This is a genomic window from Bradyrhizobium sp. 14AA (assembly GCF_054185205.1).
Window position 1 is genome coordinate 342897 of sequence record NZ_JAVAYM010000003.1, and the last position, 115343, is coordinate 458239.

Sequence of the window (115343 nt, forward strand, 5' to 3'; positions counted from 1 at the left end):
GCAGCAGATCGATCGGGCCTTCGCCACCAGCTACGGACCAGCAACCAGCAGCCAATCCGATTCAGCGTTGATCGCAGGTGCGCAATCGCGCTGGCAGGACTCGGTCGTGGGATTTCAGGACGCACTTCGTGTGCAAGCCGGCGTTGTCGGAAATCTCGACACAAACCGCATTCAGACCTCAGCACTGGTGAGCTCAAGCCAGGGTGCAAGCGGCGCCCTGCAGGCCACGCAAGCCGGGAACCAGATCCTCGCACTCCAGGCGCAGCAGCTCGCCGACTTGACGGCTGCCGTGGCGGCCCAAGGCAGGGCTCAATCGCTCGAATCTGCACGACGCGCCGCTGCTCAGGACCAAGGTCGCGAGCAGCTTCGGCGCTTTCTGACGAGCGGTCAGGGTTATCAATCCTCCAACGTGCAGATGTTTCATTGATGAGCGATCAAAAGGCATTCCAAGCATTGTCGCTCGCCATCACGGTGATTGGCGGAGCGGCACTCATCGTCGCATGCACGATCCAGCTACGCGGTCCGGACAGAGTCACGGGTCCGAAGCCATCGAGCACAACAGCCAGCGGCACAATGGAATCCGACCTCACCCGCTGCCGCACCGTGACGTCAGAGCATTCTGCGGCATATCAGGATTGCCAAAGGATCTGGGCCGAGAACCGGCGCCGATTCTTCGGCCAAGGGGTGAGCTCGACCGGTCCCGCTGTCAACGATCGAGCCAGCTCGCCGTTGCTGTCAGCGCCGAAAGATCAGAGCCGAATGCCTCAAGGCGATCCCTCCGTCGCGTCACCCGCGGGAGGTGATCAATGACGGGCACAGGAATTATCGATCAGTTCCTCGAGACCTTCACCCGCTACATCGACAATGGCTTTGGGCTTCTTGGCGGCGAGGTCGGTTATCTTGCGACAACGCTGGCTGCGATCGATATCACCCTGGCCGCCCTGTTCTGGAGCTGGGGCACGGATGAGGACATTGTCGCGCGGCTCGTCAAGAAAACCCTGTTCGTCGGTGTCTTCGCCTACCTGATCGGCAATTGGAATAATCTCGCCCGCATCGTCTTCGAAAGCTTCGCCGGTCTCGGATTGAAGGCCTCAGGTACGGGCCTTTCGGCAGGCGATTTCGTTCACCCTGGAAAAATTGCTCAAGTCGGGCTCGATGCCGGCCGGCCGATCCTGGATTCGATCTCAAACCTGATGGGCTACATCAGCTTTTTTGAGAACTTTGTCCAGATCGTGGTCCTGCTGTTCGCCTGGGCCGTCGTCCTGCTCGCCTTCTTCATTCTGGCGATCCAGCTCTTCGTCACACTGATCGAGTTCAAGCTAACGACGCTGGCGGGGTTCGTGCTGCTTCCGTTCGGCCTGTTCGGCAAGACGGCGTTTGCGGCCGAACGCGTCCTTGGCAATGTCGTGTCGTCCGGCATCAAGGTGCTGGTGCTGGCCGTGATCGTCGGTATCGGCTCGACCTTGTTTTCCCAGTTCACCGCCGGCTTCAATGGCGGTCAGCCGACGATCGAAGATGCCATGACTCTGGTCTTGGCCGCATTGTCGCTTCTGGGTCTTGGAATCTTTGGACCCGGAATCGCGAACGGTCTGGTATCCGGTGGTCCGCAACTCGGAGCGGGTAGCGCGGTCGGTACGGGACTTGCGGCCGGCGGGATGGCGGCAGCAGGAGCCGGTCTGGCTGCCGGCGGTGTCGGCCTCGCCGGCGGAGCGATCGCAGGTGCGGCGCGGGGCGGCAGCGCGATCGCAAGCGGCGCGGCGGCCGCGTACCGGAGCGGCGGCATAGGTGGTGTTGCCGAGGCAGCTGCTTCAGCTTCTGTCAGTCCGCTCCGCAGAGCCTCCGCGGCGATCCACAGCGGCAGCCGGTCCACCAGCACGACCTCTGCCAGCTCGGGCGAAGGTCCGCCGGATTGGGCGCAGCGCATGAAGCGCGCGCAGACAATCAGCCATGGAGTTTCGGCGGCAACTCATGCCGTCCGGTCGGGAGATCATGGTGGAAGTGGCAGTTCGATCGATCTGTCTGACGGAGGGCGCTAGATGTCAAAGTGCCCGTTCGCTGAGAAGCCGCGCGAATACGCCCACAGGACTGACCAGCCAAGTTCAAGCGCGCGCCCTGGTCGGCGAACCTGGCATAGTACGGCTTGGCAAGCTCTGGTGCTGGTTTCTCAAGCACTCTCGTTGAGCCTTACGCCTGGGCTTCTCTGGCAGGCCATGCATGACCAGACGGCGTCCGTGAGAGCGTCACTGCACGAGACGCAACAAGTGTTCGAGATGTCGGCGATGCAAGATCGACCGGACGCTTTCCTTACGCTGCCTCTCGTGCATTTGCTGCCTGACCTCCGGGGTTTGAGCTCAAGCGTTCGCAGACGGCAATGCAGGGCCTGCCGTGTCTCGCGCTGCCTTTGCGTGTTCAGACACCTCGTGCGCGTCGAGCAAGCGACGTGATTGCGACCCTCCGCACTGGCCGCCTGGCGATCGAGCAAAATGTAAATCTCAATTCCGTTTCTTGGGGAAATGACTGATGTTCAAGAGGTCTTCGGTTCACTACGGGCGAGCGCCCGCGCCGGTGACGCCCTACCAGAAGGCGGCGCAAGCGTGGGACGAGCGCATCGGCTCGGCACGTGTGCAGGCCAGAAATTGGCGGCTGATGGCATTCAGCTGTCTGACGCTCTCGTGCGGCCTCGCAGGAGGGCTGGTCTGGCAATCAACGCAAGGAACAATCACGCCGTGGGTCGTCGAGCTCGATCGTCTCGGCCAGGCGCAAAGAATAGCGCCCGCGACCTCCGATTTCGAACCCAGCGATGCTCAGATTGCCTATCACTTGGCTCGCTTTATCGAGGACGTCCGCGGTCTGCCGGCAGACGGCATTGTCCTGCGCCAGAACTGGCTCAGGGCGTACGACTTCACCACCGACCGCGGGGCCGCCGCCCTGAACGAATACGCCAGGAGCAATGATCCATTCTCAAGGCTCGGAAAGACGCAAGTCTCAGTCGAAGTCTCGAGCGTGATCCGCGCCTCAACGGAAAGCTTCCGCGTCGCCTGGGTTGAGCGCGGCTACGAGAACGGATCGCTTGGTTCAACGGAGCGCTGGACCGCCATTCTGACGATCGTCATCCAGGCCCCTCGCGATGCCGATCGGCTGCGCAAGAATCCTCTCGGCATCTACGTCAATGCAATCAGCTGGTCGAAGGAGCTCGGGCAATGAAGCCGCAATCCTCTCAACGCGTGACCGACATCTCTCCAGGGTTATCGGGCAGGGCGGCCGTTTCAGTGCTCGCGGTTCTGGCGTGCATGCTTGGCGCCTGCTCGACCTATATTCCGCCCCAAATCACCTATGACTCCGAAGTGCCGCCACTGCCGCCGCTACCGGCCGATGTCGATGATCGGAGCCGTCCACTTCACGTCCCGCCCGCCTGGAAGCCGGCGCTCGGCGGCAAATCGGGGGCAAAGGAGGAAGCCGAGCCGGTCGACAGGGTCGACGCGGCCAATAGCGCAGCTCGCGTCCAGCCACGCAAACGCGGGTATTTCAATGCCGCGCAGATCTACAGCTTCAGTTCCGGTGCCCTGTACCAGGTCTACGCAGCGCCGGGTCAAATCACGGACATCGCGCTGGAGGAGGGCGAACAGCTGGTCGGGTCCGGCCCGATCGCGGCCGGTGACACGGTGCGTTGGGTCGTCGGGGATACCGAGAACGGAAACGGGGACACCCGCCGCGTCCATGTCCTGGTGAAGCCGACGCGCGCGTCGATCGAGACGAACCTCGTCATCAACACGGATCGGCGCACCTATCTGATTGAGCTTCGCTCGCGCGAAAAGCCCTACATGCCATTGGTTGCGTGGTACTACCCGCAAGATCGGCAGGGGAAAAGACAATCGGCACCTTTGACACCTGCTTTGCCGGACATCACGCAGCGCCGGTTCCGTTACCGAATCGAAGGTGACAACGCTCCCTGGCGACCTATTGCGGCCTACGATGATGGTCGCAAGGTCTACATCGAATTCCCGCAAGGCATCGTACAGGGCGAAATGCCGCCCATGTTTGCCCTCGGTCCTGACGGCAAGACCGAGATCGTCAACTATCGGGCCTATGGCAATCTGCTGATTGTCGATCGGCTGTTCGCAGCCGCCGAACTCCGCCTGGGCGGAGAACACCAGCAGAAGGTCAGAATTGTCCGGACCGACGGGAGCTCGACATGACCGACCGTCAGGATGAAGAACAACCGGCCGGCACGCAGCAGCCGCCTCAGGAGCAGACAGAGCCGTTTCGGCTCCGGCCAGAATACCCGCGCGTGACTCGCCTTTCGCGCAAGGTCCTGTTGACCGGAAGCTCGCTAGCAGTATTCCTTGTTGCTGGTGCGACCTTCTGGGCGCTGCAGAAAAATCAGGCACGCGGTCCCAGGCCAGAAGAGCTCTACAGCACTGATCATCACAACGTTGCGGAGAGTATCACTGCGCTTCCGCAGGATTACACCATGGTGCCACGCCAGGTGCCGCAGTTGGGCCCGCCGCTTCCAGGCGATCTTGGCCGCCCGATCCTCGCTGCTCAGGGGCAGCCGGCTGGTACCGCGGCAGGTTCGGCTGATCAGGAGCGGCAGCGGGAGAACCAGGAGGCAGAGGCGGCGCGCATCAGCCGTCTGTTTGCCTCCACGAATACCCGAGAGGCCTCAAATCCGATAGGCGTCGGGCAAGCAGTTGATCGCGCGAACGTGGCTGCACCGACGCTCAACAACGAGGAGGGATCTGCGCAGAATGCGCAGGACCGGAAGCTTGCTTTTGTGAATGCTGCCGTGGACAGGCGTACCACGAGTCCGGATCGGATCACGAAAGCTGCTTCACCTTATGTGGTGCAGGCAGGAACGGTCATTCCCGGAGCTCTGATCACGGGCATCCGCTCCGACCTGCCGGGACAGATCACGGCTCAAGTCACCGAGCACGTGTATGACTCGCCGACGGGGCGCTTCCTGCTAATTCCGCAGGGTACGCGTCTCATAGGGGTCTATGACAGCCAGATCAGCTTCGGCCAGTCACGCGTGTTGCTTGTCTGGACGCGGCTGATCATGCCCAACGGGCGCTCCATTGTCCTCGAGCGGCAACCCGGTGCGGATCCGTCAGGGTATGCAGGGCTTGAAGACGAGATCGACAACCACTGGGGTGAACTCGTCAAGGCAGCAGCCCTCTCAACCTTCCTGGCCGTCGGCACAGAACTGGGAGCTGGCTCCGATACAAACAGCAACGATAGTGCGATCATTCAGGCGTTGCGACATGGCGCATCGGATTCGCTCAACCAAACCGGACAGCAAGTGGTTCGGCGCAGTCTCAACATCCAGCCCACACTCACTGTTCGGCCCGGGTTTCCGATTCGCGTCAACATCAACCGCGATCTCGTTCTGGAGCCATATAAAGGGTGATGCACATGCCAAAACTCAAAATCGGAGCGATCCCAGATGAAAAACCCGTCAAGATCAGTCTTGATCTGCCGGCGCCCGTGCATCGAGATCTAGTTGCCTATGCCGAAACCCTTTCGCGTGAATCGAGCCAATCTGTAGAGCCCGCCAAGCTGATTGCGCCGATGCTGGCACGGTTTATGGCCACCGATCGCGGTTTCAGAAAGCTTAGGCGTTCAAGTCATCCCTCTGCTGTTGAAGGCGGTGAAGGATAGCGTTCGGCCAAGAGATCAAGGAAGCGCGTAAGCGCCGGGTTCTCATTGTCCTTACGCCAGTACGCGTTAAAGCCCATACGGCTTGGTCCAGAACCGTCCTGGATTTCCCGATAGACCACGCCGGTGAAGTTGGCTCCCACGTCAGCTTCAAGGACCAGACTTATTCCAAGCCCCAAGCTAACGAGGCTCTTGATGATGCCTCGGCTTACATCATGCCGCTCGATCTTTGGCCGCCTCTCATTGGCAACCAGCTTTGAAACCAGCAGCTCTTTTAAATCGCTTCCAGGATCACGTTGGCTTAGAAGAACTGTCTCGTCGTGAAGGTCGGTCCAGTGGATAACGTTGCGGGAGAGCAGAGGATGATCCTTTGGAAGCACAATGAGAATGCGTTCGCTCCAAACCGGCAGACTCTTCTGACCGGGTAGCGTACGTCCTCCAGGCACGACGGCGACATCGGTCGTGCCACTGCGAACAGAATCCATCAGACGCGTGCGCGACTGTTCGGCTGTGGTGAGTGCGACCATGGGAGTTCGCTTCCTGAACTCCGCGAGGGTGGCACGTAGATTGCCTGCAGATATTGAGGTGCAGAAACCCACGGAAAGGTGGCCCGCCTCGCCGCGGCCGCTGGAGCGGCCCGTTGCGACCAGTGTGTCGACCTGCTCAAGGATCATTCGCGACATTTGCAGGATCGTTCGCCCGGCCCGCGTTGGTACGACCCCGCCGGTCGAACGGTCAAATAGAGCCACTCCGACCAGGTGCTCAAACTGACTGATCGAGCGACTGAGCACCGAATGCTGCACGGCCAGGCATTCGGCCGCCTGTCGAAAGCTTCCGCAGTCCGCCGCGGCGACCGCCGATCGCAAATGATGAAGACTGATATTGGTTGATTGCACAGGGCGAGACATGTCTCTTGAGATCGCGGCCGGCAATTTTGGGGAGGTTGAGGGGTTGAACATGCGAGATCTCTACGCAGCTTTCAGCGCCGGTTCCCAGAGCACAGGTGAGCGAAGTGTTCCGGTGTCGCGGACCCGGGATAGTGCGGCCGCGGAAATCTCAAGATAACCAGCGACTGCTTGGGTGTTTCCCAATGTCCTTGCCTGGCCTGCCCGTCGCAGGGGCCACCCTGCGCGTCGCAAGATACGCTCCATCCGGGCGTCGGTCACAGTTATAATTTCTGTGAGCCGCCTCGAAAGGCCGAATTCGATCATGCCAGCGAAGAGCTCGTAGGTCGCGCTGGTCAGCCCGCGCATCGTTCCGCGCTCTCCAGCGTCAACGTCCAGCGCAAAACGGCTGCTTTCCCATACCGAAGGATTCGCTTTAAAGGGCTGTCCATCGAGCAGCACAGGGAAGGTATCGCGCAACATCGTCGGTCCGGTAGATGGAAGCAGTCGCACGCAGCCCTGAACGCTATAATTGCTCGATCGCTGAATCAGGTAGACGGGACCGAGTGCATCGAATTCATCGATTTCCATGTCCCCGCTGGTCTGAACGTCCCATGCGAGTCGTTCCTTGAAAACCCTGTATCTAAGTCGGTGCATCTCACAAAGGTCTTCAGCAAAGGCTCCATAGAACTCCTGTGTGATGATCTGCATCATTGATTGTGCCTCCAAAGCCGCAGGGCGGGTATTGAAGGGGAATTGCCGGGGATGTGCAGCCTCCTCAGTTAAGGAGGGTGTGATATCGAGATCCGACGCACGTCCGGCAACGACCCGGATTGGCGGGACCGAGCCGCGCGAGCATATTTGATCAGCCTTCGCCCGTAGCGTCGCCGAACATTCTCACAGCACTGTCGACGAGTTTTTGCTGTCGGCCTATATGGAGTGGCTAGAACTCGGGAACGAGACCTAGAGTCTGAGGATACGTTCTAGGAATGACACACACTATGTCAGAAATCTCATGGCGACAGGACGGGGTCGATCCTGGCTGGTTCATCGCTGAGGGCATCGGATCAGTCCGAAGCACGGCCAGCTACGGACGACCAGGAGGCTGGTGGTTCCTCCCTGCCTGGTTGCCTGACACTGTAGAGAACGACATCGGACCATTCAGGACAAAGGCTGCGGCATTAAAAGAAGCCGAACGTTTGGCTGCCGCCCAAGATCAAATCGCCGGGAATTAATCGCGGTTTGGCATCTCGGGGGTGATGCCGGAACATCGTTTATCCTCGTTAGCTCATCTTGGTCGGCGAGCTGATGGGCTCAAGCCGCATGGGCGACGCTCTGAGGGCGCCAATTCCACGGCAGAAGTGCCTAGATGCGCTTGGCGCGATGACCGGGCAGACGGGCCAGATGTTTGCGAGCCAGGCTTGGGGATCGATGTCGTTGAGCTTGGCGGACGCGATGACGGTGTAGATGGCTGCGGCGCGCCGGCCGCCCGCACCTAGGTCTTTCGGCCAGCGGCAACAAAACGCGCGACTGCCTGGATCGTTGATCGAACGCCCAGCTTGGCCCTCGCGTTGTCCAGGTGAAATGCGACCGTATGGTGAGAAATGCCCATGATGCGGCCAATCTCCCAGGAAGATTTTCCCTGGGCGGCCCAATTTAGGCATTCGATCTCCCGCCGAGAAAGCGAGACACCATCAATCTGATCGCAGGCACGCAGCTTACGTTGTGCATGTGCATGGAAAACCGTTGCCATAAAAGGAAGTATACGAGCATGCCGCCGTAGGGAATGTCCGAAGGACGCAGCTCGTTCGTTGGCGGCAAATGTGACCGTGGCAACAGCGACGCCGCTCTCGTGAATCGGAACGGTGAAGCCGCAGCGAATGCCAAATCGGGCGGCCTCCTCGAAAACCTGGCGGGCAGGCTCCGAATGTACTTCTGGTCCGAGACCAAGGCCCCACTCAAAGGCCTTGTCCCGGCGAAGGGATTGGATAATCACGGGGTCGAACCGATGATACTGCTGCTGGACGTAATGCGAAGTCCAACTTGATGGATAGGTCGAAATCAGAAGCGGCTGCGCGTCTGGTCTGGAAGGTAAAGCGAGGTAGGCGAAACAACACAGATCGAGCGCGGCAGCAGTTTCGGCCATCCCCAGCCTAAGGTCGTCGACGTCAGTACTTTCGATGAGTTGATCGATGAAAGCTTGGAAAACGTAACGCATTGTCCTTCTCGCTGCAGGCACTCGAAAAATCACACGTTTGACTTTCGCCTCAATCGGTAAGCTCAGACATAGGGCTCTTACGCCTTATCGCTTCATGCCGCACGGACAACGCCTGGATGCAACCCGGATAACGCGCGATTGCGGTGAAATCTGAGCGCTTGCCTCCAATGATGAGATCAAGTCATACAAGGTCAAGTCGTGCTTGATATCTTGTGATTGTTTTGATGCGGCGGCCCATAGCCGCGCGATCGCAGTGGCAAACAGTTTCCGCTCGACACGAGAATTCGGTCCGGTCATTCGCCACTTACGGCGGCTCATCGACGATTGCCATGTCGGTCTCGTTCGCTTCTTTGAAATCCTGCGTGATTGCACAAAGAATCGCGGAATTTCAGCGCGAGTAAGCCCCACTTTCGCAAGTTTGCACCGCGATTCCCACTAGAAGGGAGGCCGTCCAAGAGGAGATTCCAAATGAAGGTCGGTGTTCCCAAGGAGATCAAGACGCACGAATACCGCGTCGGCCTGACTCCTGGGGCTGTCCGCGAATATGTGGCCGCAGGCCACAGCGTGTTGATCGAGACCACGGCTGGCGCTGGCATCGGCGCAACAGACGACCAGTACCGCAAGGCTGGCGCGACGATTCTCGGGTCCGCTCACGATGTATTCGCATCGAGCGAGATGATCATAAAGGTCAAGGAGCCCCAGCCTTCGGAATGGACCCAGCTGCGAGAGAACCAGATCCTCTTCACATATCTGCATCTGGCGCCGGACCCGGAGCAGGCTAAGGGCCTCATAAAGTCCGGATGTACCGCCATTGCCTACGAGACCGTGACTGGTCCGGCTGGCGGGCTTCCGCTGCTTGCGCCGATGAGCGAAGTTGCGGGCAGGCTTGCGATCGAGGCCGCGGGTGCGGCGCTGAGGCGGTACGCAGGCGGGCGGGGGCTGTTGATCGGCGGCGTGCCCGGTGTGCAGCCGGCCCGTATCGTTGTGATCGGAGGCGGGGTTGTTGGTGCACATGCCGCACGGATGGCGGCGGGACTGGGTGCCGAGGTCACGATCCTCGATCGTTCGATTCCCCGGCTTCGCGAACTGGACGAACTATTCGAGGGGCGCGTTCGCACCAGGTTCTCGACCATAGAAGCCGTCGAGGAGGAAGTCTTTGCAGCGGACGTTGTCATTGGGGCGGTGCTGGTTCCCGGCGCCAGCGCGCCGAAGCTGGTCAGTCGCGGCATGTTGAGCTCGATGCGCAAGGGCTCCGTCATCGTGGACGTAGCTATCGATCAGGGCGGATGCTTCGAGACCTCGCGCCCGACGACGCATGCGGATCCAACCTTCGAGGTGGACGGCGTCATTCATTACTGCGTCGCCAATATGCCCGGAGCTGTCCCGCTCACCTCAAGCCAGGCATTAAACAATGCCACGCTGCCCTTTGGTTTGGCTCTCGCCAACAAGGGATTTGCAGCCGTGCTCGAGAATCCGCATCTGCGCGCAGGCCTCAATGTCTATCGGGGCCGGCTAACTTATAAGGCCGTGGCCGAGAGTCTTGGCCTACCCTTCTCACCGATCGAACAGGCCGCGGCCTGATCCCCAGAGGCTCCTTAGGGGGCGTTTTCCTCCCTCACTTGGGCCACTCCTTCGGAGTGGCCCTTTTTTGAGGGAGGAATGGCACAAGTCTACGCAAGGCAGTGTGACATGTCGTCCGAAGGCAAGACTAGGGTTAACGACCGTGGGGCTAGTGCTCTGTAAAAAAGCGGCGTCCCGTTTCAGGGGACGTTTATGAAGCCTGCGACGCGAGCCATTAATGTGAAGGCAGTTATTAGTGCTGCTGATCCGCTTGAAATTCGTTCCGGCCCGGCCATCCCGCCAATCGAACGAGTTAAAATCTTCTCCGCCACGCAATGGGAAGAGTGCGTCGATGAGTGGGCATCGAGTATGCCAGGCTACAAACTTGTCGAGCGCGCGGGCGGCGCCGGCGACATGGGATGCGACGTCATCGCCACGGTCGATCCGTCCGATAAGAATAGCCCTTGGGACAATTATCAGTGCAAGCACTATGACCATGCGCTAACTCCAAGCGATATATGGCTCGAGCTGGGCTGCTCTTCTACTACACCTTCATAAATGCCTACGCCGTACCGCGTCGCTACTATTTTGTTGCACCGCGAGGTGTCGGCACAAAACTCATGCGCCTGCTAAAGAAGCCCGAAGAGCTGCGCGCTGGATTGATCGCCAATTGGTGTGAGAAGTGCACTACGCAGATTACGAAGACTACCACCGTTCCGCTTGCAGCTGCGCTTCTGGTCTATGTTCAGAATTTTGACTTCGGTCGGGTTGCTCATGTGCCTCCTCTCAAGCTCATCGAGCAACATCGCGGCACGCCGTATTTCGCCGTCCGCTTTGGACTAGGATTGCCAGAAAGGGCTCCGGCGCCTCTGCCACCGGCGCAGATTGCTGCCTCCGAAAGCCGGTATGTCGCGCAGCTGCTTGAGGCCTACGGCGACAATAAGTCCACGATCTTCACGTCGCTCGGCGCATTGCCTTCCGCTGAGGGACGGCATTTTCAGAGGGCGCGCGAGAGCTTCTATTGCGGTGAGGCGCTGCGCAGCTTCTCGCGTGACACGCTGCCGCCGGGCGCATTTGAGAATCTCCAAGACCAAATCCACGACGGCGTAATCGACACTGCGGAGGCGGGCATCCATGCTTGTGGCCTCACGCGCCTTAACGCAACCGTCGAGCACGCCACGAAACTCGATATAACGAGTTCGGCATTGCTTGGGCGCGTTGAGCCGAAGGACAGGCGTGGCATTTGCCATCAGCTGGCAAACGCCGATCGACTGACATGGGTGCCAAAATGATCGATGCCGCACATGGTTCTTCTCCCTTCAACTGCGCGCTGGAAACAGGAGTCCGCGCAATTGCCATTCTTGTCGAGGCTTATCCATCCGCATACGACCTTCAACGCCTTCTGTATTTCGACTATCTGGTTGTTCACTCACAGGATGCAGACGGCCCTGCAAGCCTTCATCCCAACACGCCGCTTCGAAACGGAGAACTCCTGGTGCGTCGCGGCATCATTGAACGAGGTCTTCTTCTTCTTGTCGGACGCAGCTTGGTCGAAAGGCGCGCCGATGCTGAGGGCTTCGCCTATTGTGCCACCGACGACGCCGCGCCATTTCTCGATTGCCTTCAGTCGAGCTATAGCCAGTCCCTTCGGGAACGCGCGGTATGGGCGGTAGATCATTTCGGTCCGCTAGACGATGACGAGCTAAAGAGCTATTTCGATGCTCGCTTCGAGCGCTGGACGCGAGAATTCCAAGCTATGAAACTTCCCCCGGAGCGATTGCTATGAATGGCTTTCAGTTGCGCGCGCTTCGCGTGACGGGCCCGGGTAAGCGAGACGCCGAAATCACTTTTGGTGCAGGCCTCAACGTCGTTTCCGGCCCATCCGACACTGGCAAGTCCTATCTTGTCGAAGCAATCGACTTTATGTTGGGTGGCGCCACACCACCTCGCCAGATTCCAGAGAGCGGCGGATATGATCAAGCCCACCTGGCAATCGAAAGCAACGATGGGAAGTCATACGTCCTCACACGTGCATTGCAGGGCGGCGATTTCGTGCTTAGCCAGCCGTCGACTCCGGGCGTCGAGCACGTAACACTCGCTGCGCGACACTCCGCCACGGATCCGAACAACATCAGCACGTTCCTCGTCGGGTTTGTTGAACTCGATGGGAAGCGCCTGCGGAAGAACGTCAACAACGAACTTCAGAACCTAAGCTTCCGAAATCTGGCTCCCCTGGTCATTGTTGACGAAGAGAGTATTATCAAGAAGAGCTCACCCGTTTTCACCGGAGAGTCCACGCAGCGAACGGCACAGGCCAGTGTATTGAAGTTGCTTCTCACTGGCCTAGATGACAGTGCGCTGGTCGCCACAAAGAAGCGGGCTATCGTAAAGGCGGAGATTGAGGGACAAATCGCCGTCCTCGATCAATTAATCGCCGACTTCGAAGCAGAACTGAACGACCATACTGACGATCCGAGCGGCCTCGCAGCTCAGGACCAGCGCCTCGAAGCCGCAATCTTGGCCAGCGAAAGAGCACTCGCGACCGAACGATCTGCATTTCAGGAGCAAGAACGTGCGCGCCGCGAGGCCTGGGCAACGCGAGAACGAATTGAAATCCGAGAAAGCGAAATCGATGGCCTCGATGAGCGCTTCGCTCTACTCGATCAAAGCTACTCGTCCGATCTCAACCGTCTCAATGCGATTGCAGAAGCCGGTCAGCACTTCGTCGCCTTGGCCGCAGGAACATGCCCACTGTGCGGCGCTCCTGCCGGAGACCACCGTCACGAGGGAGTGCCGCACGATGGCGACATCGAGCGCCTGCGAATAGCTTGCGCGAGCGAGATCACAAAGATCAATCAGCTCAGACTCGAACTAGGCGAGGCAACTTCCGACATAAGACGAGAACGGGAGACCCTGCGCGCAGACGCGCATACGGCGCGAGCGTCATTCCTCGCAGCGGAAGAAATCGTACGGGACACATTAACGCCGGCATTATCTGTGGCACGGCAGCATTACGACGAACTGCTAACCACGCGAGCCCGAGTTCGCCACGCAATCGGCCTTGCTGATCGGCTCAATGCACTTCGACTGAGAAAGTCGGATGCGGAGGCAGCTCTAAGCACCGCTGGGAAGACAAACGAAGAGAGCCCTGGCCTGCCAGCGGCGTCTGTCCAAGCGCTGAGTGTTGCGGTCGAAATGCTGCTCGAGGCGTGGCACTTCCCGTACGAGAAACCGGTCTACTATGAAGAGAAGAACTACGATCTGGTACTCGGTAGTCGACGCCGTGGTGAGCAAGGCAAGGGCCTGCGCGCACTTACACATGCTGCGTTCACGATCGGCTTGCAGCTCGCAATCAAGACAATGAAGCGAAAGCCAACCGGTTTTGTCGTGCTCGACTCACCGCTCGTGACCTTTCGCGAGGCAGACCATGAAGATGACCTCGCCCCAGATCAGAAGATCCATGTGAAGCAGGCATTTTACAAAGACTTGACGACGCGTTCCGCGAATTTTCAAATAATAATTGTCGAGAACGAGGATCCCACCGCCGATCTTCTAGCGAATATGACGACACATTTTTTCACGAAGCAGGCGACCAACGGCCGCTACGGCTTCTTTCCGATCTAGCAGCTTCGAGCGCATCAAGATCGATGCATCGGGATGCCAACAAATCCTGACGTGATTTTTGCTCATGCAAATGAAGACGGCCCTCATAGCGCAAGAAAATCCCACCCTCGAATCCGCGGCTGAACCCGCGCGAGCCGAAGGACCGTGGAGCGACTTGGCGCTGCACAGCATCGGCTGGAAAGCATTCCAGGATCTGTGTTCACAGGTATGCGAAGAGGTAGGCAAAGGCTTCCTTGTCCGTCATAAGGCTCTCCTAACGTCCTATTCCTCACCGCCCTCCCGGCCACCACACTGCGGCCGGATTGGCCGCACTAGTCTTATTCGGTAGCAGCGCCACGAACGCGCCCCGCTTATGCAGATAGCGGACATAGGTGGACCGCCGTCAATAGGGCAGGTTGTGACCCCATGCGGACTTTGGCTATTGCCTTCAACCACGAGTCGCGGTTGATTGCTACAACACCACCATACTGCGGAACCCATGGCAAAGAACGATAGCATCCTCATTGACGGCATCATCGCCCAGAGATTGGCAGACAAGAAGCCCTCCAACGATGTAGGCGAGGTTTTTGAGTATTTCTGCTTTGAGCAAATCCTGAAGCAATACGACTTATCAGACGAAGAGCTGGAAGCGGGCTGGGTGGACGGCCAGTATGATGGCGGCATCGACGGCTTCTTCATTTTCGTCAATGGCCATCTGGTCTCCGATACGACCGCAGCGTGGCCCCGGTCCAATGCGCAAGTCGATGTCGTCGTGATTAGCTGCAAGCATCACGATACATTCAAAGAGCAGACCTTGAACAACATGCTGGCGACCATCCAGGAGCTGTTCGATCTTTCGATTGGTGCAACAAACTTCAAGGGTAAATATTCGGCCGAGCTATTGAAGGCGCGCAGCTTGTTGGCTCGCACCTATGAGAAGCTCGCAATAACGAATCCCAAAATCATTCTCAATTTTGTATATGGTTCGCGAGGTGACACCGGCACTATCGGCGAAAGTGTCAGCGCTCGCGCGGAGCAAATACGTCACCTCGCGGCCAGCTTCTTCAGCGACACCGTCGCAACCTTCACGTTCATGGGTTCGACTGAACTGATAGAGCGATACCGACAAGTCAAACAATTCACATTAGAGCTGCCGTTTCAAGATCATCTGGCGGGGCCGGCCGGTGGTTATATCTTGATTGCCAAGCTTATCGATTACTACAATTTCATCTGTGATGCGCAGGGTAATCTCAGGCGGTATTTGTTCGATTCCAATGTCCGCGACTATTTGGGAGAGAACAAGGTCAACCTCGACATCGCGGCCTCGCTCGACGACGAGAATGGACCTGACTTTCTCTGGCTGAACAATGGGGTGACCATCTTAGCCACCAATGCGGTCATACGCGGGGGCAAGAACATGATGATGCAAGACATCCAGGTTGTTAACGGTCTGCAGACGACCGAGTCTATATATCGACACTTTCGCTCTGGCTCGAGCCGATCAGCTGACAGGAGCGTGTCTATAAAGATAATCGTCTCCGGCGAGGAGCAGTTACGCGATCAAATCATCCGCGCGACGAATAATCAAAGCGCCATCGAACAGGCCGCCCTGCACGCGACGGACAAGATTCAAAGAGACATTGAACAAATTCTCGAACGACACGACTTCTACTATGAGCGTCGCAAAAACGACTACAGGAACATCGGAAAGCCGCCGGAGAGATTTGTAACTCCAATGTACGTTGCCGCAGGATACGTGGCGATCATCATGAAGCAGCCTGCACGAGCGGCACGGCTTAAATCACGCTTCATGCGAAATCAAGAACGCTACGAACAGGTGTTTTCGGAGAGCGCGCCAATCGAAATGTGGCCTCGTCTCGTGCTACTTTTGAAGGCTGCCGAGCGTGAGATGCTCGGGGCGCGAGAAGGCTGGGGCGAACGCGCGCTGAGAAGTTGGCGCGGGCTCATCGCCTTGTTGTACGTCTCCAAGATAATTGGTCGGTTCAGTTTCTCTGCATCTGAGTTCTGCAAAAAGATCGACCTGGACAAAATCGATCATGGCCTGATGGACGTATGCTTCCGCTTTGTCGAGCAACGACGATTAAGCTCGCTTCGTCAGGAGCCGAGCGCAGCGTTCTGCAAGGATGTTTGCAAAGAGTTCGGAGCTCTGCATTCGCTGCCGGGCATCGAGGCTCTAAAACACGATGAGTCGAGCTGGGGCTTCAGAGAAGCACAGCGGAATGACACTTCCCGGCTATCGGATGAATTTGTCGATCAAGTAGACACTTTAGTGCCTACCCAGCCGTGGTCGAAGAATATTCACCTTGAATTGGCCGCTAAGCTGGAGGTGTCCGGCTATAGGGTTCAACGAGCGATTACACAACTGGTGGATTCTGGACGCCGCAAGAAGCAAGTGAACGGCATCTTGTACGATGCGGCCGGATCTCCCATCACAGGTGAAACTACCGCTGCATCCCTCGCATCCGACCACCCGGACAATGAAAAAAAGGAAAAATGACCGCTTGTGACCCTGGCTGTGTGAAAACAGAGTGCCGCTGTTATGATTCTCCCCTGATTCTGAGGGGGAATTGATGAGGCGCTTCGTTGCGGGGACGGATCGTGGGCAACGGGCGCTGCTGCCTGAATGCCTCGATGATTTCATTGACGAGAACAACCCTATTCGCGCGATCGACGAGTTTGTCGATGCGCTTGATCTGGCCGAGATGTGCTTCGGTGGAGTTGCGTCGGCGGCAACTGGCCGGCCGTCGTATCACCCTCGGTTCTCCTGAAGCTTTACATCTACGGCAATCTGAACCCGGGTGCAGTCAAGCCGGCGGCTGGAACGGGAGGCCGGACGCAACATCGACGTGATGTGGCTGCTGGGCCGGCTTGCTCCCGATCACAAGACGATCGCGGACTTCCGCGAAGACAACAGCCTGGGCCTGCGCAAGGTCTGTGCGCGCTTTGTCGAGCTCTGCCGCGGGATGGGCCTTTTCACGATGGCGAGCGTCGCCATCGATGGGAGCAAGTTCAAGGTCGTGAATACCGGGAGGAGGAGAGCGTCGCGCGCTATCTGAGCCAACTTGACACGGCCGACCGACAGGAGACCGTCACTCCCGTCGGAGTACGCCTTCATCGGCTCTCACGATTGTGCAAGATCACCATCGCCTTGATGCATGCCGGTACAGACACAGGTAAATGAGACTTTTGCCGAGCCGGCCTGATGGTTCATGGATAGCGCACTAACTCGCTTTGTGCCAGGATGGTCACAGCCCTGAGTAGCATCCCGCACGAATCTTCGCCGCGCCCGTTTTTTGCCCTTTGGTCGGAGCCATGTGTTGGCCGTTCCGCCCGGCACGGCAATCAACCTAGTCCGAAATTCAGGAGGAGGAGGACCTCAGGCGCTGTTCCACACGCTTCATCGCTGATGCGAGCACCGTGCGTCGGCATCAGGCCTGAAGATGTGTACTACTTCGCGCCCGAGCGTCATCGGTTGCGGCGAGATCGACTCGCGACCGAGACGCTCATAGCGATTCGGCAGCCGGCTCGATGCTCGCCCAGGAAGCCTCCGTCATGCGTAGGAAGTTCATAAGCAGCACGTGGCCTTGTTCCGTGAGTATCGATTCCGGATGAAACTGCACGCCAAATGTTGGTTGGAAACGATGTGCGAGCGCCATGACCTCGCCTTCGTCCGAACGCGCTGTCACCGTAAGATGCGGGGCGCGAGCCTCATCGAGCTCAACAACAAGAGAATGGTAGCGCCCAACGCGAAGTGGGGATGGGAGCTCCTTGAACAGCCCTCGACCATCATGCGTGACATACGAGGACCGACCGTGCATAGGGCGACGTGCACGCGCCACGCCTCCGCCGAAAACGCTCCCGATACATTGGTGTCCGAGGCAAATGCCGAGAAGCGGTACGCGACCTGAAAGCTCGTGAACCACGGCCGTGGATATTCCGGCCTCAAGTGGAGTGCAGGGACCCGGTGAGATGACCACTGCGCGCGGCTTCAAGCCAACAAGGTCCCTGACGCTGATCTCGTCGTTCCGGACCACCTCCGTTGCCTCACCAAGGTTGCGGAAATAGCGGGCAATGTTGAAGACGAAGGAATCGTAGTTGTCGATGATGATAATCAAACTGCACCGGATCGTTCAGCACGAAACGCATCGAAGATGCGCTTCGCCTTGGCGAGCGTCTCCTCGTATTCGGCCTCTGGGTCCGACATCGCCGTGATCCCGCTGCCTGCATGAAAGACAGCCACATCGCCGTCGATCGTTACAGTGCGAATCGCAATGTTCGTGTCCATGTGCCCGTTAAAGCCGATGAAGCCGATCGCCCCGCAATAGAGCTCGCGTGCCACACGCTCGATTTCCGCTATGATTTCCATCGAGCGCACCTTTGGCGCTCCGGTAATGGAGCCGCCGGGAAAGCAAGCGCGAAGTAAGGTAACGGCGTCCTGGTCTTCTGCAAGTTCACCCGTAACGACCGACACGAGGTGGTGCACCGAGGCATAGGATTCGAGGCCGCACAGCGCTGGAACTTCGATCGAACGCGCAGTGCAGACACGTGACAGATCGTTGCGTAGGAGGTCGACGATCATGACGTTCTCGGCGCGGTCCTTTTCAGACGCAACGAGGATTTCACCTCGGCGTTGGTCTTCCTTCCAATCAGCGGAACGCGCGATCGTGCCCTTGATGGGGCGTGTTTCGACCCGACCTCCACCAAGCTTCAGGAAACGCTCCGGCGAGCTCGATGCGACGGTCAGCTTGCCATAGCGCAGGAGCGCCCCAAAGGGTGCGGGGTTCGATGATCGTAGCTGGCTGTAGAAGGTGAGGGGGTCGAAGGAAGTTGGCACCCTGGCGCTGAAGCGTTGCGCAATGTTGGCTTGGAAGACGTCTCCGGCCAGAATCAAGTCGACGACGCGCTTGACCGCCGCAACATAATCCTCGCGGCTGAAGTTCGAATGCCAGGCCCCCACGCTGCAGGAGGATGCATCCCGCGGCGTCTCTGGGTTGGCAAGCAGTGCTGCAAATTCGTCGGCTCGACGGCGTGCACGCTCTGCGCGACGTACAGGATCCTGCTCCGGCCAACCGGTGGAAATGATCCGGCATTTGTTGTGCCGGTGATCGTAGCTCACGACTACGTCATAGAAATGCAGGAGCGATTGGGGCAATCCCTGCCCGGGAATTGCGGGCGTCGGCAAGTGCTCTAACGTCCTGTTTAAATCGTAAGCAAGGAAGCCGGCTGCGCCTCCCTGGAACGGGGGAAGATCGGAGCGATGCTCTTGCGAATAGTTGGCGAGAAGGGCGCGAAGAGCTTCCCACGGGTCGCCTTCAAGAGGCTCTCCGTTCCAACGCGCCTGTCCGTCCGCGACCATAAAGGTACTGAACGGATCGCAGCTCAGATATGAATAGCGGCCGAGCAATTCATGCTTGGCCGCGCTATCGAGAAACGTAAGCTGCGGTCGATGAGCCAGACATCGCATCGCCATGACGGGCTCGATCCACGGCAGCTCGCGGACCTGCACTGGGCTGTCAATCACCGATGACTTGCTGTGAGATGTGTTCAGATTGTGATCCCGAGCCGACCGAGAGCGCTGGTCTGGGACCCGGGGACCCTTGAGGCCGATTGTCAGGTTAGCCCCCGCCAGTCGGCTCGAGGCGCCGAGCAACTTGACCTGTTGCAGCCGTTGAGGCCAAGCGCGCATCCGTTGACACGGTGTAATCGGCCGCAAACCGCAGCTCGCGGAGCGGTCGCACCCGGCTAATCGATTCCTGGTATAGGTCGTGAGCCCTGTAGGCTGTGAGTTCCCTCTCATTGTCGAACTCACCGTAGACCACTACGTCGATATCGTTGCCGAACTGGTCGGTCTTGCGATTGCGACCAACCTCGAGCAGGCGTGCATGTGGGATTGTGGTGAGAACTGACAGGCCTTCGATCATTTCGTCGATCTGGGCCTTATCCTTGGCGGTAAACAAAACGATGTGACGAATCATGATGGACCTGGGGTGATAGGGAAGTAGGCGCATAACTATCTTGGCCTTGAGCGCGCTGCAACATTACCGCAGCGGGTCGCAATCGCCGCAACGGCCTTGCTGCTGGAGCTTCTGCCCGCGGTCAAGCGGGGCGCCATTTGCGGAACGTGGCTGCGGTCCAGGCCCAGCGCAAGCCAGATCCTGCGACGTGAGCCGCCGGCACTCGGGCGGTCATCGTTGCCTCGGTGTCAGGGTGAAACCGCCCTCAAACCCAGCCACACGTCATCGGTCTTGCAGCTTTTCTTGTTGGGATCTCCGTAGACGAAGGTGCCCCGTGAATTCGTCGTTCGTCCATGCGCGTAGCGGTAGTCAACAGCACAATCGGCTCTCCCGGGAGGCATGTGGTGCAACTCACTTCGGCGTTTTGAGGCGGTTGATGGTCGCGGCATGTGAGCGCTCCAGCTTTGTCGAGACGGCGTCGCGATCGGGCCGGCCACGACCTAGGGACACGCTCAAGGCGTCGTCCTCAATAGGCCCGTCACGCGCAGCCTCTCTAGGGGGTGCAGAAGCACCTTTTGGGCGACCGATTTACGATCGGGCTGAGCTGGTCGGATGTCAGCCGATCGTCCCTCTGCGGTAAGGCCGCTATGCCGGACCAATAGTCGATTTCTGCGATGATTTTCTGCGCCAAATAGGGAAACCTCGCGTGATGTACGCGCTGGCAGGAAGGAGATTGGTGAATTTCTTCTAGAACAAAGAGATAAACTTTGCGCTTATCGACGGTGCCCAATCGAAAGGTGCGCAGGTCAAGTTCAAAGCAACGAGTGCAGGCGGGAAATGGATGCCGAAGCGCGACGCGGATTGAGCGACGTCGCGCCCCGCCACGCGTCGCAAGCCTGAGCCCTCCAACGAGCAATGGGAGATGCAGGAATTGGAGACGGACATGTCCAAAGACCATCAAAAGCTTCAGCGCAACACCCTCAAACGGTGTGCCATTTGCGCCGGAAAGTTTGGCCTTATTCGTTACTACTCTTCGCGAACCGCCCTGTGCTCAAAGAGGTGCGTTGAGCATTTCAAGTCCCGTTGCGAAGCGGACAGCAATTGGTTACGGCGATTACCTGCCGCCTGAGCGGTCATCGGCGGCTGAGACGGCGCCCGATCCGGACGACGCCTCCTACTGCGGTCCGGAGTGCCGCACGTTTACTGCGGCGCCGAAAACGTTGACGTCGAACAGCGCGCGACAATCTCGCGAGCTGCGCACCGACCGCAGGGAAGGCGTGGATCTCCATCATGAAGTTTGTATTGGTCAATCACAGGGCCCCGCTCAACAGGGCGGTCTGCACCGCGTGCGCGGAAGTTCTCGGTACCGGATACCTGCGGGACGTGTCGACGCAGAGGCCGTACTGTGGTTACGATTGCTACCTTCGCTACGAAGCCAGGAGCCTGCTGATGCCCTGGCTGAAAATGTCATGTGCCGAAGCGGATGCCTCGAAGCGTCACGCCTCGCCGCTCGAACTCATGACGTCGTTTGCCGCAGCATCCTACTGGTATTCGATCTCACTTGCAGCCTTGCGGGTGGGGGAGCTCATGGCCGTAGAGGTGTCCAACACTGTGCGTGAGGGAACATGGACGTTTGGTTCACCCCCGTGGCGCGGCTACGGAGGTGGCCCCAGCCCACCGCAATGAGGTCCGCTGAGCTTGATGCGTCGATACAGATACCAAGAAGCAGCTCCGTTATTGCAAGCTGGTTTCAGGAATACCCAAAATGGCGGAGCATAGCTTCTGGCGCTTCTCGCGAACGTTGCATCGCGCGATCAATGACCGGCATTTTGAGGACATCGAGGCCCTCCTCGACGAGGAGGTCGACTGGGCGCTCTATGGTCCGATCGACATGTTTCCATTTCTCGGCGCTCGGCATGGCAAGCACGCCGTGCTCGACGTCATCCGGGAGATCTCTGACAATGTCCAGATTCGCCGTTTCGACCGCGAGAGGACTATGCTCGGCGTCGATTCCGCAGCCTCCATGCTGCGCTGTTCCCTGGCGGCGCGCAAATCCGACAAGTCCATCTCGCTGCGCGCGGCGCAGTTCGCTCAGTTCAAGGCCGGCGGCCTCATCAGCATGCGCGTGCTCGTCGACACCTTTGATCTCGTCGAGCAGGCACTTGGCCGGAAAATTCATCTCCCGAAGATGACAAACTGAGATGAGCGGCGCCAGCGGGTCTCTCCCTCTCGTGGGGTCGACGATGGGGTGTGCGCGATGCTTACGCCGGACGCGATCGCGTCTTCAGGGTGATGATGGTGATCGGCGTCAACGTAGACAACTTCGTAAACGGACCGGAAGCCTCTTCCAGTCAGGAGGCGGGAAGGGCGAGGCGCTCAATGGTTTGAATGTGACGCGCGAGCAGGGTGCAGGCTTGATCGACGTTGCGGGCTCGCAGTGCCTGCAGAATCAGCCGGTGATCCTGATTGGACCGCGGTCGCCAGCCGGCACTTCGCGCCATTGCAAACACCAGCCGCGAATTTGCAAGCTGCAGTCCATCGAGACTGGCGAGCAGGCGCGGCATTGCGCAGGGGGCCACCAGCGCGTGGTGAAAGGCGCGGTTGGCCGTTTCAAAATCCTCAATTGTCTCGGCATTATCTCCTTCAATGAGGGCGAGCTCGATCCGTGCCAAGTGAGCCGATGTAAGCTTTGGAGCCGCATTGCGCAATGCGACCACTTCGAGCGCGGCGCGCATCTCGGCGATCTCCTTCATCGACTTGGTGTCGAGAGGAGCAACCCGCACACCGCGACGGGGCCGAGCTACGACAAGGTGTTGGGCTTCCAACTGCCGAAAGGCCTCGCGGACCGGAACGTGACTGGAATGGAACTGCCGCGCGACATGATCCTGCCGGAGTGGAGCGTCTGGCTGCAGCGCGCCGCTGATAATGCGCGCACCGATCGAGCCAGCGATGCGGCCGGCAACCGTCGTGTTCTCGTCCATCACCATAGATTATCTACCAGAAAAACGAATGCGCTCACTTAGGACATCCTCTAGCATTGGTCGAGGGTAGTTATCATAGATAATCGCTCGCTTTATCTATGACTGATGGTGAATGGGGACGTGGCTCTTATGGTTGCTGCTGTGGATGTGAAGCGAAGCGACGGAGCCAACAGCCCGCAGCTCCGCGGAGACTGGACGCGCGCCGAGGTTGAAGTACTCTATAGCCTGCCGTTTGCCGAGTTGATGTTTCAGGCGCAGAGCGTTCATCGGGCCAACTTCAATCCAAACCACGTCGAAACCGCAAGCCTGCTCAGCATCAAGACCGGCGGCTGTCCGGAGGACTGCGGCTACTGCTCGCAGAGCGCGCATTACGATACCGGGCTGAAAGCCACCCGCCTGATGAATCGCGCCGATGTGGTCGCGACCGCGCAACGAGCCAGGAACGCCGGAGCGACCCGCTTCTGCATGGCCGCGGCCTGGCGCAGTCCAAAAGACCGCGATCTTGATCAGGTCTGCGACATGGTCAGTGCGGTCAAGGGTCTCGGCATGGAGACCTGCGTCACGCTCGGTATGCTGACGCTGAAGCAGGCTGCGCGGCTCTCAGAGGCCGGTCTCGACTTCTACAACCACAACGTCGATACCTCGGCGCAGTTCTACGGCAAGATCGTCACCACGCGCACCTTACAGGATCGGATCGCCACACTTGCATATGTGCGCGAGGCGGGCATCAAGGTCTGCTGCGGCGGCATTATCGGCATGGGCGAGCTCGTCGAGGATCGCCTCGCCATGCTCGTCCTGCTTGCCAACCTACCCCGTCATCCGGAAAGCGTTCCGATCAACCTGTGGAACGAGGTCAAGGGCGTGCCGGTGAATGACACCGCAGAGCGCCCCGATCCCATCGCGCTGGCGCGTCTGGTCGCCACGACCCGCATCATGATGCCCAAGAGCGTGGTGCGGTTGTCCGCTGGACGTCAATATATGAGCGACGAACTGCAGGCGCTGTGCTTCCTGGCGGGCGCAAATTCGATCTTCATCGGCGACGTGCTGTTGACCACCAAAAACCCGAAAGCCGACCGCGACACGAATTTGCTGGCCCGGCTCGGCATCACGTCCCGACTTACTGAACACAGCAGCGCGCATGCTGCGCGCCAATTCCATCGAAGGTGACCAATGCAGATTACGGTGATGAAGGGCAAAATCCACAGCGCCTCCGTGACTGAAGCCGATCTGCATTATGAAGGCTCGATTTCGATTGACCACGCGTTGTTGGACGCTGCGGGGTTTTTGATCAACGAACGCGTCGAAATCTACAACATCGACACCGGAGCGCGCTTTGCCACCTATGTGATCGAGGCGCCCCGGGGGTCCGGCATAATAGGGCTGAATGGTGCGGCCGCGCGACTTGCGATGCCTGGAGATAAGGTCATCATTGTTGCGTATGCGACCCTTGAGGAGGCGGAAGCGAAATCGTTCAGGCCGCGCGTCGTGCTGGTCGACCGAGAAAACCGCATCCGGTCAGGTTGAAAACCAAAAGATCGGTCTTGGCGCCATTGTCCTTGGCGGCCAATGGAAGTTCCGTGCGACGATCCTAACAGCGAAGAATGAACTCAATCCATATGCCTAAAGTTGTCGACTATGCCGCGGCCTTGCATGCGCTGAAAGAAGACGATCGGCTGCGCAGCCTCAAGCCGCGCGCAGGTGTCGATTTCGTATCGAACGACTATCTCGCGCTTGCGAGCGCGCCGCGTATGAAAAAGGCAGTGTTGGCGGCGCTCGAGGCTGACACACCGATCGGAGCGGGGGGGTCGCGGCTTCTGCGCGGCAATTGCGAGGAGCACGAACGTCTCGAAGCGGAAGCGGCACAGTTCTTTGGAGCCGAGACGGCGCTCTTCTTCAGCGGCGGGTATGTCGCAAATTTTGCTGTTTTGACAACGTTGCCGCAGCGCGGCGATCTACTCATTTTGGATGCTCTCGTGCACGCGAGCATCCACGAAGGCGCGCGGGCCGGCCGGGCCGACTTTCGCATAAGCGCCCATAACGAGCCTCAGTCGGTCGAAAACACAATCCGCGACTGGCGCGCCCAGGGCGGAATGGGCCGGGTCTGGATCGTGGTTGAAAGTCTCTACAGCATGGATGGCGACTTCGCGCCGCTCGAAGACCTCGTCGCTATCGCGGACCGGCACGACGGGTTCCTGATGGTCGATGAAGCCCATGCCACAGGCGTCTACGGGGAGCTGGGACGAGGACTCGCCGCCTCCTATGAGGGGCGAGGAAATCTGTTCGTCGTTCATACCTGCGGCAAGGCGCTGGGCGCTGCAGGCGCGCTCGTCACGGCCTCAACGGCCATGCGCGACTTCATGGTCAATCGCTGCCGCCCGTTTATCTTTGCCACTGCGCCTTCACCATTGATGGCCGTTGCCGTGCGGGAGGCCCTGTTCATCCTGCAGCAGGAACCCGAGCGGCAGCGACGTCTGGCCAAGCTTGTCGCCTTCACGCATCGGGAGATCGGCGTGCGCGGCGGGCAAATTCCTTCGGCCTCGCAGATCGTGCCCTATATCGTTGGCGACAACGCGCGGGCGATGCGGCTCGCATCGCGATTGCAGGCTCGCGGTTTCGATATCCGCGGAATCCGGCCGCCAACCGTTCCCGCGGGCACGGCCCGTTTGCGAATTTCGCTGACACTCAACGTCGGGGAGGATGACGTGCGTGCAATGCTCGATGCGCTGTTCGAGGAGACGAGAGGTGAAGCCCGATGAGCCAGCAGATCGTCGTGACAGGCACTGATACCGGGATCGGAAAGACGGTCTTTTCCGCGGGCCTCGCGAATCTCCTCGGCGCGAACTATTGGAAGCCGATTCAGGCCGGCCTCGAGGGAGAGACCGATACTGAGGTCGTTACGCGGCTGGGCAGCATCTCAGCCGATCGCATCGTGCCGGAGGTTTACCGCCTTCGGACGCCGGCTTCTCCGCACTATTCCGCCGAAATCGACGGAGTTCGCATCGACGCGGATTCGCTGCATGTGCCGCAGACCGGCGAGCGACCGCTCGTGATCGAGGGTGCCGGCGGGCTAATGGTACCACTGAACGGCAGCACACTTTATATTGACATCTTCGAGCGTTGGCGGCTCCCCGTCCTGCTTTGCGCCAGCACGCGACTAGGCACGATCAATCACTCGCTGCTCTCGATCGAGGCTCTGCGAAAGCGCCAGATTCATATTCTTGGGATAGCATTCATTGGCGAAAGAAATGCAGAAACGCAGAGTGCAATTCGCGAGATGGGTCGGGTGCGTTGGTTGGGGCGATTGCCCTGGCTTTCGCCTCTCACACCAGAGACGCTGCAGGACGCGTTCAAGAGCTCGTTCCGTGCCGACGATTTCAAGCCATGATGCCAATCAACATGACCTCAACCTAAGAAGTCGCCGATCTGGCATCGGTTCACGCAGTCCCGGATGACAGCTTGGCTCCAAAAAAAGCTGGTTTGAGCCTCGGCTCATGGTCATAGACCCTGCAAATGTTGAAGCTCGTCGCGTCCCCTTCAATCCGCCGCTCGAAGCAAGATACATGTCGGTTGACGGCTGCTTCGCGGGCAACTGCCTCGTTCTGAACACGGGCGAGCATGGCGCTCTCCTTGCGAATATTCCGCCAACGCTGGATGAGTTCTTTTTGGTCTTCACTTCAGCGGCAAGGCCGGTTTTCCGACAGTGCAAGAGAGCATGGGTTCGGGGCAGCAAGATGAATGTCGATTATCAGCGCTAGCTTCGCAAGGCATATGTAGGAAGCAAGTAGAGGAGCAACAATGCGCCGCTTCTACGACGACCAGATCAACGCCTTGATGGTGGAAGCGATGAATGAGCACGGTTTGCGAGAGCGATCGAGTGTGCGTTGGCGAGCGCGAGCGCCCGGGCTGTTTCCTCTCATTGCAAACACACCAAGGCCCGCGTCCAAGGCCTCATTCCGTGCTGATGATTTCAAGCCATGACGCCAAAGAAGAGGTCGGCGATCTGGCATCCGTTCACGCAACACGCGCTTCAGGGCGAGATGACAAAGGTTCTGCGTGGCGACGGTGCTTATCTCTACACCGCGGATGGCCGCCGTATCATCGATGCAATCTCATCCTGGTGGGTCGTGACCCACGGTCATTGCCAACCGCACATTGTCAGTGCGATTCAGAAACAGGCGGGCAAGCTCAACCAGATCATCTTTGCCGGCTATACCCACGATCCGGCTGAGGAGGTTGCGGCGCTACTCTTGAAGCTCTCCCCCCGTGGGCTCGACCATGTCTTCTTCTCCGACAGCGGCTCCACCAGCGTGGAAGTCGCCTTGAAAATGGCGATCGGCTATTGGAATAATATCGGCGAGCCGCGGACACGCATTGTCGTGATGCAACATTCCTATCACGGCGATACAATTGGGGCGATGTCGGTGGGGGCCCGGGGCGTGTTCAATGACGCATACGGGCCCTTGCTGTTCGACGTTACCGCAATTCCGTTCCCTGCGGAAGGCCGTGAGCAGGCAACCCTCGATGCGCTCGCCTCCGCATGCCGAAACGAAAGTCCCGCAGCCTTTATTGTGGAGCCTTTGGTCTTGGGGGCGGGTGGGATGCTGATGTACCCCGCTTGGGTGCTAAGACAAATGAAGCGGATCTGCGAGGCCTCTGACGTCCTGTTCATTGCCGACGAGGTCATGACGGGCTGGGGCCGTACCGGAACGCTATTCGCCTGCGAGCAGGCCAATATCACGCCAGATATCGCCTGCTATTCGAAAGGCCTCACCGGAGGGGCGCTCCCACTGGCAGTGACGCTCTGCCGCGCGGATATATTCGATGCGCATTACTCAAAAGATCGCACGCGTACGTTCTTTCATTCGAGTTCATATACAGCGAATCCGGTGGCCTGCGCCGCCGCAAAAGCGAATCTGGATCTGTGGCAGGATCCGGAATCTCGCCGGCGCGTCGCGTCTGTCGCCACAATGCAAGCGCATGCAATCGAGCCATTCCGCGCCGACCCGCGCTTTGCAAACGTCCGTCGGACCGGCACCATCACAGCGCTCGATCTGAAAACGAGCGATCCGGGGTATCTGGCAAACATCGGTCCGAAGCTTCAGGCCTTCTTCGAGGGCCGAAATCTCCTGCTGCGACCACTCGGCAACACGATCTACGTGATGCCACCTTATTGCGTCACGGCGGTAGATCTTGATCAGATCTACGCCGCTATCAGGGATGCTGCCGATGCGCTGGCTTGAAAGTGCGGCTCGAGCCCGAGCTAACGGAACCCAGCTGCTGCCGTAAGATGAATATGCTGGCCGAACTGAACCCGCCGGTAGCTTTGGCAAAGCATCCGAGCCACTGTCGCAGATATGCCCGATGCCGGGCCCGGCGCAAACTCGCCAGACGTGGGAAGAGCGGTACCGCGCTGTCGCGGTGGCGGCCGGCGCGATGCAAAGTTGCTCCGCCGAAATGTGGTGACTGGACAGCTTCCGCTTCTGATGATTGCGTAATCATGAGACGTTTCTATCTGCCCGCCGCTGCCTTTGGAAATGTGCCTCTCCGTTTCGCTTCCACCATTGACAGTCTTCCCTCAGCTTCCGTAGGTAGCCCCGAGTCCGGGGATGCGGGCAGTGGAGCGATCGGGATCTTGGATGAGCCACATTTCAGAGCTGCCTGTTGAACATGTCACGATTCCAGTTCTGCAGCGATGCAAGGAGGAGGGGCGCCGTATCGTCATGACCACCGCTTACGACGCGGTTACGGCGCGCATCGCCGATCCCATCGTCGATGTCATCCTCATCGGGGACAGTGTTGGCAACGTCTGCCTCGGATTTGACAACACGCTGCCGGTCAGTATGGCCATGATGAACCATCACCTGGATGCTGTTGCGCGCACGAGAGCGCGTGCCTTGCTCGTTGCCGATATGCCCTTTCTCAGTTTTCACCTCAGCATTGAGGAGACGATACGCAACGCCGGGGGCTTTCTGCAGCGAGGCGCGGCAGCGGTTAAGCTCGAAGGCGGAGCGAAGCGCATCGAAATGGTCCATGCCCTGGTCGATTGCGAAATTCCTGTGATGGGGCATCTGGGCCTCACTCCGCAGAGCGTCAATGTCATGGGTGGTTTCAAGGTGCAGGGCCGGAAGGCCGACGACGCTCTGCGCCTGCTCGACGACGCCCACCGTCTGCAAGAGGCCGGATGCTTCGCTCTGGTCCTGGAGGGCGTCCCGGCGGAGCTCGCCGCGCGCGCGACGGAATTCCTGACGATACCGACCATTGGAATTGGCGCGGGTCCCAGCTGCTCGGGCCAGGTGCTCGTATTCCATGATGTCCTGGGATTGACTGAAGGTCATCGGCCTAAATTCGTTCGCGCCTATGCAGAGGGTTTTCAGCTGTTGCAGGAGGCGCTGTCGCGCTGGGCCGCAGATGTCCGCAGCGGTGCGTTCCCAGGACCGCAGGAATCCTACGGGCTACCCCAAGGTCTTGGCGAAACGATCGCAAACTGGGCTCCCACCTAACCTGATGTGCAGCAAAGCAATGCAGACAATCACGACAGTCGCCGAACTTCGTCGCGCTCTTTCAAACGCCCGCAGGGCCGGTAAACGCGTCGGATTCGTTCCGACCATGGGCTATCTGCACGACGGCCATCTGGCGCTGGTCGAGGCAAGCCGGACGCAATCTGACGTCACCGTTCTCAGCATCTTCGTGAATCCCACTCAATTCGGACCGAACGAGGATCTCAGCACCTATCCGCGTGATTTCACGCGCGATGAGAGGCTGTGCCGCGATGCCGATGTTGCCATCGTCTTTGCGCCGGATGCCAGCGAAGTCTATCCGGCTCAATTTGAGACCCTTGTCGAGCCGGGCGACCTGGCAAAACCACTCTGCGGAGCGTTCAGGCCGGGGCACTTTCGCGGTGTCGCGACGGTCGTCTGCAAACTGTTCAACATGGTGCAGCCGGATGTCGCGTTTTTCGGGCAGAAGGATTTTCAGCAATGCGCGGTCGTCCGTCACATGGCACTTGATCTCGATCTTCCGATCGCGATCGTTACCGTGCCGACGGTCCGGGAAGCGGATGGGCTCGCGATGAGCAGTCGCAACCGCTACCTCCGCGAGGAAGAACGTCGGCGGGCTCGTGCCATCAGCCGTGGACTGTTCGCCGCAGCGGACAAGTTTCGCTCAGGAGAACGCGACGTCGAAAAGCTGCTTGCAATCGCCAAAGGGCATTTGAATGAGATCGATCGGCTACAATACCTTGAGCTTGTCGACCATGACACGCTCAAGGCCGCCGAAAGTCCGCTACGCCGCCCGGCGGCACTATGCGCCGCAGCCTACGTAGGCTCGACGCGGCTGATCGACAATGTGATACTGGCGTGACCGACTTCCTGCCGCCAGCAGAGCGGATTAGGTGCGGTGAAATCCGTCGGTAATTTCGCGCGAGCGCGGAATTTAAGCGCCGGGTCGAGATAAATTGCATTAATCAGCATCCAGATTGTCCTTACCATGCGGGGTTAGGCGCAGCCCCGTTTACGAGCCGACGTTTGGCGGGCCGACAATAGTGACGTGGTCAAATCCCTCTCAATTCCGGTGACGCGGCATAGGAGCAGGACATGGCAAGCATTTTTACCGGTTCCGCATGGGCGCGTATGCCGAGACATTGTTTCAGCGCAGCAAGCGCGAGAAGCAGCAAATGATTTGGCTGCAGTACAACTTGATGCGACTCGGGGGTGAAGTCGTGCGATCCGAGCGCTGGTCTATCGCGACGGAGCAGCCAGTTCGGCATGAACAGGGCGCGGCCAAAATCGCCCGTAGAGGTGAGACGACCCTCGACGACCTCAAACAAATCGGCCGCGAAGCGTTTCCCGAAGCGCCGACCATGTGGCGGCAGGCGTGAACGACAGCAAGATGTCGTTCTCTGAACATCCTGGTGAGCTGTCCACTGGGCCAAACCCCAACGTCTTCATGCTCTCCGACACAAGCCGATCATGCAGAGAGTTGTAACGCGACCGGCTGTGTCGTGCCCGTGCTGCTGGAAGAAAAGTGTGCCTATAAACGCGAATTCAGAATTCCGAAATCAATCTAAATTAGCAAGCCACTCATCGACGAGTAGAGCAGGGCAGCTCCAGTTCTGCTCGATACTGAATAATCGCTCGTCAGATCCGCGACAACCAGCACCCTACGGGGCGCATAAAACTCATCACGGGGTACAATGACCGGCGTAGCGAGCAGACTTATCGGGCGGTTGAGGAGTTGGCGGGGCTTCCGCATTGGGTTGCGCGGCCAAATGGCACTGCTCGGGATTTCGGGAGTTGTTGTCACCGGTGCACTCTGCGCTGCCGCCCTGAACTACGCGAGCCTGGTCCAGAGCGAGGCGAATGACAGCAGTAAGTTCAAAGCTCATGTCGCATCGTTGTCACAAAGCTTCCTGGAGTCACGACAAATTACGAGCGACTTCCTGCGCAAACCCGGCGAAATGTCGATCACGAAGTATGCGAAGAGCCATGAGGAGCAGCTCGCAGACCTGAGCCGGGTCGAAGCATTTGTGTCGGCTCTGCCCGACGACGACCCACGGAAGGAAGCGACCGCGTTGCGATCTGTGATCAGTCTCTACGCGACCCGCTTTCAAAACGTCGTCTCAGCGCAGCGCAATCTCGGCTTCAACGAAGATGATGGGTTCCAGGGCAAGCTGCGCAAGGCCGTGGACGCCGTCGAGCAACGTCTAGCCGACCTGAACCAGCCGCGCCTCACGATCTTGATGCTGACGATGCGCCGGCACGAGAAAGACTTCATTCTCCGTGGCGAAGACAAAGATGGCGATCAACTGGCCGACCGGGAGGCGGAATTCGAGACCGCGCTTGCGCAGGCGAGCCTACCCGCGGAAATAAAATCCCAGCTCCTCGAACTGATCCGCGCATATAAGTCGAGCTTTATGTCGTTCATGGTAACGCAGCAGGCGCGGAGCGATCAGGCCGACGATCTCGGACAAATCTACGACCGCATCAGCCCGGCGCTCGCAAAGATCATGGCCGCCGCTGACATGCACTCGCGGGCTGCGGAAATGCAAGCAGAACAAATCCAGCGGAAGCTGATTTGGCTGATTGGGCTTGCAACGCTGCTCGTTGGCCTGCTCGCGTTGCTGTTCGGCCGGCGCGTCGCGAAGACAGTCGCTTCGATGACAGCGGCCATGCGCCAGCTCGGCGACGGCCGGTTCGAAGTCGTTCTGCCAGGCCTTGGCCGTAAGGATGAACTTGGCGAGATGGCCGAAGCGGTCGAACTGTTCAAGCTGAAAGCGCGCGAGAGGGCGCAAGCCGAAATCGATGCAAAGGCTGAACAGGATCGTACCGCCGCCGAGCAGCGGAAGGCCGATATCGCTCGGCTCGCCGCCGAATTCGAAACCGCTGTGGGCAAGGTTATCGATACGGTCTCCTCTGCCTCCTCAAACCTTGAAGCCTCCGCCCGCAGCCTTACCTGCACGGCTGATCACAGCCGGCAACTCTCGGTCGAAGTCGCCAGCTCGTCGGAGCAAGCATCTGGCAATGTTCAGCTTGTCGCGACAGCGACGGACGAAATGGCGGCAACGATCGCCAACATCGGCCGGCAGGTCGAAGAGGCCGCCGATATCGCACGCGAGGCGGTTCGCAGGGCCGAACTCAGCGACCGGCGCATGGTCGGTCTGGCTGCTGCGGCGGAGCGGATCGGCAGCGTGATCCAGCTGATCGCCACGATTGCGCGGCAGACCAATTTGCTCGCGCTGAACGCGACGATTGAAGCGGCGCGCGCCGGCGATTTCGGCAGAGGTTTCGCGGTTGTCGCTGATGAAGTGAAGTCTCTCGCAACGCAAACGGCGCACGCGACCGTCGAGATCAGCGAGCACATTCACGGCATTCAAACGGCAACGACTGACTCGGTCAGCGCAATTGCCGACATCGGCGTCATTATCGGCCGCATCTCGGAGATCGCCATGACCGTGGTCAACTCCATCGCAGAGCAGGGGGCAACGAGCAAGAACATCGCGTCCAATTTGCAGGAAGCTGCAGCCGGAACCAGCCAGGTGGCGGCGAGCGCCATTCAAGTGACCAACGGCGCAAAGGAGACAGGAGGGGCGTCGATGCAGGTGCTGATGTCTGCCGAGCTGTTGTCTGGGGAAAGCGCGCGGCTGAGGCGCGAGCTCGGCAGTTTCCTCGGGAGGGTCCAGGCGGCTTAAGCTGGCACCTCAACGTCACGAGCGGCCGGAGCCGGAACATCGAGGCGTTTTCGAAGATTGCGCCAGTTTGCTTAAGGCAAGGGAGCGGGCGAAAGCGTCTTCACGTGCGCGACCAAAGGCCTCGCACGTCCTGTCCTTCGAACAACGGCCTGCACAGGAGTTAACCCGTAACTCCTCTCATCGCCGACCATGTTCCATGTTCGATCGCTCCTGCTCCAGAGCTTCCATACCGTTTCGATGCAGCCAAAGAAGCGCCCTTGCGAGCTGACGAAGATCGTTTCGGCTCGTACCCACGGGCAGTCGTCGTGCGCGACGAAGAGCATCCGCAGCTTGCTTCTCCAATCGCGACAATTCCCGCTCTGTCATCGTCACTTAACCAATCTACACTCACTCATACCGCACTCGCTGAGTTGGCCCAGCGGCACTCATGCGCGGACTCGGACAGACAGCAGTCGCAGATCTCAAGCATGCCGGCAGAGCAATCTGTGTCCGCGCCATGTTTGCAGGCTAGGGTACGTTGACGAGTGGCATGGGCGCGGTCGGTCCCGGCACGAAACCATCCTGGTGTCGGCCATGTACCGCGAGCACAATTGCAAAGGTCACAAAGAGAATGAGGAATCCACGCATGGAAAAATCGTAGCCCGGTAGCAGTATCAGATTTATGAAACACCTCGCACTCCGGGGTGCTTGATCGGCGTGCAAACCCCGTGACCTCTAAATCAGACGAGCATATCGGGCCGCAGAGACAGACCGGCTTAGGTGCGTCCTTCTGGATTCTCAAACGCCCTCTTGTTGCAAGACTGCGCGCGGTCGCCTCAGCGCGCTGGAAAAAAGCATGTCTTCCTGACAACAGCAGGAATAGTGCACAGGATTCGAATAATCATTGATGCGTTCGTCAGTCAAACCGCGAGGGCGGCCGTGGGGCTCATGGTCTTCGCCGCAACGGAAAGCGATGTATGCCCAATCACGACTTCGTCTCGGGTAGCCTCCTGGCACTGACCGCGGCCGGCGTTGCGTTGCTCTGCTCGAGCCTGCTTGCCTTGGTCTTGATCTAAAGCCAGTGGGCCGGCTTTGGTTTCGTGTCTTGCACATGCGGCGTCGTATCGTGTTCAAAGCCGAGCGCATGACCGTTTGATCAAAGAACTTGCTGCTATCCGGAAACTGCAGCGTCATCGAATATGGCTCGTAACCATTGAGCGACGACGCTGCTGATTGATTGCCGATAAGGGAGGTGAAGCATGCGCTATTCTCGTCGGCCGGCGCCGCGATATTAATGCAGATCGCCGCCGTACGCAGGTCCGATAGGGCTCGGCGCCCCAGTCGAAGGAGACTGTGGTCCCGACCGTCCATTCATTCGCGACGGCGATGATCTTTTCAATGAGTGGTTGGCGAACGGTCACGGTGTTAGAGGCCCGACGCAAACAGTTATGCTTCGTGCGGCCCAGACGCTGTCGCGCCGAACAATTGAGAACATGGCTACGTGGCCCGCCGGAGGCAGGTTGAGCGCATTGATTTGGTCGACGGTTGCTGTTCTCGGAGGATGGAGCCCTTTGGCGCCGTTCACGGCGTTGCCTGAGATCCCTAGCTTGGACATTCCGCTGCTTGAGGGACCCGATTAGGGGGGCCCGCTTCACTATTCCAGGCTGCTTAGTCCCTGCGGGCCAGCAGCACGCTTCATTGAGTCTTGAGCATTATCGTGCCCCACTCAAATTTGGTCCTTGTGGCTGTGGAAAGCATACTCAACCATCGCAGCTGAGCTTGGTTCTGATTCTCCCACGCGGGACTTTTCCTTCCGCCGATTAACCTCCGACATGTAGGGTGAGGTGCCGCGATGGACGACCTTATGGCCGTTGCCCGAATGGACGCAGGTGCGTCAAAAGAGCGGCCTTGATCCGCTTGGCCTGCAGGCGGCAAGTGTACGCCTTTATCAAGCTCTGCTTCCTGGGATCAGCAACGTGACGTCCCTGGTTGTCAGTATCGCCTGCAAATCGCCGGGTTGTCTGTGCTGAACGCCTCGTCGGCAAGCCAGCCGCCTCAATTCCGGCAAAACCGGCCCCTGTCAACAAGATGTACTTGATGGCCTATTTCTACCAAAGCGAGCATCGTTTAGAATAGGCCAATGATTAGCGGTGGGTGCGATCGGGAAATCTGCTTAACCGGGGAAGCTGTTTCTAACGACGGGAAACAGCGTGGCGATTAGCTAGGCGCGAAGCGCAAGCGCAGGCCATTTCCAACGGTCACTGTCTTGGGTGGGAGTGGAATGGATATTGAGATTTTCGAAACGAAGGAATTCTTGAAGGCGTTGCGATCAATGAAGATCGCCGGCGGCCGCAAGAGCAAGGCGGCCGACCAGGTGCTGGCAATGCGCAGTAGCGTGGGATTGTTTGATGATCCGTTCCAAAGTCTTCGCAAGACCAAACACGGCGAGAGCCGCATTAGCGGATGTGTGAAATACGATCTGTCCGATTTCTGCAGGCTGATCACCGTCACGGGCAACGGTTGCGTATTTCTCCTGTTTGTTGGCGATCACGACGAGGCTGACGACTGGCTCGACAAGCACCGCGGTCTTACCATCGGCGCCGTTTCGGGGCAATCGCTCGGCAGGACCAAGATTTCCGACACTGACAGCGGCGTGATCATCAACAACCAGCCCGACAACTGGTCTGGCGAGTTAATCGATAGATTGCCGGAGGACCTGTCCGAACGACTATTTGGCGACTGTCCGTTCCGCGAGATCAAGCCAATAAGACAGGTCCGAGCGGGCAGTCCAGACGATCTTATACGGCGCGCTGTGGAGCACATTACAGACGAAAATCTTCGCGGGACTCTTTTTGACGTACTTGTGCTTCTGAATGGGGGCGCGATCGAAGAGGCGGAGAACCGCGCTCTACTCCATCTTGGGGCTTTCAAGCCCATCGCCGAGCTGTCCGCCGAGGAAGTGCTCGAACTGGACTTGGGGGACGGGACGAGAAAGGTCCAGCTCGGTTCGGCGGAATACAGCCAGTGGGTATCGCGCTTCATGGAGGCCAGCCATCCGTTCGACTGGTTCCTGTTCATGCATCCAGAGCAGGAGCGACACGTCGCCGCCGATTATACCGGTCCTGCCAAGCTGTCCGGGGTGACCGGGTCGGGAAAGACCAGTATCGCGGTCAAGAGAGCCGTCCGTCTTGCACGCGAATATTCCGCCGACAGAATCCTCGTCCTTAGCTTGAATCGGGCTTTATGTGAGTTTATCTCAGAAATCGTAGATCATGCCTGCGGATTGGATGCAGCTTTAAGGGGGCGGATAGAAGTCAATTCGCTGTTCTCCGTCTGCCAGACCCTGCTGCGGGAGTTCGAGCCACAGAATTCGAGGATCTATAGCGATGTGACTTGGGGCCTGGAGGAGCACAAGGACGAGGTCTATCGGGAGTTCTATCGCTGCCTGAGCAACGTGAGGGACGCAGAGGTGCTGCTTCCGATGCACCGGTTGCTTACCTCGCAATCAATCGACGCGGAAAAGTATATATCCGAAGAGTTCGATTGGATCAGAAGCGCACTCCCGCGCGAGAACCGAAGTGAGTACACAACGATTTTACGGCAAGGTCGTGGTTACAAAATCTCGGAAAATCACCGGCCCGCGATACTCCAGGGGCTGGCCGGCTGGGAGCGAAAGATGGCGGCAGTCGGCGTCATTGACTACATGGGCGTCGTCACTGCGGTCGCGAGACACATCGATGAAATCGCTCCGCGATACAGGTCCATTATCGTCGATGAAGCGCAAGATTTCGGCAGCGTCGAGCTTTCGATTATTCGAAAGCTCGTCGCTCCGGACAAGAACGATCTCTTTTTCTGCGGGGATGCAGCGCAGCACATCCTACCTAAACATCAATCATTTGAGGCAGCCGGCATCGACGTCAAAGGGAGATCATCTCGGATCGTCCGGAACTACCGCAACAGCCGAGAAATACTGAAGCTCGCTCATCAGGTTCTCACCCAGAACTTATCAGAATCGCATTTTGAACAGGGGGAGCTGGAGATTTCGGACCCCGAACTTTCCTACAGGTCGGCCTCTGAACCCTTATTGCTTGAAGCCGAAAATCTCAGCATGGAAATTGCTGCAGCAATAAAGCTGCTGGATGCAAACGATGAAATTGCGCAGCGCCGTGGGGCCAGCCACTCAGGTTGTATAGCCATCGTAGGCTACTCCGGTTTCGAGGTGCAACAATATGGAAGCGAAATCGGCATTCCAGTTCTCGACGGAGCCTCGAAGTTTCTTCACGGTTCCCGGTTTCTTTCAGACCTGGAACAGACAAAGGGCTACGAATTCGATACGATGGTAATCGTCAACTGCGCGCGCGGGCAGCTCCCGCCTAGTGGAGCTCCGGAGCAGGAGGTCTTTCGCAACGCGAGCGAATTCTACGTCGCCATGACGCGTGCAAAGAACCAATTAATCCTTTCTTTTTCTGGAACCGTCTGCAAGTGGCTCGCGACGCTTTCAATGGAAGTCTCTCGATGGTCTGACGTTGTCGACACCGACAATCTGCCACAGCTCGGCGTTCCGGGCTTTCTCCAGGAATTTCCTGACGCCGAAAATCTGGACCTAAGCGCACTGACCGGAAGCGAGTTCGTCTTTACTCCGTACGCGCGTGGGTTCGAAGTCGATCTTCTGGAAAAACTCGAGGAGCTGGTCGACGGCAGAGGCTTGATCCAAGCCGGCACGCAGCGCAGGCTTAAGTGGAGGAATATTGGCAATCTGCGCGACGACCTTCAATCCGGCGCCGCGGGAGTGATCTGGGGACCGGTCGCCCGGAGCGTTATCCAGGATCGATTGACGGAGGCGGCTTTGGGGCTGAGACCCAGCATCCGTTCCAAACCTGCGCGCAGAAAATCTTCATTTGCACCTCAAATAAAAACGTCGAACGAACCTTTCGAGAAGCACCTCTCCGGCCGAGACGGCGCATCGAGCGACGGTCTGGAAGATCTTGGCCTCACGACGCGGCAGATGATGATCTTGCATTCTATGCACATCAAAACCCTGCAAGAGTTCCTGCTTGCCAGCGACGCGTCTCTCGAGAAGCATCTGACCAAGACCGTAATCGCAGCGCTCAAGGATCGTGCTCGCAGGCTGGAGAGCCGGGAATCCGCCGGAATCTCAGATGAAATCGATCTCTCGGCGAGTTTTCCAAGGCATATTGTGGCGGTACTCCGGAGGATGGGCGTAAAGCAAATTGATGATTTCAGCCAATTTTCAAAGAACGATCTGTGGTCTCAAACCCAACTGCGTAGCGGTGACGTTCAGGCAATCCTTACATTTTGCCGCAGTCACGGGGTGGAGTTGAATGATCTTTGATCGCTATCTCGCGTCGCGCGATTTGAACCAAAATTGGTCGCATGGGAAAAACGATGGGCGGGCGTAGCGCGATCGGATGGTTCATGTTGTCTGAAGCCGATCGGGCAGTGTCGGCCAGGCTGCTCGAACAGTCGGAGGTGGACGGCACTCGGGATGAACTGGGTTTCGGGGTCATCCACTTCGCCTACTCTGACCGTTTCTTCCCCGGGACGTCGGTGCAGCATGGTCGACTGCGATACATCTTCTTTCTGGCGTGGACGTACCGCGAGCTGATTGGCGCGAGTGGGGGCCGAAGCTTCTTGCAAAGCGCGCTTGAGGATATCGAGAGGAGGACGGCCAGAAAATTGATCAGCTCCGTCGTCCCCCTGCAGAATTCGGGGATCGCCGGATGGCACCGTTATTCAGCCAGCAGGGATCCCGTCGTCCTCGCGAGCCAGATATACTGGAACGCGCTGAAGACATGGGGTCTGTTGCTGCCTATTGGACCTGCAAACAGGCCGCCGACCCAATCCGAACTTCATCGCCTTTGGCCCGCTCTCTTGGCGTACGACGACGCCGGCGACGACAGGAAGCCGGCGAAAATCGCTGTATTCGATGAAGCGATCCCCAAAGAAGCGGAAAGCTGGACCAAGGCCTCGGCGAAGCTCGACTTCACCCTGACCCGCGAAGAACGCGTCTATGTTAGGCGCAATTGGCGGGCCATCCGGCTTGTCGGGGAATCGCGACCGCCGTTGTTGAGCAGGTTGGCGGACGCAGGCGTGCATGGCGTCTCCATGTGGGATCCGCAGGTCCTGCGTCTTACCGAGGCGAATGAACGATCTGCGTTCGAGCGGGCCCGCCTCGCGGCCTCCCTTGTTTGCATCGGCCGGGCCATCCACGCAGCCCTGGTCGAGCGCGAGCGCAACAAGGACCTGAAGGCGAATGAGAATCTCCACAATGACATCCTTGAATCGATCAGGACGGCGCACCGCAACCGCGTTATCGAGCTCGACCTTGAGCTCCTGCGCAGTGACGTGAAAATGGATCCCGCACTGTTCAGCCTGCTCGAAAACATCCAGCTCTGGGCCGCCACCGGCGGCCCGATACATCCTCTTTTCGAGCGGATCCGGAATCGCGAATACGAACTCAAAGGCGACCTGGCTTACTTGGTGTCACCGGAGCGCCGTGAAGGCTGGGAAAAGAAACCGGCGCAGCCGCTCGAATACCGATGGCCAATCGTTGACCGGCTTCTTGGCGACCTCTCGAAGGCATCATGAGCTTCGCCGAATCCTCAAACCGGTCGATCTTCGACGCGCTTCGGCCCCTCGACCGGCAAAGCGTTGCGCGTGCGGTGGTGGCCACTTACTCACTTGATCTGGTCGCAGCACTCGGCCTCATCCTCTCGCTCGGGGGACATGGAGAGGCGGAATACAACTCGACGCCCCTTGAACTTGTCGATGCCTTCGAGGCAATGCGGGGGCGGCTGTTGATCCTGCATCAAGCCGGCCAAGTCGTGGCGCCGCAGCGCCACCGCGGTGTTTTGCTCTTGCTGGACTGCATGCTGCAGGGCATAACGACGGCGCGAAGCTGTTCATGGCATCCCAAGGTCGCGCTTGTTCGCTATCTCGACGAAAGCGGCGCGCATGAATGGCGGTTCTGGATCGGAAGCCGAAACCTCACTGGCTCGACAGATCTCGACGCCGGCCTTCTGATCGTCGGCAGACCGAGCGGTAACCATCGCCAATTCGAGGATGTCGCGCGACTCGCGGAAGGCCTGTTGACCGACGCGAATTGGACTGACGAAGAGCTCGCCGAACTTCGGCAAGCGAGGTGGGAATCTCCAGCCGGCATCCGCCTGAAGGAGTTGCGCTGGCGCCGACCGGGCGGCAACGACCGTTTTGTGGTGAGCGGCAAGCGCTCGGCCGATGCCATCTTCGGAATGTCGCCGTTCCTGGACCAGGACGGCATCAACGAAGCCTTCGGGGGTACGGTCGCCTCCACGGTCCTGCTGACGTCCCGGTTCGACGCCCGGAAAGTCGCTCCGCTTCCGGGCATGACGCTGCTGGTACGGAATCCGCCGCAGCCGCACGTGGCGGTGTCGGAAGATCATACCCCGACAGAGGACGAGCCGGATTTTATCGAGCCCGCATCAAACGGGGTCCACGCCAAGATGCTTCTTCGATGCATCGGACGGAAAGCCGAACTCATGATAGGGAGCGCCAACTTCACTCGTCGCGGCCTTATCGGACCGAATGCAGAAGCTGTAGCGATCCTGGACGTCGAAGATAATGTACTGACAGAGAGCCTCAAGACCTTCATATCGAAGCACCTCGATTTCGTCGAATTCGATCTCGAAGAAGACGAGCAGAAGCTGGAGGCGGCGCGTCACGCGCTTGACTTGGTAGCGTCGCAATTCCTGCAGGTCCAATTCCGGATAGAGACGCGCGACAACGGGCTTCATGTCGCGGCGGACGAGCTGATCGACCGCCTGCTGAAAGACACCGTATTCGAGATCGAGGCATTCGCTTCTCCTTCGCACAAGGTCGAATGGCTGCCCGGCGATACATCGGTCCGTCTGAGTGAACGCGCGCCGGCATTGAAGGATCAGACGGCGTTCGTGATTATGCACCTCGCAAGCCGAGGCCAACCGAAGGTCGCCCGAAAGTGGACCCAGAAGCTTTCGTTGAAGACCCTTGACGTCGAAGTCAGGGACCGAGCGGCTCTTGCGGCCTACGTCGGCGGGGCACGCTTCAGGATGTGGCTGCGCTCGGTACTTGAAGGCATCGTCGGTGACAGCGGCGGCCGGTGGAGCGATCCGCCGTCTACTCGACCACCGGACGGGCCGCAGGCCGCTCTCAACGACATGTTCAGCCTGGAGGCAATGTTGGCGCGCTGGACCAGGAACCCAGCCCAGTTCGAGGCGGCCATCGCAAAAATGTCGCTGCTCCTGGCTTCGTTCCGCGCGGCCTTCGAGGCGCTGCCAGACGGCAATGAACGGACGCAAGCCCTCGCCGACCTCGGAGAGGTAGAGCCGTTCCTGGCGTCGCTGGTTGCCAGTCTGGCGGAAGAGGTTCGATGACGCTCGAACGTTTCCAGCTCAAGACGGTCGAAGCGGCGGTGAAAAGGCTTTCCGGCGACGGCCCCCGGCGTTTTCTCGTGGCCGACGAGGTCGGGCTCGGCAAGACCGTCATCGCGCGCGAGATTGCGGTCAGGCTTCGCGAGCTGCGCAAGAGCCTCAATCTTCTCTATCTTTGCCCGAGCCTCCAGATCGCCGGCCAAAACCGGGACAAGCTTCAATCGCTTACGGGGCTCGGCGCAGACGACCTCAAAGGCGCCGCGGACCGGATGACCATGTCGGTAGAATTTCCGGCCCGTCAGGGCGCAGGCTTCCGGATCTGCACTTTCACCCCCGACACGAGCCTGCCGGGATGGAAGCCTGGCGTCAGGACAGGCCGAAAGGAGGAGCGCGCCGTCCTCTGCACACTGCTCAGGGAACTCCCGACGCTGCGGAGCGAACTGTTCGCCCTAGACAAGGCCAGAAAGGGCAGGAGGTTGCTGGATGAGTCCGCACCGAACGTGACGATGACTTCCATCCAGTTCGAATCCGCGCTGAGGTCGGTGTTCGGCTGCGACGGAAGGCCGCTCGAACGCTTCATCCTCAACTGGCTCGACCCTGACAAGGGCAATGATGTCGGCGAATTCATCTCGCGGGCTCGCGCGGCGATGGCGCTGGCCGCCCTGCGCTCGCCGTCGAGCCGACCGGACCTCATCATTCTCGACGAGTTTCACCGTTATGCCGATCTTCTGCTGCCGCAGAAGTCATCTAATCCGGCGCGCAAGCTGTCGCAGCAGGCGCAGGCTCAAATGGTGGAGCGCGCGGAGGTGCACCGGTTGCTTGTCGATGCGCTGGTGTCAGGGCCCCAGCGCCCGGCGCTACTTCTCCTCTCGGCGACACCATACCGGCTTCGGAAGCTCAACGGCGAAGAGCTGCATCCTGCCGACCGATATCAATCTTTGGCCGACCTCGTGGGCTTCCTGTCCGATGATGCGGATCAACGCGCTGTAATGTTGAAAAAGATGCGATCGTATCAGGACGCCCTGACAGGTCCCGGCGAACGGGCAGACGTCTTCAAGAACGTCCAGAAGTGCAAGCGGGCATTGGAGTTGACCCTGCGGCCATTGATGGCGCGGACAGAGCGCGCGATCGCCAGTGACCAGGACCTCTTTAGACGCGAACCGCACAGGGTAACCGTTGAACCGTCTGATCTCGCCCTGTTCCGGCATTTCGCCCGGGCGGTCAGCGGGGCGCGCCCGCACCTGCGGGGGTGGGCTCCCGCTTTGTGGACGTCGGTGCCTTATCCTGCCCAAACGCTTCATGGCTATGCGTTGTGGAAGACGATCTTGAAGGCAAAAGATCCGCCTCCGATAACGATCGGAAGCGGCCGCAAGCCCTCGGCTCATCCGCAGATGCGCAAGCTCGAAGAGTTGGTCGGTAAAAGGGACCAGCTCGCATTGCCATGGCAAAGGCCTACACTCGCTTGGTGGAAGCTCGAGGGCCCTTGGGCCGACGGCGTGGAAGAGCCGAGTGGGAAGACATTGCTCTTCAGTCGATGGCGCGCCGCCCCAACGTCCGTTTCGGCGCTGCTGAGCTTGACGGTGATCCCGGCAAGGATTCGGCGGAGCAAGCGGGGGGCGGCCGGAAAAAAGAAAGCCGATGCGCCCCTGCTTCGCCCAGGCGGAAGCTCAAGCGGCGCGCTGATCGGCTTGTTCGCGCCTTGGCCGACTCTCTCCCACGCAATCGAACCATTAAAGTCCTCGACGTCGACGCTGTCAGCGGTGAAGAAAGCTGCGATCCACGACCTTCGTTCCTGGCTTGTCGCCAGGGGAGTCCGAATCGAGGGCAAGTCGAAGCGCGCACCGTGGTTGCTGGCCATGTCGTTAGAAAGCCGTACCAAAGCCAGCTACAATGCGCTGCTCAATGTCCTGAACTCCGCTCACACGGGAAATAAACGTCCGCGGTGGGACAAGCCTGAACCACTGGAGATCGTTTCGCCATCGGAGCTGTCTTCGCTGGCGGCGTACGTCCTGTCAGCACCCGGCGCAATTCTTGCGCGGTGCGCGCGTCGCCACGATGTGCCGCAAGCGACATCGGTCCAGCGGCAGGAACTCTTCGATTTCACCTGGTCGAGGATGCGAGGTTATCTTGGAAACCGGGCTTTCGCCCGCCTCATCTTGGCCAACTCCAGGCACGGACGGTATCCGGAGGCGCTTGCCGAAGCGTGCCTGAAGGGCGGTCTGGAGGCCGTGCTCGACGAGCAGATGAGCGTGCTGCGGATGATCGGCGACAAGAACGGAACCAATCTGCTCGCAGGGTTGAGCAGCGCAATCCTGGACCGCCCCGGTCTGGTTCGCCTTAGGCGCGGCACGCGGGACAAATCGGAGCGCGTGCAAGCGGCCGTTCCATTCGCTGGCGGCGAACAGCGAAGCGCGCGGGGAAGCGGCAAGCTGCGCACAGATACTCTGCGTCGCGCGTTTAATTCTCCGTTCTGGCCGCACGTCCTATCGACAACCTCGGTCGGGCAGGAAGGACTGGACTTTCACGTCTGGTGCGACCGGATCGTGCATTGGGACCTTCCCACAGATCCCGTCGATTTCGAGCAGCGGGAAGGCCGCATCGCACGCTACGCCAGCCTGAGTGTAAGGCGGTCGCTGGCCCGAAAATTCGGCGATGCAGCGCTGTCTGCGGCAGAAGGAAAAAGCCCCTTCGGCGAGATGTTGTTTCGGGCACAGGGTCAGTCAAGTACGGCAACCGGGCTGGAGACGTGGTGGCTGCCAGACCGGGGGAAGCCCGTCAGCATTACCATGGACTGGAAATTCAGCGTCAGGACCGTCAAGACGAGGGCCATGCTGAAGGACCTCCTGTACTACCGGCTTGGTCTAGGTCAGCCTGCTCCGGAGCAATTCGTCGAGATGCTCACGAGAATCGGTGCGAGCGCCGAAGAGGCACGTTCGCTTGCGATCGACCTTTCTGCGATCGGACCCTTTTTGGGCACGAGAACCTACCACCAAGCGGGGCCGCGGCGATGACAACCAGCTGGACATCAAGCGGGTTCAGCGCTTTCAGGCCAAGCCGGCCTTTCAGGCCGCCTTGGCGACAGGCGGCGCCTACAGTTTCGCATGTCGACTGGTGAACAAGGCGACGCGACGGCGATCGGCGCGCGGTCCCATCGCCTCGATGAGCTTGCCTGCGGAAACTGGGCCGCTACGTAACGATAACCAATGTGAGTAGTTTGGCTTTTGATCGACTAAAGTCGATCCGATTGTGCTTGCCGCCAGAACTCAACCCGTGCGACGATTCAGCCGCTTTTGTGGGCAAGACTCAGATAGATTGAACCCGCCGGAAGCCGCGAGATTGATCAACGTGGATCGGCGTCCCGCCTACGAACGATGCCGACCGAGGTCGCGCAGTTCCGGCCGACTGTCGGGGAGGACATCACCGCTTCCCAGCCAGAATTGCCGGCGGAGTTCGGAAAGCGGAGGCCGATCGAAGTGCCTAGGGTAGAGGATGGAGACATCCGAAGCTATCGGACCAAAGCCGTGCGCGTTGGTCTGGCGTCTTGCCAGACCGCGATCGAAGATGGTCGCCTTTGTAGGGAGGGCCATCTGAGGTGCCCAGCTATTTCGAATTTTTCGCGGGTGGGGGCCCCGGATTGCGCTATCTAGTCTGAAGGGAATGGATGTGCGGCACAGCTATGTGGGGTGATCGGTTCGCTCGGTCGCCGTGACGGCCGGTCGCAAACCCTCACATCCCGAACAGCTCGGACATGAGTCATGAATCAGCCGAACGGCAAGCCGCGTTAGAGCTTTTGGATTCGATTCGCCGCCCGCGGCAAGATTCAAAATCTTTTCGGCAAGGCATGCTTTTAAGGAAGACGTCCGCGCCGATTCCGGCACCATTTGGACAGCGTCGTCCAGGACGCGTCTCAACACGGCACGCAGGTGAGCATCTGAATTTGCAGCTGTCATGGGGCTAATCCGACGGATAATATCTGTGCGCCTTGGCTTCGGATCTCGGCCAGTGTTCCTGAGAAGATCCGTCGAAGCCCACCGTTCGATAGTCTGTGCCGTCTAGTGATTGGTGCAGTCGGCTTGGTTGCCGTCACACCCGACACATACAAGAAACATGTTTAGCGGGGGTGACACTGAAGCTTGAAATGCGATTTCTTTGTTGGGTTTGCTTTTTCCAGAACGAAGCCGAGAGGGAGTTGGGTAACGACCGACCGAATCCCAGCAGATCGTGCCGCCTGCAGCACCGTTCAAGAGCACGTGGTCGACGTGATCAATGAATCTCCCCGCGGCGACATTTTTCTGCATAAATTATCCGAACCGGCCGAGTAACGTCGAATGCAAGCAGCTCGTTTGGGTAGGGGCGACATCACGCGGACGCTTATTCGGCAGCAGAGCCGTTCCCCAAGAACTGCTCAGAACCTTGTCGCACTGGCGCAGCAAAGGCCAGGGCGTACCTATCCCACGTGGCGCGATGCGGCGAGCCGGGCTGGCAGGCCGCGCGTTTGATCGACAACGCCGTCTGAACTGGAGATACGAACCTTGTGGGTAAAGCTAACGCCGGAGACGAGCTCTACCACACCACAAAGGCGTCCTTCACAAGAGTGAACGTAGTCAGCTGTTCGTCGGTGCCCCGGACCGGCGCAGGAACGCATGATATTATCCACAGAAGCCAAACCAGGCGCGCCGCGTTCGACCGAGCCTTTCATGATTGAGAACGTCGGGCCAGTCTAGACCGATCCAAGCTCGCTGCGATGTAAGGCCCGCAAAACGGGACGTCGCCGGATGGTGCAGGAGTTTGGCATCATGTGGCGGCATGGTATTTGGTCCGATCAGCCAGATCAGGTTGGAGGTGAGAAATGTCAGTCCCTGGGCAAACAGCTCTGACAGCCGAGCCGGTTAGTTCTCCGTCCGGTTGGCCAGCACGATGATCTCTCGTTTGGCCAGGCAGTTTAGCACCGTATCGGCCAAGCGCTCCGGTTGCTGGTTCAGTGTTGTCAAATGGATCTCCGGCGCGCTCGGCGCCTCGTACGGCGCATCGATGCCGGTAAAATTCTTGATCGTGCCTGATTTCGCCTTGGCGTAGAGACCCTTCGGATCGCGCCGCACGCATTCGCCGATCGGCGTGTCCACAAAGACCTCGATGAATTCGCCGTCGTCCACGAGATCGCGAACCATGTCTCGCTCGGCCTTGTAGGGTGAGATGAACGAGCAGATCACGAGCAAGCCGCTATCGACCATCAGTTTGGCCACCTCGCCGACGCGGCGGATGTTTTCAACCCGATCGGATTCGGTGAAGCCGAGATCTCGATTGAGACCGTGCCTGAGATTGTCGCCGTCCAAGAGCATGGTGTGATACGACATCGCAAATAGCTTCTGGTCGACGAGGTTGGCTATGGTCGATTTGCCGGCGCCCGAAAACCCGGTAAACCAGATCATGCAGGGTCTTTGGTGCTTGAGAGCGGCGCGCTCCTTCTTGCCGAGCGAGAGCGGCTGCCAGGCTATGTTGGCGGCACGCCGCAAGGGGAAAGCAATCATGCCAGCGCCGACTGTCCGGTTGGTGTCGCGGTCGATCACGATGAAGGAACCGGTGCGCCGATTCGCTTCATAGGCATCGAAGGCTGCCGGCAGTACGGTTGCAATATTGCAGAAGCCGATTTCATTGAGGCTCAAAGTGCGGGCTGACACGTGCGCGCCGGTGTTGACGTCGATCCGGTATTTCATCACCGTGATGCTGCCGGACGCAATCGATTGCGTGCCGATCCGGAAGGCATAGGACCGGCCCGGGACCATGGGCTCCTGGTCCATCCAGATCAGGTGGGCGGCAAACTGATCAGCGACCTCCGGTCGTTCCGTCGGCTTAGCGATGATATCTCCGCGGCCGATGTCGATCTCGTCGGTCAGCGTAATGGTCACCGCATCGCCGGCTTCGGCGCGCACAAGGTCGCCATCGTACGTCACGATCTGCTTGACGCGCGAATTGCGTCCCGATGCCGGAATAACGATTTCGTCGCCGACCGTAATGCTGCCGGAGACCACCGTTCCAGCGTAGCCGCGGAAATCCAAATTCGGCCGGTTCACCCATTGGACCGGGAAACGGAAGGGCAAGCCTGCCGTCTCGGACTGGATGTCGATATTCTCGAGATAGTCCAACAGGCAAGGGCCGTGAAACCAGTCGGTATTGCGGGACAGGCGGATGATGTTGTCGCCGTATCGTGCGGAGATCGGGATAGCCGCGATCGACGTGAAGCCGAGGTTCGAAGCGAAATCGACATAGTCGTCCACGATGCGATCAAACACTTCCTTGCGGTAATCGACCAGATCCATCTTGTTCAGGGCCACGACCACGTGCCGGATGCCCAGGAGCGAGCAAATGTAGGAGTGGCGCTTGGTCTGCACCAGGACGCCTTTGCGCGCATCGATCAGGATGACCGCGAGCTGGGCATTGGAGGCGCCGGTCGCCATGTTACGCGTATACTGTTCGTGACCAGGCGTATCGGCCACCATGAACGATCGGCGCGGCGTGGTGAAGAAGCGATAGGCGACATCGATGGTGATGCCCTGTTCGCGTTCGGCCTCGAGTCCATCGACCAGCAGGGCAAAGTCGATATCATCTCCGGTTGTGCCGTGCTTGACGCTGTCGCGCGCAAGCGCCTGCATCTGATCTTCATAGATCGCCTTGCTGTCGTGCAGAAACCGGCCGATTAGCGTCGACTTTCCATCGTCCACCGAGCCGCAGGTGATAAAGCGAAGCTGATCCTTGCTGTCGGTGAAGGTGAGCTCTCGCAGCGCATCAGTATCCATTCAGAAGTAGCCTTCCCGCTTTTTTTTCTCCATCGATGCCACCTCATCGGTATCAATCAGCCGTCCCTGACGCTCGGAGAGCGTCGCAACCTGCATTTCCGCGACGATGTCCTTGATGGTGGCGGCGTCAGACTCGATGGCGCCGCTCAGCGGATAGCAACCAAGCGTGCGGAAACGCATCATCTTGAGCTCGGGCGTCTCGTCAGGAGCCAAGGGCAGGCGCTCATCATCCACCATGATCAGCGTGCCATTGCGATGGACCACCCACCGCTGTTTCGCGAAATAAAGCGGAACGACCGGAATGTTCTCCAGCATGACGTATTCCCAAACGTCGAGTTCCGTCCAATTCGAAATGGCGAACACGCGCATTGTCTCGCCTTTCCGGCTGCGAGTGTTGAAGAGATTCCACAGCTCCGGCCTCTGGTTGCGCGGGTCCCAGACATGTCCCTGCGAACGGAAGGAGAAGATGCGCTCCTTCGCCCGGCTTTTTTCCTCATCGCGCCGGGCGCCCCCGAACGCCGCGTCAAAGCCGTAAAGGTCGAGCGCCTGCTTGAGCGCGTCTGTCTTCATCACCTGCGTGTGCAGCGTCGATCCGGAATCTATCGGGTTAATGCCGCGCTCGATCCCGTCCTGGTTCACATGAACGATCAGGTTGATGCCGAGACGCTGGGCCGTCTCGTCGCGAAAGCTGATCATCTCGCGAAACTTCCAGGTCGTGTCGACATGCAAGAGCGGAAACGGGACCTTCGCCGGATAGAACGCCTTCTGCGCCAGGTGCAGCATGACGCTCGAATCCTTGCCGATCGAATAGAGCATTACGGGCTTACCAAATTCGGCAACGACTTCGCGCATGATCTCGATGGACTCGGCCTCCAGCCGCCGCAGATGCCGCGGCAGCGTGCGCGTCTGTGGTTTAGTGATATTTTGTGCGTTCATTCTGAACATCTGCGGTTCCCCGCGCGGCAAGTCGCCATTTCGATAATCTAACTTGCCATAGCTCATGGGGCCGCTCTCAGGGTCCGTAACGTTGAACAGCAATCACGCCGATTATCCGCGCGAGCTTTCGAAACTCATCCGGATCAAGTGTCTTGCTTACGTGTAGCTTTCGTTTCCGTGCCACGCCGAACGATCGAGAACGGAAAAGTAGAATAGGTGGCACCAGGAACGAAGCATCTGACCTGAGTGCTCGAAGCCATTGGTTATGAGATGAGGAGATCAAGATCAACACCTGAAGCGGTTGTCTCTATTCAAATTCTGGATGTGCTCCATCGACACAATCGATTTTACCAGTCGTACGAAATGGCGGATAACAAACGCTCAGTTAGAGAAATAGACCATCAGGCCGGTTTGCCTCGTATTCTGTGAGCGCCGTCTCAGATAGCGGTCGTCGGTTCTTGACGCGCCTGTCATCGCGCAGCTGTTCGACGAACGTCATCCGGCGAACGGCATTCATTTGGCGTTTTGCAAAAGGCTTCGTGAAGAAATATTGACGCCGCTGTCGACTTGCCTACGCGCAAGTGTTGGGCCGAATTGCTTGAAGCGCATTTTCCATAGAGCAGTCAGCCGCGACAGCACGTTGTGCTCGTCATGGATATCAGCCTGCTCGTGGCCAAGGTTAACGGCGAATGCCCTCGCCGTAAATGAACCGCCGGTAGTCCTCCCTCTGCCGACGGAAGCTGGTGCGATGTCTTGTAGCATCGCTCCTCCCAGACTGAACTTCGCCCGGCCCCAAAAGGGTCGGGCCCTTTTTAGTGCGGCCGGATCCATATAGCCCTCAGTGGGGCAGGGCTCGCAAGCGAGCTCAACGCCTTTCGGCGTGCCCTTGGGACGCATCTGTCCATTCAAGCCAAGACCAGACTATCTATGGCTGGAACCGTATAGCGATCCGCCTTTGTATCGATGCCGTGGATACATTCGATCATAACAATCGATTTTACCGATCGACCTAAACGCTGGATACTCATCGCGCCGGTGAATTTCGAACTGAGACGCCGCAGGTCGTCAAGGTCGATTGTCGATTGATGAGGCAGTCGGGCAGCCCTACGCAATCGGCTGGCCGGCAGGTCTCAATCTTTTAATTCGCGTGCCAGAAGGGTGCATGAGGCAGTCATGAGTATGAGTGGGGACGGGTCTACCGAAGCATCCAGTCGAGCGCATGAAACGAGCGTATCGAGCGACGGTGCTTTGTGCGCTACCCCTTCGACTTCTCTCGTTTCACCTGCGCAGACGCGTCAAAGGTTTTTCGTCGTCCCGGTGAGGACAAGTCCAGTCGAGCCGCGCGCTGTAGAACGCATCGTGCATAGTCCTCGTTGCAACTCGCGTGTCCAGGACCTTAAGCGGAGCATCGAGCTCCAAATCGAAGAGCTGGCAAGGCTAATAAATGACGGCAAAAACGGGCAAGAGGCGACCCAACTGCTGAATGAGCTCACAATCGAGCTCATAACCGAAGCACTCGGTCTATGGGTAAACCGCGACGAGCGAGCCGGCGGCGCGGTCATAAGTAGTGGAGCTGGGCGAGTCATACAGGACTACCGCAGCGTATGCGAACCAGAACAGCTATCGGTTTTGGCACGAATCTTTGATGATGCAGTTGCCGCACTACCGGAAGAAATGCGAACGCCTGCTAACCGAAGGCAGATCGCAGCGCTCATTCTGGGACGTGCAGCCATAGCTGAGTTCGAGCTGGGCTTACTCATCAGGTTTGTAGTCGCCGTTGCTTCTGCCGTTTGATCAAGTCTTGCCTCTTCCCATGTGCGTTGGATCGTGGTCGGTTTCGTTGTTTAGAAGGTGATATATGTAATGTAGAAATGCACACGGCGTTGCCGACAGGACAGTCACGTAAGAGAAGTCTTAATTGAGGTTCGATACGACCACTTACGCCGGATTCAATTGGGGAATTAGAAATATGTGGCACACTCGGATATCAAGTCTCGCTCTGGCATTGTCTGTCCCGGCAGCGACGGTTGCGGCTAATGCAGACTTCCTATCACTTCACTTCTGGGGCGGGCTCGTTCTTGGCGGATTTATGTTGGTCCTTTCCGTCGTGACGTCGAGGAGAGGTGAGCCGTCCGCAGTGACCTTGGACGAAGCGATGGCGATCAAGGCTTTCGAAACGATCAAGGACGGTATCACGGTCTATGATGCGGACAAGTGCGTGCTCGCCAACGACGCTTCAGCCAACATGCTCGGGTTTTCCAGTGGAGAAGAGTTGAAAGGGTTGAGTATCGCCTCGCTTTCGCTGGATCCTCAACCGAACGGCAAGACTGTTGCGCAGATGTTCGAGCAGACCAATGAGGTTGTGACGCGGTCGGGACACGTGGCGATCGAATGGTGGCTTCAGCGCAAAGATCAATCCTCCATTCCGGTCAGAATAAGTCTTGTTGTTTCGGAATTCACCGGCCGTCCGGTAGTCGTGTGTGTATGGCAGGATATAACCGACCTGGTCCGGATGCGGGAAGAGAGGCTGAGTCTTGCGAAGAGATTTGATGGCGATGTGTCGCGGGTCGTCGACGTTGTGGCGAGTTCAATGCAGGACATGCAAGCGGTCGCATCGGAAATTACAGCTTCAACGGGCGATGTCTGTCTTCGCACTGAAGCCATGACCGAGATGGTGAAAAAGACCGAAGGAAACTCGACCGCCGTTGCTTCGGCCGCTCAGGAGTTCTCGGCTTCGATTTCGGAAATCAGCCGACAGGTTTCGACGGCCGCTAACATTTCGCAAACTGCGCGCGACAAGACCGGACACGCTGAAGCAACGTTAGGTGAGCTTGTTGCTTCGGTGACGAAGATCAGCAGCGTCGTCCAAATGATCGAGGGCATAGCCTCGCAAACCAATTTGCTGGCGCTCAACGCAACCATCGAGGCAGCGCGAGCCGGCGAAGCGGGGCGAGGCTTTGCAGTGGTGGCTGGGGAAGTGAAGAATCTTGCCGCGCAGGCTGCAAAAGCGACGAGCGAGGTTGATGCTCAAATTCTTGCCATTCAACAAAGGACGGAACTGGCGACTGCGTCGATGAGTGACATCGCTGGCATCATCGACAAGTTGCAGGAGATATCCAACAGCATATCGGCGGCGATAGAGGAGCAGTCGATCGTGACGAACGACATCTCGCGAAGCATTACCAACATCAGTTCCGATATGCGCGAAGCGTCCCGAGATATTGACCAACTCAACGATGCCTCGCGTGCCTCTGGCTCATCGGCGGGGCAGGCCGTTGGGAAGATGAAGAATTTGAGCAGCAATATCGTTTCATTGCAGGGGCAGGTCAGCGACTTCTTGATCAAGATCTCGGCGTAACGTGGCGTGCTCAGTTCAGGTGCAGGTCAAGCAACCAAGTCGCCCACGACGTCTGCTGAGTGGGACGTTGGTCGGCCAGACGGAACTCTATAATCGGATCGATAACCGTTGTCGGTTCATCCGGGCGCGGTTCGTAGGCCAGTTCGGATGCTGGTTCGATAGAGTTGCGATCGAGCGATGCTGTTGTAAACCTCTGTTTCGACGGTCAGCTGGCACTCAGCGAGTGGTACAGAGTTTGATTGTCTAGCTCTGAGGGGTGACCGGTTGGCGACCTTGCTTGCAGTTTGCGATGAACGGATGGCGCGACATCATGCGGCCGTCCGCATCCACGCCAGTACGTCGGCTTGCGGTAGTGCCAATCGTTCATGCGGATATCACTCGTGATCCGAGCTCCCTAGTGATCCGCTTCCAACGCCCTCGCGAATTCAGTGCGTTCCTCATCCACCGAGACGGGTGCGAAGTCGGATGTAGAAAACGCATCGCCTCGACATGAATCGCCTCCCGCATGGCCACCGCCGTTCGGACAAATTAGGTAACCTGCTACTGCTGAAACGGAGCCAGGTTTAAGTTTGGGCCCAGTTCGCCAGAGGAGACAGACGATGAAGGGAGATTTCCGGAAGAGCAGTCCATCTAGGTCTTGATGGCACACGCTGCCGGTCGGCTACGCCAGTCGAGCGTCCCGCTTGATCCGGGCTGCGGCAGTAAGTGAACCTTGCAGAAGGGCCGTAAAGGGGAAGAAGGATTGGGCAGGGGGAACACCAGGAGCGCCAAGGATAATTAACCATCGATCTTCGTGGGAATCATTGTCACAAACGATGGAAGTCTTGCTTTCAAGTTCTACCCATGGCGCGGTGGATGCGCGCCATTTAATTCAAGAGAGTAGCCGATGCTGCGCGCGGACCTGATCCGTAGCGTCGCTGCGGATCGCCTCAAATGTCCGCGTAAGCGATAGATTGCCGCCTCAAGCGCATTGGTCGAGACCTCATGGTCGAATGAATAGATGCTATCCTCCAGTGAGGCGCGCGGCACCGTGCGCCCAGCATGGCTGAGCAGATACTCAAGAACGCACAGTTCACGATGCGCGATGCGGAGCGGCCGTCCATCCACCCAGGCTTGCCGGGCAATCGGATCGAATTCGACATTCCCAAATATGATGAGCGGGGCCGTCATTTGCTTCGATCGCCGCAGAATGGCTCGCATCCGGGCGATGAGCTCAACAGTAGACAGCGGCTTTGGCAGGAAATCGTCCGCCCCACCGTTGAAGCTTGCAATTCGGAGATCGAGATCGTTGAGCCCGCTTATCACCATCGCGGGCATCGATTTTCCGTTCCGCCTCAATTGCTTCAGCCAGTCCAAGCCGTCTCCATCCGGTAGAGCCAGTTCGAGAAGAAGAATGTCATAGCATGCGCAATCAAGAGCTGCCGCCGCTTCGTCCAGAGTGCGTGTCACATCGACGGCGAACCCACACTCCACGAGTGCTCCTTGGACAGCCCGCGCGAAGGCGGTTTGATGATCAACCAGTAGCGTTCGCATTCATAGTCTTTCGCCAATCTACGACGGGATGATTGAGCGGCTCATCGTCGACCGTGAGGCCACGCGATTCTTGTAAAGCTCTCCCTTTGGAGCAAACGCCGGAAGCCGGAACTGACGCAGAACAACGGTCGTCAACGACCAATCTATCCGATCCGTCCATCGGCCTATTGGTACCTTCGGCCGTCCGCTGCGGACGCTCGTGGTGATCTTGGCGTCAGCAGGTAGGGTCCGAATCATTGAAGGGATCGAGGGCCGTGACGATACCCTCGCGCATTTGCCCGCCAACGCTCCCAACGAGACAATATACGTCTTTCGAAAACACATGCCGAACCCTGGCGATCCCCAAAACCGAGTCACGTGCGCTCCCGACGCTGCAGCCTATCGAGAGACCGTGAACATTGGCCGGTGCATCCCGGCATTGGCACCAGTCACGCATGTGGTGCGAGCCAGCGTGGCCTGCATTCACCTCGCATAACGGATACTGGCGTAGCCTCGGATGTGGAACCTGAATTCTGATCGTTCTCCCATCCGGCTTGGGCGAGGCGAAGACGGCCATCCCTGCTCTCCAAGTGACCGACTTGCGCCCGGCGCAAGGCCGGCGGCGATGGTTCTCCCGCCTGGCGCATCGGCCATTTCAACAACGTGCCACCGCAAGACGCGTGATGAGTTTGCAGCGCAACCTTAAGAGCTTCAGACATTCGCAATTCTTGCTCGCTGTCAGGATGGTTTGGCGCTGCCGAGAGAGTCTCGGCAGGCCCGTGTCGGAAAACCTACAATCTGACGCTACGTACGATTCAAGTCCATCCGCGGGCCCGGGTCAGAAATTTCCTGACATTCGCAGGCCCGCTTAAGCAGCGAGAGCAAGATATTGACCGGCGCAAGGCGTCGAGCGTCGGCAGAATTGGCTTGGAGTGCCCGGATATCGCCTCTCCGTCGGTTATCAGGATAACGGGCTTCGAGGCTGCGCTTCAGCAGGAGCAAATCAAAAAGACAGTCAAGATGCCTCGTTAGGGGCGGGCCTTCCGAAAGCGTCGAGCGTGCTGCCATTCGAGATCAAGCCCATGCCTCGAGTGTCGGGGTTGGGACACACTGCTCGGCCGCATATACCTCGCTAGACCCAAAGATACGCCAACCATGGCGCGTTGGCATTGGCACGAGCCTTGAAGGGGAGAAGGCGTCCGGCATCGCATTTTCAGGAAATCACCATTATTGCGTACAAGATAGCCGCGTCCCAGTGCACCGCCTGTGGCGCATGTGAGTTTGAGTGCCCCAACGGGGCAGTCAACCTCAAGCGCGACGTATATGTGATCGATCCGAAGACGTGCACCGAATGCGAGGGGCATTTCGGCGCGCCGCAATGCGCTGCTGTCTGCCCGGTTCCCAACACGTGTGTCCCGGCTTAGCGGAGCGGCGATGCGCATGGTCGGCACCAGCAGAACGGTCGAGACACAATTGAGCCCTGCGGCCTTCCTTGTTGGTGACCTGGTTAGAGTGACGGTCCGTTCCGCGTTAGGCCTGATTGAGTCGCTGGCCTATACGGTCGAGGGGGGACGCCATAACCGTTGCCGGACGTGGCCGGAATGGTCTCTGCGCGTGCGGAGGCGCCAATGGTAGCCGTACAAGAGACGATCGAGTGCGTGAAGTGCATCGACGTCGACCCAGTATCGTTATGGGTTTGAGACCTTGATCGACTCCGAAAGGCTCCAAAGAGGTTGTCGGAAGATACCGCCAAATTCATCTCGCAGAAGACAGAACGAACCGGCCTGGATGCTCCTGTGGCGGCTCGAAGCCTGTCGCCGCCGGCTGACCATGATCGCGCCGACCTGGGCGCGCTCCAGCGCGGCCTCACCCAGGAGGAGGCGGTCGGCCCCGTCGTCAACGGCTTGGTCAAGGACGGCTCCAGCAGCTGGCGATGGAATTCGCAGTGGAGGCGCAGAAGCTGATCTCGATCCTGCTGGAAGGGGCGGTCGGCTAGCTCTGACCCCATCCTGAGGAGGCCGCGCAAGCGGCCGTCTCGAAGGATGGATACCGGATTGATTGTTGGCCTCATCCTTCGAGACGCGCCTTCGGTGCCCCTCAGGAGGAGATAGACGGAACGACACAATGGCATTGCTTGAAGTGAAAGGCCTGAAGGTTCGTGTCAAGGAGCGTGAGATCCTCCACGGGCTGACCCTGACCGTGAACGAGGGCGAGATTCACGCGATCATGGGGCCGAACGGCTCCGGCAAATCGACGCTCTCCCATGTGATCGCCGGCAAGCCCGGTTATGAGGTCACCGACGGCCAGATCGTGTTCAAGGGCGAGGACCTCCTGAAGATGGATCCGGAAGAGCGCGTCGCGAAGGGGGTGTTCCTGGCTTTCCAGTATCCGGTCGAGATCCCCGGCGTTGCCATCATGACCTTCCTGCGCACCGCGCTGAACGCGCAGCGCAAAGCGCGCGCCGAGAGCGAATTTTCGCCTCCGGACTTTCTGAAGAAGGTTCGCGAGGTCTCCAAGTCGCTGAACATCCCGCAGGACATGCTCAAGCGCAGCGTCAATGTCGGCTTCTCCGGCGGCGAGAAGAAGCGCAACGAGGTGCTCCAGATGGCGCTGTTCGAGCCGAGCCTGTGCATCCTCGACGAGATGGATTCCGGCCTCGATATCGACGCGCTGCGCATTGCGGCCGACTGCGTCAACGCGCTGCGTTCGCCGGGGCGCGCCATGGTCGTCATCACCCACTATCAGCGGCTCCTCAATTACATCGTGCCGGACGTCGTGCACGTGATGTCGAGGGGCCGTGTCGTGAAGAGCGGCGGCAAGGAACTGGCGCTAGAGCTGGAAGCGTCCGGCTATGCCAATTTCCGAGGACGCGGCTTGGCCGTGTTGCGGATATTCCGATGACCCTGGCTCTGGCGAATACCAATCCCGAATGCCCGGCGAGAGACGTTTTTAACGCCGCGCGCGGACGGTTACCTGGCGCGGGAGCTGTTGCCGATGCTCGCGCCCGCGCTTTCGACGCATTCGAGCGCGCTGGCCTGCCGCACCAGCGCCTTGAGGAGTGGGCATACACTGACCTTCGCGTGCTGATGCGCGCGGTCCTGCCGCTGGCGCCGGTACCGGACGTTGCCGCGCTGGTGCGCGCAAAAGCGGCAGTTGCGCAGACGGCACTCGAAGGCGCGGCTAAGCTGGTGCTGGTCGACGGAGTGTTCGCGCCTGACCTGTCGGACCTGGCGGCGTTCGGCGAGGGCGTCGATGTCAAGACGGTGCCTGAGTTTCTGGAGTATCCAGCCGGGGCCGATCTGCTGATAACCTTCGCGACGGATCCGATGATCTCACTGAATGCCGCGATGGTGACTGACGGTGTCGTGGTCACGCTTGGCGATGGTGTCGCGCTGAGCCCTCCGATCCAGATCATTCACGTCGCGACTCAGGCTTTATCGTCTGCGTTCACACGCTCGCATCTGAAACTTGGCAAGAGCGCACAGGCGACCCTGGTCGAAAGCTTTGTTGCTGCCGATGGCGCGAGCGCCTATCAGGTTCACGACGCGGTGATCGCCCAGATTGGGGAAGGAGCGAATCTTTCGCATTTGCGCGTGGTGGCTGACGCAGCTGACGCCACGAACATCTCGTCAAAGATGATGACCGTCCACGAGAAAGCGACGGTCAGTTCCTTCAATATGACCTATGGCGGAGCTGTCACTCGCTACCAGGGCTTCATCACATTGGCGGGTGCGCGTTCCGAGCTCTCCATCAACTGCGTCAACCTGCTCAACGATACCCAGCACGGGGACACCACGCTGGTGATTGATCACGCCGCACCTCGTTGCACGAGCGAAGAGAATTTCCGCTGCGTGGTGGACGATCGCGGCCATTCCGTGTTCCAGGGACGCATCATCCTCAACGCGCAGAAATCGCAGGGCACGATGATGACGCGGGCGCTGCTCCTGTCTGACGAGGCCAAGGCCGATAACAAGCCGGACCTGCAAATCTTCGCGGATGATGTCACCTGCGGCCATGCCGCGACATCAGGCGCGCTCGACGACAGCCTCTTGTTCTATCTGCGCGCGCGCGGCCTGCCCGAGAAGGAGGCGCAGGCGCTTTTGATCCAGGCGTTTCTCGGCGAGGCGATCGAGGAGATCGCAGACGCTGGTCTGCGCGAGTTCGTGAGCGCGCGGGTCGCGCGCTGGCTGGAGACGCGGCGATGAGCACGCATCCGGCCGTTCGCGGTTCCGCTTATGACGTGATGCGCGTTCGTGAGGAGTTTCCGGCGCTTGCCATTCGGGTGTATGGCAAGCCGCTCGTCTATCTCGACAATGCTGCCTCGGCCCAGAAACCCAGGGCGGTGCTCGGCCGCCTCATGCGGGCCTGTACAAGTGAATATGCCAATGTGCATCGCGGCCTGCATTACCTCGCCAATGTCGCGACCGAAGCCTATGAGGGGGTGCGGACCAAGGTGGCGCAGTTCGTCAACGCCCGCCGTTCAGAAGAGATTATCTTCACCCGCAATGCCACCGAGGCGATCAACCTCGTGGCCTCTTCCTATGGGCAGCCGAATATCGGCAACGGAGACGAGATCGTGCTCTCGATCATGGAGCACCACTCCAACATCGTGCCCTGGCATTTTCTGCGGGAACGTCACGGCGCGGTGATCAAATGGGCCCCGGTTGACGACGATGGCAATTTTCTGATCGAGGAGTTCGAAAAGCTCCTCACCCCCCGCACCAAGCTGGTCGCAATCACGCACATGTCGAACGCGCTTGGGACCATCGTGCCGGTTAAGGATGTGGTCAAGCTGGCGCACGTTCGCGGCATCAAAGTGCTGGTCGACGGCGCGCAGGGCGCCGTGCACCTGCCGGCGGACGTGCAGGACATCGGTTGCGATTTCTACGTCTTCACCGGTCACAAGCTCTACGGGCCGACCGGGATCGGTATGCTCTACGGCAGGCATGAGCTGCTTGCTGCGATGCGGCCCTTCAATGGCGGGGGCGAGATGATACGTGATGTGGCGCAGGACCGGGTCACGTATGGTGATCCTCCGCACAAGTTCGAGGCCGGCACGCCGCCGATGGTCCAGGCGATCGGACTGGGGGCCGCCATCGACTATGTCAACTCGATCGGTAAGGCGCGCATCGCCGCGCATGAGCAGGATCTTGCCGAGTACGCGCACGAGCGCTTGGGTGAAATCAAGTCGCTGCGGCTGATCGGCATGGCGAAGGACAAGGGGCCGCTGATCTCCTTCGAGCTGAAGGGCGTCCATCCCCACGATGTCGCGACGATCATCGATCGGCAGGGCGTTGCAGTGCGCGCCGGCACGCATTGCGCGATGCCGTTGATCAAGCGGTTCGGTGTGCCAGCAACGTGCCGTGCGTCATTGGCGCTCTACAACACGTATGCAGACGTTGATGCACTCGCTCAGGCCGTTATTGCGGCCGATGAATTGCTCGCATGAACAGGCGACCGCGCCCCAGGCGATAACGGATGGCTCCGTCGCATCGCCGCACCAATACGTGAAATCCTCATGAGCGTGTGGCCTCTGCCGGCGCGGGTGAGGCGGTTCTTTGGCGCGACCAGAAACGAGGGCATGCGTGCTGGTGGACCATGGCGCGGCATTGGCTGATGCGAACGAAATCGAAATCCGGCGGTAGAGGTTCAGGTTCACAAGCATCCCTGTCAAGTCACGTTTCAATCCGCAGGCCGTGCTCGCGGTCATGCGCGCTGGCTAGCGACATGGTGGGTCTTGGCGCGGCAAGGGAGATTTTGAGTCCCCTTAGTTGGTGCCATAACGATTTGATTTTACCGTATAAAACTGTTTTTCAGGAGGGTGGAATGGATGATTGAGAACCGGGAAGGGCAAGAAGGTCATCGCGGTGCTGCAGACGGCGGTCGTGAACCACGAGGCAGAGAACTATTCCCTCTTCACTGATCCGGATTGCCACACCTTGAAGGACTATACGATGCGCGGGATCCAGGCTTTCGGCCTTGCTGCTGTCGGGGTGAAGAGGTGGCCGCTATTTTGCCACCACAACCGACCGAACCGGAATCCCGGACTGCGCTTTCATGCCCTTCGACGTGAAGCGTACTGCGGCTTCGGTGAAATCATCCTGATCTCGGACAGAGGCGAAAAGGCCAACTGACCACAGCAAACTCATTGATTGGAATTGGGGTGTTTTCCCGACGCGCTTCAGGAGGATCGGGTCTGCGGCCAGCGCGCGAGGCACAGCTTCATCAAGCTGAACACGCTGTGCCTGCCACTGCCCTGGCAAGCAGCGGAAAGGGAAAGCGCCCGCCGGTGGGGGCGGGCGCAGGGTTCAGCACGGGTTTTGGAGTCAGTGGAACGTGAAGTTTCCTGCGGTCAGGCCCAAGCTGGCCAAGCCGTCCACGCTGTGCACATTGCTCAGGTGGGCGAACTCGTCAACATGGTTCGCGGAGGTGACGTAGGCCAGATTCGCAGTCATGCTCTTGTATCCAAAGTAGACGATCATGTCGCCGGGGGCCGCGGAAATGGCACTGGCTGCGTCAGAGCCGTTGGAGAAACCCCGATCGGTGATCACCACGACATGTTCCCCATGAGCACCAGAGGCTGGGCCACTGTAGAAGGTGTCCACCTGATTGCCAGACCGCATGCTGACGTGATTGATGAAGTTCGCGTTAAGACCGTCGCTGCCAAAGCCGACCGCGTCGAATGCGAAGGTGTCCTGTGCCGGGTCGAAATCCACGATAGTGGTGTGGTCGGGGTCCGACCCATACCGTGGGTCGAATCCGGGGATCGGGTTGTGGAACTGGAACGCAAAGGTGTCGTTGCCGGTGCCTCCCGTCAGGGAATCTCTGCCGTCACCGGCGAAGAGGACGTCGTCGCCGGGACCGCCGTAGAGTTTATCATTGCCCTCATTGACGATTCGCGGTTTGTCGGGGCCGTTGTCGCCATAGAGGAAGTCGTTACCCTCCTCGCCGAAGACGTTGTCATTGCCCGCGCCACCGAAGACTCGGTCATTGCCCTCGCCGGCCGAGATGAAGTCGTTTCCGGCACGACCGTCGATCCAGTCATCGCCCTTGGGGTCGGTGATTATATCGTCACCGTCGCCGCCAAAGAGACTATTGCTGCCCGGACCGCCAAGAATTGGTTTGTCCATCGCGAATACTCCTTGTTAGACAGCCCCGCCATGCCACCTGGCCCGTTCATATTGCTCATCGGCCAATTGGAATAATTCATTGTTTTGATAGAACGCATCGGCATGGCGGATACATCCATGTGCGCTTCTCTGGCGCACTTCAGCGCATCAGCTGGTGCGACCCGGTTTGAGCGGTTGGCCGCCGGGCTATGACGCAGTCGCCAGCGGGCGCGCCAAGCCCACCCCAAGGCTACCGTTTTGCAGCCGAATATCAGCGGTGCAATGCCACGCCCGCTGCTCGTTGTTTTCTATCGAACAGGCGCAAGCGAGTCTGTCCATGGAGAAGTCCCGATGTCGGCTTTGCAACACAGTCCGGCCGGGCTCGCCGACAACGCTATGTTCTTCCAACTCCGCTCGTTTTTGCATTTGCACGTGGCTGGCACGGTCGTTGCTAAACTCTTCGCTGAGCGCCGTCTCGCTAACTCTCAAAGGATATCAGCATGAGCTTCGCTACGACCGAAAGCATTGAGGAGATCAAGGCCCGCAATAAGGAACTCATCCAGGAAGTGTTGACGGTCTATCCCGACAAGACCGCGAAACGGCGCGCCAAGCACCTGAACGTTCATGAGGCCGGGAAGGCGGATTGCGGAGTTAAGTCCAATCTCAAATCCATTCCCGGCGTGATGACGATCCGCGGCTGCGCCTATGCGGGCTCCAAGGGCGTGGTCTGGGGACCGATCAAGGACATGATCCATATCAGCCATGGTCCGGTCGGGTGTGGCCAGTACTCCTGGGGGTCGCGGCGCAACTATTACGCCGGTACGACCGGTATCGATACGTTCGTGACCTTGCAGTTCACGTCCGACTTCCAGGAAAAGGATATCGTGTTCGGCGGCGACAAGAAACTCGTCAAACTCATTGATGAGCTGCAGGAGCTGTTCCCGCTCAACAACGGCATCACCATCCAGTCGGAATGCCCGATCGGTCTGATCGGCGACGACATCGAGGCGGTATCTAAAGCCAAGTCGAAGGAATATGGCGGCAAGACGATCGTGCCGGTTCGCTGCGAGGGCTTCCGCGGCGTCTCGCAGTCGCTCGGGCACCATATTGCTAACGATGCCGTGCGCGATTGGGTCTTCGACAAGCTCACGCCCGAGAAGTCCCGCTTCGAGTCAACGCCCTACGATGTTGCGATCATCGGGGACTATAACATCGGCGGGGATGCCTGGTCGTCTCGAATCCTGCTGGAAGAAATGGGGCTGCGCGTGATCGCCCAGTGGTCGGGAGACGGGTCGCTGGCCGAACTCGAGGCTACACCGAAGGCGAAGCTCAACATCCTGCATTGCTACCGCTCGATGAACTACATCTCCCGTCACATGGAGGAGAAGTTCGGGATTCCGTGGTGCGAATACAATTTCTTCGGTCCCTCAAAAATCGCGGAGTCACTGCGCAAGATAGCGGGCTATTTCGACGACAGGATCAAGGAAGGAGCCGAGCGGGTGATCGCAAAGTATCAGCCGCTTGTTGATGCGGTGGTCGCAAAATACCGCCCCCGCCTGGAAGGCAAGTCCGTGATGCTGTTCGTCGGCGGATTGCGTCCACGCCATGTGATCGGAGCCTACGAGGACCTCGGCATGGAAGTCATCGGCACCGGCTATGAGTTCGGCCACAACGATGATTATCAGCGAACCGCCCAGCATTACGTCAAGGACGGCACGCTCATCTACGATGATGTCAACGGCTATGAGTTCGAGCGCTTCGTTGAGAAGATGCAGCCTGACCTGGTCGGCTCGGGCATCAAGGAAAAATATGTGTTCCAGAAGATGGGTGTGCCGTTCCGGCAAATGCACTCCTGGGACTATTCCGGTCCGTACCACGGCTATGACGGCTTTCCGATCTTCGCGCGCGACATGGACATGGCTATCAACTCGCCAATCTGGGGGAAGACCAAAGCGCCCTGGAAGGCTGTCGCAGAACCGAGGCTTCTGGCTGCGGAATAAGCGGCCTCTTCGCCTCTCGTCCGAGGCGTCGAGCCGACATTGACCACGATTTTCAAGAGGATTCCCACGAAATGGCGCAGAATGCAGAACACGTGCTCGATCATGTCGAGCTGTTCCGCGGTCCGGAATACCAGCAGATGCTGGCGAACAAGAAGAAGATGTTCGAGAATGCTCGAGATCCCGCGGAGGTCGAACGCATCAGGGAATGGTCGAAGACGCCCGAATACCGCGAAAAGAACTTTGCGCGGGAAGCGCTGACGATAAACCCGGCCAAGGCTTGCCAGCCGCTCGGTGCGGTCTTCGCCTCCGTTGGATTCGAGGGCACACTGCCCTTCGTTCACGGTTCCCAGGGCTGCGTCGCTTATTACCGCAGCCATCTGTCGCGGCACTTCAAGGAGCCGAGTTCCTGCGTCTCCTCGTCGATGACGGAAGATGCTGCAGTCTTCGGCGGCCTGAACAACATGGCCGATGGGCTCGCCAACAGCTATAACATGTACAAGCCCAAGATGATCGCGGTCTCCACGACCTGTATGGCGGAGGTGATCGGGGATGACCTCAACGCCTTTATCAAGACCTCCAAGGAGAGAGGGTCTGTCCCAGAGCATTTCGATGTGCCGTTCGCGCACACGCCAGCCTTCGTCGGCAGCCACATCACGGGCTATGACAATGCACTGAAGGGTATCCTCGAGCATTTCTGGGACGGAAAAGCCGGGGCAGCACCGAAGCTCGAGCGCACCCCCAACGAGAAGATCAACTTTATCGGCGGCTTTGACGGCTACACTGTTGGCAATACCCGTGAAATCAAGCGCATCTTCGACTTGATGGACGTCCAGTACACTATCCTCGCCGACAATTCCGATGTGTTCGATACGCCGACCGACGGCGAGTTCAGGATGTATGACGGCGGTACCACGCTGGAAGAGGCCGCAAACGCGGTTCACGCCAGGGCGACGATATCTGCGCAGCAATGGTGCACGGAAAAGACGCTTGCGTTCATCGCCGGCCATGGCCAGGAGGTCCTGGCTTTCAACCATCCGGTTGGCGTCTCCGCGACCGACGAGCTGCTCATGGCGTTATCGCGTATCAGCGGCAAGGAAATCCCCGAGGCACTGGCGCGAGAGCGCGGCCGCCTGGTCGACGCGATGGCCGACTCCAGCGCGCATATCCATGGCAAGAAATTTGCGATCTACGGCGACCCAGACCTATGTTATGGGCTGACTGACTTCCTGCTCGAATTGGGCGCCGAACCGGTCCATGTGCTGTCCACGAATGGGAACAAGGCTTGGCACGATAAAATGCAGGCCTTGTTTGCGAGCTCGCCGTTCGCTCGGAACTGCCATGCCTATCCAGGGCGAGACCTCTGGCACATGCGCTCGCTGCTCTTCACGGAGCCGGTCGACTTCCTGATCGGCAATACGCATGGCAAATATCTGGAGCGCGATACCGGCACCCCGCTGATCCGCATCGGTTTCCCCATTTTTGATCGGCATCACCATCACCGCTCTCCGGTGTGGGGCTATCAAGGCGGCATGAACGTTTTGGTGAAGATCCTCGACAAGATTTTCGACGAGATCGACAGGAAGACCAGCGTGGCAGGCACCGACTATAGCTTTGACATCATTCGTTGATGACGAAAGACGCTCAAGTCATCGCCGGCAAACATCGGCGGTGGCTTAGCGCGCGATGGCTGATCTCATTAATCGCGATTGAGAGGAGAAACAGATGAGTTCGCTTTCGGCCAGAATCCTGGATGTCTTCAACGAGCCGGGCTGCGCCAAGAATGCCGACAAATCGGAGGCTGACCGCAAAAAGGGCTGCACCAAGCAACCTAAGCCGGGCAGTGCGGCGGGCGGGTGCGCCTTCGACGGCGCCAAGATCGCGCTGCAGCCCTTCACCGATGTGGCCCACCTGGTGCACGGCCCGATCGCTTGTGAGGGCAATTCCTGGGACAACCGCGGTGCAGCTTCGTCCGGTGCCAGCATCTGGCGGACCGGTTTCACCACTGACATGAACGAAACCGACATCGTGTTCGGCGGCGAGAAGCGGCTTTACAAGGCGATCAGGGAGATCTTGGCGAAATACGATCCGGCGGCGATCTTTGTCTATCAGACCTGCATTCCGGCCATGATCGGCGACGACATCAATGCCGTCTGCAAGGCGGCGTCGCGGAAGTTCGGCAAGCCCGTGATTCCCGTCAATTCGCCCGGCTTCGTAGGTTCGAAAAACCTCGGCAACAAGCTGGCCGGGCAAGCGTTGCTTGATCATGTCATCGGCACCGAAGAGCCGGACCGCACCACGCCCTGCGACATCAACCTGATCGGCGAATACAACCTGTCGGGCGAATTGTGGCAGGTCAAGCCGCTGTTCGACGAGCTCGGCATCCGCATCCTGTCCTGCATTTCCGGGGATGGGAAATATCGTGAAGTGGCCTCATCGCATCGGGCGCGCGCCGCCATGCTGGTGTGTTCGAAGTCGATGGTCAATGTCGCGCGCAAAATGCAAGAGCGCTACGGCATCCCGTTCTTCGAAGGCTCATTCTACGGCATCCAGGATTCCAGCAATGCGCTGCGCAACATTGCGCGCGTTTTGGTCGCGCGCGGGGCCCCGGAAGATCTGATCGGCCGTACCGAGGCGGTGATAGCGCGGGAGGAGGCGCGCGCGTGGGCGAAAATCGGATCCTACAGGCCCCGCCTGACCGGAAAGAGGGCCCTCCTCATCACAGGGGGCGTGAAATCCTGGTCCGTGCTGGCCGCGTTGCAGGAGGCCGGCCTTGAGCTGGTCGGCACCAGCGTCAAAAAATCCACGGACGAAGACAAGGAGCGCATCAAGCAGCGGATCGGGCAGGACGCCCATATGATCGACGACATGGCCCCACGCGACATGTATAAGATGCTGAAGGGCGCAAAAGCGGACATCATGCTTTCCGGCGGCAAGTCGCAATTCGTCGCGCTGAAGGCGGCGATGCCCTGGCTCGACATCAACCAGGAGCGGTCTCATGCCTATATGGGCTATTTGGGGATCGTGAAGCTGGTCGAGGAGATCGACAAGGCGCTGTACAACCCGATGTGGGAGCAGCTGCGCCGGCCAGCCCCATGGGACGATACCGCCAGGGATGGCCACCCCATCCCCACGGCCCTTGCGCAGGCGGACGGGCAGGCCGCCGAGACCCCTGCGCTTTTGGAGCCAAGCCGCCGCGCAAAAAGGGTCTGTCTCTGCAACACAGTCGATCGCGGTACGATCGAGGATGCAATCCGCTTGCACGGTCTGACCAGCGTCGAGGCCGTCAGAGAGCACACCGACGCATACGGGGGATGCTGCAGGCGCCGCATCCAGGACATCCTGAGGGCGATGTCGGTCTCCCAGCCGCCTGCCATGCGGCAGGCCGCGGAATAGGACGGCGCCATGGCTATCGTCAGCACGACATGCAAGGCCTGCACGGTCAACCCGCTGAAGATGAGCCAGCCCATCGGCGGCGCCTTCGCGTTCATGGGCCTGCGCGGAGCGATGCCGGTTCTCCACGGCTCGCAAGGCTGCACATCCTTTGGGCTTACGCTGTTCGTGCGGCATTTCAAGGAGGCGGTCCCGCTGCAGACCACCGCGATGAGCGAGGTGACAACCGTGCTCGGCGGGTATGAAAATATCGAGCAAGCCATCCTCAACATCCACAATCGAACCAAGCCGGAAATCATCGGGATCTGCTCGACCGGGGTAACGGAAACGAACGGCGACGACATCGACGGCCACATCAAGCTGATCCGCAAGAAGCATCCGCAACTCGCCACATTTCCTTTGGTCCATGTCTCGACGCCTGATTTCAAGGATGCGTTTCAGGACGGCTGGGAAAAGACAGTGGCGCGCATGGTCGAGGTGCTCGTAAGGGCGCCAACGATCGAGGCAGAGCGCGATCCCGTGCGGGTGAATGTCCTGCCTGGATGTCACCTGACGCCCGCCGACCTCGATGAGGTCAGGACGATTCTGGAGGATTTCGGGCTAAAGCCAAGCTTCCTGCCTGACCTTGCGGGATCGCTGGACGGGCATATCCCTGAGGAGTTTACGTCAACGACCATCGGCGGAATCGGCATTGAGGAAATCGCCAGCATGGGCCAGTCCGGCTGGACCATTGCCATCGGTGCGCAGATGCGGCGGGCGGCAGAAGGCATGCAGACCAGGACCGGGGTGCCGTTTCGCCTGTTTGAGCGACTGTGTGGCCTCATCCCCAACGATGAATTCATCGCGTTCTTAAGTGAGATCAGCGGCCGCCCTGTACCGCCGAAGTACCGGCGCCAGCGCGGGCAGCTCGCTGATGCGATGCTGGACGCCCATTTCCAGATCGGCGGCCGTAAGCTCGCGATCGGTGCAGAGCCTGATCTCCTGTTCGACCTGTCCAGCATGCTGCACGACATGGGCGCGCAGGTCACGGCGGCCGTGACGACCACGCCCTCGCCCGTGCTGGAGCGGGTCAGGACCAAGGAGGTCCTGATCGGCGATCTCGAGGATCTGGAAGAGCGAGCTCGGAGAGGGAATTGCGATCTGCTGATCACGCATTCGCACGGCCGCCAAGCCGCGGCACGGCTGAAGATCCCGTTTCATCGCGCGGGATTTCCGATGTTCGACCGAATTGGCGCAGGCCACCAGCTCTCCGTTGGCTATCGCGGCACGCGCGATCTGATCCTCCATATCGCCAATCTCCTCATCGCCGACCGCGAGGAAAATCATCAGCCTCAGCCCGATAGCTGGCGGACCTCGATGTCGCCTCTCGGGTCTTCCGGCCGCAGCCTCGTCGACGCAACAGAGAGTTCGATTGCATGAAAGTCGCATTCGCTACCCAGGATTTGAGCCGCGTCGATGCGCATTTCGGCTGGGCCAAGAACATTGTCATCTATGACGTCGGGCCGGGCGGGCACGTCTTTCTGAAGGCGGTGCAGTTTGACGGCGATCTCAGGGAAGACGGCGATGAGGATAAGCTCGCGCCCAAGATCGAAGCGATCAAGGATTGCGCCATCCTCTATGTCGTTGCCATCGGCGGCTCCGGCGCGGCGCGGGTGGTGGCGAACAAAATACACCCTATCAAGGTGGACAAGCCCGAGAGCATCCTGGCGCTGCTCGAAAAGCTCCAACGGATGCTGCAGGGCACGCCGCCCCCCTGGATCCGCAAGGCCCTGGCCAAGGCCAAGGAGCGCACGCTTGATTTCGAGGAATGAGGATCACATGACTGAGGCGGCTGAGGCGGGGCAACCCGATACTGCTCTTGATGCCCCGTTCGTCAAGCACCTGATCAAGATCTGGCGCGCTGAGGACAGCCATGGAGCTTGGGAGAGCAAAAGCGATCTCGACTTGCTCGAACCCTATGTCTTGGACAAGGAGAAGCGGCACGCGCTGCCGATCGTAGGCGATCCAGACCCAGACACGGTGTGGCGCCTGGAGCTGTTCTTCAATGCGGTCGCGCTTTCGATCGAGAAGGCGACCGGCGTGATGATCCAGCCGATGCTGAAGATGCATCATGAAGGCTTTGGCCGCATGGTGCTGATCGCTGGCCGCCTGATCGTCGTCAATAAGCAGCTGCGCGATGTGCATCGCTTCGGGTTCGAAAATCTTGCGAAGCTCGCCGCGGAGGGTGACAAATTTGTCGCAGACGGGATCGGGATGATCCGAAAATTTCCAGACGCGGCGAATTATTGAGGGCGGGACATGAGCGAACTTGAAACACTGAAGGCAGACATCAAGAAGCTGTCGGCCAAGGCGACGCAAGCCAAGATGGATCTGCATGACTTGTCAGAGGAGCTGCCGCTCAACTGGCGCTCGATCATGGCGGTGGCGCAAAGAACGCATGATGCGTTTGCCGAACTCGAGAAAAAGCGCGAGGATCTCAAGGCACAGGAAACGGCGTAAGGGTATACAAAATGTCATTTGCAACGCGCGACGGCCGCGGCTGGATGCCCGATTATCTCGTATCGATCGATCCCGGCAAATGCATCGGATGCGGCCGCTGCTTCAAGGTCTGTGGTCGCCATGTCATGACATTAAAGGGGATCAACGAGGAGGGCGATCTTGTCGACCTTGACAGCGACGAGGACGATGAGATCGAAAAGAAGGTCATGGTGATGAATGATGATGGCGCCTGTATCGGTTGCGGCGCCTGCGCCCGGGTCTGCCCGGCCAACTGCCAAACCCACGTTCCCGCCGCGGCAGAATGAGCTTGTGGGCGCCTCCGTCGTCTGTGAAGGAGACTTGGCGCGAAGGTGCGGTTGAGAGAAGTCCGGCGGTCGCAACTTCGCGCTGCGTGTTCAGTGGCGCAACTTGGCGCCGGCCGCGGACAATAGCTGGGCCGCGTCGATGAGCATCCGAACACACGAACATGCCCGTCTCCCCTGACGGGGACCTGATGATGTCTGGTCCGTAAAGGTACGCTCACTCCAGGCTGGAGCGATCAATGTGCGAGCGAAAAGGACCGGCGAGGACTTACCTCAACGAAGGGCTTACTAAGCGAATGGCACAATGGAGATTGTCTCGGCGCGCGGCGTGAACGGCATTGTCGCCGTGGTCCCCGTCTCGCCTCATAGAGCAGCGGATCCCCCGCTGGTCGGACTGAACCTCGCGGTGGCCGGGCGACGGCAGAGTTCTTGCGCGGCTCGCGCTTAGAACTCGGCGGCTCCTTCCGGCGTGGTACTCGCGGCACAATCCACCAACGGACTTAGAAGAATACTGACGTCGACATCAAGACGTTCAGGGCATGTCCGGTTTGGCGTGTGTATGTAATGGTTGTCGGATGATTGATGTATAGCAGGCCAAGGGTTGCATAAACCCCTGGCGCCAGCCGCGCAGTGTATCTTCCCCAGATCGCCGTACTATCGCGATGGACGAGATCGCCTTTAGCCAGGGCCGCATCGACTGCAAAGTGGCTCCAAGCGATATTGGTGGCAGCAATGGCAATCTGGTCACGTGGCCGGCTGCTGAATAGTCCTTTCGCATAAAGACGAAGCTCGAGATAGCGGCTGACCTTGTTGACGTCAGACGGAGCGTACATGGCGGAGAACCCACCATAGATACCCCGAGCTGGCGAACCTTGGGCATCAGATTGCCAAAACTGCCGGTCCGCGGCCACGTAGTAGGCGCTGTTCGCGTTGGCTCTCGGTTGGAGCGGATACGCCAAGTGCGGATAGCGGCTGTCATTGAAACCGATTCCAGCCCGCAACCAGGTCTCGGGCAATCCTGGAGCCGCCTTGTTCTTAAATCCAGTTTCATCAAGCAATAAAATGCCGGCGTCGGCCGTGCGCCAGTCCAAACCGGTGGGATTTTCGGTTATGTGGGCCAACTGGCCATCCGACCTGGTCGAGCGCTGGATCGAAAACTTGGTGTAGAGGCGGTCGTCAAAATTGTACTTCACGTTGAGAGCCGGCGTCGGCGCGGAATCGTTGCTCATTCCGGCTTGGGACAAGATCACTGGCGTCGGTCCAAATGGATTCATTCCCAAGAACTCGTCATGATTTCTGAGGTAACCCATCTTGATTTCGAACTTCCTGTCGAAAAACGTCTGGTAATAGGCAATTGTATTGATCCCCACCCTATCGGGCCCGGCAGGCTTCCAGGTCCAATATTGTTGCTCAGCTCCCACGGTTATCTGACCATCGGGAATTCCAAATCGGCCGAGATCGTAGGTCACGATCATGAAACTGACAGTACCGAATGTCGGACTCTCGCCAACATACCGCTGATTGAAGATGGTGCTTTTGGATGCATGCGGCAGTCGGTTGTCGATCAAGCTGTTTTGCGTCCAGCCCACATAGCCGATCCCGAGATCCGCCAGCGCAGATCTAACCCCGCCCTTGTCCTGATCGATCGTATCCGCAGGCCCGGGTATGTTGAGCCAAATGCCTTTTTCACGCAGGTTATCGAACTTCGCGAACGGGTCGATCTTCTTTGGGGGCCTGGCCTCAGCAACTTTGTCTGGACGATCGTGCCTTGAGTCAGGGATATTGGTCGGTTGCGCCGGTGCCGGGCTGCCGTCGAGATGCCTTGTTCGCTTGAGCTGACGGCTTCGGGTGGCCGTGCCCCTCTGCTTTTGAAAGTGTTTTCCAGGAGCCTCATCCGGCATCTCGCTCCTGGTGTCTGATGCATTCTCAACTCCTGCCAACGCCGAACTGCAGAGACTCGCCGCAAAGGATACGGCGATGGCAAGCCCGGCTTGCGTCAGAGTAGATCGAGCGCTGAAGACCGGAGCCGCAGTCGAGCGAGTTCGAACCGACATCGCCACGCCCGCATGCGACGTGAGTTTCCCCTCCTTGTTGCTAGCCTTGATAGATTGTGCGCCGACCAGATCGGCCCGGAGCTTACTCGCAACGTCCGGAAGCTGCTGCGTCAGTAAGCGCGTCATGGATGTCCATGAGCAAGGTGAGATTGTGGTCGGAGGAGATGTCATCGCTCAAGGCGCCGGGGATGGACATTGTTCAATGCCGACAGCGGACCACGCTCGTGGATGCTGTAAGCGCAAACGAGCGGAAGAGATTGCGTCGGCGGGATCTTTGACGTCTCTGGGAGAACCCTAAGCGACCTACGCGGGCGGCTCCTTGGCGGCCTTTATGCGCATCGAGCTCAATCGACCATCGGTGCTGACGGGCACCTCGCCAGCGACGGTGGCACGGCGAACGACACGACGCTGGTCGACGTAATCCCTGACTGCATAATGTTGCGTGGCGCGGTTGTCCCAGATCGCCACATCGCCCACCTTCCAACTCCACCGCACGGTGTTTTCGGGCGCGGTGATATGGGACTGGAATAGGGTGAATAGCCTCTGGCCGTCATATTTCGGGATGCCAACCAAGCGTTGCACCACGTCGCCGAGCACCAGCGCGCGTTCTCCGGTTTCGGGATGGACACGCACGACTGGATGCTCGGTCTCATAGACCGTTCTGGCGAACACCTCGTCGAGATGCTTTTTGTCGGCCTCGCTGTTGGCCATGACGGAGTAGTCGAACGCATTGCTGTGAACCGCCCAGAGTTCGTCGGCAAGCCGTTGCAGCGGCGCGGAGAGGTCCAGATAGGCGGTCGCGGTGTTTGACCAGATCGTATCGCCACCAAATTGTGGGATCACGACGCCTCGCAGGACCGCGATTTTAGGATAAGCCTCGAAGAAGGTCCCGTCGCTGTGCCAGAGGTCCGCTCGGCGAGGGGGGCGCGCGGAATCAATCTCGATCATCGATACCGTTCCCTCGATGACAGCGAGTATCGGATACGCCATAAGCATTCCGAAGCGAAGGGCAACGCGCTCCTGCTCTGCGTTGTCGAGATGGCCCTGATCGCGAAAGAATAGAACCTTGTGCTCGAGCAGCAGGCTGTTGATCGCGGTAATCGTCTCCGCCGGCAAATCGCCCGACAGCTTGATGTTCCTGATTTCAGCACCGATCCGCGCCGCGCGCTTTGCGATATCGGCTTGCGGAATGATACTGTCGATCGAGGATATCTTGGTCATGCTGTCATTCTCCTGAAAGCGCATCTGTTCGCAAAACCAACCTTTCGGGGTGGGACGCGAATGAGTAAGTCGCAGAATCGGACGGCCCATGCAGCGTTATCAAGTGCCGCTGCGAATGGACCCGTTGCTGCGCGTTTAACGCGATAACAACGAGATCACGGTTGGCCTGCACGACACTCATTTTCCGGTCGTTTGACATGCCCGGTCACCTCGAACAATTGCGAAGATTGGTAGTTGACTGAGACCCAAGCCTATCCACGTTCATGCGGGATCGACGAGGCAATGCTGCCGTCAGGTTCTTTGTATCCCATGGCCACGACTCAGCAGGCGGGGCAGTAGAAGAGCTGATGATCTCGTTGTATTGCATGGCCGCAGGTGTTTGACGATGTGCCATTGGCGCAAGCGGCGATACAGCGCGCCATTCGTAGCGACTATCACTTCATTGCGCGCGTGTGGCGCGGGTGCCCCGCGCAAGCATTGCCGACGCCGGGTTGTTTCCCGATCGCGTGCTATTCGTGGGCGAGAAGGTCAAATCCATGCGGCGGTGAGCCGGATCATGGAGACGCCGCAAAAGAACGGCAGATCCAGCTCTTGACGGTCCGAATGTTCTTCTGGCCCCTGCGTTGGATGATGTTCAACATCAGCCAAAGTTACGGCGGTTTGGAACGTCACGGGCGCGACTTGCGACAAACCGGTCGTGGACCGCCGCAACCGGCCGCTTGTGTGAGCGAAATCGAATTGCGATGTGATTTCTATTGGGCGACGTGGCCCATACCGCCGCTCGCGAATGACGCCGGCCACACCTGAGCATAAAAGGCCCGCACGGCGGAGCCCCCGTGCGGGCCTTCCTGGAATCGGTCAATCTGGTTACATCCGCCAGTCTAGACCGATCCAAGCTCGCTACCATGTAAGGCTCGCAAAGCTGGAAGTTGCAAGCGGCTTGGGAGTTCAACGGTTTTATGTGCTTGAAACCGAGAGAGTAGCTGAGGACGGGCGGCGATTTAGCCGGCCGCCTGACAATGCATGTCTAGGTTATGAGTCGTATGGGATGAAGGAGATGAATGGGCTCCCGTGACAGGCGCAGATCGAGCGGATAAGTGAGAAGAGAGCGCCCCAGCATCGCAAACGGGGCCTCCGTCTCGATGGTCGGTGTTTGCGTGACCGAGCACTTCGGCGGAGGCGTCTCGTTCGGGACCTACAGTCGATCGTCACCTGCCGTGTGCCTCGAAGCGCTTGGCCTTGTGGTTCCGCGTTCGGATGGGGCGTTTGGCCGAGCGCTCCGTGCTCTAACGGTGTCGCCGCGATGTGCTTGACCGTCGTCATGTGAATACTCCCTCAAGCTAGACACGCGCCTGTCACTTCGGTTGCGCGATACGCAATGCAAATCGCTTGCCGAAGGCAATGTGGTGCTTGAACGGCGAATCCAAAAAGGGTGGGCAGGTGTCGCAACGCCTCACAAGCCCTCCGTCAGCAACTCTGCAGCGTACCCTGCGGTAACCGAGGCGAGATTGAGAAGCGTACGCATTGCGACATGCGAGGAGAATTTGCACGGCCGCCTCTTGTCTGAGAGGGGTTATGACTTTCAGACTCTAACCCTCAGACAAGATGCGTTCCGATGGCTCAGGTCAGCCCTGTCCTCCGACGCAGGATCGAGGACATGACCGTCCGCAATTTGCCGCCGACAAGGCGGCGCCAATCAGGGTGCCTAAGGGCCGTCTAGACGCCAAGACGTGCTCACTCAGAGCTTGTAACAACCGCGTTAGGTGCACTCGCAGGAACGCCTTGCGCGCCAGTCAACTACTAACCTTAGCAATTGATTGTTTTGGCGCACACATGGCAATCGTGGGGCATGACGCTGCGCATGTCACGCGTCCAGGGAATCGGAATGCAATTGAGATCTGTGCGCGCGAACGAACTCGATGGACATGTTGAGTGGTCGTCTGCAACTTCAAGGTCTACTCCAAGCGCGATCACTTCTTTATCACGGAAGGCCATGACGGACGGTTGGTCGCGATCGCCGAGCAGGCGCGCGACGCCCCGCTTTCCGACGACTGCGATCCCTCAAAGGAGAAGTCTTCTCGCGAGCGGGGTGCTATGGAGGAGAAAAGGCCGAAGACGTATGGTGGAAGAGGCGGGGCGTTCCCGGTCGTCTCGGAATGCCAGGCTTCCAGGTCCGACCAACTTGGGCTGTTGGCATCGAGCGTCTCGCTCGGCCGAGGGGGGCGGGCCGACCAGCGGTGATCCGTCGCGCCTTTGCGACGCTGCGGGTAATTCAGATAGAGCCGGCTTGCGCGGTGAGAATGGCCAGATTGCGCTATGACCGCTCCAGCTGATAAACCTCCTACCGCGATGCGGGTCGTGTTGCCCTTCGTGTTCCGGCATTGGCTGAAGCAGCCGGGACGTACCCTTGTCGTGGCCGGCGGCCTACTAGGTGCGACCCTCGCCGATCTTTTCATGCCGGTGTTCTCGGGGCACCTGATCGATGGGCTGACGCGCGGCCCGTCCGATCCCGACGCGCGCCATGCGACATTGGTCGCATTCGGCGCCATCGTTGCGCTGGGCGCAGCGTCGATGGTGCTGCGACTGATCGGCCTGCAGGTGATCGTGCCGTTCACGCTGAAGACCATGTCTGACGTGGCGCAGGATGCGTTCACCCGCGTGCAGCGCTTCTCGACCGATTGGCACGCCAACTCCTTTGCGGGCTCCACGGTGCGCAAGATCACCCGCGGCATGTGGGCGCTCGACCTGTTGAACCATACCATCCTGACGGCGCTGGCGCCTTCAGTGCTGGTGCTGATCGGATCGACAATCCTGCTCGGCGTGCATTGGGCTTCGCTCGGCCTCGTGGTCGCGCTCGGTGCGCTCGCCTATGTCACGATGACGGTGCTGTTCTCGACGCGCTTCATCGCGCCGGCCGCGCGCGTCTCCAACGCCTGGGACACCAAGGTAGGCGGCACGCTGGCGGACGCGCTGACCTGCAACGCCGTGGTGAAATCCTTCGGCGCCGAAGCGCGCGAGGATACGCGGCTCGCCCGCGTCATCAACCGCTGGAGCGTGCGGGTGCAGCGGACCTGGCTGCGCCACAATTGCGCCGCCCTGTCGCAGCTGTTGCTGCTGTTGTGCCTGCGCGGCTCGGTGATCGGCGGCTCGGTGCTGCTGTGGATGGCGGGGAACGCCACGCCAGGCGACGTCACCTATGTGCTGACCAGCTACTACGTCATCCACGCCTATTTGCGTGATGTCGGCATACATATCAACAACCTCCAGCGCTCGGTCAACGACATGGACGAGCTGGTGGCGATTCATGACGAGCCGATTGGCATCGCCGATGCTGCTGGCGCGCGGCCGATCGCGATCGAGCGCGGCGAGATCGTGTTCGACGACGTCACGTTCCACTATGGCGGCCATATCGCGCCGCTCTACGACGGGCTGTCGGTGACGATCCGCGCCGGCGAGCGGGTCGGTCTCGTCGGCCGCTCCGGCGCTGGCAAGACAACCTTCGCTAAGTTAGTGCAGCGGCTCTACGACGTCTCCGATGGTCGCGTTCTGATCGACGGCCAGGACATCGCGCTGGCCACACAGCAATCGCTGCGCAGCCAGATCGCGATCGTGCAGCAGGATCCGATCCTGCTCCACCGCTCGCTTACCGAGAACATCGCCTATGGCCGGCCGGGGGCCAGCCGGGAGGCGATCGAGCAGGCAGCGCGGTTCGCAAACGCGCACGACTTCATCCTGCGGCTGCCGAGGGGCTACGGCACGCTGGTTGGCGAGCGCGGCGTCAAGCTCTCGGGCGGCGAACGGCAGCGCGTGGCGCTGGCGCGCGCCTTCCTGGCGGACGCACCGGTGCTGATCCTGGACGAGGCAACCTCGAGCCTGGATTCGGAATCGGAGGCGCTGATCCAGCAGGCGATGGAGCGGCTGATGAAGGGTCGCACCTCGATCGTGATCGCACACCGCCTGTCGACGGTGCGCAGCCTCGATCGCATCCTGGTGTTTGATCGTGGCGGTATCGTCGAGCAGGGCACACATGTTGCCCTGACCAAGCGGCCCGGTGGCATCTATCGCGGGCTGTTCGAGAGGCAGGTCACCGACTTCGGCCATATTTCGGCGGCAGGCTAGCCGCCGGCATCATTGCATTTGAATCTCGATCGTTTGAGACGAGGTCGCTGGTTTGCTCAGCGGAACCTCAAACGCCGCGATGCTGTGGGGATTGTCTGTTCCAATTGAGCTTCGTGCAGCTCGCGCATCTCGCCAGAGGGACAGCTTTCGCGCTGGTTGTGAGCGTTAGTCCATCTGGTGTCCAGATCGGCGGTTTGATGATGAAAGCTCGTCGCCGGGATGGAAACCTGCGGGGATGGCGAAACTGCTGTCGAGGGATCTTCGCGAACGGGTGCTTGTCTATATTTGGAGCGGTGTTTCAGGTCGGGAGATGACGGAGCGTTTTGGCGTCAGCGCGGCGCGTGTAAGTCACTGGCGAACGCGCGAGCGGGAGCAAGGCGAAGTCCAGCCGCCAGAGCTCGGGGCGGTGATCGCTGGTCTCGCCGGATTGATGACACAGGCGAATTTCAAGGCAGCCCACTTGCATCAGGCAACCCATCACGGTCGGCGCTTGCCGGTTGTGGCTGCCTTCCACAAACGTCATCCGCAATGGATTAATAGGGTGAGCGGTCCAGATAAGTGTCGAATGCGGCAGCGACAGTGCGGAGCAAGAAGCGGTGTTCCTGCCTCACGCGGATCACGCCGCTTTCGATGTCCACGACCCCGTCCTCGGCAAGCATCGGCAAGCGTTCAGCCGAATCGAGCAGGGTAACCGGATCAAAATCAAAGGCCGCACAGATTGCCGGAACATCAGCCTCCAGGTCGCACATCAGCCGCTCGATGATCGCGGCCCGGACGCGGTCTTCGTTGCAGAGAGGATAGCCCTTTGACGTCGCCAGACGGCCAGCGCGGATGTGCCGCGTGTAGGAACCCGTTGCAACCTCGTTCAGGACATAGCCATGGCCGACACGGCCGATGGCCGAGGCACCGAGGCCGATAACGGTTTGACACGTATCAGCCGAGTACCCCAACGAGTTACGTCGCAAGCGACCGGTCTTCTGCGCCAGCGCGAGTTCGTCGTCCGGCAAGGCGAAATGGTCGAGTCCGATTTGGCGGTAGCCGGCAGCAACCAGCGTGTCGGCCACCGCGGCAGCCTGTTCGGCACGGGCAATCGTGTCCGGCAGCGCGGCCTCATCGATCAGGCGTTGATTTTTCTTGTAGGAGGGAACATGCGCGTAACCGGACACAGCAAGGCGGTCGGGGCGCATTGCCACCACAATCTCCGCGGTTCGGACGCAGGACTGCACCGTCTGATTTGGCAGACCATAGATGAGGTCGAAGTTGATGCGGGTTATTCCATTCCCGCGAAGATTTTCGATGGCACCCGCCGTCTCCGCTTCACTCTGGACCCGGTTGATGGCTTTTTGAACGACCGGATCGAAGCTCTGCACTCCCAGGCTTGCGCGGTTGACGCCGGCGGCTCCGAGGGTTTCGGCCATTTCGACCGTGAACGTGCGCGGGTCGATCTCGACGGCGACCGCAGCCCCTTCCCTGAAGCTGAAGCGGCGGCGCAGGACGTCCATCAGGGCCAAGAACTCGGCTGGCGGGATGAGGGTCGGGGTTCCGCCGCCGAAATGCACATCGCTTACGGGCAGCGCATCCGGCGCTTGCGCCGCGATCAGACGGGTTTCCTCATGCAGGACCGTGAGATAGTCGAGGATCGGCGCATCCCGGCCAGTGCTAGTCCTCGGAAAGCCGCAATACCAGCAGATCGACCGGCAAAACGGAACGTGGATATAGAGCGACACGGCCTCATCGGTCGGCAGGCGCCTCAGCCATTCCTCACAATCCTTGGGACCGACCGCTGCCGAGAACTCCGGTACTGTTGGATAGATGGTGTACCAAGGCAGGCGGGCATCGTAATGCCTTTTGAGGATTGATCTCTGCAACGTTACTGTCCCATGCTAGCTCGGCCCGCCCGCTGCGGGGCGGGTTTGTCGACACTGTCCAAAAGGCAAAGTGACGCGCTCCAGGCGGCTGGTGCGGCGGCGCGTCACGCGTGTCCCGACATCTCCGGTTGAACGACCAGGCCGAACCGCTGCGCCGCACCTCGAAGGACCGCACTTAGCGCCGCGTTGGCGATTGCCCGGCCGCGGTCGTCGATACCGGTCCATTGCGCCAGTACGCCGCGCGGGTCGATCTCGAGCAGCTTGACGCCGGAAGGAACCTCAGTCCCGTCACGGATGATGCCGCGCAAGACGCCATCGCGCGGCGCCATGACGGGCGCGCCGGAAAGATGGCCGAGCACGAGATCCTTGTCGACATGCGTTCCAATTGCGACTGACGTTCGCCAGGTGCCAACAAGGCTGGAATAAACGAAACGTTCGGCGCCGAGATCACCGAGCCGGCTCGCAATTCCGTCAGCCGCATGCGTCCAGCCGTCTCGCTGGACCAGGCCGATCCTGCCGGGCCGGGTTTCGATCGCGACATCGCAATTCGAGCTCTTGGAGAAGCCTGGGCCCAGACCTATGGTCAGTCCCGCGAGCCGCCGCAGGTCGGGCCTGATCTGGCGCTTCTGCAGACGCGCGTCGATCAGCACATCAATGCGGCGGATCGGAAGGAGGTCGACAAGACCGAGACGGGAGACGATGACCCGTCTTCGTCGGCTAGCGTCCCCGCGGATCGCCCTGAGCACCTGCATGGCGTCGTCGAGGCGTTCACCCACAATATCTTCGACCTGTGCCGTCCCGGCGAACAACGCGTCATGGAACGCCATCCTGCGCCGGATCACAGGCGGATCGGGATCATGCGACAGCACCACGCAAGTTCCGCCGCGCGCAAGATGGACGGCGATCGCAGACGCAATCTCATTGGTGCCGAGGATGATCGCGAACAGTCGATCCTGATGATCAGTTTCTAAAGACATTCAGACCTCAAATCGAAGTGTCCTCGCTTCTGCAAACGGTGCCGACAAAGCAGTTGCGCTGGATGATTGCGTCGAACCCTGAGCAAGAGCCGCGCCAATTGACAGATGCCTTGGCTCTCTTGCCGCGAACGATTGCAGGACCGTTCAGCATGAGTTCTGTCCCAAAGCAACGAACGGCTTGTTGCAGAGTCGCGAACCTGTTTGGAAACCCACATCGCGCAGAAAGCCGGAAGCATCCACGTCGGTTCTTGGTCCGAAAGCGTTCAGTGCGCTAGCCCCGTGGGTTTCATCTCGCGATCGTTGACGAGGACGACAGCCGCGGGCCATTGGTTGCCCTTGTAGGGTGCTGTGGGACTCTGTTCGTTGCACCGCAAGGGTGGGATAGCCGTCAATTTGAGTTCCAACGCAAGAAGTTCCTGGCCGCACCGGCATCTGTCCGATCGAGTCGCCGCGGATCGGCTTCGCGCGGCCGCCGCGTTGATCGCGTCGTAACGCAAGCGGCTCGCGCTCATCACTCCGATGGAAATGGACCGCGACATCTGCTGACGGCGCGACCTGTCGAGGAGGCCGCTTCGACGAGATCCAAAGTCAGCGCTCAAACCGGGCGGTTCTGGTTGCGGTTTTTCACGGGCCCCATCCGCTTCAGCCCGTCTTCGTAAGGGATCTCCTCATAGGAGGCATCGAGAGCCGTGGCTGCGTCGAGCAGGTAGTCCAGCTTGCCGCCTGCATCGAATTTCTTGAAGTCGTTCTTATCGAGCCCGGCCAGGTCCATCATCTCTTTCCAGACGGTCGATTCATCGCACGGGAGGATGTGGAAGGTGATGTCGCCGACCTTGGTCCGGTATTTCGCCAACAGATCTATATTGTTGCAGAACATGAAGTAGCGCCCGTCGGGCTTCAGCGCGCCGTCCAGAACGCTGCTGACGTCGGTCAGATAGGCCAATGAATGCAGATAGCCGGCCAGCACCGGGATTGTGCTTTCGCCCTCCTGCGCGACCGTCAAGACCTGCTCGATTGAATAATCCGGCGGCCGCTTCTCGTCCGCGAGCTGGGTCTGGAACTTCAACGCGATATCGCCACGAAAACCGAATCGGCCCGCCCTGGTCGTCTCGCCCTTGAGAACGGCATTGTGAAGTCGCCCCTCCTTGTCCAGCCGGCCGAACGCGGTGTTCTCGATTGCAGTCATGAAAATCGTCCTCGATCTAAGCTCATCACCGGCCCTCGACCGGCGCAGCACGGAAATGCAAATTGCTTGCCGACCCATGCACCGCATTTCATCTGTGTAAACGCCTGAAGAAACGCGCAAGCGCGCTTAAATCCGAAATAGCCGCGTCGGGAAGCCGACACGAGTCGCAAAGCCAACAGGCGAGAGTTGAAAAACGGAAGCCTTATCAGGCGCGTGTGCGCTGGCATGCGAATTGCCAACTTGCAGTCAGCCGAGCCACGCGAGGTGAAAGAGTGAGCATGATCAAATTGACAGATAACGCACTGAATGCGGTCAGGGGGGTGATTTCAACATCGGGAGCAAGCGGCTTGCGCATCACGGTTGAGTCCGGCGGCTGTGCCGGGTTCAAATACATCATGGGCTTGGCCAATGAGACGACGTCGGACGATACCGTGATCGAGCGCGACGGGGTCAAGTTGTTCGTCGACAACGACAGCCACAAATATCTCGCCGGCACCACCATCGATTTCGTGCTGGCGCAGGAGGGCTCCGGATTCACCTTCGACAACCCGAACGCCAACGCGGGCTGCTCGTGCGGCAAATCCTTCGGCTGACGAAAGAGGTCGCAAGCATGCTGGCCGAATCCAAGCATCTGAAACAACTGCCGGCCGCCGAGATGGACCGGGAGCAAGTGATTCGCGCTGTGATCGAGGAGATCCGCCCCAATCTGAAACGCGACGGTGGTGACTGTCAGCTGGTTGCGATCGACGGGACCAAGATCATCGTCAAGCTGACCGGGGCCTGCGTGCTCTGCAAGCTGTCAGCTGCGACGCTGGAGGGCATTCAGGCGCGGCTGATCGAAAAGCTCGGCGAATTCGTTCGCCTGATCCCGGTTGCCGGTGCGCCTACGGCGCCATATTGAGCAGGGTTTCAGTGGCTATTTATCTCGACAACAATGCGACGACCCGAACGGATCCGTCGGTCGTGCAGGCCATGTTGCCGTTTTTCGCCGAGCGGTTCGGCAATGCCTCCTCAGCCCATGCCTTTGGCAGGCAGGTCGCGGGCGCCATGCGGCAGGCACGCCGCAGCGTGCAGGCGCTAGTAGGGGCTGCCCATGATGACGAGATCGTCTTTACTTCCGGCGGGACGGAATCCAACAATGCCGCCATTCTCTCAGCGCTGGCGACGCAGGAGGGCCGGGACGAGATCGTCACCACCTCGGTCGAGCATCAGGCGATCCTGGCGCTGGTCGAACAGGTGGCCCAAAGCGGGGCCAAGGTTCATCTGATCGCAGTGGATTCGCGCGGCCGGCTCGACCTTGAGGCTTTTCGGTCGGCGCTTGGACCACGTACGGCGATTGCATCGGTGATGTGGGCCAACAACGAGACCGGCACCATCTTCCCGGTGGAACGTCTGGCCGGATGGGCGCGCGCCTCCGGCGCGCTGTTTCATACCGATGCCGTGCAGGCGGTCGGCAGGGTGCCCATTGACCTAAAGGCCAGCGTTATCGACATGCTGTCGCTGTCCGGGCACAAGCTGCATGGACCCAAGGGGATCGGCGCGCTTTACTTACGCAAAGGCACGACATTCAGGCCGCTGATCCGGGGCGGAGGACAAGAACGCCGGCGCCGCGGCGGAACCGAGAACATCCCCGGCATCGTCGGTCTCGGAAAAGCGGCAGAGCTTGCTGCAGAGCGGCTCGACCGGGCGCGCGTTCGTGTTGCTGCGCTGCGCGATCGTCTGGAGCAGTCGATCCTGCAGAATGGCCACTGCGCAGTCCTTGGCGACCACTGTAACCGGCTGCCGAACACAACCAATATCGCCTTCGAGGGCCTCGAAGGGGAAGCGATCGTCCATCACCTCAATCGCGCCGGCATTGCCGCGTCGCTCGGGTCGGCTTGTAGCTCAGGCGCGATGGAGCCATCGCATGTGCTGCGCGCCATGCATGTGCCGGCGAGCAGCCTGCCCGGCGCGGTCCGCTTTTCGCTGTCCCATGAAACCACCGCTGAAGAAATCGACCAGGTCGTGCGTACGCTGTCCGACATCCTGGTCCGTCTGCGTTGCATGTCCCGAGAGCTCGCCCCGCTAGCAATCCGTAATTCCTGGAGTTGATCTCATGAAAGTCATGATCCGCCGCTCTCCCGAGGCGGGCCTGTCGATTTATGTGCCCAAGAAGGATCTTGAAGAGCGGATCGTCGAATCCGAGCACGAGACACTGTGGGGCGGTTGGATCAGATTAGCGAATGGATGGGTGCTCGACCTGCCCGAGATGGCGAGCAATACGCCGCTGCCGATCACCGTCAATGCCAAAAGGATTGGCGGGGACGGCGATGAACGATGAGCGCAATGCCGCAAATCAACTGTCTCAAAGGGACGGATGCAGAGGCGCTACTCGCCAATGTTGCGGCCAGACTGCATGCCGGCAGCATTGTTCCCTATCTCGGGCCCGGGCTCGCCGAGTTGTCCAAGCCTGACGTGCCAGTGACACCTGATGCGCTAGCGATCTTCTTCGGCACCAAGGTCGCGCTGCCGCGCCGAGCTCGCGGCAATCCTTGGGCTGCAGCACAGCATATCGAGAGCAACAAGCATCGGTCCACCGTGACAGGGTTGATGGCTCTGGCGTTTACCGCACCGGTCGAGCCGACAGCCTTGCATCGTCATCTTGCGGCGTTACGCTTACCGATGATCGTCGATACCTGGTATGATGGCGCGATGCGCGCAGCACTTGGCAAGCGTCACGGATGGGGCGAAGTCCAGGGCATCACCCGTGCCGGCATCGGCGAGCTTCGCTGGTATCGTTTCTATGATGCTGACGGCAAAGAGGTCGATTCCCTGGCTGCCGGCGCCTGGACCACGGTCCTCTACAAGCCGCATGGTGGCGTGCTGCCGGCAAGAAACTTCCTGATCTCCGACGCCGATTATGTCGAGGTCCTGACCGAGATCGATATCCAGACGCCCATTCCGGAGATTGTCAAGCAGCGGCGGCTTGGACGGAGCTTTCTTTTCATCGGCTGTCGGTTCGACGATCAGCTGCTACGCATTTATGCGCGGCAGATCACGAAGCGCTCGGCAGACGTTCACTACGCACTTGTCGAACCCGATGCGCTCTCGCGCAATGAGCTGAGATTCCTGCTCGACCAGGGCTTGACCCCACTTGCGGTGGCGCTCCCGCGCGCCGTGGAGATCTTGCTGGCCAATTAGAGGCGCTGGCAAAGCGAAGCCCGCCCACCTCGGTCCAGCCGTGGTAGTCGTCCGATCACAGTGAAAGGCGCCGGTGCCGCTGAGCGGGAGCGCGTTGGTTGACAGGCGCGGCAATCGCTCCCTGCATCCCAACGTCTGTCGGATTTCCAACACGCCGCATGCTTGCTGTCGGCTGCGCAACAGGGCAGATCGCTCTCGCTAACAGATTGGTACAAATGAGAAAATCTGTCGCCTGCCGCGGTGGCATGCGAGTTGCTAACCCAAGTTCAGGGGCTCGCTCAGGAGTGGCTCCGGGAAGCCTGTTTGGCTTGGAGAAAGAACTCGACATGGACGCAGTGGAGCGCGGCAGCAGCGCTAAAAGTGCACGAGAAGGCGGCGGGACCATGCTGGCCGCCGAGCCTAAGAGCTGCGGCATCTCGGTTCGCCGCGGTAAAGCGAACTGCGGGGCACACGGGGGCCAAGACGATCTGCCGCCGGCGATCTGGGACAAGGTGAAGACGCACCCCTGCTACAGCGTCGAGGCGCATCACCACTACGCGCGCATGCATGTTGCGGTCGCGCCAGCTTGCAACATGCAGTGCAACTACTGCAATCGCAAATATGACTGCGCCAATGAATCGCGTCCGGGCGTGACCAGCGAGAAGCTCACCCCCGAGCAGGCAGCCAAAAAGGTGCTCGCGGTCGCCTCCCGCATTCCGCAGATGACCGTGCTTGGCATTGCCGGTCCCGGCGATCCCCTGGCCAATCCGGACAAGACGTTCAGGACCTTCGAGCTCGTGGCCAAAGCCGCACCCGACATCAAACTGTGTCTATCGACCAACGGGCTCGCCTTGCCCGATCACGTCGATACCATCGCCCGGCTGAACATCGAGCACGTCACCATCACAATCAATATGATCGATCCCGAGATCGGCGCTCAGATCTATCCGTGGATCTTCTATAACCACAAGCGATACAGCGGGCTCGAGGCGGCGAAAATCCTGACCAGGCGTCAGCTCAGTGGTCTCGAAATGCTCTCCGCGCGAGGCATTCTCTGCAAGGTCAATTCAGTCATGATCCCGGGCATCAACGAGCGGCATCTGGTTGAGGTCAACAAAGCCGTGAAGTCGCGTGGCGCTTTCCTGCACAACATCATGCCGTTGATCGCAGCCCCCGAGCACGGCACCATGTTCGGTCTCAAGGGCCAGCGCGTGCCGAAGACAAGCGAATTGAAGGCACTGCAGGACGCATGCGAAGGCGAGATGAACATGATGCGCCATTGCCGCCAATGCCGCGCCGACGCGGTCGGGCTGCTCGGCGAGGATCGAAGCGCGGAGTTTACGAAGGAGAAGATTGTGACCATGACCGTCAACTATGACCCTGAGGCGCGCAAAGCCATCCAGGCTGGAATCGAGGAGGAACGCCGCGACAGGATAATGCCATGGCAGGAGGAAGTGCAGGAGCTCGCAGGCGGGACAAGCGATATCAAAGTGCTGATCGCAGTCGCAACCAAGGGCGCTGGGCTCATCAATGAGCATTTTGGGCATGCCAACGAGTTCCAGGTGTATGAAGTATCGCAATCCGGCGCAAAATTCGTCGATCACCGCCGCGTCGATCACTACTGCCAGGGCGGGTATGGCGCGCAAGGCGACCTTGCGGCCATCATCCGCTCTATCAATGACTGCCATGCCGTGTTCGTCGCCAGGATCGGTGGTCGGCCGACGAGCGAACTCCACAAGGCTGGCATCGAGCCGGTCGATCAATACGCGCACGAGTTCATCGAGACGTCCGCGATCGCATGGTTCAGCTCTTATCTCAAGAAAGTGAAGAGCGGCGAGATCCAGCATGTCGACCGGGGTGACGGAGCGATCCGGCAGGACCCGATGATGTCGGTGGCGTGAAGAGGACATCGGATGCCGTTCAAGATCATTTCTTCGCAATGCACAGGCTGCTCCGCTTGTGAGACCGAATGTCCCAACGTGGCAATCTTCGAGAAGGGCGGAACGTTCGTGATTGACCCGAAAAAATGTACCGAATGCATCGGTCACTTCGAGGAGCCGCAATGTGTTGCGGTCTGTCCGGTCGACAAGACCTGCGTCATCGACACCTCATTGCCGCGATACCAGCCGCCGGCCTGAACGAGCGTAAGCGTCATGGAGTTCACGTTGACAGTAGCTGCAGAGAATCGCCGGCTTCATCCCGGCAATCGCGGCCACGGCGGCCGGCGAGCTCGCAGAATGCGGCCCGATCAAGTTCACGACGGAGTGATGCATGAGCAACATCGTCCGCGACAGTAACGTCATAGAGCTGGATGGACCGCCGGTCTTCAACCTTGGTGAAAAGGTGAAGGCCAATCGCACCGTCCGCAATGACGGGACCTACGCCGGCAAGGAGATCGGGGACATCCTGGCCAAGAAAGGCGAGGTCGGTTACGTCGTTTCCATCGGGACGTTCCTGCAGCAATTCTACGTCTACGGTGTCGAGTTTCTTCAAACCGGCAACCGCGTCGGAATGAAATGCAAGGAACTTGATCCGGTGGACGCGGGCTCTGAGCTCGACAGGCGGCCATTGCGGGAAGTGCCCCCATCATGATCGCGCCCCTTCATTCGACATCCGAATGGCGCCCGCGGCTCAAATCCGCCGGCGACCCATCAACGGCGGCTTGTTTCACGCCTGCGCGCCCTTGACGGCTCTTGTAGGCACTGGCGGCATCGGGGAGATCGTGCGCTTGAGAGCGAGCACGCAAGCGAACATAGGGACCTAATTTCCATAGTTTTGCCGGGCGGCCGGTCGGCTGTCCTGAAGCGCAACGAACGCGGTTTTAAGGGGGCTTTCACAATGAATGCTGCGGTCATGAAAAGGGCAGTCGTTGGCCTCAAAGCTCACCCGAACGAGGTCGATCGCAAGCGGATCGAATGCGCATTGGGCTCCCGCAGACGCTATCGTTATGTCTCACCCAGTGTGAAGCCGGTTAAGGGGGGATATCTCATCGAGAGCCCCTGCTGCTCACGCGACATCGACAAGGATGGCGGCGTGATCGATGTCGCGTTGATCCATCATGACGCCGTGTGCGGACTGTGGAAGATGTTTTGGAAAGACCATGCGCGAAGAATTTGGCAATTCCACAGCGTCCATCAGCGGCTGAGCGCAGCGACAGATGAGCTAAATGCCGATCTCGACCGGGTGTTCTGGCGGTAACGCTACTGTTTACGCACACAAACGATAAAGTCGGTCATGGCACTGGACGAAAACGAACTGATCGAACTTGAACAACTGATCACGGCGGCAGAAGGCCGCGCGAGCCCCTTGACCGAGCTGCGGCGCCGCTTTCCCCATCTCGCCCTGGTGCGATGCGATGCGTCTGATGTCACCGAGCCGCCCTTTCGCAGCTTTCCGCATTATGACCTGCACTTGATCGACCGGTCCGATCACTGCGTCCAGATCACAGCCGATCCGGCGCGGGCGATTGGCATTATCCTGGCGGCAAGGAGCCCTTCGCGGTGACTGGGGTTGCATTCGCAGACGTTCACGGCCCATTCGCGGTGCGGTCATAGCTGATCACCGTTGCCGCCGTGACGAGTTCCGGGAGGTGGAAAAGACCGCCGATGGCTGGGTGCGTTGCCGCTTTCGCACCGACGAGGATCGAATTCGTGGAAACGATGACTGGCGCGTCATCAACAGGGGCATACGCGCAGCTCTCTATGAGGAGCCCCTGGAACCAGATCGGGGCATCCGTCGGGAGCGGCCATGTGGGTCAGCTACTAATGTCTCGATCGCGATCTTCGCATCGGTTGTCGTGAAGAAGCCGCATGCGAACGCCCCGAGCCAGGCTCTCGATGATCGATCAGTGCCCGCTCATGCGTCGCTCTCGTGGGGACCGCAGTCAGCACGAGGTGGAATTCGGGCCAATCGACATCCCTGCGCGCGGACATCGGTCTCGGTTTCGATGTCGTGCTGCAGCGCGAACGGGAAGACCAACCGGTCATCACATCTTCATCAAGCGCGAACACCTGTCTTTGGTCTGTGGCGCTCAAGTTTCGACGCTGATCGGAGCATCATTTCTGAAAAGCGTACCGAGAGGCTCGACCGCAGTTGCATTTCAAACCATCCGCAGTTCCGTCTGGCGCACGAATGCGCCGCAATCAATCTATGTTTCGTCAAAATTGTGAGCGCTGTCAGATTACACACAGCCGCACAGCTGCTGTCAGGTTCGAAACATCCAGCGCGATGAGAAATCTCGCGAAGTTGTAGAGCATCATCAGAAGCTTAAACAGGCCGCCGGCGTTGGCACGGCAGTTGCTACTGCGATGCAGCAACACTGAGTAAGGGCTGAGTGCACGCCGACGCGCAAGACGAGCGATGCTCTCCTACCCTTGGACCCGTGTGCCCCGTTTCTGAAAGAGAAACAAGCTCGCGTGCAAAACAGCACGCAATCTTTGGCAAATCGGTTGATGGAGAGAGCAACATGGCTTCACTGAGACAAATCGCGTTCTACGGCAAGGGTGGTATCGGAAAGTCGACCACGTCCCAGAACACGCTGGCGGCGCTGGCGGAGATGGGTCACAAGATCCTGATCGTGGGCTGCGATCCCAAAGCGGACTCGACTCGCCTTATTCTGCACGCCAAGGCGCAGGATACGATCCTGAGTCTGGCTGCCGATGCCGGCAGCGTCGAGGACCTCGAACTCGAAGACGTGATGAAGATCGGCTACAAGGACATCCGCTGCGTCGAGTCGGGTGGGCCGGAGCCCGGGGTCGGCTGCGCAGGCCGCGGCGTCATCACCTCGATCAACTTCCTGGAGGAGAACGGCGCCTATGAGGACCGCGACTACGTTTCCTATGACGTCCTCGGCGACGTCGTCTGCGGCGGCTTTGCGATGCCGATCCGCGAGAACAAGGCGCAGGAAATCTACATCGTGATGTCCGGCGAGATGATGGCCATGTATGCCGCCAACAACATCTCCAAGGGCATTCTGAAATATGCGAGCTCCGGCGGCGTGCGGCTCGGTGGCCTCATCTGCAACGAGCGGCAGACCGACAAGGAGCTGGAGCTCGCGGAAGCGCTCGCCAAAAAGCTCGGCACTGAGCTGATTTATTTCGTGCCGCGCGACAACATCGTGCAGCATGCGGAGCTGCGGCGCATGACCGTGTTGGAATACGCGCCGGACTCCAAGCAGGCGGATCACTATCGCAACCTCGCGGGCAGGATCCACAACAATGGCGGCAAAGGCATCATCCCGACTCCGATCACCATGGACGAGCTCGAGGACATGCTGATGGAGCACGGCATCATGAAGGCCGTTGATGAGTCCATCGTCGGGAAAAGCGCTGCCGAACTTGCAGCATCGTAAAAGGACGCAGCGCGACAGCACCGGCCCTCCCAATCCAAAACGGAGGGCCGGCAGTCGGGCGAAAGGGCGGCTCCCAAGGGCCGACGCGGTGATGCAAACTTGACCAATGTGGAAAGGGTAGCGGACGCCCATGTTCGAAGAGCAGTTCTATCCTGTTATGGTTGTCGAGACGAATGATGGGAGCGTCCAGGGACGTGGCGCAATTGCCAGCTATCGCCTTCTGACCGGGATGCTCCCCGCAGATGCCGACACAAGCAATGACATCAGTTTCGACCGTCACGTGCTGGCGTCCATTCTGGCTGCCGGTGCGATGGAAGGTGGACTTTTGGCCGAGAAGGTCGGCCTGTCCAGTGATGAGCTGGCGGCGTTGCTCAAGCAACGCTTTCCATCGGTTCGGATCAAAGAGGAGTCGCCGCCGCGGGATGTCGAGCACGTCGGCAACGACGAGGTCACCATGGTGCGTGATCTCTTGCTCGCGCAACGATCGACGGAAGGGGACACCAGCCGTTGGCTGGCCGCGATGATCGCGCGCCGCGTCATGGAGCCGAATCATCTGTGGGCAGATCTCGGATTGCGCAATCGTGGTGAACTGTTGCGTCTCCTCAACCGCCATTTCGGGCCGCTCGCCAGGCGTAACGTCAACAACATGCGCTGGAAGCGTTTCTTTTATCGCAGGCTATGCGAGGACGAGGGGCTCATCTTGTGCACGACGCCGGTGTGCACAGAGTGCAAGGACTTCAACCACTGCTTTGGCGATGAAAGCGGTGAGAGCCGCATGGCCGAGCGCCGGCGTGACGTTCTGTTGGCGCAGGCCGCTCCGGTCGCGGGCGGCAACTGACCCGTATTCCCGCCTCCCGATAGATAGTTCTTTGGCGCAACTGCCGCCCGACGGTCGCGCAGCTGGCCGACGAGGTGCAGGTGACGCGGCCAAATCTGGTGCAGCGGATTACGGGCGAACCAGCGGGACGCTCTTCTGCTCAAGGCCAGCTTGCGCCCAAGCTGTAGCGGTCTGATGGGCTCAGTGCTTTGGCCGGCGCGGACAGAGAATGCGGCTGCGGCGATCTGTTCGGGCGAGGCTGCTCAACTCCGGCGTCCCGGCGCCGGCAGGCCTCCGTCCATAAGATTGTGGATCGGTCGTGCAAGCGGTCCTGCTGCGTTTGAATGAAGCCTGATGTCTCACAACCGTTTTCGACACCGATACCACCCAGCATCCGACACGTTGTTTACGGCGGCGACGTCCCTGTCACTATGACCGAAGCCAATCTCCTGACGCGATGTGCCTGGTTTAGCGAACCGATGAACCCTGACGCGTCGGTCTGACAGTCGATCCGCGCCGTAACCCGAACTGATCCAGGGCGCAGAATGGCGAGAGCTCAACTGGCGCGTCTGTTTTGCGACACCGTCGTTCTGGCGACATCCGAGCGCGGGCGAAAAATGATGGATCTTCAATAGTGTGGGACGCTGCGGGCGTGGCATGCGGTTTGCCAAAGCAGTCCTTGCCAAGCACAATCAGGAGGCTTCGTTGATTGACGCCAAAGCCATCGCTGCCAAGCCGGCATGGTCCGATTCGCTGTGGAACCAGCGGACCGTGCTCAATGACACCACGCTGCGCGATGGCGAGCAGGCGCCTGGTGTTGCGTTCACCACAGCTGAAAAGGTGGCCATCGCGCATGCGCTGGCGCGGGCCGGCATCACGGAGATCGAGGCGGGGACCCCCGCCATGGGCGATGATGAGATCGCGGCCATCCGCGCCATTGTCAAGGAGGGGCTGCCGCTCACTCCTATTGCGTGGTGCCGCATGCGTGAGGCCGATGTCGACTCGGCGATCGAGGCCAAGGTGTCGATGGTCAATGTTTCGATCCCGGCTTCAGACGTACAGATCGCGACCAAGCTGGGCGGGAATCGCGACCAGGCCTTGCAGCAGGTGAAGCGGGTAGTGGGTTACGCCCGCGAGCGAGGGCTTGATGTCGCCGTCGGAGGCGAGGACTCCTCCCGCGCCGATGTCGATTTTCTCATCAGTCTCGTCGCGACTGCGGAAGCCACAGGTGCGCGGCGGTTTCGGATTGCCGACACCCTCAGTGTGCTCGATCCGGATTCGGCCTATGCGCTGATCGCGCGCCTGCGCGCTACCACGGATATCGAGCTCGAATTTCACGGCCATGACGATCTCGGGCTCGCGACCGCCAACACGCTCGCTGCGATCAGGGGCGGCGCGAGCCACGCTTCCGTCACTGTCATCGGGTTAGGCGAACGGGCCGGCAATGCGCCACTCGAGGAAGTTGCGGTCGCACTCAAACAGCTCTACGGGCGTGACACCGGCATCGTGCTGCCGGAGCTCACAGACGTCGCCGCGCTGGTCGCGGCCGCGGCCACACGTGCGATTCCTCTCAACAAGGCAATCGTCGGGGAGCATGTGTTCACGCACGAATCCGGCATTCATGTCGATGGGCTGTTGAAGGACGAACGCACCTATCAAGCGCTCGATCCGCATTTGCTTGGCCGCTCCAACCGGATCGTGATCGGCAAGCATTCCGGGCTTTCGGCCATCACCACGCTGCTCGGCGAATTGCAACTCGCCGCCACCACCGAGCAGAGCAGACACATCCTGTCCCGAGTGCGAAAATACGCCATCGAGCACAAGCGGCTGGTCGCGCGCGAGATGGTGGCGGCGATCTGGCGCGATGTTTGCGAATGCTGTTCCGATCGCACGTGAATGAACTCTCGGGTTTCACTTGGCCCGCCACCAAATCACTCGGAGAGCGGCCGAAGCGCTTGCAGATCGCGTTGAAGTCCGAGGACATGGGCTGTGTGGCCATTTCCAGCAGGGCCCACACGAAACAGCTTTTTCCGCGAACCAAGCAGGCGCTGCCGGATCTCGACCGAGATGGGTGGACCAATTCAGGGAGAATTTCGATGAGCAATGCACCCCAAGCGGCCGGCATCCTCTACCGCCTCAACAAGGCCTGCTCGGCTGAGGAGATCTTTGCGCTGCTTGGCGTCGACTACGATCCCAGGATCGTCAATGTCGCGCGCCTGCATATCCTAAAGCGCATGGGGCAACATCTCGCCAAGGAGCAATTCGCCGGTGCCGCGGAAGCGGAGGTCGCTGCGCGCTGCAAGGCGATGCTGGAGCAGGCCTATGCCGATTTTGTGGCCTCTTCGCCAATCGACCAACGGGTCTTCAAGGTCTTGAAGGATGCGGTCGCGGAGCCCAAGAAGCCGGCCGCCTTCGTACCGCTGGGTACGTTGAAATAGTCTTTCTCTTATTGCCGTCTGCGTCAGAGCAAATAGGTGCGGCGCCTAGGCGTGCGCCTCTTCGTTCGGTCGAGTCTGTGGAGCGCCCGGGAGACGGCCCTGTCGCGTTTCCGACCTATGTCGCGGCCATGTTGTTCCCGATGCCAAGAACCACGTTAGCAACCGCGCCCAATTCATTCTTTGGTGCATGACCTCGCGGTGTTCTCAGTTGGTATGACACTTGCTGCTCTGCACCAAGTCCGCCCGACAACAGATTGACCTTGTTCTGGAGAACCGCATGCATAGCGTCATCTGCATTAAACAGGTCCCCGACCCAGCGCAAATCTGCGCGCGGTTCCTGTTAAACACGATTGTGCAGCAGGGTATGCCGACAAGCCGTCGCGAAGCCGTAGCCGCGGAGGCGCCCCCCAGTTCAGTGGCTAGCCCGTCGGCGAGATCACCGTGCACGCTATGGGACCGTATTCACCTGAGCCTTGACTGCGGAAGGTGCGCACCTTGGGTGCCGAAGTTGCGGTGCTGTTTACCGAATGCTCCTTTGTCGATGAATCGACGCTACCCACGACGTACGCCAGTGCGACCGCGATCTCGAAGACCAAGGAGCTATCTGGTGGGACCGCTGTCGTGCTTATTGGCAAGTCGGCCATTGACGGCGGCATGGCGCAGGTCGGCCCCTGGATCGCAACATAGTCCTGTTTATTGCAGCTCAATCACCTCGCCAGAACCGTCGGTCTCGATCTCCGCGTCCGCAGCTTCTGATGTGGAACGCCGACGGTACCGTCCTCCGCAAAGAAGGCCCTGGGTGTGAACCGCGAGCAACCGGCGAACGCGCTCATCAGGGCCACGTTTAACCGACAGTCGAAGCCAGAGCCCGATCGTGTCGCGCAGGCGCGTGGATCGGAAGGAGAATGCAAAACCATGAGCAACGTCATCAAGGCTCCCACATCAGCCGCAGCGGGCCGCGCAGCAACGAAGAAGCAGTTGCCGGACCGGTTCAAAGCCTACAAACATGTCTGGGTGTTCGTCGAGCAGGAGCGCGGGCAGATCCATCCCGTCTCATGGGAGCTTATGGGGGCGGGCCGCAAGCTTGCCGACAGGCTGAAGGTTAAGCTTGCGGCTGTTGTCGTCGGCCCTGAGGGCGAGGCCACGCGCAACGCCGCGCTCGAAGCTTTCTGTTACGGCGCCGATTTGACTTATCTCGTGGCCGACAATGTGCTCTCGGATTATCGTAACGAGTCCTACACCAAGGCGCTGTCAGATCTCGTTGAGATCTACAAGCCCGAGATCCTGCTGTTAGGGGCAACAACGCTCGGCCGCGACCTCGCGGGCTCCGTCGCCACTACTGTCCTGACAGGGCTCACCGCCGACTGCACCGACCTCGACGTTGACCTGGATGGATCGCTTGCAGCTACCCGTCCGACCTTTGGCGGCTCGCTGCTCTGCACCATCTACACGCTGAATTACCGGCCACAGATGGCAACCGTCCGTCCGCGCGTGATGCCGATGCCGGAGCGTGTCGCACGCGATCCCGGCCGCATCATCCTCCATCCGCTCGGCTTGGTCGAAGACGATATCGTGACCAAGGTGCTGTCGTTCATCCCCGACCGCGATTCGGCCAAATCCAATCTTGCGTACGCCGACGTCGTCGTCGCCGGTGGGCTTGGGCTCGGTTCTCAGGAAAACTTTCAGCTTGTACGCCAGCTCGCCGGCGTGCTCGGTGCCGAATATGGCTGTTCCAGGCCCCTCGTACAAAAGGGATGGGTCACCTACGACCGACAGATCGGCCAGACGGGTAAGACGATCCGGCCTAAGCTCTATATCGCCGCGGGCGTTTCCGGCGCGATCCAGCATCGGGTAGGCGTCGAAGGCGCCGATCTGATCGTCGCCATCAATACCGACAAGAACGCGCCGATCTTCGACTTTGCCCACATCGCCATCGTCAGCGACGCCATGCATCTGTTGCCGGCGCTGACGGACGCGTTTCGTGCGCGGCTCTCGCCACATTCGCGCGACCGGATTGCGAGCTAAAGGAGGCTATCATGATCGAGGAAAGGTTCGATGCAATCGTTGTCGGCGCCGGTATGGCGGGCAACGCGGCGGCGCTGACCATGGCCAGGAAAGGTATGAAAGTGCTGCAGCTCGAGCGCGGCGAATATGCCGGATCGAAGAACGTTCAGGGGGCAATACTTTATGCGGAAATGCTGGAAAAGCTGATCCCGGAGTTCCGGGAGGACGCACCGCTTGAGCGACATCTGGTCGAACAACGGTTCTGGATCATGGATGATCGCTCCCATGTCGGGCTACATTACCGCTCTGAGGATTTCAATGAAGAGCGGGCTAACCGGTACACGATTATCCGGGCCCAGTTCGATCGATGGTTCTCCTCAAAAGTGCGCGAGGCAGGCGCGACCGTGCTGTGCGAGACCACCGTCACCGATCTTGCGCAGGATGCTTATGGCAGAGTCATCGGTGTTCGTACGGATCGCCAGGATGGCGAGATCCATGCAGATGTCGTGGTGCTGGCCGAGGGCGTGAACGGGCTGCTTGGCACGCGTGCGCGCCTGCGCGAGCGCCCGAAGCCTAACAAGGTGGCTCTCGCGGTGAAGGAAATGCACTTTTTGCCGCGCGAGACCATCGAAGCGCGTTTCAATCTGAGCGGCGACGAAGGCGTTGTCATCGAAGCTGCGGGCACGATTTCCGGCGGCATGACGGGAATGGGCTTCATCTACGCCAATAAGGAGTGCATTTCGCTCGGGATCGGGTGTCTTGTCGCAGACTTCCAGCGCACCGGTCGGACACCCTACGAGCTGCTCGACCACTTCAAGCGCCACCCGTCGGTCGCGCCCCTGATCGAGGGGTCCGAGGTCAAGGAATATTCCGCGCACCTCATCCCCGAGGGCGGCTACAAGGCCATCCCGCAGCTCTACGGAGACGGCTGGGTCGTTGTCGGTGACGCGGCGCAGCTCAACAACGCCATTCATCGCGAGGGGTCCAATCTTGCAATGACGTCCGGACGGATCGCGGCCGAAGCGATCTTCCAGATGAAGTCACGCCGGCTTGGCATGACTGCGGAAAATCTCGCACTCTACAAGAGGATGCTGGATCGCTCCTTCGTCTTGAAGGACATGAAGAAGTACAAGGATATGCCGAGGCTAATGCATACCAACTCGCAAAACTTTTTTCTGACCTACCCCCAGCTCATCTCCAAGGCGATGCAGACCTACCTTCGGGTTGACGGTACGCCAAAGTCTGAGAAACAGAAGTCGACGCTGAAATCCTTTGTCAATGCGCGGTCCTGGATAGGGCTGTTCGGCGATGCATTCCGCTTCGCCCGCGCCTGGCGCTAATTGTTCGAAACGCGAACCCGAAACCAATGAGGCTGACTATGAAGGTCGAGAGATCAATGCGTGTCGAAGACAAGTTGTTTTGCAACCGCTATCTTGTGGACGCCGGACGGCCCCACATCAAGGTGCGCGCACACACCAAGCCCTCGCCGCAGCTCCTTGCGCTTTTGAAAGCCTGCCCCGCGCGCTGCTATGACCTCAATGACAAGGGCCAGGTCGAGGTCACCGTCGACGGCTGCATGGAGTGCGGCACCTGCCGCGTCATCGGTGAGCCCACCGGCGACATCGAATGGGGCTATCCGCGTGGCGGATATGGGGTGTTATTCAAATTCGGGTGAGGGGACAACGGTTGCCTCCGCGTTATCGGTAAGGCGGAGAATATCTCACGGCGGAGTCATTTCGCCGTACCTTGCGTGCGCGCCAGAGGCCGAAAGTCGACTGACGCTCAAATATTCGGATGCAAGGGCACGCTCGGCGAACTCAGCTCGTGAATAATGGGCGTCCACCCCGAGCCCGCCCCGGGAGGGGCGAGGCGAAGGGTGCGAGGAGGGTGGATTACTCCGCCGCTTGTAGCGTGCCACGCCCTGCTGCCTCGTTCGCAACCGCAACTGACTGCACGATCGCGGCAAAGCGCACGGCCGTTTGAATTGTGTCCGAGCTGACGCCGGATTGCCGCAGCGCCTTCTCATGGGCGTCCATGCTGGCACCGCACCCATTGATTGCGCTTACTGCCAGCGCCCACAACTCGAAATCGGCTCTGTCCACACGGGGACTGCCAAGCCAGTTCATGCGAAGCCGAGCGGGCATTGTCTTGTATTCGGGATTGGAGGCGAGATGAACGAAGCGGTAGTAGACGTTGTTCATCGCCATGACGGATGCTGCGGATTTCGCTGCCTCGACCGCCGCTGGCGTCATCACAGCGCTTGCTGCGGATTCCATTGCGGCCGTCACGATCGGATTGCGGGTCGCGATCGCGCTCGCCAGCAACAGCCCGTATTTGCTTTGTGGGGACAGTGTTTCGTCCGCCATCATCGACGCCAAATTGAGCCTGACGTCCTTGGCGAAATCCGGAATCCGGTCTTTCAACTGATCGATCGACATATCCCCTCAAGCAACTTTCAGTGTCTCCCCGCCGATCTCGCGGTTGCACGGGCAGAGCTCGTCAGTTTGCAGGGCGTCCAGGACGCGCAGCGTGTCCTTCGGGCTGCGGCCGACATTGGGATTCGTGGCATAGACATGCTGGATAGTATTCTCAGGATCGACAATGAAGGTCGTGCGATGGGCAACGCCATCGGCCGAGCGGCCGCCCAAGCCATCGACCAGCGCGCCGTCCGTGTCGGCAAATTGCCAAATCGGCAGATGGTGCAGGTCCTTGTGCTCGCGCCGCCAGGCAAGCTTGCAGAACTCGTTGTCAGTCGAGCCGCCCAGCACGACCGCATCGCGGTCGGCGAAATCCTTGGACAGGCGGGCGAACTCGGCGATCTCGGTCGGGCAGACAAAGGTGAAATCCTTAGGGTAAAAGAAGATGATCTTCCATTTCCCAGGAAAGCTCCTTTCGGTCAGCGTCTCGAAGGCGCTCTGTCCCTTCTCTTCGTGCAAGTGAAAGCCGGGCTTTACCCCAGTGATTTGGAACGACGGCAATTTACTTCCAATTCCAAGCATTTTATCCCCACTCGAGCGCTTAGGGCGAACCCAGTGAACTGGATCAGTGAAGCAAGCGATGTGCCATGAGATCGTTCGGCTTAACTGTCGCTACTACAACATTCCCTTCGTGGTTATGACGGGTCCGAGCCATACTATGACACCAAGCCTGTAGCTCCTGAATTCAAACTGTCTTGGACCAAGAGCTCCGGAGAACGAAGATCTATCGCAAGCTCCGTCGGCAGCACGCGACCACCAGGACAGGCGCCCGGCCCCGATCCGTGAGCAGGCCCGCGACGATGTCTACGGCGAGAAGCAGAATGAGGCTGGAGGCAAGGTCCTGAGCTTGTCCACAGCAGGCACTACGGCTGGAGTTGCAGCCCATGGCAGGGAGTTGTGCCCGCAAATAGTCCTCGGCGCGATCGAGGCCTCTCGACGCTGGGCACCTGCTGTTTGGGCTGCAATCCCGCCCTCGAGTTGCGCAGTTGAATGAAGCGCTGCCATCCTCGTCTGCTTGGCAGGCCAATGACCACCAATCGAATTGCGATGGGCCTTTCCTCCAGAGTTTCTGGGCGGAAACCTGAGAATACCGGAGGGAATGACCAGCCCCTGTGGGAACATTGAGTGCTACCGACTAAGCGAGACCAATAGGCATACCTTTTGCTGTTGACGATAAGCGATACACATCGAGTGTACTGGGACGACGGCGCATTGTACCTCATGCATCATTCTCGCTGCGCGATGCCCTTGGGCAGGATCCGAAATGAACCTGCCCATATCCGAGCGCAAACCCGATGTCGCGCAGTGAGCGCTATAGGAATCAGGAGAACCAGATGATCAAGGCCAGGAAGGAAAGGGTCCGCGAACTAATTCGGTCACTCGAATCGGTCCAGGTGCGAAGTCAGACTCTCGGCAAAGAAGAGAGTACGCTCGAAGGCAGGTCGCCCTCCTTGACCGAGACCGGGACTGGCAGGAGAACGATGCAGCGCATTCCCGGCGCGAAGCTAGCGACGACATCCAAAGCGCCATCGATCACATGAGGGTCACTGTCGGTGATGACAGCCATGTCGGAACCTAAAGGAGCGCCGAAGCCGCCCCAATCATTGCCGCCTTCTAAGGCTCGCGCCCATGCGCTCCTCATGGAACGCTAGTGAGCAGCCGCGGCTACACAGGCACGCTCCGGCGCCCCCCGGCGCTGGCGATTGACGCTATGGGCAACAGGCGCTTGATCTGCCGGCAGGTTGTTTGCCCGTGCGATGCACACTGCCAGAGAACGACAGTGAACGACGTATTTACCTCCCGTGGACGCGGTTCCTTTTGAGACGCGACAAGTTCTTCAGGGGAGAAGCGATCGACGACAGCCCGGTTGATGTGGGTCCCCCTTGTCGCCACGCGATAGTTCGCGAGTTCCACCGCGAACGAACGGCAGCGGACGCGCAGTGCAGCCGATCGAAGCTGAAATCACATTGGCTATCGTTCGGCTATCAACGATGTGGCCGACCCGCTACTCGCCATGTTCGGAGTCGCACAAGGACTTGGCCGCAATGGAGTTGAACCTGCCGCTGCGGGGCGGCTGACAACGCTCGATGGATACCGGCGCTCGCGCCGGCGATTCTGGAGCACTGTTGGGGAAGCGAGGTTCGACGCGAGAACCGCTATGACCCCAACGACTATGGCGCTGCTGTTCTCGTCGCCGTGCTCACCGGCGTACCTTTAAGAGGGATGACCTGGTGACTAGCCGCCGGAATCCCGCGAGTCCACCAGCTGACCTTTTTCTTGAGAACGGTCCAGATCTTGCGAACCCATGAATTGCCGCGCTCGTCATTGTGTCTTCTAGAACCCTCGGGCGACCTGAAGCGATCTCCGCGCAACATAAATCTATATGAGTTGTGAGCCCTCGCATTTCCGGTTCGACGACGAAATCCCCGGGTCGAGGCGCGTGCGTGACCAGTCTGATATGTTCGCGACTCTCGGTTCGCAGGCGCAGCAGAGCCGATGAGATCCGACAGCGCGCCGTGCCCGTAATGCGTATTGGGCGGGCGACGGCGTCCAGATGTGGCTCAGTGCTCGATAGTTGCCGTGTCGGTGTTCGGGCGCCTCGGAGCAGCTACAATGCTCAATCCGGGTGTGCCTTCATTGCAGAACGGCCTTGCCCATACGGAATACGGGTTGGCCCGCCTGTCCTCCGGTCTGGTTGTCGGGGCGCGACCAGCGGAAGTCACACGTCTGGCTCAAAGCTTGCAACAGACGAGACGAAGCAGGAGACCTGGTAGGGCGCTTGACGCTAAGCCCCCGCCGGTCAAGGGAGCGGCCGTCTGCGCGCATGGAAGCTCGAGTCTGAGCACAGTTGGAGATTGTGAAAGTGGCGATAGGCTTTGTGAAGTGGTTCAATCCTGAAAAGGGGTACGGATTCATCAGGCCTGAGGACGGCAGCGCTGACGTCTTCGTTCATATATCGGCGGTCCAAACGGCGGGATATACAACTTTGGCTGAGGGCTCGCGCGTGAACTACGAGCTCGTCCCCGGCCGCTCCGGCAAGATGTCGGCTGAAAACCTTCGTGTTGACTGAAGCCGGACCTCTGCCGTTGTTAGACCCGCTGATCGGGAGGAGAGCCCGGCTGCGATCCATTCAGTTCAACTGGCGTGTATGTCAGGCCCCTTGGATCATCTGAAGCTGCTCGATGACCCATCCTCCTATATGAAATTCCCGGAGCATCAGCCCGCGCAGCCATTCGCGTTGGTCGATTGACCAACGCGACAAGAAACCGCCTTCGGCATGCGGCGTACGCCGGGGTCGCGCGCACAAGGAAAGTGATCGTGATGCGACTCCCTTCGGTGTGCCCTTGAAGCAGCATCCAGCTTGCATTGCGTTAGTCGAAATGCAGCTTGAACGAGCAGCGTTGAGCGGTAATCCGTAAGGAGGTTAGCTTGACCGCCCCAGGTAAGGCGACCACAGACGTCTACGGACGGTCGCAGGCAAAGCTTCAGGGTTATAGATGAGACTCGATCGAGTTTGCTCTTGACGACCGGGAATGCCCATCGCATTGCGCCTCCTCTTGGAGATTGGGCGGATCAGGGAGACATAGATATCCATTGATAGCGCGAGAGTCTGAGCTAAGCCCCGAGTAGGCAATCGAGATTATGTCCCAGACGGTCGAGGATTTCCTCGACGGAAATTGGGGCGGTCCATGTGAGGTTCGCCATCAAGATCTTGATTTTAAGCAGCGACGCTTGCCTGCCCGGAATCTCCTGCTGACGTGGCGGCCTCTGGGACTTGCGATCGCGCTTGAGACGCCGAGACCAGCGAGACGTGCTTGAGCTGGGCGAATACGTCCATTCCGTCCTTGAGCCGTAGCATATCAAACGAGTAACGCGTGATGCGCGCCAAAATGTCCGCACTTGAGCCGCCGGTGCCAAGCGAAAGCACCAGAGTGATCTCGGACGCGTCGAGCGGACAACAAGCTTTAATCCGCGCCGGGAAGACATTGATGATGGTGCTTGAGCGCGGTGCTTCGCGGGTGATACTGACCTCGTTGGCCGCGATGCGCAGCCGCTGGTGCACGCCGGGTGCAAGCGGCGCAGCCGGCACTAAGAGCCGCGCACCTTTAAGGCGGAGGATGAGTAGCCCATAGCGTCCGTCATAGCCGTCGACCACGGCATCAGGGCTGACTGCGGCTTCGTGGCTCCCCGCAAGGAGCAGCGCTGGATCGCTCTGCAAGATATGCAACGGGCCGGCCGCGGTGATCGTACACGCTCCATCATCACGAGGTGATTGGCGAGATGTTCGATCTCAGCCATGTCGTGGCTGATGTAGATCATCGGCACGGCGAATTGTTCATTCAGGCGCTTAAGACATGGCAACATCTCACGCTTGGCCCAGCGATCCAGGGTGGCGAGCGGCTCGTCCATCAGAAGAACTCTCGGCTGGGACAACAGCGCACGGCCGATGGCGACGCGCTGCCGCTCGCCAGCGGAGAGATGAACTGGCGAGCGTCGAGCAGTGGCGCTATGCCGAGCAATTCGGCCACCTCATCAAATGCAATCGATCTCGGCTTACGTTTGGGCGCGGCGTAAAGCAAGTTACGCCTGACCGACAAATGTGAGAAGAGACATGGCTCTTTAAAGACACAGCCGATCGGACGAAGATGCGGCGCGCGGAACGTCGTCTCGTTCTGCCACACCTCGCCATCGATGACGCAAGAACCGGCCGACAACCGCTCCAGCCCTGCGATGCAGCGCGCCACCGTAGTCTTGCCGCAACCTGGCGGGCCAAAAATCCCAGTCACGCCTTTGGCCGGTATGCTGAACTGCGCATTCAGCGGGAAACGAGCGCGCTTCTCGCTGAACGCGACGTCGATCCGGCCCGGTGTGGCTTTCCTCACGTGCTCCTCCGTCCGAGGTATTTATCGATCGAGGTCAAGATCAGGATGACCGCAAGGGCGAACACCAACATGCCCCCAGCAACCCAGCTTGCCTCGTGCCAGCGCGATGCTTTGATATAGTCGAACAGAACGCCGGACAGTACTTTGGTACGTGCTGGAATGTTGCCGCCGATTATCAGTACGACCCCGAATGCTGCGATCGTATGCGCAAACCCAAGCACGGCAGCGGTAAGAAAAGCCGGTCGTGCCAAAGGCAGGGCAACGGTAAAGAAGGCATATGACGGAGAGGCGCGCAGAGTGGCCGCGGCTTCGAGCGGTCGGTCGCCCATTGTAAGAAAGGCGTTGCGGATCGGCTGGACGACGAGTGGTAGTGCGCTCAAAACCGTTCCGACAACGAGCCCCGCAAAGGTGAAGGCGAGCGTGTGCTCGCCCCAGAGAGATGCGAGCAGACCGCCCGGTCCGGCCGGGCCGAGAAAGGCCAGCAGATAGAAGCCAAGCACCGGTTGCGGCAGTATCGGCGGCAGCACGACGATAGTCGCCACAGCCTCACTCCAAATGGTCTTTGAGCGCGCTAGCCACCAGGCGAGAGGCGTACCAACTATCAAGAGAATCATGGTCGTAACGCCCGCGAGCTCGATTGTCAGTCTGACCGACACCCAGATCTCATGGTTTTCCATGCGTCGTCTCCAGGCTTGCCACGCATAGCCACGCCGCGCGATCCCTGCGTGGCATTCCGGTCCTTAGGAAATCGACGAAGGCGCGTTTGTCCTTTGAGCCAGCCTCGGACAGCACGGTATGCTGCCGAGGCGACCAAAAGTCTCCTGCGGCACTAGCCGCCGCCATGCGGTCCCGCAATGCGTGCGCCTCGGCAGCGTGACGAACTCTGGCTCGGCTCTGCCGGTTTTGGTGAGTTTGATCGGTTTGCATAGTACTGGTGCCCTCGATGAGCTTCTGCTGCATGTCTTCACAGACGCCGAGCGTTTGCGAAAATGGCATCTCGAACACCTCCGCGCGATTTGCAACAGCACTTGATCTCCACAGCGCGAGCCTGCCTGCCGCATGGACGAAACCGCGCTCAGGTAACGCGAGACGGTTGTGGCTAAGTCTGCTCGGGCAATTGCGGTCGGCCAAAAAAAGCAGCTGAAATGACACGGTTTGTCCATTGTTCCGAACTGCACTCCGCTTGCGCCAAAACGAGAGATTGTGTTGTGCCGAGTCCTCGATCTGAGCCGCGCTGCATCTCGTTGCCCCGCATCGAGAGGTTCGCGGCGCCGGCCGTAGTGATGTTCGCAGCTTGCGTACTAACAAGCATAAGCAGCGCCAGAATTGAATTGATCAAGATCATACGGCCAATCATCATCGGTGACTCCTGACATGCAGCTACGACCCTTTCGGCCGTCGCGCCTCCTCATCATCCAGCAATCTGCGTGCCGCTTCCGGAGTATGATCGCGCGCTGCTTGATGATGGTGAATCACATAATTTGCCAGCTTGGGTTCCGGAATGGATGTGGATCTTTGTCAGATTGCCGACAGCGGCCAGCTTCAACCGAACACAGATGGCAGCAAGATGGAGGCCTAGGATGATAACTAGCGTCCCTCTGCCACGATGTGAACGTCTACTTGACGACGGCGATGTGGCGACCTCAGGACGAGGCGCTTAGCGCACCAAATAGTTCTCGAGTCTGGACTACTGAATCTGGCTCGGACAGACCGCTTAGTGCACGAGCGAAGCAGCAGCGGCTGCCGAGAGGGGGGATCGCGGAAAGCGAGCAGGTCCTCCCGCTGGTGTTTTTGATGCGCATGGAAGAAAAGCCATTGCGCGGGCGCGCTCCACTGATTCCGGAAGATTGAGCACACTTTCAGCAACACCCCCGTACGAAACGAGATCCCCTAGATCAGTGAGTTCCAAATGCCGGCGCGAAGAACCAGAGCTGGCTTTCGCGCTGTCATCCGTATCGACGGTATAACGCATCTGGCGGGCCTTCGGACTCCAGCCGCACCGGTTGGAGACGTTCAAGCTCTCGACCGATCCGAATTTCGTGGCCCAAAGTTCGCGATGTGGTGGGCCTCTACGTCGCACCGCCGGAGGACGCCATCTTTCTGTGTATGATGAGAAGTCCCGAATCCAGGCCCTGGACCGCAGCCAGCCGATGCTGCGGATGCGTCTGGGCCAAGCGGCCCGAAGGAGCCATGACTACAAAAGGCATGGCACCACAGCGCTGTTCGCTGCCCTCGATACTGCAACCGAACGGGTCATCGGCAAATGCTACGGGCGCCACCAAACCGCCGAACTCCGCAAGTTCCTAGACCAGATCGAGGATGGATACCGCGCCAACTCCACGTCCATCTCGTCATGGACATTTACGTCGCGCACAAGACCCAAATGATCCGGAGATGGTTGGCCAAAAGGCCGTGTTGGCGCGTGCACCTGACCCCGACTCGCAGCGTAGCCGCGCCGACATCGCCTCCTTCATCGAACGACACAACGCCGACGACAAAACGTTCCTATGGACCAAATCCGCAGATGACATCCTGGCTTCCATCGAACGTTTCTGACGATACAATGCCCCGGCAGAACGCGACGCGAGGTTGCGAACTTCTGGTTCAGGATACTAGTTCCGGGGTTTTGAACGTCACAAGATGTCGTACACCAAACGCCATCCGCGCTGTCTATCGACCGCGCTACGGCTTAAGAGTTGTGCCGAGACTCAATGCTGACACGCTCACCCTCCTTTCCTTCACCAGAGTTGGTAGTGTCTCGATCCCGTTTGGTCGTGTACGATAAACTGGTAACTCGCCTTGATGCTGGGACGCGTGATGGTGGGACGCAGGTCTGACAGGGCAAGTGCAGCAATGACAAGCGGGGGTAATCCGCACGTATCACGTTTCCTTCAAATGACCGCGCCGATTTCCAGGCCGCGCGTCGCATCGAGCAAGTTCGTGAGCCTGCGGCGCGATGCTGATGGCAGGACCGTCGTCAGAGCGCACGGCGGCTCTCGCCGGCGAACACTAGGTGCAGGCCGGATCTTGGCATGGTCCGCACCTAAGTACGCAGGGCACGGCGTGATGGCGTTCCACAGCAACGGCGGGCCAGACATTTGGATGAAGTTGGCTTACTTCCCGGCGCCGTCACACGCATGGGTTAACTACCGCGAGGTCCGGGCTGGTCAGTGGCGTCGCCTGCGCGGTCTCCACGGGTTCGCATGTCGGGGCAAATCACCACCGGAGCATGAGCATGGTTGAGAAATCGAACCAGTCGCCGAAAGTATTCTCGCATTTGCGTGTGATCGAGATCGGTAGCTCGGCCGCAACCAGCTATTGCGCGCGATTGTTTTCCGATTTCGGCGCCGATGTTCAGAAAGTAGAGCCGCCAGGAGGCGATCCAATTCGCCGCAGCGCGCCCCTAACGCGACGCGGCCAGAGCGCTTGGTTCGCATTTCTGAACTTCAACAAGTCAAGCATCATCATCGACCCCACTAAGCCGGATGCTCGCGCACGGCTGTCGGCACTGATCGAGGATTGCGACATTCTAGTCGATGGGCGCGACATCGATTCTGCGGAGTGTCCCTCGATAGATATCGCTGGAATCCGTAAGCGGTGCCCCGAGTTGATCTACCTTGAAGCGAGCTGGTTCGGCCGCAGGGGCCCGTATGCACGATATGCCGCAACTGATTCGACAGTTCGCGCGCTGGCGGGCCTCATCAAGCTAGTTGGGCCAGTCCAGGGGCCACCCTTGCACGCGCCGGATTTCCAGGTTGGGATCCTCGCCGGCCTTTGGGGCTTCATCGCCGCGGTTGCGTCGGCGATTGGGCTAATGCAGGGTGGGAGTGGGCGATTCTGGTCGCTCAGTGTTCTCGAATCTAGCCTCGCTCTCAGCGAGTACCTCATGTCCGAAGCGTTTGAACGCGGCGACGTCATGCGTCGAATTGGAATCAATCGCTTCTGGCCGGGCTCGATCGGCGTTTACGAAACGAAAAAGGGGCAGCTCGGAGTTACGGTGATGACGCCGGCACAATGGCGCGCATTCTGCGACATGCTCGGCCTATCCGAGTTGCATGATGATCCCGCTTTTGGCTTCACAGAATATCGTCTACAGCACAAGGAACAGATCGAACGACAAGTCATCCCCAGGTTGAAAACGCGGACCGCGCGAGAGTGGTTCGCGGAAGCGCTAAAGCGCAAAATTCCGATCGTACAAGTGCCCGAGATATTCAATCTGTTGCAGGATCCAGAGAAGAAACAACGCGGCGCGATCGCGCCTATTCTATTTGGCGAAGAAAAGGCCTTCACGGTTGGTCCCGTTCAGCGGCTGACATTGACGCCGCCGCGCCGCGGAGGGAAGGTTCCGAACCCCGGCGAGCAGCAGGTGTTCGTAAGCAAGCCGAGACGCCTGATCCGCACTGCGCTGGCAGCCCCCGACTGCAGCGACGCCGATCAGCAGCCGTTAGATGGAATTCGTATTGTCGACTTCTCGATGGGCTGGGCTGGCCCGTTGTGTACGCGCACGCTGGCTGACCTTGGCGCGGACGTCATAAAGGTCGAGGCTGTCCAATACCCGGACTGGTGGCGCGGCGTTGACCGGCGGGCTGTCTACATCGACGATCAGATGTACGAAAAGACTGCGCGATTCTGTATCATGAATCGCAACAAGCGCGGTATCACACTCGATCTGACGCGACCGCAAGGCGTCTCTCTTGCCAAAGACCTTGTGACGACAGCCGATGTTGTCGTCAGCAACTATTCAGTCGATGTGTTACCGAAACTCGGGCTTGGTTACGACGTGCTTAGAATGCTCAACCCTCGGCTCGTCGTAATGTCAATGTCAGCGTTTGGTACGGACGGAATGTATCGAGATTGCCGGGCCTACGGCTCGACCCTCGAGCAGGGCTCGGGCTTGCCGAGCGTGATCGGAAAAGCTGACGGCCCGCCCGTGATGAGCCACGTGGCGTTTGGGGATGCCGTCGGCGGGTTGAACGGCTGCGCTGCAGTTCTGGTTGGGCTTGTTCACGCCCGCGATACCGGCCAGGGACAGTTCATTGACCTTGCACAGGTCGAATGCATGATGCCGTTTGCGGCACCATGGATTACCCTCCACTCGATCGACGGTACGCCTCCGACAAGATACGGAAATCGACACCCGCAGTTCGTGCCACATGGGTGCTTCCAATGTGCGGGTGACGACAATTGGATTGTGTTAGCCGCGACGAACGAGGACATGTGGCATAGACTTGCGCTCCTTATTGGCCGGTCTGACTGGGCGGATGATGCATCCCTCAAATCCGCGGAAGCTCGCCGGGGTATTGAACATCTCATCGAGACGGACATCGCAGCCTGGACGCTCACTCGCGATGCGGATCAGGCGATGAACGAGTTGCAAGCCGTAAAGGTTGCTTCCGGCGTGGCCCGGCTGCCAATCGATCTCTTCAAAGATCGGCATCTCAGGTCGCGCACATTTTTGCAGGAGGTCGAACGTGCTTTCATCGGTTTGCACCCACAGCCCTCGATGCCAATTCGCGAAAGGGTAGGACCCTATGTGATCCGCACAGTGGCGCCGACGCTCGGGCAGCACAACAGAGAGATCCTGTCAGGCCTTCTTGGCCTGTCCGACGGCGAGATCGCACAATTGACGAGAGATGGGATCATCGGTACAAAGATGCTCTCCGAACAGCAGCTGGCAAAAACAAAGAAGATGTCACTGCGCTGACCAACTAGTGGCTCTGCACAGTGATTTTGACGGGTTGCGCCTGGCAGCGATCAGATCAGCTCCGGCAGGCTTTTGGGATCAACGAGGACCTCGATACTGCGAGGTGTGTTTGGCTGCCGTTTGATGAGGCCGGCTCGCTCAAGGGTTAGCACCATTTGGTGAACCGAGGGCGGGCTGACGCGAAAATACTCTCGCATGTCGGTTTCCGCCGGGGGTCTGCGGTGCAGCCGGGTATAGAGGTGGATGAAGGCAAGGTACTGCCCTTGCTTGGGCGTGAAAGTTTTTGCCGAAGGACTCACGCCGGCCATCCGATTCAGTTGTTCGTGCGTGCCTCGATCAAGGAGGCAGGCATGAATGTACGCTATCGGGTAGAACTCAGCCAAGTCGAGCGCACCGAACTCAAGACGCTGCTCAGCGGCGGCAAGCATGCGTCCCGCAAGCTCAAGCGCGCACTGATTTTGCTGGCTGCCGATGCCGGGGCCAGCGACGAGGACATTGCCAGGAGCGTTGGCGTAAGCGGCTCGACCGTGTACCGGACCAAGCGGCGCTTTGTGGAAGGCAATCTGGAGCGGGCGTTGAGCGAAGAGCCGCGTCCCGGAGCAGAGCGCAAACTCACGGGCAAGGAAGAAGCCCTGCTGGTGGCGACCGCCTGTGCCAGCCCTCCAAAAGGCCGTGCCCGCTGGACGCTCAAGCTGTTGGCAGGTGCGATCATCAAGCTCACGGACCACAACAGCCTGTCGCACGAGACGGTTCGGCGGCGTCTGGCGGAAAATGACCTCAAACCCTGGCGCAAAGACATGTGGTGCATTCCGCAGGTCGATGGCGAATACGTCGCCCGCATGGAGGACGTGCTCGACCTCTATGCTGAGGCGCCCGATCCCAAGCGGCCGGTCGTGTGCCTCGACGAAAGTCCGGTGCAGTTGATCGGCGAGGTCCGTCAGCCAATCCCGGCCAAGCCGGGCCGGCTCGAACGTTACGACTACGAGTATCGTCGCAATGGGACAGTCAATCTCTTCGTTCTCCTCGACGTGCATCGGCCCTGGCGCAAGGTCAAGCTCACTGAGCGGCGAACAGCGGAAGACTATGCCCGATGCATCCGCGACCTCGTCGACATCCATTATCCCGATGCCGAGACCATCCGGATCGTCCAGGATAATTTATCAACCCACTCCGCCGGTGCCCTGTATCAGACCTTCCCGCCCGCGGAAGCCAGGCGGATCTTGCGGCGGATTGAGTTCCACTACACCCCCAAGCATGCAAGCTGGCTCAACATGGTTGAGATCGAGATCGGCGTCTTGCGGGGACAGTGCCTCGATCGCAGGATCGACGATCCCAAGCGACTGCGCCGCGAAATCACCGCTTGGGAGCGGCAGAAAAATGCTGCACGCTCACGCATCAAATGGATGTTCACGACGGAAAAGGCCCGCGCCAAATTGGGCCGTGCCTACCCTAACACTTCCAAAGAGTCATAATCTCTGTGCAGAGGTACTAGTCCAAGTTGCCGCCGCTCCTGGGTTTCGCGGATTGAAGCCCGATCCGAGGAGCGAGCTGCCCGATGGCTCACGCGGCGCCGCTTCTGCCGGCCTTCTCAGTGGGGCAGTGGTTCGAGGCGATTATGTTTAAGGGACTCACGTAGCGGATTGTGGAGCGACTCGCTGATCCGGGGCCTTTCGGCTTAGTGTCTCCTCTCTCCTTAGCGAATTTAAGGCGGCGCGCGCGGACATGCTCGCGTACTCCTGATCTAATAGGCGGGGACCGACAAGCCCCATTGTCATGCCAGAGAGAATACCAGTTGACTCTGATAGCCAGTAGTCGGCGTGCGCTCTTTCATTTCGAAGCGGCACGATATTCGACAATCTTGCGCCCCTCGCGGGCGAACAAGGCCGTCGATCGTTGCGCCTTCTCTCAGCTTGAACTCCCGAGAGGGCGTTCCGCGTCTTCGTCTTCCGGCGACATCATGCATCGCAAGCCGCGGTTCCGATCGAACCCGCTGTCGCTCCTACATCGCTGGAGACTGATGTATGCAAACACAACTTCGGACAGCCAAGACAATATTCCCCACCAGAGTTGATAGTAGCTCGTACTCTTTGAAGACGTATCATCAATTACAGCGTGGCCCCATCGGCGGTGGCGCAACTCGTCACGATTACATAGGGCGTATCAATGGCAAGCCTAGTCAATCGGTTTCAAATCTCACTCGGCATTCAAGTACATAGTGAATGTCGCCACCAAAAAGTCATCCACCTATCTACCAGATCGCCCGATTGCGCGCGGTTTGACCGCGTCACAAGATGTTCACCGCATGCTCCTGCGCCATCTCCGCCGGTCGACATCAATGCGACTGGGGAGTTGCGTCTTGCCTCCTCTCAGCCTCCCGTGAGGTTCCGGCCTGATTACGATCCTCTCTCCGCGTACGCATGCCGGACGTATTGAAAAATCCGCAATGCCGGGCGCTGGTTCTGGCGATCGGCGGCCCAGCGAGCAGCCAAGTCGAAGAGTAGGCTTGTTGGAGACTTATCCAGTGAACCCGAGGCTCGAAATGATAGTTCCTGCAAAGTTGACAGAAACCCAGCTGCGAGAGCGCGTCGCAAGTATCTTGCGGAGGATTGAGGAGATGGAATCTGCGTATGAGAGCATCACGGTCGGAGAGCTGGTTTCGAGGCGGGCGAGAACGCAAGGGTCGATTACCGCAATCGACATATTTGACCGCGACGAGCGCGCAAGCTACTTCGAGATGGATAGATCGTCTAACAAATACGCGCATGCGCTGCGTGCGTTCGGCGTGCGCAAGGGCGATCGAATAGGCGTGATGCTGCCTAATCGCATCGAATTCCCGATTCTTTGGTTCGCGATTGCGAAACTCGGTGCGGTGATGGCGCCGATCAATTTGCGCTACACGCCGAGGGAGATCGAATATGTTCTCAGCGATACACAGGCTAAGTTCGCTGTGGTCGACGAGTCGACGTGGTCAGCGTTCTCGGCCATAGAGCCTTGGCCGCGCGATCTTGCGAAAGAACGAGTGATTCTCGTTGGAAAGCCTCTACACGGCGCAGCCACTACACTCGATGGATTGCTCAAGGGCATCGACGATTGTGTGGTCGAAGAGGATGTCAGCGCCGACGACCTGTTGAACATTCAATATACCTCCGGCACAACGGGCTTTCCGAAGGGGTGCATGCTGACGCACGAGTACTGGGGCGTGTACTCATACCAGGGAGCGTGTTGGGACGAGCGGCCCTACCAAAGGTATCTGTCTGCGCAGCCCTTCTTTTATGTCGATCCGCCAGCGCATCTACTGAAGGCGTATCGACAGGGGGGTACGCTCTACCTTGCGCCCCAACTCAGCTCGACGCGCTTCTTCGGTTGGGTCAAGCAGCACCGCATCGATTGGTGCCAGCCCACCGAGCTGATTGCACGCCAGGCCGAGGCCGCCGACGAAGATGGCGCGACATATCTGAAGCAGATTCTGAATTGGGGCTGGAGTCCAGATACTGTACGCCAATTCCGAGAGCGATTTCAGGTGCGCACCGAGGAAGCATACGGCATGACGGAAATCGGCTTCGGCACACGAATGACGAACCAGCTCGACGAGCTGGCCGATTCAGGTTCAGTTGGCATTCGCGCACCGTTTCGGGCGCTGCGGCTGACGAACGAGGATGGCGGCCCCACGCCGGTCGGCGACGTCGGTGAACTGTGGGTGAGGGGGCGGGGGATCTTCAAGGGCTATTGGAACAAGCCGGAAGCAAATGCCTCCTTGTTTGAAGGCGGATGGTTCAACACCGGTGATCTGATGCGTCGCGATGAATACGGCTTTCACTGGCTGGTGGGGCGCACGAAGGATATGATCCGCCGCTCGAGTGAGAACATCGCTGCACGCGAGGTGGAGGCGGTTATTCGCGAAATTCCTGAGATTGCGGATGTGGCCGCCGTGCCCGTTCAGGATGTAAGGCGCGGCGAGGAGGTCAAGATTTGCGTCGAATTGAGAGAAGGCGTCACGCCAGACAATTTGGCCGTCGAGCGCATCCTCAAACACGCTCGTGCGAACCTTGCAGTATTCAAGGTGCCGCGCTACATCGCCTTCACTCAGGCGCTTCCTAGAGCGACCACCAGCAATAAAGTGTTTAAACGGGAGCTGATGGCGGTAAGTGATCCGCTTGCCGGGACCTACGACACTGAGGAGAAGCGCTGGCGCTGAAACCGACTGTTACATCAGTTCGCGATCCGCTGTCGCCAGTCGACAGGAAGGCCGTTTACAATCTCCGGTGCGCATAGCCTTCTGGGGCTGGACCGGATTGTTTTTCGCGTCAGGAATGCCGCGCAGGGTATTCCGTGAGCGGCACACCGTTGCCGGGATGAGCACTGCCGTAGGAGCTCGCAGCGGCCTGCCGCCGCGAGTTCCCGATGTGCCTCCCTGTGAGCCTAGAATGCGTGGAGGCTGTGTACCCTCGGAGTCCTAAAGCCGCGAACATTAGAAAAAAGTGTGGCCTGCCTGGTGCGGCTTGAGACAGGCCAACTGCGTTCAGCGAAAGTAAGAGGTAACGATGATGGTCTCTGAAGTGTTCATCACCTGTGCGGTCACAGGAGGCGGGAATTCGGTTGAGCATAGCCCTCATGTGCCGGTGACCCCGGAGCAGATTGCGGACTCGGCGATCGAGGCGACGCGGGCAGGAGCGGCGGTCGTGCACATCCACGTTCGTGATCCCAAGACCCGCAGGGGCTCGCGAGATCGCGCACTGTTTCGGGAAGTGGTGCAGCGTATTCGGAAGTCGGATGTGAATCCGGTGATCAACTTGACTGCGGGGACTGGCGGCGACCTCGTGCTGGGTGGGGCGGACGCTCCCCTGCCGCCGGACCCGGAGGGGACCGATTTGGCGGGCGCACTGGAGCGCCTGGCGCATGTGGAAGAGTTGCGCCCAGAGATCTGCACTCTGGATTGCGGAACGATGAACTGGGGCACTCGCAGCGAGTACATCCTGGTCAATACCTCCGCGACGCTGCGCGCGATGGCCGCACGGGTGCAAGAGCTCGGAGTGCGTCCTGAACTCGAAGTATTCGATACCGGTCATCTGGTATTGGTGCACGATTTGATTAAAGAGAGGCTGATCGACGATCCACCGCTGATCCAGCTGTGCATGGGGATTCGTTACGGCGCGCCGAACGATTTGACCACTCTGATGGCGCTGGTGCACCAGCTCCCGCCGCGTGCCGTTTACTCGACCTTCTCGATCGGGCGAATGCAGCTTGCGTATGCGGCATTGGCGCCACTGGTCGGCGCGAATGTGCGGGTCGGATTGGAGGACAACCTGTACCTCTCCCGCGGGCGCCTGGCGGCCAACGCCGAGCTCGTGCAGCGAGCGGTAGAAATTGTCGATCGGCTAGGCGTGCGAGTGATGAGCCCGGATGAGGTGCGCGACAAGCTCGCCCTCAATGTCCATACCTGAGGGATCAAAGTTCATGTCTGAGAGATCGAACTTCTCCGGGAAGCGGCCCCGCACGGTCGGGCTACTCGGCGGCGGCGTCATCGGCGGGGGGTGGGCAGCACGGTTTGTCCTCAATGGAGTGGACGTGCGGCTGTATGTCCGGTCGTCTGGTGGGCTCGAGCGGGTGCAGAAGATGCTAGCCAACGCACGGCGTGCGTATCGGCGGCTCATGTCGGTCCCGCTGCCTGCCGAGGGGGCACTGACCATCGTAGAGTCGATCGCGGACGCGGTGCGCGGCGTGGACCTCGTGCAGGAGTCCGTGCCGGAGCGCTTGGAACTGAAGCAGCAGCTGCTCGTGGCAGCCAGCCGGGCCGCCGAACCGGGCACCCTGATCTGCTCCTCCACCTCCGGATTTCGGCCGTCGGTGCTGCAGGGCCAGATGGATCGCCCCGAATGCATGCTCGTGGCGCACCCGTTCGCTCCCGTGTACCTGCTGCCCCTCGTCGAACTGTCCGCCGGACAGCGCACTACGCCGGAGGCGTTAACGAGAGCGGAGGACTTCTACCGATCGGTCGGAATGTATCCGCTCGTTGTGCGCAAAGAGGTTGATGCGTTCATAGCGAACCGGATACAGGAGGCGGCGTGGCGCGAGGCGCTGTGGCTGGTGCACGACGATCTGGCTACTGTGCAGGAGGTCGACGACGCTGTCCGCTACTCTTTCGGGCTCCGCCGGCCGATCATGGGGCCCTTCCTGGCATACCGTGTCGGCAGCGGCGTCACCGACATGCGCCAGACCATGAAGCGGTTCGGAGCTTCGCTGAAGAAGCCATGGTCGAAGTTCACTAATGTGCCCGAACTTACGGACACGTTTCTGGACAAGCTGGCCGAGCAGGCACGTGCGCAGGCTGGGACCGAGAACTCGTCCATCACGGAACTCGAGCAGAAGCGCGACGACGGCCTCGTCGCTATTTTGCGAGGGCTGCGCTCGGAGAACTCTGGGGCGGGCGAGGCACTCGCGCGCTGGGAACGGAAGCTACGAGATCGCCCCCCTCAAATCGCCAGCGATTCCGGTCCACTGCGAACGCCGATGCTGCAGATCCCGTCTGACTGGCTCGACCACAACGGTCAAATCACCCAGAGCCACTACCTCCAGCTCTTTCACAACGCTACCGAAGCTCTGTTCCGGTACATTGGTATCGACAACGTGTACCGCTCAAACATCGGCAGTTACTGCCCCCTCGAGGCGCACCTGTCCCATTTCATGACCCTGTACACCGGCGATCGCGTCCAGGTGCTCACGCAGGTTCTCAGTGCCGACGAAAAACGCATTCATCTTTTCCACGTGCTCACGCGCGAAGGTGACGGCAGCTTGGCGGCTACGAGCGAAGAGATGATGACTTTCGTGAGGGTCGGCACTGGACGCAGCGGACCCGTGCAGGGCAACGTGCGCGACCGCTTACTGGAGCTAGCACGGCTGCATTCGGAGCTGCCCTATCCGGAGCGCGCCGGCGCAATTATCGGGATCCGCTGATGCACTAGTCTAACTCACCTCGCACGTGAGGACTACCCTCACAGTCTCGCTACGGCGTATCGGGCCCTTTCGTCGATATGCATCAGCTGCTCGACGAGGCAAGCGTTTTTGCTGTGATCGTCAGATTTCGACATCTCGGCTGTTGGTGCGCCGCACGCTTCGACCAGGTCGAGCGGCCCGGACACGGGCACCCAGTGCCTCGGATCGAAATCCGAGCCCCTGCTCAAAATCACGCCGACCGGGGTGTGGTGTACACGGACTGGTCGCGACCCGTTCTTGAGCGGCGGGTCCAACTGAGTAGGCCAGCCTCATTTTAAAACCAGTTGCCTGGGGAATGTTGTCAAGTCTTCCCGCCCGGTTTCAGTCACGATGAAGGACTGCGTAATTGTGACACCAATATCGTAGGACCATAGTCCGGGCATCATGTGAAACGCCATGCCGGGCTCAAGAACAGTCGGATCACTGCGGCGAAGACTAGCGGTGCGCTCGCCCCAAGTCGGCGGGAAACCGATGCCTATTGAATATCCAAGCCTGGCTTCCTTGTGAAATCCGTGCGTCGCAATCACCTCCTGCCAGGTACGCTCGATATCGGCGCAACTAACTCCTGGCTTCACTTTCGCTAGCGCTGCCTCGATTCCTTCGACAACCGCGTCGGACAGCCGGATATAAGACGCCGGTGGCGAGCCGAGAAAGATCGTCCGGCCTATCGGCGCATGGTAGCGACGACGGCAGGCAGACGTCTCCACGTTAACTGGAACGTCCGTGCCGATAATGCGGTCCGACCAT

At 59.5% G+C, this 115343-nt stretch carries 92 protein-coding genes and 6 pseudogenes (2 of these 98 cut by a window edge); 72 read left to right on the plus strand and 26 right to left on the minus strand.

The window, feature by feature from the left end:
- The 7 genes from trbJ to RAD15_RS09425 form a co-directional block, all read left to right on the plus strand.
- Nucleotides 1-427, plus strand: the 3' portion of a protein-coding gene (gene trbJ, locus RAD15_RS09395) for a P-type conjugative transfer protein TrbJ (RefSeq protein WP_458176560.1). It extends 305 nt beyond the left edge of the window; only the last 427 of its 732 coding nucleotides appear in the window; its start codon lies off the left edge, out of view; it ends in the stop codon at nucleotides 425-427.
- Entirely contained in the window at nucleotides 427-810 is a 384-nt protein-coding gene (trbK-alt, locus tag RAD15_RS09400; RefSeq protein ID WP_458176562.1) for a putative entry exclusion protein TrbK-alt, read from the plus strand. Before trbJ ends, trbK-alt begins: the two co-directional genes overlap by 1 nt.
- Nucleotides 807-2036, plus strand: coding sequence for a P-type conjugative transfer protein TrbL (trbL, locus tag RAD15_RS09405; RefSeq protein ID WP_426420811.1), 1230 nt, complete (start codon nucleotides 807-809; stop codon nucleotides 2034-2036). Before trbK-alt ends, trbL begins: the two co-directional genes overlap by 4 nt.
- Before the next feature lie 484 nt (nucleotides 2037-2520).
- Entirely contained in the window at nucleotides 2521-3204 is a 684-nt protein-coding gene (trbF, locus tag RAD15_RS09410; RefSeq protein WP_458176565.1) for a conjugal transfer protein TrbF, read from the plus strand.
- 86 nt (nucleotides 3205-3290) lie between these two features.
- A complete protein-coding gene (gene trbG / locus RAD15_RS09415; protein ID WP_458176784.1) occupies nucleotides 3291-4196 on the plus strand; it encodes a P-type conjugative transfer protein TrbG in 906 nt (301 codons plus the stop codon).
- Nucleotides 4193-5407 carry a TrbI/VirB10 family protein gene (locus RAD15_RS09420; protein WP_458176567.1) on the plus strand — a complete coding sequence of 405 codons (1215 nt, stop codon included), beginning with the start codon at nucleotides 4193-4195 and terminating at the stop codon, nucleotides 5405-5407. The genes trbG and RAD15_RS09420 overlap by 4 nt, the downstream gene beginning before the upstream one ends.
- A gap of 5 nt (nucleotides 5408-5412) precedes the next feature.
- Nucleotides 5413-5658: a DUF2274 domain-containing protein gene (locus tag RAD15_RS09425; RefSeq protein ID WP_375859685.1), complete on the plus strand. Its 246-nt coding sequence runs from the start codon at nucleotides 5413-5415 to the stop codon at nucleotides 5656-5658.
- Here RAD15_RS09425 and RAD15_RS09430 read toward each other — a convergent pair.
- The 4 genes and pseudogenes from RAD15_RS09430 to RAD15_RS09445 all read right to left on the minus strand — a co-directional run bounded on the left by RAD15_RS09430 (nucleotide 5625) and on the right by RAD15_RS09445 (nucleotide 8757).
- The gene (locus RAD15_RS09430; RefSeq protein WP_375859686.1) at nucleotides 5625-6614 is read right to left on the minus strand and encodes a LysR family transcriptional regulator; all 990 of its coding nucleotides are present in this window, start codon (nucleotides 6612-6614) and stop codon (nucleotides 5625-5627) included. The two genes, RAD15_RS09425 and RAD15_RS09430, sit on opposite strands and share 34 nt — an antisense overlap.
- 9 nt (nucleotides 6615-6623) lie before the next feature.
- Entirely contained in the window at nucleotides 6624-7253 is a 630-nt protein-coding gene (locus RAD15_RS09435; RefSeq protein ID WP_458176569.1) for an acyl-homoserine-lactone synthase, read from the minus strand.
- 651 nt (nucleotides 7254-7904) lie between these two features.
- Nucleotides 7905-8029: pseudogene (locus tag RAD15_RS09440) on the minus strand (transposase domain-containing protein); the annotation flags it as partial.
- A 5-nt stretch (nucleotides 8030-8034) separates the two neighbouring features.
- On the minus strand, nucleotides 8035-8757 hold the full coding sequence (locus RAD15_RS09445; RefSeq protein WP_458176571.1) for a LuxR family transcriptional regulator: 723 nt from the start codon (nucleotides 8755-8757) through the stop codon (nucleotides 8035-8037).
- 468 nt (nucleotides 8758-9225) lie between these two features.
- Here RAD15_RS09445 and ald point away from each other — a divergent pair, with 468 nt between their 5' ends.
- The 7 genes and pseudogenes from ald to RAD15_RS09480 all read left to right on the plus strand — a co-directional run.
- The gene (gene ald / locus RAD15_RS09450; protein WP_270163308.1) at nucleotides 9226-10338 is read left to right on the plus strand and encodes an alanine dehydrogenase; all 1113 of its coding nucleotides are present in this window, start codon (nucleotides 9226-9228) and stop codon (nucleotides 10336-10338) included.
- A gap of 192 nt (nucleotides 10339-10530) precedes the next feature.
- A complete protein-coding gene (locus tag RAD15_RS09455; protein WP_458176582.1) occupies nucleotides 10531-10875 on the plus strand; it encodes a hypothetical protein in 345 nt (114 codons plus the stop codon).
- 62 nt (nucleotides 10876-10937) lie between these two features.
- Nucleotides 10938-11609 (plus strand): ABC-three component system protein, encoded by a 672-nt coding sequence (locus tag RAD15_RS09460; protein ID WP_458176584.1) that lies wholly within the window; start codon nucleotides 10938-10940, stop codon nucleotides 11607-11609.
- The gene (locus RAD15_RS09465; protein ID WP_458176585.1) at nucleotides 11606-12103 is read left to right on the plus strand and encodes an ABC-three component system middle component 2; all 498 of its coding nucleotides are present in this window, start codon (nucleotides 11606-11608) and stop codon (nucleotides 12101-12103) included. Before RAD15_RS09460 ends, RAD15_RS09465 begins: the two co-directional genes overlap by 4 nt.
- Nucleotides 12100-13941 (plus strand): AAA family ATPase, encoded by a 1842-nt coding sequence (locus tag RAD15_RS09470; protein ID WP_458176587.1) that lies wholly within the window; start codon nucleotides 12100-12102, stop codon nucleotides 13939-13941. The genes RAD15_RS09465 and RAD15_RS09470 overlap by 4 nt, the downstream gene beginning before the upstream one ends.
- Nucleotides 13942-14419: 478 nt before the next feature.
- A complete protein-coding gene (locus RAD15_RS09475; protein ID WP_458176589.1) occupies nucleotides 14420-16438 on the plus strand; it encodes an AIPR family protein in 2019 nt (672 codons plus the stop codon).
- Nucleotides 16439-16511: 73 nt separating this feature from the next.
- Nucleotides 16512-17026: pseudogene (locus RAD15_RS09480) on the plus strand (transposase); the annotation flags it as partial.
- Between the two features lie 418 nt (nucleotides 17027-17444).
- Here RAD15_RS09480 and RAD15_RS09485 read toward each other — a convergent pair.
- The 3 genes from RAD15_RS09485 to RAD15_RS09495 form a co-directional block, all read right to left on the minus strand.
- Nucleotides 17445-18056, minus strand: coding sequence for an anthranilate synthase component II (locus tag RAD15_RS09485; protein WP_458176591.1), 612 nt, complete (start codon nucleotides 18054-18056; stop codon nucleotides 17445-17447).
- Nucleotides 18053-19447 (minus strand): aminodeoxychorismate synthase component I, encoded by a 1395-nt coding sequence (pabB, locus tag RAD15_RS09490; RefSeq protein WP_458176786.1) that lies wholly within the window; start codon nucleotides 19445-19447, stop codon nucleotides 18053-18055. Before pabB ends, RAD15_RS09485 begins: the two co-directional genes overlap by 4 nt.
- Before the next feature lie 109 nt (nucleotides 19448-19556).
- On the minus strand, nucleotides 19557-19916 hold the full coding sequence (locus RAD15_RS09495) for a Dabb family protein (RefSeq protein ID WP_458176593.1): 360 nt from the start codon (nucleotides 19914-19916) through the stop codon (nucleotides 19557-19559).
- Between the two features lie 1744 nt (nucleotides 19917-21660).
- Between RAD15_RS09495 and RAD15_RS09500 the strand changes: the two genes are divergently transcribed.
- Complete coding sequence (locus RAD15_RS09500; RefSeq protein WP_234685218.1) at nucleotides 21661-22095, plus strand: nuclear transport factor 2 family protein; 435 nt, start codon at nucleotides 21661-21663, stop codon at nucleotides 22093-22095.
- Between the two features lie 151 nt (nucleotides 22096-22246).
- On the opposite strand, the gene RAD15_RS09505 is transcribed toward RAD15_RS09500, so the two are convergent.
- Entirely contained in the window at nucleotides 22247-22882 is a 636-nt protein-coding gene (locus RAD15_RS09505) for a GntR family transcriptional regulator (RefSeq protein ID WP_458176595.1), read from the minus strand.
- Between the two features lie 123 nt (nucleotides 22883-23005).
- On the opposite strand from RAD15_RS09505, the gene bioB reads away from it, so the two are divergent.
- From bioB to RAD15_RS09570, 13 genes are all read left to right on the plus strand, one after another.
- Nucleotides 23006-24043 carry a biotin synthase BioB gene (gene bioB, locus RAD15_RS09510; RefSeq protein WP_458176597.1) on the plus strand — a complete coding sequence of 346 codons (1038 nt, stop codon included), beginning with the start codon at nucleotides 23006-23008 and terminating at the stop codon, nucleotides 24041-24043.
- Between the two features lie 3 nt (nucleotides 24044-24046).
- Nucleotides 24047-24400 carry an aspartate 1-decarboxylase gene (gene panD / locus RAD15_RS09515; protein WP_458176599.1) on the plus strand — a complete coding sequence of 118 codons (354 nt, stop codon included), beginning with the start codon at nucleotides 24047-24049 and terminating at the stop codon, nucleotides 24398-24400.
- A 77-nt stretch (nucleotides 24401-24477) separates the two neighbouring features.
- Complete coding sequence (locus RAD15_RS09520; protein WP_458176601.1) at nucleotides 24478-25632, plus strand: 8-amino-7-oxononanoate synthase; 1155 nt, start codon at nucleotides 24478-24480, stop codon at nucleotides 25630-25632.
- Nucleotides 25629-26261 (plus strand): dethiobiotin synthase, encoded by a 633-nt coding sequence (gene bioD, locus RAD15_RS09525; RefSeq protein WP_458176603.1) that lies wholly within the window; start codon nucleotides 25629-25631, stop codon nucleotides 26259-26261. The genes RAD15_RS09520 and bioD overlap by 4 nt, the downstream gene beginning before the upstream one ends.
- Before the next feature lie 589 nt (nucleotides 26262-26850).
- Nucleotides 26851-28116 carry an adenosylmethionine--8-amino-7-oxononanoate transaminase gene (locus RAD15_RS09530; RefSeq protein ID WP_458176605.1) on the plus strand — a complete coding sequence of 422 codons (1266 nt, stop codon included), beginning with the start codon at nucleotides 26851-26853 and terminating at the stop codon, nucleotides 28114-28116.
- A gap of 396 nt (nucleotides 28117-28512) precedes the next feature.
- A complete protein-coding gene (gene panB / locus RAD15_RS09535) occupies nucleotides 28513-29376 on the plus strand; it encodes a 3-methyl-2-oxobutanoate hydroxymethyltransferase (RefSeq protein ID WP_458176607.1) in 864 nt (287 codons plus the stop codon).
- Between the two features lie 19 nt (nucleotides 29377-29395).
- Entirely contained in the window at nucleotides 29396-30235 is an 840-nt protein-coding gene (panC, locus tag RAD15_RS09540) for a pantoate--beta-alanine ligase (protein WP_458176609.1), read from the plus strand.
- 259 nt (nucleotides 30236-30494) lie between these two features.
- On the plus strand, nucleotides 30495-30752 hold the full coding sequence (locus RAD15_RS09545; protein ID WP_458176611.1) for a hypothetical protein: 258 nt from the start codon (nucleotides 30495-30497) through the stop codon (nucleotides 30750-30752).
- A 390-nt stretch (nucleotides 30753-31142) separates the two neighbouring features.
- Complete coding sequence (locus RAD15_RS09550) at nucleotides 31143-33062, plus strand: methyl-accepting chemotaxis protein (RefSeq protein ID WP_458176613.1); 1920 nt, start codon at nucleotides 31143-31145, stop codon at nucleotides 33060-33062.
- A 2260-nt stretch (nucleotides 33063-35322) separates the two neighbouring features.
- Nucleotides 35323-38394, plus strand: coding sequence for a UvrD-helicase domain-containing protein (locus RAD15_RS09555; RefSeq protein WP_458176615.1), 3072 nt, complete (start codon nucleotides 35323-35325; stop codon nucleotides 38392-38394).
- 83 nt (nucleotides 38395-38477) lie between these two features.
- Nucleotides 38478-39650 carry a DUF6361 family protein gene (locus RAD15_RS09560; protein WP_458176617.1) on the plus strand — a complete coding sequence of 391 codons (1173 nt, stop codon included), beginning with the start codon at nucleotides 38478-38480 and terminating at the stop codon, nucleotides 39648-39650.
- A complete protein-coding gene (locus tag RAD15_RS09565) occupies nucleotides 39647-41452 on the plus strand; it encodes a hypothetical protein (RefSeq protein ID WP_458176620.1) in 1806 nt (601 codons plus the stop codon). Before RAD15_RS09560 ends, RAD15_RS09565 begins: the two co-directional genes overlap by 4 nt.
- The gene (locus RAD15_RS09570; RefSeq protein ID WP_458176622.1) at nucleotides 41449-44460 is read left to right on the plus strand and encodes a DEAD/DEAH box helicase family protein; all 3012 of its coding nucleotides are present in this window, start codon (nucleotides 41449-41451) and stop codon (nucleotides 44458-44460) included. Before RAD15_RS09565 ends, RAD15_RS09570 begins: the two co-directional genes overlap by 4 nt.
- Nucleotides 44461-46338: 1878 nt before the next feature.
- On the opposite strand, the gene cysN is transcribed toward RAD15_RS09570, so the two are convergent.
- The 3 genes from cysN to RAD15_RS09585 all read right to left on the minus strand — a co-directional run bounded on the left by cysN (nucleotide 46339) and on the right by RAD15_RS09585 (nucleotide 49941).
- Nucleotides 46339-48243, minus strand: coding sequence for a sulfate adenylyltransferase subunit CysN (cysN, locus tag RAD15_RS09575; protein WP_458176624.1), 1905 nt, complete (start codon nucleotides 48241-48243; stop codon nucleotides 46339-46341).
- Nucleotides 48244-49179 (minus strand): sulfate adenylyltransferase subunit CysD, encoded by a 936-nt coding sequence (cysD, locus tag RAD15_RS09580; RefSeq protein WP_458176788.1) that lies wholly within the window; start codon nucleotides 49177-49179, stop codon nucleotides 48244-48246.
- Nucleotides 49180-49692: 513 nt separating this feature from the next.
- Entirely contained in the window at nucleotides 49693-49941 is a 249-nt protein-coding gene (locus RAD15_RS09585; protein WP_458176626.1) for a hypothetical protein, read from the minus strand.
- Between the two features lie 1393 nt (nucleotides 49942-51334).
- Here RAD15_RS09585 and RAD15_RS09590 point away from each other — a divergent pair.
- A complete protein-coding gene (locus RAD15_RS09590) occupies nucleotides 51335-52537 on the plus strand; it encodes a methyl-accepting chemotaxis protein (protein WP_458176628.1) in 1203 nt (400 codons plus the stop codon).
- Between the two features lie 837 nt (nucleotides 52538-53374).
- Here the strand turns inward: RAD15_RS09590 and RAD15_RS09595 are convergent.
- Nucleotides 53375-54070, minus strand: coding sequence for a response regulator (locus tag RAD15_RS09595; RefSeq protein ID WP_458176630.1), 696 nt, complete (start codon nucleotides 54068-54070; stop codon nucleotides 53375-53377).
- Between the two features lie 1208 nt (nucleotides 54071-55278).
- On the opposite strand from RAD15_RS09595, the gene RAD15_RS09600 reads away from it, so the two are divergent.
- The 7 genes and pseudogenes from RAD15_RS09600 (at nucleotide 55279) to RAD15_RS09630 (ending at nucleotide 60183) form a co-directional block, all read left to right on the plus strand.
- Complete coding sequence (locus tag RAD15_RS09600) at nucleotides 55279-55473, plus strand: 4Fe-4S dicluster domain-containing protein (RefSeq protein WP_458176790.1); 195 nt, start codon at nucleotides 55279-55281, stop codon at nucleotides 55471-55473.
- Between the two features lie 204 nt (nucleotides 55474-55677).
- Nucleotides 55678-55903: pseudogene (locus tag RAD15_RS09605) on the plus strand (Fe-S cluster assembly protein SufB); the annotation flags it as partial.
- Nucleotides 55846-56013 (plus strand): hypothetical protein, encoded by a 168-nt coding sequence (locus RAD15_RS09610; protein WP_458176802.1) that lies wholly within the window; start codon nucleotides 55846-55848, stop codon nucleotides 56011-56013. The pseudogene RAD15_RS09605 and the gene RAD15_RS09610, both read left to right, overlap by 58 nt.
- 160 nt (nucleotides 56014-56173) lie before the next feature.
- Entirely contained in the window at nucleotides 56174-56950 is a 777-nt protein-coding gene (sufC, locus tag RAD15_RS09615) for a Fe-S cluster assembly ATPase SufC (protein WP_458176632.1), read from the plus strand.
- Nucleotides 56947-58254 (plus strand): Fe-S cluster assembly protein SufD, encoded by a 1308-nt coding sequence (gene sufD / locus RAD15_RS09620; protein WP_458176634.1) that lies wholly within the window; start codon nucleotides 56947-56949, stop codon nucleotides 58252-58254. Before sufC ends, sufD begins: the two co-directional genes overlap by 4 nt.
- Nucleotides 58251-59498, plus strand: coding sequence for a cysteine desulfurase (locus RAD15_RS09625; RefSeq protein WP_458176636.1), 1248 nt, complete (start codon nucleotides 58251-58253; stop codon nucleotides 59496-59498). The genes sufD and RAD15_RS09625 overlap by 4 nt, the downstream gene beginning before the upstream one ends.
- Before the next feature lie 385 nt (nucleotides 59499-59883).
- Nucleotides 59884-60183 (plus strand): hypothetical protein, encoded by a 300-nt coding sequence (locus RAD15_RS09630; RefSeq protein ID WP_458176638.1) that lies wholly within the window; start codon nucleotides 59884-59886, stop codon nucleotides 60181-60183.
- Nucleotides 60184-60375: 192 nt separating this feature from the next.
- Here the strand turns inward: RAD15_RS09630 and RAD15_RS09635 are convergent, their stop codons facing one another.
- The gene (locus RAD15_RS09635) at nucleotides 60376-61179 is read right to left on the minus strand and encodes a calcium-binding protein (RefSeq protein ID WP_458176640.1); all 804 of its coding nucleotides are present in this window, start codon (nucleotides 61177-61179) and stop codon (nucleotides 60376-60378) included.
- A 479-nt stretch (nucleotides 61180-61658) separates the two neighbouring features.
- Here RAD15_RS09635 and nifD point away from each other — a divergent pair, with 479 nt between their 5' ends.
- The 8 genes from nifD (at nucleotide 61659) to fdxB (ending at nucleotide 69352) form a co-directional block, all read left to right on the plus strand.
- Entirely contained in the window at nucleotides 61659-63158 is a 1500-nt protein-coding gene (nifD, locus tag RAD15_RS09640) for a nitrogenase molybdenum-iron protein alpha chain (protein WP_458176642.1), read from the plus strand.
- A 71-nt stretch (nucleotides 63159-63229) separates the two neighbouring features.
- Entirely contained in the window at nucleotides 63230-64786 is a 1557-nt protein-coding gene (nifK, locus tag RAD15_RS09645; protein WP_458176644.1) for a nitrogenase molybdenum-iron protein subunit beta, read from the plus strand.
- A 94-nt stretch (nucleotides 64787-64880) separates the two neighbouring features.
- Nucleotides 64881-66551, plus strand: a complete 1671-nt coding sequence (gene nifE / locus RAD15_RS09650; RefSeq protein WP_458176646.1) for a nitrogenase iron-molybdenum cofactor biosynthesis protein NifE — start codon at nucleotides 64881-64883, stop codon at nucleotides 66549-66551.
- Between the two features lie 9 nt (nucleotides 66552-66560).
- Nucleotides 66561-67967 carry a nitrogenase iron-molybdenum cofactor biosynthesis protein NifN gene (gene nifN / locus RAD15_RS09655; RefSeq protein WP_458176648.1) on the plus strand — a complete coding sequence of 469 codons (1407 nt, stop codon included), beginning with the start codon at nucleotides 66561-66563 and terminating at the stop codon, nucleotides 67965-67967.
- Nucleotides 67964-68359, plus strand: coding sequence for a nitrogen fixation protein NifX (gene nifX, locus RAD15_RS09660; protein ID WP_458176650.1), 396 nt, complete (start codon nucleotides 67964-67966; stop codon nucleotides 68357-68359). Before nifN ends, nifX begins: the two co-directional genes overlap by 4 nt.
- Before the next feature lie 7 nt (nucleotides 68360-68366).
- Nucleotides 68367-68837, plus strand: a complete 471-nt coding sequence (locus RAD15_RS09665; RefSeq protein ID WP_458176652.1) for a NifX-associated nitrogen fixation protein — start codon at nucleotides 68367-68369, stop codon at nucleotides 68835-68837.
- A 9-nt stretch (nucleotides 68838-68846) separates the two neighbouring features.
- Entirely contained in the window at nucleotides 68847-69047 is a 201-nt protein-coding gene (locus RAD15_RS09670; protein ID WP_458176654.1) for a CCE_0567 family metalloprotein, read from the plus strand.
- A gap of 11 nt (nucleotides 69048-69058) precedes the next feature.
- Nucleotides 69059-69352 carry a ferredoxin III, nif-specific gene (gene fdxB / locus RAD15_RS09675; protein ID WP_458176656.1) on the plus strand — a complete coding sequence of 98 codons (294 nt, stop codon included), beginning with the start codon at nucleotides 69059-69061 and terminating at the stop codon, nucleotides 69350-69352.
- A gap of 497 nt (nucleotides 69353-69849) precedes the next feature.
- Here fdxB and RAD15_RS09680 read toward each other — a convergent pair whose 3' ends face one another.
- From RAD15_RS09680 to RAD15_RS09690, 3 genes are all read right to left on the minus strand, one after another.
- A complete protein-coding gene (locus RAD15_RS09680; RefSeq protein ID WP_458176658.1) occupies nucleotides 69850-71529 on the minus strand; it encodes a carbohydrate porin in 1680 nt (559 codons plus the stop codon).
- 177 nt (nucleotides 71530-71706) lie between these two features.
- Nucleotides 71707-72624 carry a TauD/TfdA dioxygenase family protein gene (locus RAD15_RS09685; RefSeq protein ID WP_458176659.1) on the minus strand — a complete coding sequence of 306 codons (918 nt, stop codon included), beginning with the start codon at nucleotides 72622-72624 and terminating at the stop codon, nucleotides 71707-71709.
- Nucleotides 72625-73152: 528 nt separating this feature from the next.
- Nucleotides 73153-73296: a hypothetical protein gene (locus RAD15_RS09690; RefSeq protein WP_458176661.1), complete on the minus strand. Its 144-nt coding sequence runs from the start codon at nucleotides 73294-73296 to the stop codon at nucleotides 73153-73155.
- A gap of 1260 nt (nucleotides 73297-74556) precedes the next feature.
- On the opposite strand from RAD15_RS09690, the gene RAD15_RS09695 reads away from it, so the two are divergent.
- The 3 genes and pseudogenes from RAD15_RS09695 to RAD15_RS09705 form a co-directional block, all read left to right on the plus strand.
- On the plus strand, nucleotides 74557-74865 hold the full coding sequence (locus tag RAD15_RS09695; RefSeq protein WP_458176663.1) for a hypothetical protein: 309 nt from the start codon (nucleotides 74557-74559) through the stop codon (nucleotides 74863-74865).
- 75 nt (nucleotides 74866-74940) lie between these two features.
- Nucleotides 74941-76743, plus strand: coding sequence for an ABC transporter ATP-binding protein (locus RAD15_RS09700; RefSeq protein WP_458176665.1), 1803 nt, complete (start codon nucleotides 74941-74943; stop codon nucleotides 76741-76743).
- A gap of 235 nt (nucleotides 76744-76978) precedes the next feature.
- A pseudogene (locus RAD15_RS09705) lies at nucleotides 76979-77175 on the plus strand (helix-turn-helix domain-containing protein); the annotation flags it as partial.
- 101 nt (nucleotides 77176-77276) lie between these two features.
- Here the strand turns inward: RAD15_RS09705 and hemN are convergent.
- The 3 genes from hemN to RAD15_RS09720 all read right to left on the minus strand — a co-directional run bounded on the left by hemN (nucleotide 77277) and on the right by RAD15_RS09720 (nucleotide 80774).
- Nucleotides 77277-78611 (minus strand): oxygen-independent coproporphyrinogen III oxidase, encoded by a 1335-nt coding sequence (gene hemN / locus RAD15_RS09710; protein WP_458176667.1) that lies wholly within the window; start codon nucleotides 78609-78611, stop codon nucleotides 77277-77279.
- A 104-nt stretch (nucleotides 78612-78715) separates the two neighbouring features.
- Nucleotides 78716-79588, minus strand: coding sequence for a xanthine dehydrogenase (locus tag RAD15_RS09715; RefSeq protein ID WP_458176669.1), 873 nt, complete (start codon nucleotides 79586-79588; stop codon nucleotides 78716-78718).
- A gap of 595 nt (nucleotides 79589-80183) precedes the next feature.
- Nucleotides 80184-80774 (minus strand): hypothetical protein, encoded by a 591-nt coding sequence (locus tag RAD15_RS09720; RefSeq protein ID WP_458176671.1) that lies wholly within the window; start codon nucleotides 80772-80774, stop codon nucleotides 80184-80186.
- A gap of 278 nt (nucleotides 80775-81052) precedes the next feature.
- Here RAD15_RS09720 and RAD15_RS09725 point away from each other — a divergent pair, with 278 nt between their 5' ends.
- The 18 genes from RAD15_RS09725 (at nucleotide 81053) to RAD15_RS09810 (ending at nucleotide 96217) form a co-directional block, all read left to right on the plus strand.
- A complete protein-coding gene (locus RAD15_RS09725) occupies nucleotides 81053-81367 on the plus strand; it encodes a HesB/IscA family protein (protein ID WP_426413930.1) in 315 nt (104 codons plus the stop codon).
- A gap of 17 nt (nucleotides 81368-81384) precedes the next feature.
- Nucleotides 81385-81675 carry a NifU family protein gene (locus RAD15_RS09730; RefSeq protein ID WP_458176673.1) on the plus strand — a complete coding sequence of 97 codons (291 nt, stop codon included), beginning with the start codon at nucleotides 81385-81387 and terminating at the stop codon, nucleotides 81673-81675.
- The gene (gene nifS, locus RAD15_RS09735; RefSeq protein WP_458176675.1) at nucleotides 81672-82865 is read left to right on the plus strand and encodes a cysteine desulfurase NifS; all 1194 of its coding nucleotides are present in this window, start codon (nucleotides 81672-81674) and stop codon (nucleotides 82863-82865) included. The genes RAD15_RS09730 and nifS overlap by 4 nt, the downstream gene beginning before the upstream one ends.
- Before the next feature lie 4 nt (nucleotides 82866-82869).
- Nucleotides 82870-83094 (plus strand): putative nitrogen fixation protein NifT, encoded by a 225-nt coding sequence (gene nifT / locus RAD15_RS09740; RefSeq protein ID WP_458176677.1) that lies wholly within the window; start codon nucleotides 82870-82872, stop codon nucleotides 83092-83094.
- Complete coding sequence (locus RAD15_RS09745) at nucleotides 83091-83954, plus strand: SIR2 family NAD-dependent protein deacylase (RefSeq protein WP_458176679.1); 864 nt, start codon at nucleotides 83091-83093, stop codon at nucleotides 83952-83954. The genes nifT and RAD15_RS09745 overlap by 4 nt, the downstream gene beginning before the upstream one ends.
- 383 nt (nucleotides 83955-84337) lie before the next feature.
- Complete coding sequence (gene nifB, locus RAD15_RS09750) at nucleotides 84338-85834, plus strand: nitrogenase cofactor biosynthesis protein NifB (RefSeq protein WP_458176792.1); 1497 nt, start codon at nucleotides 84338-84340, stop codon at nucleotides 85832-85834.
- A gap of 12 nt (nucleotides 85835-85846) precedes the next feature.
- A complete protein-coding gene (locus RAD15_RS09755) occupies nucleotides 85847-86071 on the plus strand; it encodes a 4Fe-4S binding protein (protein WP_027545442.1) in 225 nt (74 codons plus the stop codon).
- A 133-nt stretch (nucleotides 86072-86204) separates the two neighbouring features.
- Complete coding sequence (locus tag RAD15_RS09760) at nucleotides 86205-86525, plus strand: nitrogen fixation protein NifZ (protein ID WP_458176681.1); 321 nt, start codon at nucleotides 86205-86207, stop codon at nucleotides 86523-86525.
- 246 nt (nucleotides 86526-86771) lie between these two features.
- The gene (locus RAD15_RS09765; protein ID WP_458176683.1) at nucleotides 86772-87131 is read left to right on the plus strand and encodes a DUF3024 domain-containing protein; all 360 of its coding nucleotides are present in this window, start codon (nucleotides 86772-86774) and stop codon (nucleotides 87129-87131) included.
- A 36-nt stretch (nucleotides 87132-87167) separates the two neighbouring features.
- Nucleotides 87168-87437, plus strand: a complete 270-nt coding sequence (locus RAD15_RS09770; RefSeq protein ID WP_458176687.1) for a hypothetical protein — start codon at nucleotides 87168-87170, stop codon at nucleotides 87435-87437.
- Between the two features lie 961 nt (nucleotides 87438-88398).
- Nucleotides 88399-89283 (plus strand): nitrogenase iron protein, encoded by an 885-nt coding sequence (gene nifH, locus RAD15_RS09775; RefSeq protein WP_458176689.1) that lies wholly within the window; start codon nucleotides 88399-88401, stop codon nucleotides 89281-89283.
- Between the two features lie 157 nt (nucleotides 89284-89440).
- Complete coding sequence (locus RAD15_RS09780) at nucleotides 89441-90121, plus strand: nitrogen fixation protein NifQ (protein ID WP_458176794.1); 681 nt, start codon at nucleotides 89441-89443, stop codon at nucleotides 90119-90121.
- A gap of 684 nt (nucleotides 90122-90805) precedes the next feature.
- Nucleotides 90806-91996 carry a homocitrate synthase gene (gene nifV / locus RAD15_RS09785; RefSeq protein WP_458176691.1) on the plus strand — a complete coding sequence of 397 codons (1191 nt, stop codon included), beginning with the start codon at nucleotides 90806-90808 and terminating at the stop codon, nucleotides 91994-91996.
- Nucleotides 91997-92196: 200 nt separating this feature from the next.
- Nucleotides 92197-92538: a nitrogenase stabilizing/protective protein NifW gene (nifW, locus tag RAD15_RS09790; RefSeq protein WP_458176693.1), complete on the plus strand. Its 342-nt coding sequence runs from the start codon at nucleotides 92197-92199 to the stop codon at nucleotides 92536-92538.
- Between the two features lie 495 nt (nucleotides 92539-93033).
- Nucleotides 93034-93225 carry a hypothetical protein gene (locus RAD15_RS09795; protein ID WP_458176695.1) on the plus strand — a complete coding sequence of 64 codons (192 nt, stop codon included), beginning with the start codon at nucleotides 93034-93036 and terminating at the stop codon, nucleotides 93223-93225.
- Nucleotides 93226-93453: 228 nt separating this feature from the next.
- Nucleotides 93454-94563 (plus strand): electron transfer flavoprotein subunit alpha/FixB family protein, encoded by a 1110-nt coding sequence (locus tag RAD15_RS09800; RefSeq protein WP_458176697.1) that lies wholly within the window; start codon nucleotides 93454-93456, stop codon nucleotides 94561-94563.
- Between the two features lie 11 nt (nucleotides 94564-94574).
- Complete coding sequence (locus RAD15_RS09805) at nucleotides 94575-95882, plus strand: FAD-dependent oxidoreductase (protein ID WP_426411720.1); 1308 nt, start codon at nucleotides 94575-94577, stop codon at nucleotides 95880-95882.
- A gap of 38 nt (nucleotides 95883-95920) precedes the next feature.
- Complete coding sequence (locus tag RAD15_RS09810; protein ID WP_458176699.1) at nucleotides 95921-96217, plus strand: ferredoxin family protein; 297 nt, start codon at nucleotides 95921-95923, stop codon at nucleotides 96215-96217.
- A gap of 217 nt (nucleotides 96218-96434) precedes the next feature.
- Here RAD15_RS09810 and RAD15_RS09815 read toward each other — a convergent pair whose 3' ends face one another.
- On the minus strand, nucleotides 96435-96980 hold the full coding sequence (locus RAD15_RS09815) for a carboxymuconolactone decarboxylase family protein (protein ID WP_458176701.1): 546 nt from the start codon (nucleotides 96978-96980) through the stop codon (nucleotides 96435-96437).
- A gap of 6 nt (nucleotides 96981-96986) precedes the next feature.
- Nucleotides 96987-97541 carry a peroxiredoxin gene (locus tag RAD15_RS09820; protein ID WP_458176703.1) on the minus strand — a complete coding sequence of 185 codons (555 nt, stop codon included), beginning with the start codon at nucleotides 97539-97541 and terminating at the stop codon, nucleotides 96987-96989.
- Between the two features lie 2341 nt (nucleotides 97542-99882).
- On the opposite strand from RAD15_RS09820, the gene RAD15_RS09825 reads away from it, so the two are divergent.
- Nucleotides 99883-100089: a cold-shock protein gene (locus RAD15_RS09825; protein ID WP_458176796.1), complete on the plus strand. Its 207-nt coding sequence runs from the start codon at nucleotides 99883-99885 to the stop codon at nucleotides 100087-100089.
- A 648-nt stretch (nucleotides 100090-100737) separates the two neighbouring features.
- Here RAD15_RS09825 and modC read toward each other — a convergent pair.
- The 3 genes and pseudogenes from modC to RAD15_RS09840 form a co-directional block, all read right to left on the minus strand.
- A pseudogene (modC, locus tag RAD15_RS09830) lies at nucleotides 100738-101902 on the minus strand (molybdenum ABC transporter ATP-binding protein).
- Nucleotides 101899-102579, minus strand: a complete 681-nt coding sequence (locus RAD15_RS09835) for a molybdate ABC transporter permease subunit (protein ID WP_458176705.1) — start codon at nucleotides 102577-102579, stop codon at nucleotides 101899-101901. The pseudogene modC and the gene RAD15_RS09835 overlap by 4 nt, the downstream one beginning before the upstream one ends.
- The gene (locus RAD15_RS09840; RefSeq protein ID WP_458176707.1) at nucleotides 102566-103054 is read right to left on the minus strand and encodes a hypothetical protein; all 489 of its coding nucleotides are present in this window, start codon (nucleotides 103052-103054) and stop codon (nucleotides 102566-102568) included. The genes RAD15_RS09835 and RAD15_RS09840 overlap by 14 nt, the downstream gene beginning before the upstream one ends.
- Nucleotides 103055-103869: 815 nt before the next feature.
- Here RAD15_RS09840 and RAD15_RS09845 point away from each other — a divergent pair.
- Both RAD15_RS09845 and RAD15_RS09850 read left to right on the plus strand, forming a co-directional pair.
- A pseudogene (locus RAD15_RS09845) lies at nucleotides 103870-104458 on the plus strand (IS630 family transposase); the annotation flags it as partial.
- A 679-nt stretch (nucleotides 104459-105137) separates the two neighbouring features.
- Nucleotides 105138-107606 (plus strand): CoA transferase, encoded by a 2469-nt coding sequence (locus RAD15_RS09850; protein WP_458176709.1) that lies wholly within the window; start codon nucleotides 105138-105140, stop codon nucleotides 107604-107606.
- Nucleotides 107607-107656: 50 nt separating this feature from the next.
- On the opposite strand, the gene RAD15_RS09855 is transcribed toward RAD15_RS09850, so the two are convergent.
- Entirely contained in the window at nucleotides 107657-107914 is a 258-nt protein-coding gene (locus RAD15_RS09855) for a LexA family protein (RefSeq protein WP_458176711.1), read from the minus strand.
- A 42-nt stretch (nucleotides 107915-107956) separates the two neighbouring features.
- Here RAD15_RS09855 and RAD15_RS09860 point away from each other — a divergent pair, with 42 nt between their 5' ends.
- From RAD15_RS09860 to RAD15_RS09875, 4 genes are all read left to right on the plus strand, one after another.
- The gene (locus RAD15_RS09860; RefSeq protein ID WP_458176713.1) at nucleotides 107957-109078 is read left to right on the plus strand and encodes an IS630 family transposase; all 1122 of its coding nucleotides are present in this window, start codon (nucleotides 107957-107959) and stop codon (nucleotides 109076-109078) included.
- 1142 nt (nucleotides 109079-110220) lie between these two features.
- A complete protein-coding gene (locus tag RAD15_RS09865) occupies nucleotides 110221-111801 on the plus strand; it encodes a class I adenylate-forming enzyme family protein (protein ID WP_458176715.1) in 1581 nt (526 codons plus the stop codon).
- Nucleotides 111802-112150: 349 nt separating this feature from the next.
- Entirely contained in the window at nucleotides 112151-113047 is an 897-nt protein-coding gene (locus RAD15_RS09870; RefSeq protein ID WP_458176798.1) for a 3-keto-5-aminohexanoate cleavage protein, read from the plus strand.
- 13 nt (nucleotides 113048-113060) lie between these two features.
- On the plus strand, nucleotides 113061-114557 hold the full coding sequence (locus RAD15_RS09875; RefSeq protein ID WP_458176717.1) for a 3-hydroxyacyl-CoA dehydrogenase NAD-binding domain-containing protein: 1497 nt from the start codon (nucleotides 113061-113063) through the stop codon (nucleotides 114555-114557).
- A gap of 308 nt (nucleotides 114558-114865) precedes the next feature.
- Here the strand turns inward: RAD15_RS09875 and RAD15_RS09880 are convergent, their stop codons facing one another.
- On the minus strand, nucleotides 114866-115343 hold the 3' portion of the coding sequence (locus RAD15_RS09880; RefSeq protein WP_458176719.1) for a M24 family metallopeptidase. Its footprint extends 743 nt past the window's final position; the window shows 478 of its 1221 coding nt (coding positions 744-1221); its start codon lies beyond the right edge, outside the window; it ends in the stop codon at nucleotides 114866-114868.

What these genes read in the sequence shown, in the direction of transcription:
- trbK-alt (WP_458176562.1), top strand. Translation starts at nt 427, where the DNA reads ATGAGCGATCAAAAGGCATTCCAAGCATTGTCGCTCGCCATCACGGTG.
- trbL (WP_426420811.1), top strand. Translation starts at nt 807, where the DNA reads ATGACGGGCACAGGAATTATCGATCAGTTCCTCGAGACCTTCACCCGC.
- trbF (WP_458176565.1), top strand. Translation starts at nt 2,521, where the DNA reads ATGTTCAAGAGGTCTTCGGTTCACTACGGGCGAGCGCCCGCGCCGGTG.
- trbG (WP_458176784.1), top strand. Translation starts at nt 3,291, where the DNA reads ATGCTTGGCGCCTGCTCGACCTATATTCCGCCCCAAATCACCTATGAC.
- RAD15_RS09420 (WP_458176567.1), top strand. Translation starts at nt 4,193, where the DNA reads ATGACCGACCGTCAGGATGAAGAACAACCGGCCGGCACGCAGCAGCCG.
- RAD15_RS09425 (WP_375859685.1), top strand. Translation starts at nt 5,413, where the DNA reads ATGCCAAAACTCAAAATCGGAGCGATCCCAGATGAAAAACCCGTCAAG.
- RAD15_RS09430 (WP_375859686.1), bottom strand. Translation starts at nt 6,614, where the DNA reads ATGTTCAACCCCTCAACCTCCCCAAAATTGCCGGCCGCGATCTCAAGA.
- RAD15_RS09435 (WP_458176569.1), bottom strand. Translation starts at nt 7,253, where the DNA reads ATGATGCAGATCATCACACAGGAGTTCTATGGAGCCTTTGCTGAAGAC.
- RAD15_RS09445 (WP_458176571.1), bottom strand. Translation starts at nt 8,757, where the DNA reads ATGCGTTACGTTTTCCAAGCTTTCATCGATCAACTCATCGAAAGTACT.
- ald (WP_270163308.1), top strand. Translation starts at nt 9,226, where the DNA reads ATGAAGGTCGGTGTTCCCAAGGAGATCAAGACGCACGAATACCGCGTC.
- RAD15_RS09455 (WP_458176582.1), top strand. Translation starts at nt 10,531, where the DNA reads ATGAAGCCTGCGACGCGAGCCATTAATGTGAAGGCAGTTATTAGTGCT.
- RAD15_RS09460 (WP_458176584.1), top strand. Translation starts at nt 10,938, where the DNA reads ATGCGCCTGCTAAAGAAGCCCGAAGAGCTGCGCGCTGGATTGATCGCC.
- RAD15_RS09465 (WP_458176585.1), top strand. Translation starts at nt 11,606, where the DNA reads ATGATCGATGCCGCACATGGTTCTTCTCCCTTCAACTGCGCGCTGGAA.
- RAD15_RS09470 (WP_458176587.1), top strand. Translation starts at nt 12,100, where the DNA reads ATGAATGGCTTTCAGTTGCGCGCGCTTCGCGTGACGGGCCCGGGTAAG.
- RAD15_RS09475 (WP_458176589.1), top strand. Translation starts at nt 14,420, where the DNA reads ATGGCAAAGAACGATAGCATCCTCATTGACGGCATCATCGCCCAGAGA.
- RAD15_RS09495 (WP_458176593.1), bottom strand. Translation starts at nt 19,916, where the DNA reads ATGATTCGTCACATCGTTTTGTTTACCGCCAAGGATAAGGCCCAGATC.
- RAD15_RS09500 (WP_234685218.1), top strand. Translation starts at nt 21,661, where the DNA reads ATGGCGGAGCATAGCTTCTGGCGCTTCTCGCGAACGTTGCATCGCGCG.
- RAD15_RS09505 (WP_458176595.1), bottom strand. Translation starts at nt 22,882, where the DNA reads ATGGTGATGGACGAGAACACGACGGTTGCCGGCCGCATCGCTGGCTCG.
- bioB (WP_458176597.1), top strand. Translation starts at nt 23,006, where the DNA reads ATGGTTGCTGCTGTGGATGTGAAGCGAAGCGACGGAGCCAACAGCCCG.
- panD (WP_458176599.1), top strand. Translation starts at nt 24,047, where the DNA reads ATGCAGATTACGGTGATGAAGGGCAAAATCCACAGCGCCTCCGTGACT.
- RAD15_RS09520 (WP_458176601.1), top strand. Translation starts at nt 24,478, where the DNA reads ATGAACTCAATCCATATGCCTAAAGTTGTCGACTATGCCGCGGCCTTG.
- bioD (WP_458176603.1), top strand. Translation starts at nt 25,629, where the DNA reads ATGAGCCAGCAGATCGTCGTGACAGGCACTGATACCGGGATCGGAAAG.
- RAD15_RS09530 (WP_458176605.1), top strand. Translation starts at nt 26,851, where the DNA reads ATGACGCCAAAGAAGAGGTCGGCGATCTGGCATCCGTTCACGCAACAC.
- panB (WP_458176607.1), top strand. Translation starts at nt 28,513, where the DNA reads ATGAGCCACATTTCAGAGCTGCCTGTTGAACATGTCACGATTCCAGTT.
- panC (WP_458176609.1), top strand. Translation starts at nt 29,396, where the DNA reads ATGCAGACAATCACGACAGTCGCCGAACTTCGTCGCGCTCTTTCAAAC.
- RAD15_RS09545 (WP_458176611.1), top strand. Translation starts at nt 30,495, where the DNA reads ATGGGCGCGTATGCCGAGACATTGTTTCAGCGCAGCAAGCGCGAGAAG.
- RAD15_RS09550 (WP_458176613.1), top strand. Translation starts at nt 31,143, where the DNA reads ATGGCACTGCTCGGGATTTCGGGAGTTGTTGTCACCGGTGCACTCTGC.
- RAD15_RS09555 (WP_458176615.1), top strand. Translation starts at nt 35,323, where the DNA reads ATGGATATTGAGATTTTCGAAACGAAGGAATTCTTGAAGGCGTTGCGA.
- RAD15_RS09560 (WP_458176617.1), top strand. Translation starts at nt 38,478, where the DNA reads ATGTTGTCTGAAGCCGATCGGGCAGTGTCGGCCAGGCTGCTCGAACAG.
- RAD15_RS09565 (WP_458176620.1), top strand. Translation starts at nt 39,647, where the DNA reads ATGAGCTTCGCCGAATCCTCAAACCGGTCGATCTTCGACGCGCTTCGG.
- RAD15_RS09570 (WP_458176622.1), top strand. Translation starts at nt 41,449, where the DNA reads ATGACGCTCGAACGTTTCCAGCTCAAGACGGTCGAAGCGGCGGTGAAA.
- cysN (WP_458176624.1), bottom strand. Translation starts at nt 48,243, where the DNA reads ATGGATACTGATGCGCTGCGAGAGCTCACCTTCACCGACAGCAAGGAT.
- cysD (WP_458176788.1), bottom strand. Translation starts at nt 49,179, where the DNA reads ATGAACGCACAAAATATCACTAAACCACAGACGCGCACGCTGCCGCGG.
- RAD15_RS09585 (WP_458176626.1), bottom strand. Translation starts at nt 49,941, where the DNA reads ATGCTACAAGACATCGCACCAGCTTCCGTCGGCAGAGGGAGGACTACC.
- RAD15_RS09590 (WP_458176628.1), top strand. Translation starts at nt 51,335, where the DNA reads ATGGCGATCAAGGCTTTCGAAACGATCAAGGACGGTATCACGGTCTAT.
- RAD15_RS09595 (WP_458176630.1), bottom strand. Translation starts at nt 54,070, where the DNA reads ATGCGAACGCTACTGGTTGATCATCAAACCGCCTTCGCGCGGGCTGTC.
- sufC (WP_458176632.1), top strand. Translation starts at nt 56,174, where the DNA reads ATGGCATTGCTTGAAGTGAAAGGCCTGAAGGTTCGTGTCAAGGAGCGT.
- sufD (WP_458176634.1), top strand. Translation starts at nt 56,947, where the DNA reads ATGACCCTGGCTCTGGCGAATACCAATCCCGAATGCCCGGCGAGAGAC.
- RAD15_RS09625 (WP_458176636.1), top strand. Translation starts at nt 58,251, where the DNA reads ATGAGCACGCATCCGGCCGTTCGCGGTTCCGCTTATGACGTGATGCGC.
- RAD15_RS09635 (WP_458176640.1), bottom strand. Translation starts at nt 61,179, where the DNA reads ATGGACAAACCAATTCTTGGCGGTCCGGGCAGCAATAGTCTCTTTGGC.
- nifD (WP_458176642.1), top strand. Translation starts at nt 61,659, where the DNA reads ATGAGCTTCGCTACGACCGAAAGCATTGAGGAGATCAAGGCCCGCAAT.
- nifK (WP_458176644.1), top strand. Translation starts at nt 63,230, where the DNA reads ATGGCGCAGAATGCAGAACACGTGCTCGATCATGTCGAGCTGTTCCGC.
- nifE (WP_458176646.1), top strand. Translation starts at nt 64,881, where the DNA reads ATGAGTTCGCTTTCGGCCAGAATCCTGGATGTCTTCAACGAGCCGGGC.
- nifN (WP_458176648.1), top strand. Translation starts at nt 66,561, where the DNA reads ATGGCTATCGTCAGCACGACATGCAAGGCCTGCACGGTCAACCCGCTG.
- nifX (WP_458176650.1), top strand. Translation starts at nt 67,964, where the DNA reads ATGAAAGTCGCATTCGCTACCCAGGATTTGAGCCGCGTCGATGCGCAT.
- RAD15_RS09665 (WP_458176652.1), top strand. Translation starts at nt 68,367, where the DNA reads ATGACTGAGGCGGCTGAGGCGGGGCAACCCGATACTGCTCTTGATGCC.
- RAD15_RS09670 (WP_458176654.1), top strand. Translation starts at nt 68,847, where the DNA reads ATGAGCGAACTTGAAACACTGAAGGCAGACATCAAGAAGCTGTCGGCC.
- fdxB (WP_458176656.1), top strand. Translation starts at nt 69,059, where the DNA reads ATGTCATTTGCAACGCGCGACGGCCGCGGCTGGATGCCCGATTATCTC.
- RAD15_RS09680 (WP_458176658.1), bottom strand. Translation starts at nt 71,529, where the DNA reads ATGACGCGCTTACTGACGCAGCAGCTTCCGGACGTTGCGAGTAAGCTC.
- RAD15_RS09685 (WP_458176659.1), bottom strand. Translation starts at nt 72,624, where the DNA reads ATGACCAAGATATCCTCGATCGACAGTATCATTCCGCAAGCCGATATC.
- RAD15_RS09700 (WP_458176665.1), top strand. Translation starts at nt 74,941, where the DNA reads ATGACCGCTCCAGCTGATAAACCTCCTACCGCGATGCGGGTCGTGTTG.
- RAD15_RS09715 (WP_458176669.1), bottom strand. Translation starts at nt 79,588, where the DNA reads ATGTCTTTAGAAACTGATCATCAGGATCGACTGTTCGCGATCATCCTC.
- RAD15_RS09720 (WP_458176671.1), bottom strand. Translation starts at nt 80,774, where the DNA reads ATGACTGCAATCGAGAACACCGCGTTCGGCCGGCTGGACAAGGAGGGG.
- RAD15_RS09725 (WP_426413930.1), top strand. Translation starts at nt 81,053, where the DNA reads ATGATCAAATTGACAGATAACGCACTGAATGCGGTCAGGGGGGTGATT.
- RAD15_RS09730 (WP_458176673.1), top strand. Translation starts at nt 81,385, where the DNA reads ATGCTGGCCGAATCCAAGCATCTGAAACAACTGCCGGCCGCCGAGATG.
- nifT (WP_458176677.1), top strand. Translation starts at nt 82,870, where the DNA reads ATGAAAGTCATGATCCGCCGCTCTCCCGAGGCGGGCCTGTCGATTTAT.
- RAD15_RS09745 (WP_458176679.1), top strand. Translation starts at nt 83,091, where the DNA reads ATGAGCGCAATGCCGCAAATCAACTGTCTCAAAGGGACGGATGCAGAG.
- nifB (WP_458176792.1), top strand. Translation starts at nt 84,338, where the DNA reads ATGCTGGCCGCCGAGCCTAAGAGCTGCGGCATCTCGGTTCGCCGCGGT.
- RAD15_RS09755 (WP_027545442.1), top strand. Translation starts at nt 85,847, where the DNA reads ATGCCGTTCAAGATCATTTCTTCGCAATGCACAGGCTGCTCCGCTTGT.
- RAD15_RS09760 (WP_458176681.1), top strand. Translation starts at nt 86,205, where the DNA reads ATGAGCAACATCGTCCGCGACAGTAACGTCATAGAGCTGGATGGACCG.
- RAD15_RS09765 (WP_458176683.1), top strand. Translation starts at nt 86,772, where the DNA reads ATGAATGCTGCGGTCATGAAAAGGGCAGTCGTTGGCCTCAAAGCTCAC.
- RAD15_RS09770 (WP_458176687.1), top strand. Translation starts at nt 87,168, where the DNA reads ATGGCACTGGACGAAAACGAACTGATCGAACTTGAACAACTGATCACG.
- nifH (WP_458176689.1), top strand. Translation starts at nt 88,399, where the DNA reads ATGGCTTCACTGAGACAAATCGCGTTCTACGGCAAGGGTGGTATCGGA.
- RAD15_RS09780 (WP_458176794.1), top strand. Translation starts at nt 89,441, where the DNA reads ATGGTTGTCGAGACGAATGATGGGAGCGTCCAGGGACGTGGCGCAATT.
- nifW (WP_458176693.1), top strand. Translation starts at nt 92,197, where the DNA reads ATGAGCAATGCACCCCAAGCGGCCGGCATCCTCTACCGCCTCAACAAG.
- RAD15_RS09800 (WP_458176697.1), top strand. Translation starts at nt 93,454, where the DNA reads ATGAGCAACGTCATCAAGGCTCCCACATCAGCCGCAGCGGGCCGCGCA.
- RAD15_RS09805 (WP_426411720.1), top strand. Translation starts at nt 94,575, where the DNA reads ATGATCGAGGAAAGGTTCGATGCAATCGTTGTCGGCGCCGGTATGGCG.
- RAD15_RS09810 (WP_458176699.1), top strand. Translation starts at nt 95,921, where the DNA reads ATGAAGGTCGAGAGATCAATGCGTGTCGAAGACAAGTTGTTTTGCAAC.
- RAD15_RS09815 (WP_458176701.1), bottom strand. Translation starts at nt 96,980, where the DNA reads ATGTCGATCGATCAGTTGAAAGACCGGATTCCGGATTTCGCCAAGGAC.
- RAD15_RS09820 (WP_458176703.1), bottom strand. Translation starts at nt 97,541, where the DNA reads ATGCTTGGAATTGGAAGTAAATTGCCGTCGTTCCAAATCACTGGGGTA.
- RAD15_RS09835 (WP_458176705.1), bottom strand. Translation starts at nt 102,579, where the DNA reads ATGGAAAACCATGAGATCTGGGTGTCGGTCAGACTGACAATCGAGCTC.
- RAD15_RS09850 (WP_458176709.1), top strand. Translation starts at nt 105,138, where the DNA reads ATGGTTGAGAAATCGAACCAGTCGCCGAAAGTATTCTCGCATTTGCGT.
- RAD15_RS09855 (WP_458176711.1), bottom strand. Translation starts at nt 107,914, where the DNA reads ATGGCCGGCGTGAGTCCTTCGGCAAAAACTTTCACGCCCAAGCAAGGG.
- RAD15_RS09860 (WP_458176713.1), top strand. Translation starts at nt 107,957, where the DNA reads ATGAATGTACGCTATCGGGTAGAACTCAGCCAAGTCGAGCGCACCGAA.
- RAD15_RS09865 (WP_458176715.1), top strand. Translation starts at nt 110,221, where the DNA reads ATGGAATCTGCGTATGAGAGCATCACGGTCGGAGAGCTGGTTTCGAGG.
- RAD15_RS09870 (WP_458176798.1), top strand. Translation starts at nt 112,151, where the DNA reads ATGGTCTCTGAAGTGTTCATCACCTGTGCGGTCACAGGAGGCGGGAAT.
- RAD15_RS09875 (WP_458176717.1), top strand. Translation starts at nt 113,061, where the DNA reads ATGTCTGAGAGATCGAACTTCTCCGGGAAGCGGCCCCGCACGGTCGGG.